Source organism: Micromonospora sp. NPDC048894 (genome assembly GCF_040649765.1).
GTDB classification, from domain to species: domain Bacteria; phylum Actinomycetota; class Actinomycetes; order Mycobacteriales; family Micromonosporaceae; genus Micromonospora; species Micromonospora antibiotica.
The window spans coordinates 685,727-778,736 of record NZ_JBEZFY010000002.1 but is presented as its reverse complement, the minus strand read 5'-3'; the positions used below and the strand labels follow the sequence as shown (position 1 = coordinate 778,736).

Annotated in this window: 93 protein-coding genes and 1 pseudogene (1 of these 94 only partly in view); 69 read left to right on the top strand and 25 right to left on the bottom strand. The window is 73.3% G+C overall.

Going from position 1 to position 93,010, the window contains the following annotated elements; genetic code table 11:
• Positions 1-91: 91 nt before the first annotated feature.
• Entirely contained in the window at positions 92-592 is a 501-nt protein-coding gene (locus AB0C22_RS07370; protein ID WP_357534012.1) for a PepSY domain-containing protein, read from the bottom strand.
• Positions 593-668: 76 nt separating this feature from the next.
• Positions 669-1,970 carry a HAMP domain-containing sensor histidine kinase gene (locus tag AB0C22_RS07365; RefSeq protein ID WP_357534010.1) on the bottom strand — a complete coding sequence of 434 codons (1,302 nt, stop codon included), beginning with the start codon at positions 1,968-1,970 and terminating at the stop codon, positions 669-671.
• A gap of 196 nt (positions 1,971-2,166) precedes the next feature.
• Between AB0C22_RS07365 and AB0C22_RS07360 the strand changes: the two genes are divergently transcribed.
• Together AB0C22_RS07360 and AB0C22_RS07355 are read left to right on the top strand one after the other, a co-directional pair.
• The gene (locus AB0C22_RS07360; RefSeq protein ID WP_219460588.1) at positions 2,167-2,637 is read left to right on the top strand and encodes a septum formation initiator; all 471 of its coding nucleotides are present in this window, start codon (positions 2,167-2,169) and stop codon (positions 2,635-2,637) included.
• Positions 2,638-3,114: 477 nt separating this feature from the next.
• A complete protein-coding gene (locus tag AB0C22_RS07355) occupies positions 3,115-4,656 on the top strand; it encodes an RICIN domain-containing protein (RefSeq protein ID WP_357534008.1) in 1,542 nt (513 codons plus the stop codon).
• A 36-nt stretch (positions 4,657-4,692) separates the two neighbouring features.
• Here AB0C22_RS07355 and AB0C22_RS07350 read toward each other — a convergent pair whose 3' ends face one another.
• Both AB0C22_RS07350 and AB0C22_RS07345 read right to left on the bottom strand, forming a co-directional pair.
• A complete protein-coding gene (locus AB0C22_RS07350; RefSeq protein ID WP_219460593.1) occupies positions 4,693-5,808 on the bottom strand; it encodes a HAMP domain-containing sensor histidine kinase in 1,116 nt (371 codons plus the stop codon).
• On the bottom strand, positions 5,805-6,464 hold the full coding sequence (locus tag AB0C22_RS07345) for a response regulator transcription factor (protein WP_219460596.1): 660 nt from the start codon (positions 6,462-6,464) through the stop codon (positions 5,805-5,807). Before AB0C22_RS07345 ends, AB0C22_RS07350 begins: the two co-directional genes overlap by 4 nt.
• 185 nt (positions 6,465-6,649) lie before the next feature.
• Between AB0C22_RS07345 and AB0C22_RS07340 the strand changes: the two genes are divergently transcribed.
• The 12 genes from AB0C22_RS07340 to AB0C22_RS07285 all read left to right on the top strand — a co-directional run bounded on the left by AB0C22_RS07340 (position 6,650) and on the right by AB0C22_RS07285 (position 19,006).
• On the top strand, positions 6,650-7,561 hold the full coding sequence (locus tag AB0C22_RS07340) for a trypsin-like serine protease (protein ID WP_219460600.1): 912 nt from the start codon (positions 6,650-6,652) through the stop codon (positions 7,559-7,561).
• A gap of 161 nt (positions 7,562-7,722) precedes the next feature.
• Complete coding sequence (locus AB0C22_RS07335) at positions 7,723-8,715, top strand: Gfo/Idh/MocA family oxidoreductase (RefSeq protein ID WP_219460603.1); 993 nt, start codon at positions 7,723-7,725, stop codon at positions 8,713-8,715.
• A 9-nt stretch (positions 8,716-8,724) separates the two neighbouring features.
• Positions 8,725-9,648: an ABC transporter permease gene (locus tag AB0C22_RS07330; RefSeq protein ID WP_219460605.1), complete on the top strand. Its 924-nt coding sequence runs from the start codon at positions 8,725-8,727 to the stop codon at positions 9,646-9,648.
• Positions 9,649-9,651: 3 nt separating this feature from the next.
• A complete protein-coding gene (locus tag AB0C22_RS07325) occupies positions 9,652-10,599 on the top strand; it encodes an ABC transporter permease (protein ID WP_219460608.1) in 948 nt (315 codons plus the stop codon).
• Between the two features lie 21 nt (positions 10,600-10,620).
• Positions 10,621-12,138 (top strand): ABC transporter substrate-binding protein, encoded by a 1,518-nt coding sequence (locus AB0C22_RS07320; protein ID WP_357534004.1) that lies wholly within the window; start codon positions 10,621-10,623, stop codon positions 12,136-12,138.
• A gap of 26 nt (positions 12,139-12,164) precedes the next feature.
• The gene (locus AB0C22_RS07315) at positions 12,165-13,187 is read left to right on the top strand and encodes an ABC transporter ATP-binding protein (RefSeq protein ID WP_208570568.1); all 1,023 of its coding nucleotides are present in this window, start codon (positions 12,165-12,167) and stop codon (positions 13,185-13,187) included.
• Positions 13,188-13,227: 40 nt separating this feature from the next.
• Positions 13,228-14,184, top strand: coding sequence for an oligopeptide/dipeptide ABC transporter ATP-binding protein (locus AB0C22_RS07310; RefSeq protein WP_255598013.1), 957 nt, complete (start codon positions 13,228-13,230; stop codon positions 14,182-14,184).
• Positions 14,181-15,158 carry a BadF/BadG/BcrA/BcrD ATPase family protein gene (locus tag AB0C22_RS07305; protein WP_357534001.1) on the top strand — a complete coding sequence of 326 codons (978 nt, stop codon included), beginning with the start codon at positions 14,181-14,183 and terminating at the stop codon, positions 15,156-15,158. Before AB0C22_RS07310 ends, AB0C22_RS07305 begins: the two co-directional genes overlap by 4 nt.
• Positions 15,155-15,838, top strand: coding sequence for a putative N-acetylmannosamine-6-phosphate 2-epimerase (locus AB0C22_RS07300; RefSeq protein ID WP_208570571.1), 684 nt, complete (start codon positions 15,155-15,157; stop codon positions 15,836-15,838). The genes AB0C22_RS07305 and AB0C22_RS07300 overlap by 4 nt, the downstream gene beginning before the upstream one ends.
• The gene (locus AB0C22_RS07295; protein ID WP_141723122.1) at positions 15,838-16,545 is read left to right on the top strand and encodes a GntR family transcriptional regulator; all 708 of its coding nucleotides are present in this window, start codon (positions 15,838-15,840) and stop codon (positions 16,543-16,545) included. The genes AB0C22_RS07300 and AB0C22_RS07295 overlap by 1 nt, the downstream gene beginning before the upstream one ends.
• Positions 16,545-18,179: an FAD-dependent oxidoreductase gene (locus AB0C22_RS07290; RefSeq protein ID WP_219460618.1), complete on the top strand. Its 1,635-nt coding sequence runs from the start codon at positions 16,545-16,547 to the stop codon at positions 18,177-18,179. Before AB0C22_RS07295 ends, AB0C22_RS07290 begins: the two co-directional genes overlap by 1 nt.
• Positions 18,180-18,367: 188 nt before the next feature.
• Entirely contained in the window at positions 18,368-19,006 is a 639-nt protein-coding gene (locus AB0C22_RS07285) for a helix-turn-helix domain-containing protein (protein WP_357533999.1), read from the top strand.
• A gap of 45 nt (positions 19,007-19,051) precedes the next feature.
• On the opposite strand, the gene AB0C22_RS07280 is transcribed toward AB0C22_RS07285, so the two are convergent.
• Positions 19,052-20,527 (bottom strand): endo-1,4-beta-xylanase, encoded by a 1,476-nt coding sequence (locus tag AB0C22_RS07280; protein ID WP_208570614.1) that lies wholly within the window; start codon positions 20,525-20,527, stop codon positions 19,052-19,054.
• A 559-nt stretch (positions 20,528-21,086) separates the two neighbouring features.
• Here AB0C22_RS07280 and AB0C22_RS07275 point away from each other — a divergent pair.
• The 7 genes and pseudogenes from AB0C22_RS07275 to AB0C22_RS07245 form a co-directional block, all read left to right on the top strand.
• Positions 21,087-21,365, top strand: a pseudogene (locus AB0C22_RS07275) (monooxygenase); the annotation flags it as partial.
• 165 nt (positions 21,366-21,530) lie between these two features.
• A complete protein-coding gene (locus tag AB0C22_RS07270) occupies positions 21,531-23,111 on the top strand; it encodes a phenylacetate--CoA ligase family protein (RefSeq protein WP_357533997.1) in 1,581 nt (526 codons plus the stop codon).
• A gap of 2 nt (positions 23,112-23,113) precedes the next feature.
• Positions 23,114-23,554 carry a DUF4188 domain-containing protein gene (locus AB0C22_RS07265; RefSeq protein ID WP_204926595.1) on the top strand — a complete coding sequence of 147 codons (441 nt, stop codon included), beginning with the start codon at positions 23,114-23,116 and terminating at the stop codon, positions 23,552-23,554.
• Positions 23,551-24,639, top strand: coding sequence for a GNAT family N-acetyltransferase (locus AB0C22_RS07260; protein ID WP_219460650.1), 1,089 nt, complete (start codon positions 23,551-23,553; stop codon positions 24,637-24,639). Before AB0C22_RS07265 ends, AB0C22_RS07260 begins: the two co-directional genes overlap by 4 nt.
• Positions 24,640-25,614 carry a nitroreductase gene (locus tag AB0C22_RS07255; RefSeq protein WP_219460653.1) on the top strand — a complete coding sequence of 325 codons (975 nt, stop codon included), beginning with the start codon at positions 24,640-24,642 and terminating at the stop codon, positions 25,612-25,614.
• Between the two features lie 115 nt (positions 25,615-25,729).
• Entirely contained in the window at positions 25,730-26,296 is a 567-nt protein-coding gene (locus AB0C22_RS07250) for a hypothetical protein (RefSeq protein WP_219460656.1), read from the top strand.
• The gene (locus AB0C22_RS07245; RefSeq protein ID WP_357533994.1) at positions 26,277-29,024 is read left to right on the top strand and encodes a M48 family metalloprotease; all 2,748 of its coding nucleotides are present in this window, start codon (positions 26,277-26,279) and stop codon (positions 29,022-29,024) included. Before AB0C22_RS07250 ends, AB0C22_RS07245 begins: the two co-directional genes overlap by 20 nt.
• A 72-nt stretch (positions 29,025-29,096) precedes the next feature.
• Here AB0C22_RS07245 and AB0C22_RS07240 read toward each other — a convergent pair whose 3' ends face one another.
• Positions 29,097-29,891 (bottom strand): class I SAM-dependent methyltransferase, encoded by a 795-nt coding sequence (locus AB0C22_RS07240; protein ID WP_219460664.1) that lies wholly within the window; start codon positions 29,889-29,891, stop codon positions 29,097-29,099.
• Positions 29,892-30,170: 279 nt separating this feature from the next.
• On the opposite strand from AB0C22_RS07240, the gene AB0C22_RS07235 reads away from it, so the two are divergent.
• Genes AB0C22_RS07235 through AB0C22_RS07220 form a run of 4 tightly spaced genes read left to right on the top strand, consistent with a single transcriptional unit; the run spans position 30,171 to position 33,210 of the window.
• Positions 30,171-31,214, top strand: coding sequence for an aromatic ring-hydroxylating dioxygenase subunit alpha (locus tag AB0C22_RS07235; protein ID WP_219460667.1), 1,044 nt, complete (start codon positions 30,171-30,173; stop codon positions 31,212-31,214).
• A complete protein-coding gene (locus tag AB0C22_RS07230; RefSeq protein WP_208570584.1) occupies positions 31,211-31,417 on the top strand; it encodes a hypothetical protein in 207 nt (68 codons plus the stop codon). Before AB0C22_RS07235 ends, AB0C22_RS07230 begins: the two co-directional genes overlap by 4 nt.
• Positions 31,414-32,427 carry a PDR/VanB family oxidoreductase gene (locus AB0C22_RS07225; protein ID WP_357533991.1) on the top strand — a complete coding sequence of 338 codons (1,014 nt, stop codon included), beginning with the start codon at positions 31,414-31,416 and terminating at the stop codon, positions 32,425-32,427. Before AB0C22_RS07230 ends, AB0C22_RS07225 begins: the two co-directional genes overlap by 4 nt.
• A 30-nt stretch (positions 32,428-32,457) precedes the next feature.
• Positions 32,458-33,210: an IclR family transcriptional regulator gene (locus AB0C22_RS07220; RefSeq protein WP_357533989.1), complete on the top strand. Its 753-nt coding sequence runs from the start codon at positions 32,458-32,460 to the stop codon at positions 33,208-33,210.
• Positions 33,211-33,228: 18 nt separating this feature from the next.
• On the opposite strand, the gene AB0C22_RS07215 is transcribed toward AB0C22_RS07220, so the two are convergent.
• On the bottom strand, positions 33,229-33,696 hold the full coding sequence (locus AB0C22_RS07215; protein WP_208570586.1) for a MarR family transcriptional regulator: 468 nt from the start codon (positions 33,694-33,696) through the stop codon (positions 33,229-33,231).
• An 82-nt stretch (positions 33,697-33,778) separates the two neighbouring features.
• Between AB0C22_RS07215 and AB0C22_RS07210 the strand changes: the two genes are divergently transcribed.
• The 4 genes from AB0C22_RS07210 (at position 33,779) to AB0C22_RS07195 (ending at position 37,720) form a co-directional block, all read left to right on the top strand.
• Positions 33,779-34,705, top strand: a complete 927-nt coding sequence (locus tag AB0C22_RS07210; RefSeq protein WP_219460679.1) for an SDR family NAD(P)-dependent oxidoreductase — start codon at positions 33,779-33,781, stop codon at positions 34,703-34,705.
• A 78-nt stretch (positions 34,706-34,783) separates the two neighbouring features.
• On the top strand, positions 34,784-35,686 hold the full coding sequence (locus AB0C22_RS07205) for an amidohydrolase family protein (protein WP_357533987.1): 903 nt from the start codon (positions 34,784-34,786) through the stop codon (positions 35,684-35,686).
• Positions 35,683-36,135, top strand: coding sequence for a MaoC family dehydratase (locus tag AB0C22_RS07200; protein ID WP_219460685.1), 453 nt, complete (start codon positions 35,683-35,685; stop codon positions 36,133-36,135). Before AB0C22_RS07205 ends, AB0C22_RS07200 begins: the two co-directional genes overlap by 4 nt.
• Positions 36,136-36,193: 58 nt before the next feature.
• Entirely contained in the window at positions 36,194-37,720 is a 1,527-nt protein-coding gene (locus AB0C22_RS07195) for a long-chain fatty acid--CoA ligase (protein WP_357533985.1), read from the top strand.
• On the opposite strand, the gene AB0C22_RS07190 is transcribed toward AB0C22_RS07195, so the two are convergent.
• The 6 genes from AB0C22_RS07190 to AB0C22_RS07165 all read right to left on the bottom strand — a co-directional run bounded on the left by AB0C22_RS07190 (position 37,644) and on the right by AB0C22_RS07165 (position 43,484).
• Positions 37,644-38,537 (bottom strand): PaaX family transcriptional regulator C-terminal domain-containing protein, encoded by an 894-nt coding sequence (locus AB0C22_RS07190; protein WP_244253535.1) that lies wholly within the window; start codon positions 38,535-38,537, stop codon positions 37,644-37,646. The genes AB0C22_RS07195 and AB0C22_RS07190 overlap by 77 nt on opposite strands.
• Positions 38,538-38,565: 28 nt before the next feature.
• Positions 38,566-39,378, bottom strand: coding sequence for an ABC transporter ATP-binding protein (locus tag AB0C22_RS07185; protein ID WP_219460691.1), 813 nt, complete (start codon positions 39,376-39,378; stop codon positions 38,566-38,568).
• Positions 39,371-40,195, bottom strand: a complete 825-nt coding sequence (locus AB0C22_RS07180) for an ABC transporter permease (protein ID WP_357533982.1) — start codon at positions 40,193-40,195, stop codon at positions 39,371-39,373. The genes AB0C22_RS07185 and AB0C22_RS07180 overlap by 8 nt, the downstream gene beginning before the upstream one ends.
• Positions 40,192-40,992, bottom strand: coding sequence for an ABC transporter permease (locus AB0C22_RS07175; RefSeq protein WP_357533980.1), 801 nt, complete (start codon positions 40,990-40,992; stop codon positions 40,192-40,194). The genes AB0C22_RS07180 and AB0C22_RS07175 overlap by 4 nt, the downstream gene beginning before the upstream one ends.
• Positions 40,993-41,067: 75 nt before the next feature.
• The gene (locus AB0C22_RS07170; RefSeq protein ID WP_219460699.1) at positions 41,068-42,042 is read right to left on the bottom strand and encodes an ABC transporter substrate-binding protein; all 975 of its coding nucleotides are present in this window, start codon (positions 42,040-42,042) and stop codon (positions 41,068-41,070) included.
• Positions 42,043-42,311: 269 nt separating this feature from the next.
• Complete coding sequence (locus AB0C22_RS07165) at positions 42,312-43,484, bottom strand: 4-hydroxybenzoate 3-monooxygenase (RefSeq protein WP_219460702.1); 1,173 nt, start codon at positions 43,482-43,484, stop codon at positions 42,312-42,314.
• Between the two features lie 258 nt (positions 43,485-43,742).
• Here AB0C22_RS07165 and AB0C22_RS07160 point away from each other — a divergent pair, with 258 nt between their 5' ends.
• The 8 genes from AB0C22_RS07160 to AB0C22_RS07125 all read left to right on the top strand — a co-directional run bounded on the left by AB0C22_RS07160 (position 43,743) and on the right by AB0C22_RS07125 (position 49,996).
• Positions 43,743-44,561, top strand: coding sequence for a CoA-transferase (locus tag AB0C22_RS07160; RefSeq protein ID WP_357533978.1), 819 nt, complete (start codon positions 43,743-43,745; stop codon positions 44,559-44,561).
• 88 nt (positions 44,562-44,649) lie between these two features.
• Positions 44,650-45,420, top strand: coding sequence for a CoA-transferase (locus AB0C22_RS07155; RefSeq protein ID WP_357534043.1), 771 nt, complete (start codon positions 44,650-44,652; stop codon positions 45,418-45,420).
• Positions 45,421-45,432: 12 nt separating this feature from the next.
• Entirely contained in the window at positions 45,433-46,185 is a 753-nt protein-coding gene (pcaH, locus tag AB0C22_RS07150) for a protocatechuate 3,4-dioxygenase subunit beta (protein WP_219460705.1), read from the top strand.
• On the top strand, positions 46,178-46,750 hold the full coding sequence (gene pcaG, locus AB0C22_RS07145; RefSeq protein WP_219460707.1) for a protocatechuate 3,4-dioxygenase subunit alpha: 573 nt from the start codon (positions 46,178-46,180) through the stop codon (positions 46,748-46,750). The genes pcaH and pcaG overlap by 8 nt, the downstream gene beginning before the upstream one ends.
• Complete coding sequence (gene pcaB, locus AB0C22_RS07140) at positions 46,725-48,065, top strand: 3-carboxy-cis,cis-muconate cycloisomerase (RefSeq protein WP_357533975.1); 1,341 nt, start codon at positions 46,725-46,727, stop codon at positions 48,063-48,065. The genes pcaG and pcaB overlap by 26 nt, the downstream gene beginning before the upstream one ends.
• Positions 48,062-48,835: a 3-oxoadipate enol-lactonase gene (gene pcaD / locus AB0C22_RS07135; protein WP_357533973.1), complete on the top strand. Its 774-nt coding sequence runs from the start codon at positions 48,062-48,064 to the stop codon at positions 48,833-48,835. Before pcaB ends, pcaD begins: the two co-directional genes overlap by 4 nt.
• The gene (gene pcaC, locus AB0C22_RS07130) at positions 48,835-49,215 is read left to right on the top strand and encodes a 4-carboxymuconolactone decarboxylase (protein WP_219469907.1); all 381 of its coding nucleotides are present in this window, start codon (positions 48,835-48,837) and stop codon (positions 49,213-49,215) included. Before pcaD ends, pcaC begins: the two co-directional genes overlap by 1 nt.
• 1 nt (position 49,216) lies before the next feature.
• Positions 49,217-49,996: an IclR family transcriptional regulator gene (locus tag AB0C22_RS07125; protein WP_357533971.1), complete on the top strand. Its 780-nt coding sequence runs from the start codon at positions 49,217-49,219 to the stop codon at positions 49,994-49,996.
• A 45-nt stretch (positions 49,997-50,041) separates the two neighbouring features.
• Here AB0C22_RS07125 and AB0C22_RS07120 read toward each other — a convergent pair whose 3' ends face one another.
• The 4 genes from AB0C22_RS07120 to AB0C22_RS07105 all read right to left on the bottom strand — a co-directional run bounded on the left by AB0C22_RS07120 (position 50,042) and on the right by AB0C22_RS07105 (position 53,419).
• The gene (locus AB0C22_RS07120) at positions 50,042-50,224 is read right to left on the bottom strand and encodes a hypothetical protein (RefSeq protein ID WP_357533969.1); all 183 of its coding nucleotides are present in this window, start codon (positions 50,222-50,224) and stop codon (positions 50,042-50,044) included.
• 166 nt (positions 50,225-50,390) lie between these two features.
• Positions 50,391-51,635 carry a cellulose binding domain-containing protein gene (locus AB0C22_RS07115; protein ID WP_357533967.1) on the bottom strand — a complete coding sequence of 415 codons (1,245 nt, stop codon included), beginning with the start codon at positions 51,633-51,635 and terminating at the stop codon, positions 50,391-50,393.
• 256 nt (positions 51,636-51,891) lie between these two features.
• Entirely contained in the window at positions 51,892-52,863 is a 972-nt protein-coding gene (locus tag AB0C22_RS07110) for a PaaX family transcriptional regulator C-terminal domain-containing protein (protein ID WP_219460721.1), read from the bottom strand.
• 118 nt (positions 52,864-52,981) lie between these two features.
• Positions 52,982-53,419, bottom strand: coding sequence for a DUF6223 family protein (locus AB0C22_RS07105; protein WP_357533964.1), 438 nt, complete (start codon positions 53,417-53,419; stop codon positions 52,982-52,984).
• Positions 53,420-53,639: 220 nt separating this feature from the next.
• On the opposite strand from AB0C22_RS07105, the gene AB0C22_RS07100 reads away from it, so the two are divergent.
• The 4 genes from AB0C22_RS07100 to AB0C22_RS07085 all read left to right on the top strand — a co-directional run bounded on the left by AB0C22_RS07100 (position 53,640) and on the right by AB0C22_RS07085 (position 57,323).
• A complete protein-coding gene (locus AB0C22_RS07100; protein WP_357533962.1) occupies positions 53,640-54,758 on the top strand; it encodes a histidine kinase in 1,119 nt (372 codons plus the stop codon).
• Positions 54,755-55,417 (top strand): response regulator transcription factor, encoded by a 663-nt coding sequence (locus tag AB0C22_RS07095; RefSeq protein WP_219460731.1) that lies wholly within the window; start codon positions 54,755-54,757, stop codon positions 55,415-55,417. The genes AB0C22_RS07100 and AB0C22_RS07095 overlap by 4 nt, the downstream gene beginning before the upstream one ends.
• 108 nt (positions 55,418-55,525) lie before the next feature.
• On the top strand, positions 55,526-56,440 hold the full coding sequence (locus AB0C22_RS07090) for a hypothetical protein (protein WP_357533960.1): 915 nt from the start codon (positions 55,526-55,528) through the stop codon (positions 56,438-56,440).
• Between the two features lie 235 nt (positions 56,441-56,675).
• On the top strand, positions 56,676-57,323 hold the full coding sequence (locus AB0C22_RS07085) for a TetR/AcrR family transcriptional regulator (protein WP_208570612.1): 648 nt from the start codon (positions 56,676-56,678) through the stop codon (positions 57,321-57,323).
• Positions 57,324-57,431: 108 nt separating this feature from the next.
• On the opposite strand, the gene AB0C22_RS07080 is transcribed toward AB0C22_RS07085, so the two are convergent.
• On the bottom strand, positions 57,432-58,580 hold the full coding sequence (locus AB0C22_RS07080) for an acyl-CoA dehydrogenase family protein (RefSeq protein ID WP_357534041.1): 1,149 nt from the start codon (positions 58,578-58,580) through the stop codon (positions 57,432-57,434).
• Positions 58,581-58,701: 121 nt separating this feature from the next.
• On the opposite strand from AB0C22_RS07080, the gene AB0C22_RS07075 reads away from it, so the two are divergent.
• The 6 genes from AB0C22_RS07075 to AB0C22_RS07050 all read left to right on the top strand — a co-directional run bounded on the left by AB0C22_RS07075 (position 58,702) and on the right by AB0C22_RS07050 (position 63,161).
• On the top strand, positions 58,702-59,673 hold the full coding sequence (locus AB0C22_RS07075; protein WP_219460736.1) for a nuclear transport factor 2 family protein: 972 nt from the start codon (positions 58,702-58,704) through the stop codon (positions 59,671-59,673).
• A 103-nt stretch (positions 59,674-59,776) separates the two neighbouring features.
• Positions 59,777-60,190 carry a nitroreductase family protein gene (locus tag AB0C22_RS07070; protein ID WP_357534039.1) on the top strand — a complete coding sequence of 138 codons (414 nt, stop codon included), beginning with the start codon at positions 59,777-59,779 and terminating at the stop codon, positions 60,188-60,190.
• Complete coding sequence (locus AB0C22_RS07065) at positions 60,187-60,897, top strand: nitroreductase family protein (RefSeq protein WP_357533957.1); 711 nt, start codon at positions 60,187-60,189, stop codon at positions 60,895-60,897. The genes AB0C22_RS07070 and AB0C22_RS07065 overlap by 4 nt, the downstream gene beginning before the upstream one ends.
• The gene (locus tag AB0C22_RS07060; RefSeq protein WP_357533955.1) at positions 60,894-61,850 is read left to right on the top strand and encodes a zinc-binding dehydrogenase; all 957 of its coding nucleotides are present in this window, start codon (positions 60,894-60,896) and stop codon (positions 61,848-61,850) included. Before AB0C22_RS07065 ends, AB0C22_RS07060 begins: the two co-directional genes overlap by 4 nt.
• A 5-nt stretch (positions 61,851-61,855) precedes the next feature.
• The gene (locus tag AB0C22_RS07055) at positions 61,856-62,599 is read left to right on the top strand and encodes an enoyl-CoA hydratase/isomerase family protein (RefSeq protein ID WP_357533953.1); all 744 of its coding nucleotides are present in this window, start codon (positions 61,856-61,858) and stop codon (positions 62,597-62,599) included.
• 73 nt (positions 62,600-62,672) lie between these two features.
• Entirely contained in the window at positions 62,673-63,161 is a 489-nt protein-coding gene (locus AB0C22_RS07050; protein WP_219460746.1) for a MaoC family dehydratase, read from the top strand.
• Positions 63,162-63,305: 144 nt separating this feature from the next.
• On the opposite strand, the gene AB0C22_RS07045 is transcribed toward AB0C22_RS07050, so the two are convergent.
• Genes AB0C22_RS07045 through AB0C22_RS07035 form a run of 3 tightly spaced genes read right to left on the bottom strand, consistent with a single transcriptional unit; the run spans position 63,306 to position 65,370 of the window.
• Positions 63,306-63,821, bottom strand: a complete 516-nt coding sequence (locus tag AB0C22_RS07045; RefSeq protein ID WP_219460750.1) for a flavin reductase family protein — start codon at positions 63,819-63,821, stop codon at positions 63,306-63,308.
• Complete coding sequence (locus tag AB0C22_RS07040; RefSeq protein ID WP_219460753.1) at positions 63,818-64,636, bottom strand: VOC family protein; 819 nt, start codon at positions 64,634-64,636, stop codon at positions 63,818-63,820. The genes AB0C22_RS07045 and AB0C22_RS07040 overlap by 4 nt, the downstream gene beginning before the upstream one ends.
• Entirely contained in the window at positions 64,633-65,370 is a 738-nt protein-coding gene (locus AB0C22_RS07035; protein ID WP_208566425.1) for an enoyl-CoA hydratase/isomerase family protein, read from the bottom strand. Before AB0C22_RS07035 ends, AB0C22_RS07040 begins: the two co-directional genes overlap by 4 nt.
• A gap of 191 nt (positions 65,371-65,561) precedes the next feature.
• Here AB0C22_RS07035 and AB0C22_RS07030 point away from each other — a divergent pair, with 191 nt between their 5' ends.
• Genes AB0C22_RS07030 through AB0C22_RS06980 form a run of 11 tightly spaced genes read left to right on the top strand, consistent with a single transcriptional unit; the run spans position 65,562 to position 77,652 of the window.
• Positions 65,562-67,085, top strand: a complete 1,524-nt coding sequence (locus AB0C22_RS07030; RefSeq protein WP_219460756.1) for an ABC transporter substrate-binding protein — start codon at positions 65,562-65,564, stop codon at positions 67,083-67,085.
• 2 nt (positions 67,086-67,087) lie between these two features.
• Positions 67,088-67,933: a dipeptide/oligopeptide/nickel ABC transporter ATP-binding protein gene (locus tag AB0C22_RS07025; protein WP_357533950.1), complete on the top strand. Its 846-nt coding sequence runs from the start codon at positions 67,088-67,090 to the stop codon at positions 67,931-67,933.
• Positions 67,930-68,853: an ABC transporter permease gene (locus AB0C22_RS07020; protein WP_219460760.1), complete on the top strand. Its 924-nt coding sequence runs from the start codon at positions 67,930-67,932 to the stop codon at positions 68,851-68,853. The genes AB0C22_RS07025 and AB0C22_RS07020 overlap by 4 nt, the downstream gene beginning before the upstream one ends.
• A 2-nt stretch (positions 68,854-68,855) precedes the next feature.
• A complete protein-coding gene (locus AB0C22_RS07015; RefSeq protein ID WP_219460764.1) occupies positions 68,856-69,746 on the top strand; it encodes an ABC transporter permease in 891 nt (296 codons plus the stop codon).
• On the top strand, positions 69,743-70,534 hold the full coding sequence (locus tag AB0C22_RS07010) for an ABC transporter ATP-binding protein (RefSeq protein WP_357533947.1): 792 nt from the start codon (positions 69,743-69,745) through the stop codon (positions 70,532-70,534). Before AB0C22_RS07015 ends, AB0C22_RS07010 begins: the two co-directional genes overlap by 4 nt.
• A gap of 17 nt (positions 70,535-70,551) precedes the next feature.
• Positions 70,552-71,964: a zinc ribbon domain-containing protein gene (locus AB0C22_RS07005; protein ID WP_357533945.1), complete on the top strand. Its 1,413-nt coding sequence runs from the start codon at positions 70,552-70,554 to the stop codon at positions 71,962-71,964.
• The gene (locus tag AB0C22_RS07000; protein ID WP_357533943.1) at positions 71,954-73,138 is read left to right on the top strand and encodes an acetyl-CoA acetyltransferase; all 1,185 of its coding nucleotides are present in this window, start codon (positions 71,954-71,956) and stop codon (positions 73,136-73,138) included. The genes AB0C22_RS07005 and AB0C22_RS07000 overlap by 11 nt, the downstream gene beginning before the upstream one ends.
• A complete protein-coding gene (locus AB0C22_RS06995; RefSeq protein WP_357533941.1) occupies positions 73,135-74,055 on the top strand; it encodes an SDR family NAD(P)-dependent oxidoreductase in 921 nt (306 codons plus the stop codon). Before AB0C22_RS07000 ends, AB0C22_RS06995 begins: the two co-directional genes overlap by 4 nt.
• Before the next feature lie 29 nt (positions 74,056-74,084).
• Positions 74,085-74,579: a VOC family protein gene (locus AB0C22_RS06990; RefSeq protein WP_219460777.1), complete on the top strand. Its 495-nt coding sequence runs from the start codon at positions 74,085-74,087 to the stop codon at positions 74,577-74,579.
• Positions 74,579-76,102: an AMP-binding protein gene (locus tag AB0C22_RS06985; protein WP_357533939.1), complete on the top strand. Its 1,524-nt coding sequence runs from the start codon at positions 74,579-74,581 to the stop codon at positions 76,100-76,102. The genes AB0C22_RS06990 and AB0C22_RS06985 overlap by 1 nt, the downstream gene beginning before the upstream one ends.
• The gene (locus AB0C22_RS06980; RefSeq protein WP_357533937.1) at positions 76,099-77,652 is read left to right on the top strand and encodes an AMP-binding protein; all 1,554 of its coding nucleotides are present in this window, start codon (positions 76,099-76,101) and stop codon (positions 77,650-77,652) included. Before AB0C22_RS06985 ends, AB0C22_RS06980 begins: the two co-directional genes overlap by 4 nt.
• Positions 77,653-77,685: 33 nt before the next feature.
• Here AB0C22_RS06980 and AB0C22_RS06975 read toward each other — a convergent pair whose 3' ends face one another.
• A complete protein-coding gene (locus AB0C22_RS06975; RefSeq protein ID WP_357533935.1) occupies positions 77,686-78,666 on the bottom strand; it encodes an MBL fold metallo-hydrolase in 981 nt (326 codons plus the stop codon).
• 68 nt (positions 78,667-78,734) lie between these two features.
• Between AB0C22_RS06975 and AB0C22_RS06970 the strand changes: the two genes are divergently transcribed.
• The 11 genes from AB0C22_RS06970 (at position 78,735) to npdG (ending at position 90,686) form a co-directional block, all read left to right on the top strand.
• Positions 78,735-80,282: an AMP-binding protein gene (locus AB0C22_RS06970; RefSeq protein ID WP_357533933.1), complete on the top strand. Its 1,548-nt coding sequence runs from the start codon at positions 78,735-78,737 to the stop codon at positions 80,280-80,282.
• Between the two features lie 33 nt (positions 80,283-80,315).
• Positions 80,316-81,467 (top strand): acyl-CoA dehydrogenase family protein, encoded by a 1,152-nt coding sequence (locus tag AB0C22_RS06965; protein ID WP_357533931.1) that lies wholly within the window; start codon positions 80,316-80,318, stop codon positions 81,465-81,467.
• A gap of 13 nt (positions 81,468-81,480) precedes the next feature.
• Positions 81,481-82,512: an acyl-CoA dehydrogenase gene (locus AB0C22_RS06960; RefSeq protein ID WP_357533929.1), complete on the top strand. Its 1,032-nt coding sequence runs from the start codon at positions 81,481-81,483 to the stop codon at positions 82,510-82,512.
• A gap of 73 nt (positions 82,513-82,585) precedes the next feature.
• Complete coding sequence (locus AB0C22_RS06955; protein ID WP_357017981.1) at positions 82,586-83,677, top strand: LLM class flavin-dependent oxidoreductase; 1,092 nt, start codon at positions 82,586-82,588, stop codon at positions 83,675-83,677.
• Positions 83,674-84,675, top strand: a complete 1,002-nt coding sequence (locus AB0C22_RS06950; RefSeq protein ID WP_357533927.1) for an LLM class flavin-dependent oxidoreductase — start codon at positions 83,674-83,676, stop codon at positions 84,673-84,675. The genes AB0C22_RS06955 and AB0C22_RS06950 overlap by 4 nt, the downstream gene beginning before the upstream one ends.
• 50 nt (positions 84,676-84,725) lie before the next feature.
• The gene (locus AB0C22_RS06945; RefSeq protein ID WP_357533925.1) at positions 84,726-86,492 is read left to right on the top strand and encodes an AMP-binding protein; all 1,767 of its coding nucleotides are present in this window, start codon (positions 84,726-84,728) and stop codon (positions 86,490-86,492) included.
• Positions 86,489-87,484, top strand: coding sequence for an LLM class flavin-dependent oxidoreductase (locus AB0C22_RS06940; RefSeq protein ID WP_357533923.1), 996 nt, complete (start codon positions 86,489-86,491; stop codon positions 87,482-87,484). The genes AB0C22_RS06945 and AB0C22_RS06940 overlap by 4 nt, the downstream gene beginning before the upstream one ends.
• A 15-nt stretch (positions 87,485-87,499) precedes the next feature.
• On the top strand, positions 87,500-88,471 hold the full coding sequence (locus AB0C22_RS06935) for an enoyl-CoA hydratase/isomerase family protein (protein ID WP_208566406.1): 972 nt from the start codon (positions 87,500-87,502) through the stop codon (positions 88,469-88,471).
• 8 nt (positions 88,472-88,479) lie between these two features.
• Positions 88,480-89,463: an LLM class flavin-dependent oxidoreductase gene (locus tag AB0C22_RS06930; protein WP_357533921.1), complete on the top strand. Its 984-nt coding sequence runs from the start codon at positions 88,480-88,482 to the stop codon at positions 89,461-89,463.
• Entirely contained in the window at positions 89,460-89,795 is a 336-nt protein-coding gene (locus AB0C22_RS06925; protein ID WP_219460814.1) for a VOC family protein, read from the top strand. Before AB0C22_RS06930 ends, AB0C22_RS06925 begins: the two co-directional genes overlap by 4 nt.
• A gap of 228 nt (positions 89,796-90,023) precedes the next feature.
• Entirely contained in the window at positions 90,024-90,686 is a 663-nt protein-coding gene (npdG, locus tag AB0C22_RS06920) for an NADPH-dependent F420 reductase (RefSeq protein ID WP_219460834.1), read from the top strand.
• A 268-nt stretch (positions 90,687-90,954) separates the two neighbouring features.
• On the opposite strand, the gene AB0C22_RS06915 is transcribed toward npdG, so the two are convergent.
• From AB0C22_RS06915 to AB0C22_RS06905, 3 genes are all read right to left on the bottom strand, one after another.
• The gene (locus tag AB0C22_RS06915; protein WP_208566402.1) at positions 90,955-91,614 is read right to left on the bottom strand and encodes an HNH endonuclease family protein; all 660 of its coding nucleotides are present in this window, start codon (positions 91,612-91,614) and stop codon (positions 90,955-90,957) included.
• A gap of 103 nt (positions 91,615-91,717) precedes the next feature.
• On the bottom strand, positions 91,718-92,617 hold the full coding sequence (locus AB0C22_RS06910) for an RNA polymerase sigma-70 factor (RefSeq protein ID WP_219460839.1): 900 nt from the start codon (positions 92,615-92,617) through the stop codon (positions 91,718-91,720).
• Between the two features lie 65 nt (positions 92,618-92,682).
• A protein-coding gene (locus AB0C22_RS06905) for an SDR family oxidoreductase (protein ID WP_219460842.1) crosses the window boundary here: on the bottom strand, positions 92,683-93,010 show its end. The gene runs 416 nt beyond the window's last position; only the last 328 of its 744 coding nucleotides appear in the window; the start codon falls outside the window, past its right edge — the gene reads right to left on this strand; it ends in the stop codon at positions 92,683-92,685.

Here is a 93,010-nt window from a genome sequence, read left to right as displayed (position 1 = left end):
CGAAGGCACGAAACCAGTCAGGCGAAGGGTCACACCTGCTACTGCCGACCATCAGCTCACCACTGATGAACCGACCCCGCCATGCTCACAGTCAGTCGTCGTCACCGTCGTCCGAGTCGTCATCGTCGTCGTCGTCCTTGCCGGACCTGTCGTCGTCGTCCGCCTTCTCCTGCTCGGACTTGACGACGGCGCCGTTCTCCCGGTCGACCTCGACTTCGTGCTCGGTGTCGCCGTTGATGATCTCCACGCTCCACACCGGGCGGCCCTCCTCCTGCTCCCGCTCGATCTCGGTGATCTGACCAGCGCCCACCTTGGCCAGGGCGATCTCGCCGGCACGCTGCTGGCTGACCGCGTCGTCGGTGGTCGGGGCGGTGCTGCCACCGGGAGCCGGCGAACCGGTCGTCGGCGTGCCACCGGGCGTGCCGGGCGTGGAGGCGGTGGCACTCGGGTCGACCGGGGCGGGAGCGGTCGTCTCGGCGGTGGGCGTGGCGACCGGTGCCCGTTCCGCGGCGGACACGCCGAGCGCCGTGCCGGTGACGGCGAGGACGACGGCGCCGCCCGCGGCCGCCAGGAGCAGGGATGTGCGCTTCATGGTGCGTACCTCCGGGGTTTCTCGGTTGTTGCAGTGAGCGTGCCCCGGCGGTGGATAGCGGCGCGCTGTGCCGACCCTAAGCTCCGGTTAAGGACGACCCGGGCGGTCCGAGCCGGAGTGTCACGACCGCGCCGCCCGCCGCGCCACCACCCAGGTCGAGCTGTCCGCCGCTGGCCTGCGCGGCGCGGCGGGCGATGTCCAGCCCGAGACCGGTCGACCCGGCCCGGCTGGCACCCCGCTCGATCAAGCCGGCCGGGATCCCCGGTCCCGCGTCGGCGACGGTCAGGGCGGCGCCGGCGGCCTCCCGGGTCAACCGGACGGTGAACCCGGTGCCGTCCGGGGTGTGCGCGAAGACGTTGCCCAGCAGGGCGTCCACGGCTGCGGCCAGCTCGTCGGCGGGCACCCCGACCGGCAACGGTCCGGCCGCCAGGTCGAGGGTGACCGTGCGGCCGGTGTCCTCGGCGAGCACCGACCAGAAGGCGACCCGTTCGCCCACGATCGCGGCGGCGTCGGCGGTGACCGTGCCGGGGCCGGTGTCGTCGGGGACGCTGCGCCAGCGGGCCTGCCGGATCAGGCCGGTGACCGCCCGCTCCAACCCGTCCACGGCCGCCGCCACCCGGGCCGCGTCGTCCGGGTCGCGCAGCGACTCCGCCTCCAGCCGGAGCGCGGTCAGCGGCGTACGCAACCGGTGCGACAGGTCGGCCACCTGCTCGCGTTCCTCGCGCAGCAGCACCTGGATCCGGGCGGCCAGGTGGTTGAGCGCACCGGCGACCTCGCGCAGTTCCGGTGGGCCGGCCGGTTCGGCGCGGGCGGTCAGCTCGGCGTTGGCCAGCCGGTGCGAGACCGAGGAGAGTTCGGTGATCGGCCGGACCAGGGTGCGGGCCAGCCGGTCGGCGACGGCGAGGCCGAGCAGCACGAGCACGATGCCGAGCGCGGCCAGCACCAGCCAGGCGCGGGCCACCCCGGCAGTGACGTCGGCCCGGGGCACCACGGTGCGGATCACCCCGGTGCCGTCGGGTCGGCCCTGCACCGCGATTACGATCTCCCGACCGCCGTCCAGCTCCGCGGTGAGGCTCTGGCCCCGGGCGGCGAGGGCCACCGCGGGGGTACGCGGTTCCTGCGCGCCGAGCACCGTGCCGTCGGGCAGGTAGACGCTGACCGGTCGACCCGACTCGGCGGTGAGCTGCTCGACGGTCAACCGGATCGTCGCGGTGTCGGCGGTGCCGACCACCGGCACCAGCCCCTGCACGTCGGCGGTGGCCCGGACGGTGGCCCGGTCCTCGGCGACCGTGCGCACCAGCAGGGCCAGCGGCACCAGGAAGGCGACCAGGGTCAGGCAGGTGGTCGCCGCGACCAGGAGCGCCAACCGCCGTCTCATCCGTCCTCCTGTCCGGCCGCACCCCGGCGGCCCCGCCGCAGGGGCGGGCGAGCCTGCTCACGGCCACCGCGCCGGGTGGGGCAGGTGCACCACAGCTTGGCAGGCTAGCCGGTCCGCCGGCGGCCGGGTCACTCGTTAACCCTCGTTTATCCTCGCGCCGTGCGGGGCTTGGCGGCCGATCCGGCATAGTCGGGGCATGGGTCGTCGCGCGTTCCTCGCCACCGCCGGCTGGCTGGCCGCCGCCGTGCTCGCCACCCTGATCGGGGTGGCCGCGATCCGGTTGGTCGGCGAGAGCATCACCGGCACGCCCGGTGGGGTGCGCAGCCAGGCCGAGGTCGAGCGGGCGTTGGCGGCGCCGGCCCCGGCGACGCCGGCCACCGCGTCGCCGGGCCCGGCGGGTCCCGGGCCGTCGTCGGCCGCGGCCTCCTCGACGCCCGGCCTGCGCCGCAGCTTCTCTACCCCGGGGGGTACGGCGGTCGCCGAGTGCGTGGGGGCCGACGTGCGGCTGGTCTCCTGGGCGCCGGCCCAGGACTACCGGGTCAAGGACGTGGACCGGGGGCCGGACGACGACGCGGAGGTGACCTTCGCCGGCCCGGCTGGGGAGTTCGAGGTGAAGGTCGGCTGCATCGGCGGCGAGCCGGTGGCCCGCCCGGGGGGCGGTGACTGACGGCCCTGCGGGCCGGGCAGGCGCACGGTCAGGTCGGTTCGACCCGTCGACACGGCGAGCATCGTCGATGCCTTGACACTCCTGATGCGATCGCTAACACTGGTCTGCAATGCGCACGTAACAACCAGGATACTTCGGCGGCACTCCCGCGAAGTGCTCTGGAACTGCTCGTTCGGCACGTCACCCAGACCGGGGTCGGGAGTTCCCGGGACGGACCCGCCCGCCGCTATGTTAACGCTAACATGCGGGCGACTCGTAACGGCGGTGTCCGGCCCCGGCGGCAACCGTGGGCCCGGTCGACCACCGCGGGCGGCCCCGGTGTGGGGCGGCCCGGGGAGCGGGGGTGGTCGGTCGCACCGGTGTCGTGCCACGGGTGGGGGCGACCGTCGGCCCGACCGGAGGTCTCCCGTCGTTGTCCGTTGCCGAGGCCACCCGGACGACCCCGTCCGTGGTCCGACCCCAGAGAGGCCAGGTCACGTGATCGACCAATTCCTGCCCCGGACCCCGGCGCGTGCCGGCGACGTCCCTGCACCGTCCCGCCGTGTCCGGTCGCCACGTCGGCTGCTGGTCGCGCTGCTGGCCGCGGCGACCGCGCTGGTCGGCGGGGTGGTGGTCGCGTCGTCGCCGGCCACCGCCGCCACCAGTGCGTTCCGGGGCATGAACTGGGCCGTGCTGGGGGACAACTTCAGCACCGGCCCGCTCGTCGTGCAGGGTCTCAGCGCATCCGACAGCAACGCGACGGTACGCGCCAAGGCCAACGCCCTCTACGACGACATGGCCGCCACCATGGGGATCAACACCGTGCGGCTGCCCGTCAACACCCACACGGTGGGAACGGCGTGGTGGGAGGCGTACCGGGGGGCCATCGACGCGGCCACCGCCCGGGGGTTCAAGGTCATCCTGGCCTACTGGGAGGACGGCGCGGCCTCTGGCGGCCGGATCACCAACCTCGCCGCGTGGAACGCGATGTGGACCACGGTGACCAACATCTACGGCACCAACCCCAACGTCTACTTCGAGCCGATGAACGAACCGCACGGTTACAGCTCGGCGGACTGGCGCAACGTCGCGGCGAACTGGCTCAGCTCCCACCCCTCGGCACCGCCCGGCCGGGTGCTGATCGGTGGCACCGGCTTCAGCCAGGACCTGCGGGACATCTGCAACGACAGCCGCTTCAACGCCACGCTGCTCTCCTTCCACTACTACGCCTTCTTCTACGGCGCGATGACCTACGACGCCTTCCTCGGTCACATTCAGGCCCGCCTGGGCAACTGCGCCTCCCGCGCGGTCGCGACCGAGTACGGCGCGCCGATGAACGACGGCCGCAACTACGCCGACGCGAACAGCACCGACAACTTCGTGCGCTACATCCGGGCGATGGCCCAGGTGATGCGGGACAACCAGATGGGCGGCACCTACTGGCCCGCCCTCGGTGGCAAGCCCGGCACCATCGGCTACGACTGGTACTCGATGTACGCGCTCACCGGCACCGGCACCGACCTCAACCTGACCGTCCGCAACCCCTCCGGCGCCGACCGGGTCCGCTACGGGTGGGGTGACGCCGTCGGCGGTGGCCCCACGACGCCGCCCCCGAGCACCGGGACGTACTACCGGGTCACCGTGCGGCACAGCGGCAAGGCCATGGACGTGCAGCAGCCCAACACCGACAACGGCGCGCGGGTCGGCCAGTACACCTACGCCGGCAACGCCTGGCAGCAGTGGCAGTTCGTCGACGCGGGCAGCGGCTGGTGGCGGCTGGTCAGCCGGCACAGCGGAAAGTGCCTCGACGTGACCAGCGCCTCCACGGCCGACGGTGCCGAACTCATCCAGTACACCTGCGGCAGTGGCACCAACCAGCAGTTCCAGATGGTCACCAACGGCAGCTACTTCCAGCTCCGGGCCCGGCACAGCAACAAGTGCGTGGACGTGCCGGCCTCGTCAACCGCCGACGGCCAGGTGCTCAAGCAGTACACCTGCAACACCGGCGCCAACCAGCAGTGGTCCCGCACCACCGTCTGACGACGTGACGCCGGGGGTCGGAACCGGGCGGGCGGCTCAGCCGTCGGCCGGTCCGGCCCCCGGGCCGTCGTCCACCGTGGGGAACGAGACCTGCACCCGCAGCCCGTCCCCGCCACGGGCGGACGCGGTGATGATGCCCTCGTGGGCCCGGGTGATCGAGCGGGCGATCGACAGGCCGAGGCCCGCGCCGCCGCTGTGGTCGATGCGGACACCGGACCTGCGCCGGAACGGCTCGAACAGGGCGGCGACCTCGTCCGGTGGCACGTCGTCGCCGGTGTTCTCGACGACCAGCGCGGGCTCCGTGCCCACCCGGACCTCCAGGGTCCCGCCGGGCCGGTTGTACTTCACGCCGTTCTGCACCAGGTTGGCGACCAGCCGCTCCAGCAGCACCTGCTCGCCCACGACCAGCCGTGGGCTCAGTTGGCTGGTGATCGTGACGTCGGCCCCGTCGGCCCGGGCCCGGTGGGCGTCGAGCACCGTGGTGACGATCCGGTCGAGCCGCAACGGGGTACGGGTCAGCAGGCCACGGTCGCTCTCGCTGAGCACCAGCAGCCCCTCGATCAGGCGTTCGTTGCGTTCGTTGGTCTCCAGCAGTTGCGCGGTGAGCAGCGCGAGCTGGTCGTCGTTGAGGCTGCGGGCCATGCCGACCTCGATCAGGGTGCGCTGGACGGCGAGCGGGGTCCGCAACTCGTGTGACGCGTCGGCGGCGAACCGGCGCTGGGCCTCGTAACCCACCGCGATCCGGTCCATCATCTCGTCGATGGTGCGGCCCAGGACGGCCAGTTCGTCGCGGCCCGGGCCGGGCTTCAGCCGGTGCCCCAGATTCTGCGGGCCGACGTTGGCGATCACCGGGACCAGGTCCCGCAGCGGACGCAGGCACCAGCGGGCGGCCGGGTAGCAGGCCGCCAGCATGCTCAGCAGCACGACCGTCAGGGCGATCGCCTGGGGAATGCGGGGCCGCCGGAACACCTGCACGCAGGCGAACGAGGCGTCACCGTCCGGCGCCTGCCACGCGGGCCTGGCGCACCAGGACGGGCCGAACTCCCGCCACAGTGACAGCAGCAGGTCGGCGGCCGGCGTGACCAACGGGGCGGCGAGCAGGAGCACCCCGAAGGCCAGGAGCATCCGCCGGGCCGGGGAGGGGAACCTCATGCGCCGAGCCGGTAGCCGACGCGGGGGATGGTGTGGATCACCGGCGGGTCGCCGAGCTTGCGGCGCAGCGTCATCACGGTGGTCCGTACCGTGTTGGTGAACGGGTCGGTGTGCTCGTCCCAGGCCTGCTCCAGCAGGTCCTCGGCGCTGACCACCCGGCCAGCGGCGCGCATCAGCACGTGCAGCACGGCGTACTCCTTGGGGGACAGCGAGAGCGGCAGCCCGTCGCGGGAGGCGGTGTGCCGGGTGACGTCCAGCACGATGCCGTCCTGCTCCAGCACCGGGGGCAGCGCCGGCGTCGAGCGTCGCGACAGCGCCTGCAACCGGGCGGCGAGTTCGGCGAAGGCGAACGGTTTGGTCAGGTAGTCGTCCGCGCCCAGGCCGAGACCCTCGACCCGCTGGCGGATGCCGGCCGCGGCGGTCAGCAGCAGCACCCGGGTCCCGGTGCCGGAGCCGGCGATCCACCGGCACACGTCGTCACCGGTATGGCCGGGCATGTCCCGGTCGAGCACGGCCACGTCGTAGCGGTTGACCGCGAGCCGTTCCAGGGCGCTGTCGCCGTCGTAGACCACGTCGACGGCCATGGACAACCGGCGTAGCCCTTCGGCCACCATGTCGGCCAGCACCCGCTCGTCGTCAGCCATCAGCACCCGCACTACGTCTCCCGCCGCTCGTTCCAGGGTGTCCGGGACCGTCGGCAAGGCTGACACCCGCCGGATAAAGAACCGATAAGGGTGCCGCTGACGCGGCACCCACGGCTGGCCCCTCAGCATCGGAGCAGTTCCTGCTCCCGATCGCACAGGTTGGTGACACCTTGCTCCGACTCGCCACGAATTGTGTCATGGTCGCGCTGGCCGCCACCGCGCTCACCCTCGCCCCCGTCGGTGTCCGGCCGGCGGCGGCGATCGCCCACGGTGAGGACGCGGCCGACGGCGCGTACCGGTTCTCGGTGCGGCTGACCATGGTCGACCTGCCGGTTGCCGGTGGCGGCACCCGGGACAGTTGGTGCTCCGGCGCGTTGGTCGCGCCCCGCTGGGTGATCACCGCCGGGCACTGCTTCCGCAGCCCCGGCGGGCAACGCGTCAGCCGGGTCGTGGCCCGCCGGACCCTGGTCACGGTCGGCCGGACGACCCTCGACAGTCGGGCCGGCCACCAGGCCGAGGCCATCGCGGTCCGCCAGTCGGACGCCGCCGACGTGGCCCTCGTCGAGTTGGGCACCCCGATCACCGGCGTCGCGCCGCTGCGGATCGGTGACACGCCGCCGGTGCCGGGTGAGGTCGTCCGGCTGACCGGCTACGGCCTGACCACGGCAGACGGGCCGGCCCCGGCGGACCGGCTCCAGACCGGGCAGTTCACCGTCGGCCGGGTGGGTGCCGACGTCATCGAGACCTCCGGCCGGCGGCCCCGGGCGGACACCAGCCCGTGCCCGCACGATTCCGGTGGACCCTACTTCCGGGAGCGGGCGGACGGCACTGCCGTCCTGGTGGCGGTGGTCAGCACCGGCCCGGGATGCCCGCATCCGGGACCCGACTTCAGCGCCCGTACCGACACTCTCCGGGACTGGATCACCGACACGACCGACCCGGCCAACCGGCCTTCCCGCTGGGTGCCGGTGGGTGTCGGCGCGGTCCTGGCGCTCCTGCTGCTCCCGGTGGCGCTGGTGACGCGCCGCCGTCGCCGGACGGCACCGGTGCCGGCGCGGGCCGGGCGCGGCGTCGACCGGGTAGGGCGGCGGCCCGGCCGGGTGCGGTAGTCGTCGACCTCGATGCGGTACGGGCGGATTCCGCAATCCCGCAGGTCGGAGCCGAGTGCAGGGGCGAATTCGAGCCTTGCGCGGCCTGCCCCGCAGGTGTACAACTATCGCAGCTAGGTACACACCTAGCTTTCGGTGGTATGTAACAGTGGGAGCCGGGTGTGGACCGCTTAAAGATCGGTGTCGTCGGGATCGGGGTCCAGGGGCAGTTGCACGCCCGCGCGTTGCGCGACGTGCCGCAGGCCGAACTGGTCGCGGTCGCCGACATCTCGCCGCGCAACCGGGACTGGGCCGAGACGCACCTCGGCGTCCGGGCCGTCCCCGACCTCGGCGACCTCCTCGACGCGGTCGACGCGGTCAGCATCTGCACGCCGGACCACCTGCACGAGGACGCGACCCTCGCCGCGCTCGCGGCGGGCAAGCGGGTGCTGCTGGAGAAGCCGATGGCGCTGTCCAGCGCCGGTTGTGACCGGATCATCGCCGGCCGGCCCGACCCCGACGCGCTGATGATCGGCCAGGTGCTGCGCTTCGACCCCCGGGTGCTGCGGCTGCGGGAGGTGGTGCGGTCCGGCGAACTCGGCGACATCTGGCACGTCAAGGTGTGGCGGTGCACCTCGCAGGCGGTCGGCGAGGGGATCTGGGACCGTACCTCGGTCGCCTGGTTCCTCGGCATCCACGACGCCGACCTGCTCCGCTTCGTGACCGGCCGGGAGGTCGAGGTCACCGGAGCCGTCGGCCGCAAGGTGCTGTCGCCCAGCCACGACGTCGTGCACGCCACGATCCGATTCGACGACGGCGCCATCGGCACGATGGAGAACAACTGGACGCTGCCGCACTCCCGGCCGTCGCGGGCCGACGCCGGCCTGCGGATCGTGGGCGAGCACGGCATCCTCGAGATGAACCTATCCCACAACGACCTGATGTACGCCCGCCGCGACGGTGTGGCCAGCTTCATGGACACGTACTTCTGGCCCAGTCGCGACGGCGGCGGCGCCTACAACCTGCGTACCGAGTTGGCGGCCTTCGTCGACGCCGCGCTGAGCGGCGGACCGACGCCGGTCAGCGGTGAGGAGGGCCGGGCCGCCGTCGCCGTCGTCGAGGACATCGAGGCGGCCCTGGCCGGCGGCCCGGTGTCGCCGCCGCCCGGCAGCTGAGAGGTCGGGATGCTGCATTACGCGCTACGTCGCCTCGCGATCTCGGTACTGGTGCTGTTCGGCGCGGCGACGGTGGTCTTCTTCGCGATGCGGGCGGTCTCCGGCGACCCGGCGACCGCGGTGCTCGGGCCGGACGCCGACCAGGCGGCCGTCGAGGCGCTGCGCCGGGAGTACGGACTGGACGCCCCACTACCCATCCAGTACGTCCAGTTCCTCCGCCGTGCCGTCACCCTCGACTTCGGTGAGTCGTTCCGGCTCCACGACGCCGCGACGAACCTGGTGCTCACCCACCTGTCGGCGACGGCCGCCCTGGCGCTGACCGCCTTCGCCATCGCCCTGGTCCTCGGGTTCGCGCTGGGCACCCTGGCGGCGACCCGGCCCAACGGTGTGCTGGACCGGGTGGTCTCGGTGCTGTCGATGCTCACCCAGTCCCTGCCGACGTTCTGGGTCGGCATCATGCTGATCCTGGTCTTCTCCCGGTTCCTGCACCTGCTGCCCAGCTCCGGTGCGGCCTCCCCGGCCGCGATGATCATGCCGGCGGTGACGCTGGCCCTGCCACTGCTCAGCGTGGTGCTCCGGTTGGTCCGGTCCGGACTGCTCGACGTGCTGCACGAGGACTACGTGGTCACCGCCCGGGCCAAGGGTCTGTCCGAGACCCGGGTCGTCGGCTGGCACGCGATGCGCAACATGCTGATCCCCGTCGTCACCGTGGCCGGCCTGGAGTTCGGCAGCCTGCTGGGTGGGGCGGTGATCGTCGAGACCGTCTTCGCCTGGCCCGGGGTGGGTCGGCTGATGACCGACGCCATCGCCGCCCGCGACTACTCGGTCGTGCAGGCGTGCGTGATCACGGTCGCGGTGATATTCATCGTCATCAATCTCATAGTCGACCTGCTGTACGTCCGGCTGGACCCCCGGGTCCGCGAGAGCGTCTGAGAGGTGACCAAGGTGTCTGACGGCGTACCCGGCTCGGCCGTGCTCGGCACACCGGTCGTGCCCACCGGCGGCGGCCGCCCCGACGGGTCTGACGCCCCACCGGTCGTCGTGCCCCGCCGCCGGCGTCGTCGGCTGCGACTGTGGATCCCCCTCGGGGTGATCGCCGGCTATCTGGTGGCCGGGGTGATCGGGCCGCTGATCGCCCGGTACGACCCGATCGCGACCTCCGTCGCCGACCGGCTGCTCCCGCCGGGCAGCCGGATGTCCGACGGCGGCCTGGCCCTGCTCGGCACCGACCAGGTCGGCCGCGACCTGCTGCCCCAGATCATGCAGGGCGCCCGGATCTCGTTGCTGGTCGGCGCGGCGACCCTGCTGCTGGCCGGCACGGTGGGCGCCGCCCTCGGCATCCTCTGCGGCTACCTCGGCGGGGTGGTGGACGCGACCGTCATGCGGCTGGCCGACATCCAACTGGCCTTCCCGTCGATCCTGCTCGCCGTCTTCGTCGCCGGCGTGCTCGGTTCCAGCGTCACCAACGTCGTGCTCACCCTGTCCATCACCACCTGGCCGATCTTCGCGCGGGTGGCCCGGGCGCAGACCCTGGCCACCAGGTCCCGGGACTTCGCCAACGCGGCGCGCACCCTCGGCGCGGGGCCGTGGCACGTCGTACGGCACTGCGTGCTGCCCGCGGTGGCCAGCCCGCTGCTGGTCATCGCCACCGTCCAGCTGGGCTTCGTCATCGTCGCCGAGGCGTCGCTGAGCTTCCTGTCCCTGGGCATCCCGGCCGGCACGCCGAGCTGGGGGACCACCATCGCCAACGGCCGCGACTACCTGGCCAGCGCCTGGTGGATCGCCACCCTGCCAGGCCTGGCCCTGGCCGTCTTCGTGGTCTGCGTCGGCGTGCTCGGCGACGAACTGCGGGACCGCTCCGATCCGAACCTCTCCACCCGTTAACCGTCAGCGAAATGGGAAGACATGAGATCTCCGACCACCCGAATCGGTGCGCTGGCCCTCGCCGGCGTACTCGGACTGACCGCCTGTTCCTTCGGCACCGACGACCGGGCCGGTAGCGGCGGCGACGGCGCCACCACCCTGCGGGTAGCCAACCCGACCCCGGTGGTCTCGCTGAACCCGTTCGCCGCGAACTCGGCCGACCAGCCCACCCTGACCGTCGTCCAGGAGGTCTTCGAGACCCTGGTGGTGCGCGCCGACGGGAAGATCGCCCCGAAGCTCGCCGAGAGCTGGACCAATCCCGACCCGCTGACCTGGCAGTTCGTGCTGCGAAGCGATGTGACGTTCGCCGACGGGACGCCGCTGACCAGCGCCGACGCCAAGGCGTCCCTCCAGGCGCTGATCGACGGCAAGGGGCCGCTGGCCGGGCTGTGGGCCACCGTCGACGACATCCGCACCCCCGACGAGCGCACCCTGACCATCCACACCAAGAGCCAGCTCGGCACCGTGCTGAGCAACCTCACCCTGCTCTGGATCGCCCCGGCCGCCAAGATCGCCGACAACGCGTTCTTCGACGCCCCCTACGGCACCGGCCCGTTCAAGGTCTCCTCGTTCACCGCCGGCCAGGCCGTCAGCCTGGTCCGCAACGAGAAGTACCGGGGGGAGCAGCCGAAGCTGGCCGGCATCTCGTACCGCTACATCCCGGAGGTGTCCGGCCGGGTGACGGCGTTGGCGAACAACGAGATCGACGCGACCTGGGGGTTGCTACCGGACCAGCTGACCGGGCTGCGGGGCAACGGCGACCTGACCGTCACGTCGTTCCCGACGTACGCCAACTACTACATCTGGTTCAACAGCTCCCGTAAGCCGTTCACCGACGCCCGGGTCCGGCAGGCCATGTGGCACGCGGTCGACTTTGCCAAGATCAATAAGTCGCTGTTCGACCAGGCCGGAGCCTCGGCCACCGGCCCGCTGCCGGCGGCCATCTTCGGCTCCGCCAGCCAGAACCCGTACGCCTACGACCCGGCCAAGGCCCGCCAACTGCTCACCGCGGCCGGCTACCCGAACGGGTTCAGCACCACCATGATGTGGAGCAGCGGCTGCTGCACCAACGGGAACTCCTTCGCCGACGCGATGATCAGCGACTGGGCCAAGGTCGGCATCGTGGTCAAGCCCCAGGAGCTGGAACGGGCCACCTGGCTGGACAAGCTGCTCAAGCTCGACTGGGACAGCACGATGACGACCGGCAGCACGGTCACCGGCGACGCCGACTTCACCCTGGCCCGGCTCTACCTGTCGACCGCCAAGCGCAACGGCTACGCCAACCCGGAACTGGACCGCATCCTGCTGGCCGCCCGGGCGGAACTCGACCAGGACAAGCGGGCCGCGCTGTACGCCCAGGCCGGAAAGATCGTCTGGGACGACGCGGTGGGCATCTTCCCGCTCGACCTCAACGGCAACGTCGTGCTGCGCAAGGGCGTCGAGGGATTCACCCCGACCCCGAACGACCTGCCGGACTTCGCCGGCATCTCGCTGCGCTGACCCGAGAACCGGACCCGGAGGACCCGATGGTGGCACCACCGCACGCCCCGCACCCACTGCTGACGGTCGACGATCTCGTCGTCTCGTTCGACGGCCCGCTCGGCACCTACCGTGCGCTCAACGGTGTCTCGTTCTCCGTCGGCGCGGGCGAGACACTGGCCATCCTGGGGGAGTCCGGGTCCGGCAAGTCGGTCACCGTCCGCGCGGTGATGGCGCTGCTGCCCCGGCACAGCGCGACGATCGAACGCGGCACCATCCGGTACGACGGCGAGGAACTCTCCGCGCTGCCGGTACGGCGTACCCGCGAGTTGTCCGCCACCGAGATGGCGATGGTCTTCCAGGACTCGTTGACCGCGCTCAACCCGGTCGTGCGGGTCGGTCAGCAGATCGCCGAACTGTTCCGGGTCCGGCAGCGCACCTCGCGACGGGAGGCCTGGCGGCGCGCGGTGGCCGGCCTGGAGCGGGTCGGCATCCCGAATGCGGCCCGCCGGGCGCACGACTATCCCCACCAGTTCTCCGGCGGGATGCGGCAGCGGGTGGTGATCGCGATGGCCCTCGCCCTGCGACCCCGGCTGCTCATCGCCGACGAGCCGACCACCGCCCTGGACGTGACCGTCCAGGCGCAGATCATGGACCTGCTGCGCGAACTGCGCGAGGCCGACGGGATGGCGATGATCCTCATCACCCACGACCTTGGGGTGGTCGCCGACGTGGCCGACCGGGTCGCGGTCATGTACGCCGGCACGGTCGTCGAGTCGGGTCCGCTGCGCACCGTGTACGACGCCCCGGCCCACCCGTACACCCGGGGGTTGATGGCCTCGGTGCCCGCACCGGACCGCCCCGGCGAGCGGCTGACCCCGATCGAGGGGATGCCGCCCTCGCCGCTGGCGACGCCCGCCGGTTGCCCGTTCCACCCCCGGTGCCCCGTCGCCCGGGCGGACTGCCGCACCGACCGGCCGGCGCTGCGGGTCGTCGCCGCTGGCCACGAGGCGGCCTGCCACTACGCCGAGGAGGTGATGGCCGGTGTCGACGTCCGAGGCGCGGCTTGAGGTCAGACAGCTACGGGTCAGCTATCCGGCCCGGGGCGGCCTGCTGCGCCGGGCATCGGAGGTGCACGCCGTGGAACGGCTCAGCCTGACCGTCACCACCGGCCGCACCCTGGGGCTGGTCGGCGAGTCCGGCTGCGGCAAGTCGACCCTGGCCCGGGCCATCGTCGGCCTCCGCCGACCCACCGGCGGCGAGATCTGGTACGCCGGCGAACGGGTCGACGACGCCGACGCGGCCCGCCGACGCCGGTTGACCACCCAGATCCAGATGGTCTACCAGGACCCGTACTCGTCGCTGAACCCGCGCAAGAAGGTGTCCTTCATCGTCACCGAGGGCTGGCGGGTGCACCGTGGTCAGGTGCCGCGCGACCAGTGGACGGACCGGACGGCCGAGCTGCTGGCCCGGGTCGGGCTCGCCGCCGAACTGGCCGACCGCTATCCGCACCAGTTGTCCGGTGGCCAACGCCAACGGGTCGGCATCGCCCGCGCCCTGGCCATGTCGCCGCGGATCCTGGTCTGCGACGAGCCGGTGAGCGCGCTGGACGTGTCGGTCCAGGCGCAGACCCTCAACCTCCTCGCCGACCTGCGCGCGGACCTGGGTCTGGGCTACCTGTTCATCGCGCACGACCTGTCGGTCGTCCGGCACATCAGCGACGACCTCGCGGTGATGTACCTGGGCCGGATCGTGGAGACCGGACCGGCCGCGACGGTGTACGGGACCCCGGCCCACCCGTACACCCGGGCGCTGATCTCGGCGGCCCCGGTACCCCGTCCATGGGCGGCACCACCGGCGGAGCGGATCCTGCTCACCGGCGAGGTGCCGTCGCCGGCCTCGCCGCCGTCCGGTTGCCGGTTCCGGACCCGGTGCGGGCTCGCCCAGCCGCGTTGTGCCGAGGTCGAACCGGAACTCCGCCCGGTCGCCGGGCGTGAGGTCGCCTGCCACTACGCCGAGTCCAGCCTGGCCGGCGGCGGGCCACCGGTCGCGGCGGTGCCCCGATGAGCGGCACCGGCCCCGTGCGGGTCGGCGTCGACCTCGGCCAGGGCGGCTGCCGCGCGGTGGCCCGGTACGGCCGGTCCACCGGACACGCCGCGACCCCGGGGTTCTGGACCGGGGACACCGACGCCCGGATCGCCGACGCGGTGGCCGGCGCGCTGGCCGACCTGGGCCCTGTGCCCGACGCCCCGGTGCTGGTCGGAGTCGGCATGACCGGTCTCAACGGCCAGCCGCCGGCGGTCGCCGCACTGGCCGCCCGGCTGCGTGCCCTGGACCGGTACGGCCACCTACGGGTCACCGACGACAGCGTGACCGCATACCTGGGGGCGCTCGGTCCGGTCCCTGGCGCGGTCGTAGCTGCCGGCACCGGGGCGGTGGTCCTCGCCGCCGACGCCACGGGCCGTACCGCCCGCGCCGACGGCTGGGGTGCCGACCTCGGCGACCGGGGGTCGGGCCACTGGATCGGCCGTACCGCGATCCGGCTCGCCCTACGGGACCGGGACCGGGACCGGGACCGGACCGCACCCGGCCCGCTGGCCGACGCGGTGAACACCGCCTGGGGGCCGGTGGAGACGCTGCCGGCCCGTTGGCGCGACGACCCACCCACCCCGGAACGGATAGCAGGCTTCGCCGGCACGGTCGCCGAACTGGCCCGCGCCGGTGACGACGGTGCCCGACGGATCTGGTGCCGGGCCGGTGAACTGCTCGCCGAGTCGGCGGTCGGGGCGCTGCATCGGATCGGGCTCGGCACGACCCCGGTGCCGGTCGCCGGGACCGGCGGAGTCTTCCGCGCCGAGGACCTGCTGTGGCCGTCGTTCACCGCGGCCCTACGCGCCGGGGCCCCCGCCGCCCGGCCGGTACCGGCCGCCGGGGACCCGCTCGCCGGCGCGCTGGCCCTGACCGACGGGCCGGGCGTCCCTTCCCCGTTTTCCGGACTCATCGTTCAGATCGACATCGAAGCAAAGGCAGAACACCGATGAACGTGGCCGACGCCATCCGTGGACGCCTGGTCGTCTCGTGCCAGGCCCAGGGCCCCAGCCCGTTCACGGACACCGGGCACATGATGGCGATGGCGGCTGCGGCCGTACTCGGCGGGGCCGCCGGTCTGCGTGGCCAGGGAGTGGCCCACGTGCGGGGCATGGTCGACCTCGGGGTGCCGGTGGTCGGACTGGTCAAGCGGAGCACCCCCGGCAGCCCGGTCTACATCACCCCGGGCGAGGCCGACGTGACCGCACTGACCCGGGCCGGGGCGCAGATCGTCGCGGCCGACGCCACCGGTCGACCCCGGCCCGGCGGGGAGAAACTGGCCGACCTCGTCGCGGCGGCCCACACCGGCGGAGCCCTGTTCATGGCCGACGTCGACAGCCTGGACGCCGCCCTGGCCGCCGTCGATGCCGGCGCCGACCTGGTCGGCACGACGCTGTCCGGCTACACCGCCGGCCCGGTGCCGGACGGGCCGGACATCGCCCTGGTGGGCGAGCTCAGTCGACATTGTCCCGTTCCGGTCATCGCGGAGGGGCGATACCGTACCCGTACCCAGGTCTCGGCGGCGTTCGACGAGGGTGCGTGGGCAGTCGTCGTCGGCACCGCCATCTCGGACCCGGTCAACACCACGCGCAGGTTCGCGCAGGCCTGCCCGCATCCCCGGTTGGATTCGTGATGACCACCAAACTGAGCCAGATCCGTACCGAACTCCGGCACCGCGTCGCCGGCCTGCCGGCGCACTCGGCGCTGCCCCGCGAGCGGGACCTCGCCGAGGAGTTGGGCGTGAGCCGGACGACACTGCGCCAGGCGCTGCGTGAACTGCTCGACGCCGGCCTGGTCTACACCATCCGTGGCCAGGGCACCTTCGTCTCCGACACCCGGATCGCCAAGGGCACCAGCCTCAGCGGGTTCACCGAGGACATGCTGGCCCGTGGCCTGCTCCCGAGCAGCAAGCTGATCGAGGCGGACGCGATGGTCGCCCGCGACGCGGCGGCCACCGACCTCGGCCTGCCCGAGGGGTCACTGCTCTACCGGGTGGAGCGGCTGCGGCTGGCCGACGGCTCGCCGATGTGCCTGGAAGAGGTGCACCTGCCGGCCGACCTGTTCCCCGGGCTGCTCGTGGAGAACCTCGACAACGGGCTCTACGAGACCATGAAGGACCGCTACCACATCCAGGTCACCGTGGCCCAGCAGATGATCGCCGCCGTCGTACCGTCCCGGCGGCAGTGCGAACTGCTGGAGATCCCGCCCTCGGCGGCCCTGCTGGAGGTGCGCCGGATCGGCTACGACGGACGGGGCCGGGCCGTCGAACGCGCGGTGTCGCTCTACCGGGGCGACCGCTACCACTTCTCCCTGACCGCACGACGAGGCGAGGCCGACTGATGTCCACCACCACGGCTGAGGAGCACACCGACATCCTGGTCGTCGGCGGGGGCGTGGGCGGGATCGCCGCCGCGCTGGCCGCCTGCGAGGGTGGCGCCCGGGTCACCGTCGTCGAGCCGTACGGGTGGATCGGCGGGCAGCTCACCTCGCAGGCGGTGCCGCCCGACGAGCACCCCTGGATCGAGACACACGGCTCGACGGCCAGCTACCGGCGGTTCCGGCAGGCGGTGCGCGAGCACTACCGGAGCTGGTATCCGCTGGCATCCGACGGGTCGGCCCGACCGGTCAACCCGGGTAACGGCTGGGTCAGCCCGCTGTGTCACGAACCCCGGGTGGCGCTGGCCGTGCTTCAGGCCATGATCGCCCCCTGGCGCGCGGCGGGGCGGCTCACCGTGCACACCCGGGCGCAGGTCGAGCGGGCCCACACGGACGGGGACACGGTGACCGCCCTGGCCGTCCGACTCGCCGACGGCACCGTCCGCCACATCGGTGCCAGCCTGGTCCTGGAGGCTAGCGAGACCGGTGAGCTGCTGGCCCTGGCCGGCATCGAGCACCGCACCGGCACCGAGTCGCAGGCGCAGACCGGCGAACCGAGCGCCCCGGACCGGCCCGCTCCGCTGAACATGCAGGCCGCCACGGTCTGCTTCGCCCTCGAACACGTCGACGGCGACCACACGGTGGACCGGCCGGCCGACTACGACCACTGGCGGACCCGCACGGCACCCGGCTGGCCGGGTCCGCTGTTCAGCTGGACCTACCCCGATCCGCGGACCGGCCGACCGGTCACTGGTCGCTTCACCCCGAACCCCCGGTCGACGGCGGCGTCGATGGAGGAGGGGCTGGTCGCGCCGGAGCTGTGGACGTACCGGCGGATCCTCGACCGGCAGGCGTTCCGGCCCGGCCTGTTCCGCAGCGACGTGACGCTGGTCAACTGGCCGATGAACGACTATCTCGACGGGCCGTTGTTCGACGTACCGGACGCCGCGCGGCACGTCCGGCGGGCCAGGGAAGCCAGCCGTGCCTTCCTGTACTGGTTGCAGACCGAGGCGCCCCGCCCGGACGGCGGCACCGGCTACCCCGGTCTGCGGCTACGCCCGGACGTGACGGGCACCGTCGACGGCTTCGCGCAGGCACCGTACATCCGGGAGGCCCGCCGCCTGGTGGCGCTGACCACGCCGACCGAGCAGGACCTGTCGGTCGCGGTACGCGGAGCCGCCGGTGCGGTCGGCTACCCCGACACGGTCGGCACCGGTCACTACCGCATCGACCTGCACCCGACGACCGGCGGCGACGGCTACCTCGACGTGGCGGCGCACCCGTTCGAGATTCCCCTCGGCGCGTTGCTGCCCACCCGCGTCACCAACGTGATCGCCGCCGGCAAGGCCGTCGGCACCACCCACATCACCAACGGCTGTTACCGGGTGCACCCGGCCGAGTGGTCGATCGGGGAGGCCGCCGGCGCGCTGGCCGCGTACTGCCTGGACCGGCAGACCTCGCCGCACGGGGTCCGCGACAGTGCCAAGTCGCTTGAGGATTTCCAGGCCGAGCTGGTGCGGCGGGGGGTCGACCTGCACTGGCCGACGGCCACGGCGGCAGCCCTGGGAACGGCGGGCGGCGGACCGCTGCCGAGCTGACCCGGACGCCCCGGCCGGGAACCGGGGAGCGGGACCAGCCCCGACCGCCGCCCTGCCGGGGAGTGGCCCCGACCGGCTCGTCGCAGACCCAGCATCGCCGGCCGTCACGCCGCCTGACGTTCCACGACCGCCGTCAGTCGGCGGCCACGACCATACTTCGCGTATGGCCACCTACTCTCCGTTGATATATGGCTCGGCCTGAGCGGCCACTTCCCGCCGACGGAGGCCCGATCGTTGGGTTCGCACAGGATTTGCGACTCCTACGGGAGAAGGCAGGATCACCGAAGTACCTGTTGATGGCACGGCGGACGGGCCGGTCGCGTACCGCGTTGGCTGAAGCGGCCGGCGGTGACCATCTCCCCAGCTGGGACACCGTCCGGGCGTTCGTGGAAGCGTGTGGCGGTGATCCGATGGAGTGGTTGCCGAGATGGGAACACGTGCGGGCGGTGGCGCGGGAAGATCGGGTGAATCCGACCTCTGCCACCACAGGAGCACCGCCACCGGGGGTGCCGTCGGTGTCTGCGGACGACGTCGCCATCCTGCTTCGCCTCTGGCAGGAGCAGCGTGATCAGGCCCGCCAGAGCGAGAACCACCGGGCGATCGTCAGTCCGTCAGGGCGCTGCACGGGCACGGCGTCGACGGCGGCAGCGGTGCCTTGGAGCCACTGTCGGCCGTTCACCCAGCACCGGGAGCGCACCGACCCGCGGCGTACCGCTGGTCGTCGGGGGAGACGCCTCGGCGCGAGGACGCGGCGGTCATCCGCCGGATCGTCCTCGCGCCGTCAGGACTGCTGCCACCGTCGCGTCAGGGCCGGTGGCGGTCCCTGACCTGTCCTGGACGGGCGGCCCGCGCCCGTCCAGGACAGGTGGTGTTCAGGAGGCGGTGCAGACCGGGGTCAGGCCGGTGGCGGACCCGGTGCCCTGGAAACCGAACTCCGTGTACTGGCCGGCGGCGACCGAGCCGTTGTAGTTGACGTTGCTGAACTGGACGCTGCCGCTGGTGCCGGTGCGCTCGGCGCTCCACACGTTGGTGATCGCGGCGCCCGACGGCAGGGTGAGCTGGACGTTCCAGCCCTGGATCGGCGCGCTGCCGGCGGTGACCCGGACGGTGGCGACGAAGCCGCCGGTCCAGGAGTTCAACGACACCGTGGCCGTGCAGCCGTTCGTCGGCGGCGGCGTGGTCGGCGGGGGAGTCGTCGGCGGCGGGGTGGTGGGCGGCGGGGTGGTGGGCGGCGGCGTCGTCGGCGGCGGCGTGGTGGGGGGCGGGGTGGTCGGCGGCGGCGTGGTGGTCGGCGGGGTGGTGGTCCGGCCCTTGTTCAGTTCGTCGAGGACGGCGTAGTACGCCGCCTTCTTCTGGTAGTTGCCGTTGCCGCCGGTGAACAGCAGGCCCCGCTCGGAGGAACGCCACGACTCGCTGTCGGAGATGCCCCAGACGGTGATGCCGGTGCACTTCGCGACGTTCAGGCAGGCCCGGACGACCTTGCGGTAGTTGTCCGCCTGGCCGGCGCCGATGTCGTTGTTGCTCAGGTCGTCGTCGATGTCGACCTCGGACAGGTGCACCTCGACGCCGAGGTCGGCGAAGCGCTGGATGTTGGCCTGCAGGTCGTTGCTGATGATGCTGTTCGGGTTGTCGTTGAAGTGCGACTGGAACCCGACGCAGTCGATGTACTGCCGGTAGGTGCGGACGATGTCGTACAGCGCGTTGGCCTTGCGGTTCGGGCCACCGCCCTTGACGGTCAGCCCCTCGACGTCGTAGTCGTTGATGCAGAGCTTGGTGGAGTAGCCACCGGCCTGCACGACCTGCTTGGCCCGGATGAACGAGTCCCGGATGACGTCGGTGTCGCCGGCGTCGAAGAAGTCGCCGTCACCGTTGGCGTCCCGGTTCATGGTGTGCGGCCACTGGTTGCGGCGGCGACCGGTGTTGTTGTCCTCCAGCGACTCGTTGACCACGTCCCAGTAGGCGATCTTGCTGCCCCAGCGGTTGATGGCGTTGCCGATGAAGGTGTTCAGCGTGCTCTGGCTGGCCCCCTGCAGCGCGCCGGCCTGCGAGTGCCACACCAGCGTGTGCCCCCGGACCACCATGCCGTTGCTCTGCGCATGGTTGACCAGCTGGTCCGCGCCGCTGGTGTTCTGCAGCCCACCGCTCGACGTGGCGATCCGGTCGGGCTTCATGTCGTTCTCGGGGGTCAGCTGGCCGAATTCCTGACTGAGGATCGGGTATAGCCGGTTCGGTGAGGACGCGGTGCCGAAGAACAGCCCGGCCTTGGCCGCCGCGGCCCGCAGCGTGGTCTCGGCGGCGACGGCCGGGGTGCCGGACTGGACCGCCACCGCGCCGCCGACCAGCAACATCACCGCCGCCGGCAAGGCCGTTCTGCTCACTATCCTGCGTCGCCTCAGGCTGCTGCCCACGGACCCTCCTCGTTACATGACGTCAATAATTGATGCATGTGTATGCCCATCGAAGGGTCAGTATCGATAGCGGTCTACCATACTGTCAACAACTTTCGGAAATGTTCCGGAAACCTTGCCGGGTGGGCTGACCTGGCGGAAGTCGGATTCGCGCAGGTGGACGCGCCGGGACGCGGAGTGGCCGGCCGGAAGACACCCGGTTACGTCCGCCGTCCGGCGGACGGACGCCGAAACATTCGAAATTCGGGGCCGGACGGCCGAAAAGGCGCTGGACAGGCCGCCGGCCGGTGGATAGGTTGCCGCTGCCCGTGACGCAGCCCGAGGAGGTGAGACCCATGAACGCCGTACCCACGTGGGTGCTCCCCCTGCCCGTCGCGGTCGGGCGACCGACGTAACCGTCGCCCGGGAGCGCCCCACCCACCAGGCTCTCCCGGAAGGCGCTTCCCGTGCACCAGTCGCCGCTCGCCACCACCCCGCCCACCGCAGCGGTCGGGCCCGCCTGCTCGGCCGGCGGCTGCGTGACCTCGACCTGCGTCAGGGTCGCCGCTACGACCGGCTGCGCCACGGCCGGGGCCTGCTGCTGGACCGCACCGGCCGGCTCGGCGTCGCCGGCTGGACCGACCGGGTCGACCGGGTCGACCACCTCAACGACCCCACGGTGGACCTGGACGTCCCGTGCGTCCTGCTGCGCCCGGACGGCCACGTCGCATGGGCCGGCGACGACCGACAGGACCTGGACGGTCACCTGACCCGTTGGTTCGGCCGACCCGCCACCTGAGCACGACCGCCGACCGGGACCGCATCGCCGGTCGGCGGGTGTCGTGCCGGGAACCCACCGGGGGCACGCCCGGACGGTCGGGGCGGTCGACCGAGTAGGAATACTCAGGTACCCACCGCATCCGGCCTCAAGACCCGACGCGGCGACCCGGACAGAGTGGTCGGCATGGCCGAGCTACCGCACCGACCCGTCGTCCTGCGTACCGTCGAATCGCCGTTGCCGGCCGTGGTGGCGCACGGCCGGCAGGTCGGCCTGGGGGCCCTCGGCCGCGCGGTGGCCGTGCTGGTCCGGCTCGCCGCCCGACACCCCGCCGGCTGGCGCTGGGTCGCGCGCCGGCACCACCCGGCGCTGGACGGGCTGGCCGCCGCGCACGCCCGGGCGGTGTGCGCGCGGGCCGCCCGGCAGGTCCCCGCCTACCGGGCCTTCCTGCAAGCCCGCCCGGCGGGCGTGCGCCGCCGGCTCGTCGACTTCCCGGAAACCGACAAGGCCAGCTACGTCGTCGCCCACCACGCCGCCGCGCGCTGCCGGCACGGGCGGCTGCCCACCCGGGGGGTGGTGGTCGACGAGTCGGCCGGCTCGGCCGGGCAGCCGTTCAACTGGCCCCGCAGCGACCGGGAACTGCGCGCCGTGCACCGCGACATCGCCGGCTACACCGGACTGGTCTTCCCGATGCGCCGACCGTTCGTCATCAACGCCTACTCGATGGGAGCCTGGGCGACCGGGACGACCACCGGCGCGGCGATGGCCCGGATCGCGGTGGTGAAGAACACCGGCCCCGACCTCGGCAAGATCATCGACACCCTGCGGGAGTTCGGCCCCGACTTCGACTACCTGGTGACCGCCTACCCGCCGTTCCTCAAGCACCTGCGGGACCGGCTCGACGCCGAGGACTTCCCCTGGTCGCGCTACCGGGTCGCGGCCAGCTGCGGCGGCGAGGGGATGACCGAGGCGCTGCGCGACTACCTGGAGCAACGCTTCACCCTCGTCCGGTCCGCGTACGGGGCGTCGGACCTGAGCATCGGCATCGGCGCGGAGACCCGGTTCACCGTGTGGCTGCGCAGGCGGTTGCAGACCGACCGGGGGCTGCGCGACGCCCTGCTCGGCACCGACGAGCAACGGCTGCCGATGGTGTTCCAGTACAACCCGTTCGCCACCTACCTGGAGACCAACGAGCGACGGGAACTGGTCTGCACCGTCACCGGCGGCGACGTGCTCCAACCCCGGCTGCGGTACAACGTCGGGGACGAGGCGCTGCTCGTGTCGTACCGGCGGGTCGTCGAGCTGGTCTGCGCCGACCCGGTACGCCGGGCCGAACTGCGCACCGCGGTCTCCGCCGAGCGGATGACGCTGCCGCTGCTGCTGCTCTTCGGGCGCAGCGACTCCACCATCTCCTACCTCGGCGCGAACCTCTACCCGCAGGACGTCGAGTACGGCCTCTACGTCGGCAACCCGTACGCCGCCGAGATCAGCCGGTTCTGCCTCGCCCTGGTCGAGGACGCGACGCTGGAGACCCGGCCGGTCATCCACCTCGAACTGCGCCGACCGCTGGCCGACCCGCAACGCGCCGCGCTCGTCGACGCGTGCCGCCTCGGCGTACGCCGGCACCTGACCTCGGTCTCCCGCGACTTCGCCCAGTCCCTGGTGGAGGACGCCACCGCCGGGGACCTGCGGGTCGAGCTGCACGAACCCGGCACCGGCCCGTTCGCCGGCCAACAGAAGATCAAGAACAGCTACCTGGTGAGGTGACCATGCGTACCCGTGACTTCTCCCGTGCCCCCGCGCAGGCCCGCGCCGGCGCCATGTTCATCGGCGGCACCCGCTACACCAACCCGCTGGTGCTGCTGCGGCTCGCCCCCTCCTGGTTCCGGATGCTGCGCGACATGCGCCGGATGAACGGCTACTGCTGGCACACCGTCTACTGGCAGTTCCCGCTGACCCTCGGCACCATCGCGTTCTTCACCGACCGCGACGCGATGCTGCGCTTCGCCCGCACCCGGCACCACCGCCGGCTGATGGTCTGGCTGACCGACGGCACCCGCAACGCCACCGCCGGCTTCATCCGGCTCTACACCGCCAGCCCCGACGGCTACTCCAACGGCACCTGGCGGGCCGAGGGCCCCCAGATGGGGCACATCGACACCTTCACCCCGCTGGGCGCGGAGACGACCGGGCCGGCGGTCCGCCGATGAGCCCCGCCCGGCACCGGTTCACCCGGGTCACCGACCGGCGCGGCCTGCGGCAGTTCCTCGCCTTCGGCGACCGGCTCTACGCCGGCGAACCCCGCCACGTGCCCACCCCCCGCCAGCAGATCCGCCGCTGGTGGCGCGACGGCGTGCCGCTGTACCTGCTGCGCGACGCCGCCGGCACGATCGTCGGCCGCACCACCCTGCACACCGACGCGGACTTCGACGCCAAACTCGGCCGACGGTGCCAGCTGTTCGGGCTCACCGAGTTCACCGAGCGGGCCGGGAGACCACTGTTCGACGCGATCACCGCCCACGCCGACACCGACCGGGACCTGCTGTTCGGCCCGGTGGCGCTGCTGCCTAACCAGGCCGGCGGGGTGATCACCTCCGGGCACGCCGAGCGCGGCTTCGTCGACAGCGCCTGGAACCCGCCGTGGTACCCGACCGCCTACGAGGCGTACGGGTTCCGCCGCCGGTTCGAGGCCGACACCTGGATCTGCCCCGTACCGGCCCCACCGGAGCCCCTCCCGCCGGTGCACGTCGACCCGGACGGCACCCGCATCGTGCTGCACCGGGGCGACGTACGCCACCTCGACGACCAGCTCGACCTGCTGCGCGGGATGCTCAACGCCTCCTTCGCCCAGCTCGGCTACTACACGCCGATCTCCGCCGCGCAGCTACGGCGGCAGACCGACGGGCTGGCGTACCTGCTGGACGAGTCGCTGCTGCTCTACCTGACCCGCGACGGCGAGCCGGTGGCGTTCGTGCTCTGCGTACCCGACATCTCAGAGTTCCTGATCGCCGTCCGGGGCGACCTGCACCTGGTCAACCAGGCCCGGTTGCTGGCCGCCCGCCGCCGCTACCGTCGGGAGGCGGTGCTGATCGTCAAGGGGGTCCTTCCGCAGCACCAGGGGCGCGGCTACCAGCGGCTGCTCTCCACCCACCTGCACCGCAACCTGTACACCGGCGGCTACACCACGCTGCGCAGCACCTACGTCGAGCGGGACAACACCGCCTCGGCCGCCCAGTACCGCCGCCTCGGCGGTCGCCCGCTGCACGGCTACACCTTCTACGCCAAGGAGCGGTAGGTGGACCACGACGCGTTCCGGCGGCTCGAACGGTGGTGCTGGCGGGCCCCGAGCGCGCACAACACCCAACCGTGGCGACTGCGCTACGAACCCGACGCGATCCGGATCGGCTGGGACCCCGCCCACACCCTGCCCGCCGGCGACCCCACCGGCCGGGACCTGCGGCTGTCCCTCGGCGCGTTCGTCGAGACGTGCCTGATCGTCGCGGCCGACGCCGGCCTGCGGCTGGACTATCTCGCCGACCACGACGAACACCACAGGTGGGTGGGACTGCTGCGCCCCGCCCCGGACCGCTACCCGACCCCGTTCCGCACCACCGACGTGTGGGAACGCCGGACCGACCGGGGTCACCTCGCCGCCGGGGTGGACGGGGACACCCTCACGGCGGTGGACGCGGTCGCCCGGCCGGCCGGCGGCAGCGTACGGACCGTGCCGCAGGCCGGGCGGCTCGGTGCCCTGCTGCGCGCCGCCGACCGTCGGCTCTACGCGGACCCGGCGGTCGTCGCCGAACTGCGCCGCTGGCTGCGGCTGGACCCCACCCACCCGGGCTACCACGCCGACGGGCTCACCGACCGCTGCCTCGCCCTGTCGCGGCCCGCCGCCACCGGGCTGCGCGCGGCACTGGCCGGGTACCCGGTGCTGCGCCCGCTGGGCCTGCCGAGGCTGCTCGCCGCCGCCGCGGGCGACCCGCTCGCCCAGGGCGGCACCGTGCTCGTCCTGGTCGCCCCGGCCCACCTCGACGAGCCCGGCCAGGTCGAGTTCGGCCGGGTGCTGCTGCGCACCTGGCTGACCCTGCACACGGCGGGGCTGGCGGCACACCCGCTGAGCCAGCTCATCGACGTCCCCACCACCCGGACGGCGCTCGGTGCGCTGCTCGACGTCGCGCCGCAGCGTCTGCTGCACGTCGCCCGGGTGGGCCGGCCCACCCGGCCCGCACCCCGCTCCGCCCGCCGGGTCGCCGCCGGTCGGGCCTGACCGTCGGCACCCCCCGACCGGCGTCCCGGGGACTGTCCGGTTGCCGACCGCGCGTGGGCGTCGACCGGCGTACGGTGGCCGCGCAGACCCGTCGACCCCGTCCGAGGCAGGCCCGATGACCCATGGCACGTCGATGTCGGCCGGCCGGGACGCGACCTTCGACGACCTGGTCCGGCTGGCCGTCCGGGCGGTCGCCCCCGACGAGGAACCGCTGCTGGGCCTGCTCGCCCCCGACTACCACCGCCGCCCCGGCCACTGGCGACGCGATCCGGGCGCGCTGACCCGGGTGGGTGGTGGCGAGGCGGGCGGCGGCGGTTTCGAGGCGGTGGTCGAACCGCTCCTGCCGTACCTGCTGGTGCTCACCGGGGTGGCGGTGGAGGCGCTGCGCGACGGCGTGCGCGACCAGGCCACCGAGGCGGTCCGCGGTGGCCTGCGCGGGCTCGGCCGGCGGTGGCGCACCCGGGGCCGGCGGGCCGTCGACCCACCGCCGCCCGAGGTGCGGCTGCGGCCGGGTCAGCTGCTGCGGATCGAGGAGGCGGTCACCGCCGCCGCCCGCGATCCCCGTTGGACGCTCACCGAGGACCAGGTCGCGGTGTTGCGTGACGCCGTACGCGACGCGTTCGCCCAGCGCTTCGGTGTCGCCGGGCCCGACACTGCCGAGGATGATGTCGACGGTCGCTGAGGGCGGGCGCGGCCCCGCCGGCCCGGCCGGCGCGACGACACCGCCGCCGCCCTCGGCGACTCCGCCACTGCCTTCGGCGACCCTCGGCCGGTTCGTCGCCGCGGTCACCGCCGTCGTGGGCACGAGCATGTTCGGATGGTCGACGGTCCTCGTCGACGGCGACGCGACCAGGGTGCGCGCCGAGTGCCTGGCGGACGTGCTGCGGACCCGACCGTTCCCGATCGACGCCCGGGCCGGCACGGTCGACGAGACGGGCCTGGCTGCCATCCGGCGCTGCACCGCCGGCCTCGGACCGGACGTGGCCGGGCAGCTGCTCGCCGGGCTCGCGGTGCTGCTGGCGGTGACCATGCTGGCCTACCTCGTCGCGCCCTGGTGCGAGTGCCGACTGCGGGGCCTGCGCCGCCTCGACCGGGTCCCCGGCACCCAGGCGCTGCGGGCCGACCTGGCCGAACTGGTCGGGGTGGCGGGGCTACGCCGGTCGCCGACGTTCGTGGTGTCCCGGTCCGCGCGGATCAGCGGCAACACCTTCGGCGCCGGGCCCCTGCGGTACGTCCGGTTGGACCTCGGCCTGGTGCACGCCCACCGGGTGGCCCCCCGGGTGTTCCGCGCGGTCGTGCTGCACGAGCTGGCCCACGTCCGCAACAGCGACATCCACCTCACCCGGCTGACCATCGCCCAGGCCTGGGCGTTCCCGCTCGGGGTGCTCGTGCCCGTCACCGTCACCTACCTGCGTGCCGACGCCGGCTGGCAGCTGCTCGCCGACTCCTGGCGGCTGGCCGCGTTCGCACTGGTCGTGCAGGTGTCGGCGTGGTCGGTGCTGCGGGCCCGGGAGTTCACCGCCGACGCCCGGCTCCCCGCCGCCGACGCCGACGCCGTCCGGGCGCTGCTCGCCGCCGACCACCGGCAGGTGGGGCGGTGGGCCCGCCTCGGTGCGTTGTTCCGGTTCCACCCCCTGGCCCGGGCCCGCGCCGACGCGCTGGACCGTCCCGGCCGCCGGTTCGCCGCCCGCCCGGTCGAGGCGCTCGGCGCGGGCCTGGCCGCCGGGATCGCCGCCCCGTCGGTGCGGGACCTGGCGACCAGCCTGCCCCGGGTGCTGCCGGGCGCGGACCCGGTCACCGACAGCGCCTTCGTCACCGGCATCCTGCTCGGCGTGCCGCTGGCCCTGGTGGCCACCGGGGCGCTGTGGCGGGCGGCCTGGTGGGCACGGCACACCGGCCGTCCGGTGGCCTCCGGCGCGGCGTTCGGCGCGGCACTGGCCTGCGGCCTGCTCGTCGGCCGCCGCCTGGCCTGGCGGGTGGCGTACGCGACCGACCTGCGGGCCTGGTGGATCGAGGTGCTGCTGGCCGGGCTGTGGATCGCCGGTGGCGCGCTGCTCGGCCGGTGGGTGGCCGACGGCGCCCGGGCCCACCTGCGGCACCTCGCGGCGGCGGCGGTCACCCGGATCCGGTGGGCGTGGGCCGGCGCGGCCGTGGCCACGTCGGTGCTCACCGCCGGGTACGTGGCGACGTTGCTGGTGCTCGACGCCTGGTCCACCGACGACGGGTGGAGCATGCTGCACCTGGTCGCCGCCCGTGAGGGCACCGGGGCGGCGACCCCGCTGACCCTGCTGGACATGATCGGCTTCTACGTGCGGATCACCGCCGCCTCGGCCCCGTACCTGATCGCGCTGCCGTTGCTCGCGGCGTTGTTCCCGGTCCTGGCCGGCCGGGGTGCGACGCGGCGGGCGCTGCGGACGGGGGTGGCCGTCGGGGTGGCCGGGGCGCTGGTGCTGCCGCTGGTGCCCCTCGGCGTCGGAGCCGCGGTGCGTGACCCCGGCCTGGCGACGGCGACCGCGGCGACCCTGGTGACCAGCCACACCCTGTTGCCGGTCACGTTCGTCGAGGTGGGCGTGGCCGTGGCGGCGGTCGCCACCCGACGCCTGTCGCTGTCGCACGCGCTGCTCGCCGCCCTCACCGCGGGGGCGCTGATGACGCCCGCGGTGGTGGTCGCCGACGTGCTGGTGTCCTGTGTGGCCGGTGCCCCCGGGTGTGCCCCTGCCGTCGATCCGACGGTGGTCGTCCGCGCCCTCACCCACGCCCTGCTCGTCGCGCCGGTGGCGGCGGTGCTCGCCGCCGCCGTGGGGACGGCCGTGCCGGCCGCGCTCGCGGTGCTCGGCCGGCGTCGGTGGTGGCCGGCGGTGGTGGTGCCCGTGCTGCTGGTGGCCGCCGGGGCGGTCGCGGTCACCCCGCACCGCCCGACGCCGGTCGGTGACCGTGGCCGGGACCCCTGCCTGGTCGGGGTCTGGCGGCTCGTGGCGGGTCGGTTCCACGAGCCGGTGGCCCCCGACTCGCCACTGGGCGTGCTGACCGGCCTGCACACCGACGGTGCCCTGGACCTGTCCAGCGGGCCGGCCGGCGGCCACGCCACCGCCTACCGGGCGGACGGCACCGCGACCGACCTGTACGACCTGTTCGTCGCCGAGGGCACGCTCAACGGGCACACCGTGCGCAGTGTGCAGCGGGGCACGGTCACCTACCGCTGGTCGGCCGGGAACGGCCGGTACGCCCAGCGTGACCAGGTCGCCGCCAGCGACCGGGTGCTCCGGGTCGACGACCGTGAGCTGCCCCTGACCGGCCCGGCGGAGGACTTCGGCGGCTCGTACCGCTGCACCGCCGACCAGTTGGTGATCACAACGGCCGACGACGCCGGCTCGCACACCGAACAGACCTTCGTCCGTAGCCCGACCTGAGCGGCGGATCAGCCGCCGGGGGTGGGTCGGCGCGCGGGACCACCCCGCCTACCTCGGGCTGGGACGCCGTCGTCAGGCCGGGCCGGGCAGCCGGGGAACACGACCGCTGATCTGGACGAAGTGGAAGCCCTCGACGACCACCCGGGGGTCGGCGAACGCCTCGATCGTCGCCGTGAGGTCGGCGTCGGTCAACCCGTGGGCCAGCAGGCTGCCGCGCAGTTGCGGGATGCCGGCCCGCAGCAGCCGGCAACCCGGACCGCCGCCGCGCCACCGGCCCGTCGTGGTCCGGGAGTCGACCTCGACCAGGCCGGCCGCTGCGAAGGCCGCCGGGGCCCGCTGTGCCCAGGCGAGGTCGAGACCGCTGCCGACGAGAGCCGCCGTGTGGGCCGCCAGGTAGCGGGTCAGCAGATCGGCGGTCGCGTCGTCCGGCGCGGACGAGACGAAGTCGCCGGGCGGGAGCGCGAACTCACCGATGAGCAGTACACCGCCGGGTGCCAGGGCGGCCACCATCCGCCGCAGGGCCTCCTCGCGCCGGGGCAGGTGACCGAGGAGCAGCCGGGCGTGCACCAGGTCGAAGGTGCCCGGCGGCTGGTCGGTGACGACGTCCTGGCGGTGGACGACGAGCCGGGGGTGCGGCGGGACGTGCTGCGGGGCGACGTCCGTGGCGACCACCTCGGCCGCCCGTTCGGCCAGCCACAGCGCGACGCTGCCGGCACCGGCGGCCACCTCCAGGCACCGCCGGCCGGTCAGGTCACCCCACTGCCCGAGCGCGGCCCGGGTCGGTCCGTCCAGCAGGTCCGCCAGCGCGTCGTGGTGGGCGCCGGCCTGGTCACTGGCATTGTCGAACGCATAGCCCTTCGTGCTCACCCCACCATCCTGCCGGACGGCGAGCCGTTACGCCCCCGACCCACCGCCCCTGGCCCACCGTCCCAGCCCACCGCCCCTCGCCCACTGCCCCTGGCTCACTGCCCCGGTCCATCGCCCGGTCCACCGCCGTGGGCCGGGGAGCCGACGTGCCCGGCCGGCACCGCCTCCGGCGGGTCCCCGACACTCCGCATTCCACTGAGTGCAAGCCCTGGTCCACGCCGGACCCCGGGACGGAATGATTCGACTCCATCGATGTTCGCCCGGCGGGAGGTCGTTCGGATGGAGTTCGCCCGGGACCAGTGGTACGTGGCGGCCCACGGCGGGGAGGTCGGCCGGGACCTGCTCGCCCGTACGGTGCTCGGTGAACCGTTGGTGCTGTACCGCACCGGTGCCGGGGAGGCCGTGGCGCTCGCCGACCGGTGTGTGCACCGGCGCTTCCCCTTGTCGCAGAGCCGCCTCGACGGCGACACGATCGTCTGCGGCTACCACGGCTTCACCTACGACCCCACCGGCAGTTGCGTCTTCGTACCCGGTCAGCAGCGGATTCCGCGTACCGCGCGGGTCGCGGCCTACCCGGTGGTGGAACAGGACTCCTTCGTCTGGGTGTGGATCGGGGACCGGGAGCGGGCCGACCCGGCCACCATCCCCCGCGCGCCCTGGCTGGCCGACCCCCGGTACGCGGTGGTCCGGGGCATGGCCCCGCTGGACGCGCGGTACGGCCTGCTGGTGGACAACCTGATGGACCTGTCCCACGAGACCTACCTGCACGGCGGTTACATCGGCACCCCCGAGGTGGCGGACACCCCGATCACCACCGAGGTCGACGAGGAACGGGGTGTCGTGCACGTCAGCCGGCACATGGACGACGCCGAGTGCCCGCCGTTCTACGCCCGCTCGACCGGCATCCAGGGCCGGATCACCCGCTGGCAGGACATCGAGTACCACCCGCCGTGCCTCTACCTGCTGCACAGCCGGATCGCCCCGCAGGGCGTCTACCCGCCCGCGCAGGGGGAGGACAGCGACGCCTTCCACGCCGAGATCGTCTACGCCATCACCCCGTCGACCGCGCACACCACGTACGACTTCTGGGCGGTGGCGCGCGACTTCGCGGTCGACGACGAGTCGGTCAGCGCGTACCTGCACCAGAGCAACCACACCGTGGTGATGCAGGACGTGGCGGCGCTGAACACCCTGGAGCGGGTGATCGCAGCCGAACCGGAGCGATACCAGGAGCTGAGCATCAACATCGACACCGGTGGGCTGGCCGCCCGACGGCTGCTGGCCCGGCTGGTCGGCTCCGGGACGGTGGGAGCGCCCCGGTGACCGCACCCGCCGGGCAGCGGGTCTACCGGGTCCACTGGGTGCCGGGCACCGACGTGCTGCGCGGGACCTGCCACTGTGGCGCCGAGCGCCTCGCCGACGAGCCGGTGGCCTTGTGGGAGTGGCTGCTCGGCCACCCGCGGGGCCACGCGACGGCGACCGTGCCGGCATCCGGCCCGCCCGCCCGGCTGGCGGTGCCGGCATGACCGGGGACAGGCCGACGAGGGACGGGCCGGTCGGGGACGGGCCGACGAGGGACGGACCGGGCGGGGACGGGCCGGTCGGGGTGGAACTGACGGTGGTGGCCCGGGAGCGGGTGGCGGCGGAGGTCGTCGAGATCGGGCTGGCCCGCCCGGACGGTGGTGACCTGCCCCGGTGGACCCCGGGCGCGCACGTCGACCTGGCGCTGGGCCCGGAACTGGTGCGGCAGTACTCCCTCTGCGGTGATCCGGCCGACCGGTCCGTCCTACGGATCGCCGTGCAGCGGGAGCCGGACGGTCGCGGTGGCTCCCGGCTGGCGCACGCCCGGCTCACTGTCGGCGGCACCGTCCGGGTGCACGGGCCCCGCAACACCTTCCCGCTGGTCGCGGCGCGGCGCTACCTCTTCGTGGCCGGTGGCATCGGGATCACCCCGATCCGCCCGATGGTCGACGCGGCCGACGCCTCCGGTGCCGACTGGCGGCTGGCGTACGGCGGACGCAGCCGCGCCACCATGGCCTTCGCCACGACCCTGCGGGAGCGGTACGGCGACCGGGTGTGCCTCTGTCCGCAGGACGAGACCGGGCTGCTCGACCTGACCGGGCTGCTGGGCCGAACGGGCGACGGCCTCGTCTACTGCTGCGGCCCGGAATCCCTGGTCCGGGCAGTGGAGGAACACTGCGCCGACTGGCCGCCCGGCCGACTGCACGTCGAGCGGTTCACCCCCCGGGGCGACGCCGACGGGCCGGAGACGGCGATCGAGGTCGAACTCGCCCTCTCCGGGCGCACGGTACGCGTGCCCCCGGGGGTGCCGATCCTGCGGGCGGTGGAGGAGGCCGGGGTGCCGGTCCTGTCGTCCTGTCGGGAGGGCACCTGCGGCACCTGTGAGACCCCGGTGCTCGCCGGGGTGCCGGAGCACCGCGACAGCCTGCTCACCGCGCAGGAGCGGGCCGCCGGGGACACCATGATGATCTGTGTCTCCCGGGCCCGTACGCCCCGGCTCGTCCTGGAGCTGTGACCGGCCGGCGCGGGCGGGGAGGATGGTGGGATGCGCGGCCAACCGGGACGGTCGGTGACCAGCAGGGTGCTGGCGCTGCTGGACGCGTTCACCCCGGCGAGCCCGGCCCTGACGCTGAGCGAGCTGGCCCGGCGCACCGGGTTGCCACTGTCCACCGTGCACCGCCGGGCGGCCGAGCTGCTCGCCTGGGGGGCGTTGGAACGCGGCGTCGACGGGCGGTACCGGATCGGCCTGCGGTTGTGGGAGGTGGGTTCGCTGGCGCCCCGGGGGCTGGGGTTGCGGGAGGTGGCCCTGCCGGTGATGGAGGACCTGTACGAGGTGACCCACGAGAACGTGCAGCTCGCCGTCCGGCAGGATCTCGAACTCGTCTTCATCGAGCGGATCGCCGGCCGGCACGCGGTGCCGGTGCTCACCCGGGTGGGTGGCCGCTTCGCCCTGCACGCCACCGGCGTCGGTCTGGTCCTGCTCGCCTACGCGCCGGTCGGGGTGCAGGAGCGGGTGCTGGCCGCGCCGTTGGAGCGGTACACCGAGCTGACCGTCACCGATCCGGGGCGGCTGCGCCGCTGTCTGGCCGAGGTGCGCCGGGTCGGGTACGCGGTCAGCGACCGGCAGGTGACCATGGACGCCCTGTCGGTGGCCGCGCCGATCCGCGCCCCGGAGGGGGTGGTGGCGGCGCTGTCGTTGGTGGTGGACCGGTCCCGGGCGGACCCGCTGGCGCTGGCCCCGCTGGTGCAGGCCGCGGGCCGGGTGCTGTCCCGGGCGCTGGGCGGCGCGCACCGGTGACCACCGGCCGGACCGGCGTCAGTCGGGGAAGGCGAGCAGTCGCAGCAGGTGGGCCAGCCGTTCGTGGTCGCGGGGCGTCATGCTGGCCAGCGAGTCGAGCCCCACGGCGCGGACGGCGTCCTGGGCGCGGGCGAACAGGGCCCGTCCGGCGTCGGTGGCGGTGAGGACGTTGGCCCGGCGGTCGGCGGGGTCGGCGTGCCGCTCGACCAGTTGGCGCTGCTCCAGCCCGTCGATCAGGGCGACCACCTGGCTGGGGTCGAGGTGCAGGAATTCGGCGAGTTCCCGCTGGGTCGGGCGGACGTCGTCGGCGGCCAGGGCGAGCACCGAGTAGGAGCGGGCCTTCAGTCCGTGTGCGGCGAGGGCGGTGTTGGCCGCCGCGAGCGCGCGCGCGTTGGCGCGGGCCAGCAGGAAGCTCAGGTCACCGGCGAGCGTGCTGTCCCGCAGCCGGTCGCGTCCGGTCGGCCGGGTCCGTTCGGCGGGGGACATGGCGACGATGGTAGCAAGGTTCCCGAATAATTGACATTCTCAACGGTTCGTGCTCAGATCGCATCGACGAAAGGGAGTGCCCATGTCACTGGACGGCAAAGTCGCCATCGTCACCGGGTCCGGGCGTGGCCTCGGTCTGGCCTACGCCCAGGAGCTGGCGCGGCGGGGGGCCTCCGTCGTGGTCAACGACGTCGACGCGCGCGCCACGGCCGACGCGGTGGCGGCGATCGAGGCGTCGGGCGGGCGGGCCGTCGCGGTGACCGCGCCCGTCGGCCCGACCGAGACCGCGCAGGAACTCGTCAGCACGGCGGTCGCGCACTTCGGCCGACTGGACATCCTCGTCACCAACGCCGGCGTGCTGCGCGACACCGTGCTGTGGAAGATGACCGACGACGACTTCGACACCGTCGTCACCGTGCACCTGCGCGGCACGTTCACCACGGTGCGCGAGGCGGTGCGGCACATGCGGCAGGCCGACGCGGGCGGACGGATCATCTGCATCGGGTCACCCACCGGTCAACGCGGCACCTTCGGTCAGACCAACTACGCGGCGGCCAAGGCGGGCATCGTCGGCATGGTCCGCACCTGGGCGCTGGAGCTGAAGCGGGCCGGCATCACCGCCAACACCGTCGTCCCGGTCGCCGCCACCGCGATGACCGCCACCGTCCCCTACTTCGCCGCTGCGGTGCGGGCCGAGGCGGCCGGTGAGCCGATGCCCGCGTTCTTCCGGCACGACCTCGGTTTCGGCACGGCCGCCGACGTGGCCGGTCTGGTCGCGTTCCTCGCGTCCGACGCGGCCGCCCAGGTGACCGGGCAGGTGATCGGGGTGGGTGGTGACCGCCTCCAGATCTGGACCCACCCGGAGGCGGCGGTGACCGCCTACCGCGAGGGCGGCTGGACCTACGACGCGCTGGTGGAGGCCTGGCCGACCACGTTCGACGGGGCCGCGCAGAGCGTCGGCGAACGCTTCCCCGAGCTGCCCGTCCAGTTCCAGCCGGCCAATCCCTGACCCGGCCCACCGTCACCTGACCGACGAGACCGTCCGCCCGCCCGCCGGACCGGACCCGCCCGACGGAGGTTGCCGCCCATGTACCAGCCCGCGATCGACCTCGACGCCGTCACCGCGATCGACATGCACGTGCACATCGAGGTCGACGACCACGGTCACGCCTCGCTGCCCGCACCGCTGGTGGCGGCCGTGTCGAAGTACTTCCGCACGGACGGGCCCCGGCCGGCGGTCGACGCGGTGGCGCGCTACTACCGCGAGCGCGGCATGGCCGCCGTCGTGTTCACCGTGGACGCGGGCACCCAACTGCGGCATCCGCCGCTGTCCAGCGTCGACATCGCCCGCGCCGCCGCCGAGCACGCCGACGTGCTGATCCCCTTCGGTTCGGTCGACCCGCGCACCGGCGGGCCGGCCCTCGACCTCGCCGCCCGGCTGATCGAGCAGGAGGGGGTACGCGGCTTCAAGTTCCACCCCACGGTGCAGGGCTTCGACCCCGGCGACGACGCGTACGCGCCGCTGTGGGCCCTGATCGAGCGGGCCGGGCTCCCGGCGATCTTCCACACCGGGCAGACCGGCATCGGCGCGGGCCTGCCGGGCGGCTACGGGCTGCGGCTCGGCCTGTCCAACCCGATGCTGCTCGACCCGGTCGCCGCCGACTTCCCCGACCTGCAGATCGTCATGGCCCACCCGTCGGTGCCCTGGCAGGACGAGGCGCTGTCGGTGGCCACCCACAAGCCCAACACCTGGATCGACCTGTCCGGCTGGAGCCCGAAGTACTTCCCGGCGGAGCTGGTACGCCACGCCAACTCGGTGCTCAGCCGCCGGGTGCTCTTCGGCACCGACTACCCGCTGCTCACCCTCGAGCGGTGGCTGCGTGACGTGGCGGCCACCGACCTCAAGCCGGACGTGCTCCCGGGCATCCTCAAGGACAACGCGGCCCGGCTGCTGGGCCTCGCCCGGGAACGACGAGAGGAAGCGCCATGACCACGACCATCACCTACGACCAGCTCGCCGACCTCGCCGGCACCGACCTGGGGCACACCGGCTACCGCACGGTCACCCAGGACCAGGTGAACCTGTTCGCCGACGCCACCGACGACCACCAGTGGATCCACGTCGACCCGGAACGGGCCAAGGCCGGCCCGTTCGGCGCACCGGTCGCGCACGGCTTCCTCACCCTGTCCCTGGCGGTGCCGTTCTGGACCGAGCTGCTGGAGGTCAAGGGGGTGACCACCAAGGTGAACTACGGCCTCGACCGGGTGCGCTTCCCCGCGCCGGTCGTGGTCGGGGCGCGGGTGCGGATGCGGGCCACCGTCGTCGAGGTGGTCGAGGTCCGGGGTGGCTACCAGCTCACCGTCGACCAGAGCATCGAGATCGAGGGCGGCGTCAAGCCGGCGGTGGTCGCCCGGGGGTTGTACCGCTTCCACGGCTGAGCCCGGCGGCGTCCGCGCCGGGTGACCCACCACCACCTCCACCACCAGGAGACTGCTGATGCACCAGCACGGAATCGGTGCCTGGGTGGCCAGGCGTCGGCTCAGGTCCCCGGACAAGGTCGCCCTCGTCCACGGCGCGGACGCGACCGTCACCTACGCCCAGTTCGCCGACGCGGTGGACCGGGTCTCGGCGGTGCTGCGGGGGCGTGGTGTCGGCGTCGGTGACGCCGTCGCCTACCTGGGGGAGAACAGTCCGGAGTTCCTCCAGGTGATGTTCGGGGTGGCGCAGGTCGGCGCCGTCTTCGTGCCGGTGAACACCCGGCTGGCACCTCCCGAGGTGGGTCACCTACTGACCGACAGCGCGGCCCGGGTGCTGATCCACGACCCGGAGTTCGCCGCACCGGTGGCCGCCGCCCTGCCTGCCGCGCGGCCTCCGCAGACCGTCGTCACCGGCGAGGGCACCCCGCAGCGGCCGGGCCTGACCCGGCTGACCCGGGCGGTCGACGCCGGGCACCCCGGTCCTGCCCCCACCGGCCCGGACGATCCGGCGGCGATCGTCTACACCTCGGGCACGACCGGGCGGGCCAAGGGTGCGGTGCTGACCCACGGCAACCTCACCTGGGTCGCCCTCAACTGTGTGGTCGACTACGACGTCGTCTCGACCGACGTGGCGCTGATGATCTCGCCGCTGTTCCACGTCGCCTCGCTGGGGATGGGCGCGTTGCCCGTCATCCTCAAGGGCGCCACGATGGTCGTCGAGCGGGGCTTCGAGCCGGGCCGGGCGCTCGCGCAGATCGCCAGGCACCGGGTCACCATGCTCAGCGGGGTGCCGACCACCTACCAGCTGCTGGCCGACCACCCGGACTGGGCCACGACCGACCTGTCGACGCTGGCGAAGCTCACCTGCGGTGGCTCCGCGGTGCCGACCCGCATCCTCGACGCCTACGAGGCGCGCGGCCTGTCGTTCTCCCAGGGGTACGGGATGACCGAGGCGTCGCCGGGCGTGACCGCGCTGCCACCGGCGATGACCCGGGCCAAGCAGGGCAGCGTCGGTCTGCCGCACTTCTTCACCGATTTGCGGATCACCGACCCGGGCGGGGCGGTGCTGCCCGCCGGTGAGGTGGGTCAGATCGAGGTGGCCGGGCCCAACGTCTTCCCCGGCTATCACGGGCTGCCGACGGCGACCGCCGAGGCGTTCACCGCCGACGGCTGGTTCCGCTCGGGTGACCTGGGCCGCCTCGACGACGACGGCTGCCTCCACGTCTCCGGCCGGCTCAAGGACATGATCATTTCGGGTGGTGAGAACATCTACCCGGCCGAGATCGAGCTGCTGCTCGGCGAGATCGACGGGGTGGTCTCAGCGGCGGTCATCGGGGTGCCCGACGACCGCTGGGGTGAGGTGCCGTGGGCGGTGGTGACCGTACGGGAGGGGGCGCGCGTGGACACCGCCGTCGTGCGGGCGCACCTGGACGGTCGGATCGCCCGCTACAAGCTGCCCAGGAACGTGGTCATCGTGGACGAGTTGCCGCGGACCGCGTCGGGGAAGGTGCGGAAGACGCAGCTGCGGGCGCGGTTCGCCGGCTGACCGTGGGCCGGTGGGTGACGAGGGCGGCGAACTCCGCCGTGGACGCCTCGGCCAGCGCCCGGTGCGCCCGACGGTAGGTCTGCACCGACCGGGCCGCCGGCCACTGCGCGTCCATGAACTCGGCCGGTAGCCTCGGGTCGGCCCGCAGCAGCGCCAGCCAGTCCGCCACCAGCATCGTGCGCAGGGTCAGCGCGCCCGCCGCCGCCGTGGTCGCGGCCGGGTCGGCCCACCGGTCGATGAACGCGAGGTGCTCGCGCCGGATCGCCTCGATGTCCCAGGCGGCGCGTACGCTCTCGCCGATCGGGAAGCCGGCGAGTTCGCGGGCGTGGAAGGCGACCACGGCGTGCGGGGCGAGGTCCTGGCGCAGCGGTTCCAGCGACCCGGCGAGGTCGACCTCGCCGGGGGCCAGCCACAGCCCGTCGCGGATCGGCGCGAAGCCCTCCCAGGTGAGGGTGGAGCGCAGCCGGTGCCGCAGCGTGCGCTGCCCCTCCGGAATGGAGAAGGTGACCAGGGTCCAGCCGCTGCCCTGCGGGTCGAACGGCCTCGGCCCGCGCACCCGGTACGTCGCCTCACGCAGCACCGCCGCGCCGTGCTCGGTCAGCGAGAACAACGTCTCCCGGCCGCTGCGGCCCCGGGCGAGGATGCCGCTGCGCACCAGCCGGTCGAGGGTGGCCCGGGTCGCCGGTGCGGCGACCCCGGCCCCCTCCAGCACGGTGATCAGGACACTCGCCCGGATCGGCCCGGTGTCGGCGTCGACGACGTGTTCGCCGAAGAAGGCGAGCACCAGTTGCTTCGGCTGACGCCTACCCACAGTCATCCCCTCCGACGGGTGTCGCCCGGCGCGCTCACGGCGCGGGTCGCGGGGCCACATTGTGCCCGCGTTTGGCCCGCTGGATCTCGCCGTAGACGTGTGTGCGCAGCTCGGTGAACCGGGGCAGGGCGCGGGTGGTGATCTGGTCGCGCTCGGCCGGCAGGTCGACCGCGACGTCCTCGCGGACCCGGGTCGGCGCGTGGGACAACACGAGCACCCGTTGCCCGAGGTAGACCGACTCGTCGATGTCGTGGGTGACGAACAGCACCGAGATCCCGCGCCGGGCGTGCAGCTCACGCACCAGGTCCTCCAGGTCGGCCCGGGTCTGCGCGTCCACCGCGGCGAACGGTTCGTCCATGATCAGGACCTCGGGCTGGTACGCCACCGCCCGCGCGATCGCCACCCGCTGCTGCATCCCGCCGGAGAGCTGCCACGGGTGGCTGCGGGCGGCGTGCGCCAGACCCACCGCGTCGAGCGCGTCGGCGACCAGGGTGTCCCGCTGCGCGCGGGAGAGCTTCTTGTGCCGCAGCGGCAGCTCGACGTTGCCGCGCACCGTCAGCCACGGGTAGAGGCTGCGGCCGTACTCCTGGAACACCACGGCCATGGCGGGGCTGGGGCCGGTCACCGGCGTCCCGTGCATCTCGACCACACCGCCGGTGGGGCGCAGCAGGCCGGCGAGGCACTTCAGCAGGGTGGTCTTGCCGCACCCGGACGGTCCGACGATGCAGACGAGTTCGCCGGCGTCCATCGTGAAGCTGAGGTCCCCGATCGCCTCGACGTCGCCGGTGGGGGACTCGTAGACCTTGCGTAGCTGCTCCACCCGCAGCAGGGTGCCCCGGTCAGGCACGGTTGACCTCCCTGATTCCGTGGTACCAGCGCAGCACGCGCCGTTCGACGAGCCCGAAGACGACGGCGAGGAGCACGCCGACCCCGCCGAGCAGCAGGATGCCGCTCCACATCTCGGCGATGAGGTAGTTGCGTTGGAAGTAGGCGATCCGGTAACCCAGCCCGGCCGACGAGGCGAACATCTCGGAGATGACCATCAGGATGAGCGCGACCGAGAGGGCCTGCCGCACACCGGCCATGATCCGGGGGCTGGCGGCGGGGAGGACCAGGAACCACAGCCGCTCCCACCAGGTGACCCGGAACGACCGCGCGGTCTGCGTCAGCACGCTGTCGATGCCCCGGACCCCCTCGATCGTGTTCAGCAGGATCGGCCAGACCGCGCCGGAGACGATCACCACGACCTTCATGGTGTCGGTGATCCCGAGCAGGATCATCATCACCGGGATCAGCACCGGCGGCGGGATCGCCCGGAGGAACTCCAGCAGCGGTTCGAGCAGTTCCCGCAGCCACGGGGTCAGGCCGATGACGGTGCCGGCGGCGATGCCGAGCACGGTCGACGCGGCGACGCCGAGGCCGAGGCGGGCGAGGCTGGGCAGCACGTCCTCGACGAACGCCGGCCCGATCCAGGTGTCGACGAAGGCGTCGGCGATCGTCACCGGGTCGGGGAAGAACCGGCTCGTCGTCCTGGTCGCCACCAGGCCCCACAGCACCAGCAGCAGCACCGGCAGCCCGAGCGTGTGCAGCACACCCACCGCGGTGCGGTGACCGACCGCGCGGCGGCGCGGTGGGGCCACCGTCCTCCCCGGGTACGCGGTCACAGCGCCCGCTCCCCACGGACGGACTCGTGCCAGGACAACGTCCGCCGCTCGACGAACCGGAACACGAGGTTCACCGCCAGCCCGAGCAGTCCGGTGACCACGACGAGGGCGTACAGGCCGACGGCGTCGCCGGCGGAGCGGGACAGCTCGATCATGCGGCCGAGGCCCGGGTTGCCGATCACCATCTCCGCGGTGACGGCCAGGATGAGCGCCACCGCCGCCGCCAGCCGCAGGCCGGTCAGCAGGTACGGCAGGGTGGTCGGCAGGACGAGGTGCGTCCACCGTTCCCAGCGGCGCAGGCCGAAGCTGAGCGCGGTGTCCCGGGCGACCGTGTCGACGTCGGCGACCCCGTAGATCACCTGCACGAACACCTGCCAGAACGACGCGTAGACGATGATGACCAGGGCGGCCTGCCGTTGGATGCCGAACATCAGCACGGCGAGCGGGATGAGGGCGACCGACGGGATGGGGCGCAGGAACTCGACCGTCGTGTGGGTGGCCCGCCGTAGGAACGGCACCAGGCCGACGACCGTACCGAGACCGACGGCGGCGATCGTCGCCACCGTCAGGCCGATCGCCCAGGAGGTCATGGTGCTGCCCAGCCGCCGCCAGAACGCGAGGTCGACGAGTTGTTCGGACAGCCGGGCGAGCACGTCCGTCACGTAGGGCAGGTACTGCGGGTCGATCAGGCCGAGTGCCGGGACGCTCTGCCAGACGGCGAGGAACCCGGCCAGGCCGGCGACGCCCAGCAGCGCCCTGCGTGGCGCGCGGGGGCGTCGGGTGGGGGGCAGGCGCATGTCACCTCCGTGGTCGCGGGGGGCGCGGCCGGCCCGTCCCGGTGCGTCGGCCGGGACGGGCGGTGCCGCACCGGGTCACTGCTGACGGATGAGCCGGTCGAGGTCGGGCTGCCGGTCGAGTACCCGGTACTTCTGCGCGAGTTCGGCGAGCTTCTGCAGGCTCGCCCGGTCGACGTCCCAGCCGAACGCCGGGAGCCGGACCGACTCCGCCACCGGCGGCGGCAGCTGGAGGTTGTCCTTGATGGCCTGTCGTACGGCCGGCTGGTTGGCGGGGTCCTGTGCCCACTCCAGGGTCTTCCTCATCGCCGCGGAGAAGTCCTCGACCAGCTTGGCGTCCTTGTCGGTGCGGGCGGTCGTGGTGATCGTGGTGAGGGTGGCCAGGCCGGGGACGACCGCCTGGTAGGGGGCGACGACCAGGGTGTCGCCCCGGCTCTTGAGCTGGGTGACGAAGGGTTCGGGCACCCAGGCGGCGTCGATGTTGCCCGCCGCCAGTTGGGCCGGGGCGTCGGGGAAGGCCACCTCGACGAACTTGATCTTTTTGGGGTCGCCGCCGTCCTGCTCCACCGCCGCCATGATGGTGACGTCGCCGGCCGCGCCCAGGCTGTTGACCGCGACCCGTTTGCCGGCGAGGTCGGCCGGTCGCCTGATGCCGGACTTCGCCGAGGCGACCACGGCGTTGATGTCGTCGCCGTCGGCGTACGAGGAGGCGTAGTTGCCGATGATGACGACGCCGAGGTTCTGCAGGTCGGCGCGGAACGGGCCGAAGGGCTGGCCGATCGCGAAGTCGATGTCGCCGTTCATCAACGCCGGGATGGCCTGCGCGCCGCCCTGGGCGGGGACCACCTCGACCTGGAGCCCCCGCTCGGCGAAGATGCCCGCCTTGATGCCGCCCCACAGCGCGGCGGTCTCGGTGATCGGCAGCGCCGCGACCCGGACCTTGCGCAGGTCGCCGGAGGTCGGCGCGGACGGGGTGGACGCGTCGGAGTCGGTACATCCGGTGAGGGCGATCGCGGTGACGGCGATCAACCCGAGAGCCATGACCTTCTTCATTGACGAGGCCCTTCCTGGGCGGGGGTGGTGGGGTGCGTCGGAAGCCGGCGGGATGCCTCGGATCTGCGGGGGACGACCGCTGCGTGAGGGGCGTACGCCGCTGTGTTGGCCATGGTCAGCCACCCCGGCATCGAAAGTCAAGAATTTCTGACGCCCGTCATGGATAAGTTGAACGACGGTGCGTCATGGTGGCGTCGCCCCCGTCGCACCTGACGGCAGGGGCGTCGCGGGGTGCCCACCACCCCGGGCTGAGCTGCGGTCCGGGCCGGTCAGACCTCGGGCAGGCCCACGTAGTTCTCGGCCAGGCTCGTCGCGTAGGCGCGGGAGGTGGCGGCGTACCGCAGCGTCGCGGTCTGCAACTTCGCCTCGTACGGGTCGTCGTGCGCCAACCGGTGCAGCATCGAGGTCATCCACCAGGAGAAGTGCTGCGCCCGCCACACCCGGCGCAGCGCGGTGGTCGAGTAGCCGGTCAGCAGGTCGGTGCGGCCCTGGTCGTACCACGCGGCGAACGCATCGCCGAGCAGCGCGACGTCGGCCAGCGCCAGGTTCATGCCCTTCGCCCCGGTCGGCGGGACGATGTGCACGGCGTCCCCGGCCAGATACAGCCGCTCCCACTGCATCGGCTCCACCACGAAGCTGCGCATCGGGGTGATGGACTTCTCCAGCACCGGTCCCTCGGTGAGCGACCAGCCCGGCACCGTCTCCAGCCGGACCCGCAGCTCCGCCCAGATCCGCTCGTCCGGCCACGCGGCGAGGTCCTCGTCGGGGGCGACCTGGAGGTAGAGCCGGGAGACCTGCGGTGAGCGCATGCTGTAAAGGGCGAAACCCCGCTCGTGGTGGGCGTAGACGAGTTCCTCCACGGCCGGCGCGGCGGCGGCGAGCACCCCCAGCCAGGCGAACGGGTACGCCCGTTCGTAGCTGGTCAGCACCCCGTCGGGCACCGCGCCCCGGCTCACCCCGTGGAACCCGTCGCAGCCGGCCACGAAGTCGCAGCGCAGCTCCTCCTCGCGGCCGTCGCGTCGGTAGTGGACCACCGGGTCGGGGGAGTCGAGCCCGTCGAGCCGGGTCACCTCGGCGTCGAACAGGATCGTGCCGCCGGCCGCGAGGCGGGCGGCGATCAGGTCCTTGACCACCTCCTGCTGCCCGTAGACGGTGATCGCCCGCCCGGTCAGTTCGGTCATCGGCACCCGGTGCGACTCCCCGGCGAAGCGCAGCTCGATGCCCTCGTGCCGCAGCCCCTCGCGGAGCAGCCGCTCGCCGAGGCCGGTGCGACAGAGCAGGTCGACCGAGCCCTGTTCGAGCACCCCGGCGCGCAGCCGCTGCTCGACGTGCTCGCGGCTGCGGCTCTCCAGCACCACCGAGGCGATGCCCTGCCGGTGCAGCAGGTGCGACAGCATGAGTCCCGCCGGCCCGGCGCCGACGATGCCGACCTGGGTACGCATCCCGGTCCGTCCTTCCTGGACGCCTGACCGCCACCTGGCTCCGGTCACGGGCCGCCGACGGTGTTCGCTGACCGAACGGGTGTTCTCTTCTAGAACGTTGGCACGTGCCCCGGCTCCCGTCAACGCCCTGCCCGGACGCCTGTCGACCGGCGCCGGGGGCGAGGCAGGACATTGACGGATGTCGCCGCCGGCCGTACGTTCGACATGAGCACGAAAGTCCGCATGGCGAACACCAGTCCGAGGCGAGGTGGCAGGCCCATGGCGAAGCTCGTCCCGCTGGCCGACGCCGTGGCGGAGTTGGTGCACGACGGCGACGTGGTGGCCCTGGAAGGGTTCACCCACCTCATCCCGTTCGCCGCCGGTCACGAGATCATCCGCCAGCGACGCCGGGAGCTGACCCTGGCGCGGATGACCCCCGACGTCATCTACGACCAGCTCATCGGGGCGGGATGTGCCCGCCGCCTGGTCTTCTCCTGGGGCGGCAACCCGGGAGTCGGTTCGCTGCACCGGTTCCGCGACGCCGTGCAGCACGCCTGGCCGGGTCCGCTGGAGCTGGAGGAGCACAGCCACGCCGGGATGGCCAACCGCTACGTGGCCGGCGCGTCCGGGCTGCCGTTCGCCGTGCTGCGCGGCTACACCGGCACCGACCTGCCCCGGCACACGGCCAACATCCGGCCGGTCGACTGCCCCTTCACCGGCGAGACCCTGACCGCCGTGGCGGCCCTGCGCCCCGACGTGACGGTGGTGCACGCCCAGCGCGCCGACCGGGCCGGCAACGTGCAGCTGTGGGGCATCACCGGCGTGCAGAAGGAGGCGGTGCTGGCCGCCCACCGTTCGCTGGTCACCGTCGAGGAGATCGTGGGCGAGCTGACGCCGGTGCCCGGCCAGGTGATGCTGCCCGGCTGGGCGGTCACCGCCGTCGCCGAGGTACCCGGCGGCGCGCACCCCTCCTACGCCCAGGGCTACTCGGTGCGGGACAACGACTTCTACCGGGCCTGGGACGCGGTCAGCCGGGACCGCGACACCTTCCGGGCCTGGCTCGACCGGCACGTGCACCGGGCCGGGGCGGCGGCGTGAACGCGCGGCCCGCCACCGGGCACCGACCGCGCCCCGGGGTGTCGAGGTGAGCGGCCCGCGTCCGGGCACCGACTGGACCGCCGACGAGATGATGACCGTCGCCGCCGCCCGGCAACTGCGCGACGGCACGGCCTGCTTCGTCGGGATCGGGTTGCCGAGCACCGCGGCGAACCTCGCCCGGGTCACCCACGCCCCCAACCTGGTGCTCATCTACGAGTCCGGCTGCCTCGGCGCGAAACCCGACCGGCTCCCGCTGTCCATCGGCGACGGCGTCCTCGCCGACACCGCCGACGCGGTGGTGTCGGTGCCCGAGGTGTTCAACTACTGGCTCCAACCCGGCCGGATCGACGTGGGTTTCCTCGGTGCGGCGCAACTCGACCGGTACGGCAACCTCAACACCACCGTCGTCGGCGACTACGCCACCCCGGCGGTCCGGCTGCCCGGTGCCGGTGGGGCGCCGGAGATCGCCGCCTCCTGCGGCGAGGTCGTGGTGATCGTGCGGCAGAACCGCCGTACGTTCACCGAACGGGTCGACTTCGTCACCTCCGTCGGGTACGGGACAGGGCCGGGGGACCGGGAACGGCTCGGCCTGCGCGGCGGCGGCCCCCGACTGGTGATCACCGACCTCGGGGTCCTCGAACCCGACCCGGTCAGCTGCGAGCTGACCCTGACCCGGCTGCACCCCGGCGTGACCCGGGAGCAGGCGCGGGCGGCGACCGGCTGGGACCTCGCCGTCGCCGACCCGCTGACCACCAACGACCCGCCGACGGCCCACGAGTTGGCGGTGCTGCGCGCGCTGGAGGCGACCAGGCACGGCACCCCTGCCGACCGGCCACCGGCCCCAGGCCCGACCGTCTGACGGGAGACGACGATGACCGAGGACACCGCCCATCGGGCCGGCAGGGCGCCCGTGCTGCCGGCGTACCGGCGTGACGACGTCGACGTCCACCCGCCCCTGCTCAGCCCCGACTACCGGTCGACGGTGGCGCGGGCACCACGGCGACCCCTGGCCCACCTGCCGCAGCGGCTGACCGAGGTCACCGGGCCGCTGCTGGGCCACGACCGGGTCGGTGACCTCGACCACGACCTGACCCGCCAGCACGACGGGCCACCGCAGGGGCAGCGGATCATCGTGCACGGCCGGGTCCGCGACGGCGACGGCCGCCCGGTGCCCCACACACTGGTGGAGATCTGGCAGGCCAACGCCGCCGGACGCTACCGCCACACCAGCGACACCTGGCCGGCCCCGCTCGACCCGCACTTCGACGGCGTGGGACGCACGCTCACCGACGACCAGGGACGGTACCGGTTCGTCACCGTGCAGCCCGGGGCCTACCCCTGGCGCAACCACGACAACGCCTGGCGGCCGGCGCACATCCACTTCTCCCTCTTCGGCCGGGCGTTCACCCAACGCCTGGTCACCCAGATGTACTTCCCCGGCGACCCGCTCTTCTTCCAGGACCCGGTGCTGCACTCCGTCCGTGACCCCGCCGCCCGGCAACGGCTGATCGCCCGGTACGACCACGCCGGCACCGAGCCGGAGTGGGCGCTGGCCTACGCGTTCGACATCGTGCTGCGGGGCCGGGAGGACACCCCCTTCGAGGACGGCGACGACGATGCGTGACCGGCTGGGCGTCACCCCCGCGCAGACCGTCGGGCCGTACCTGAGCATCGGGCTGCGCTGGCCCGACGGCCCGTACGTCGTCCCCGACGGCACCCCCGGCGCATTCTGGATCCGGGGCCGGATCGTCGACGGCACCGGAGCGCCGGTGGTCGACGCGCTGGTGGAGAGTTGGCAGGCCGACCCGGACGGCCGGTTCGACCATCCGGACGACCCGCGTGGGGCCCGGCCACCGGCGCTCGCCGGGTTCCGGGGATTCGGGCGCAGCGAGACCGACGACCAGGGGTGCTACCGGCTGCTCACCGTCCGACCGGGGGCGTTGCCCGACCCGGACGGCGGCGTCGAGGCACCGCACCTGACCCTGTCGGTCCTCGGCCGGGGGCTGCTGCACCGCCTGGTCACCCGGCTCTACTTCCCCGACGAGCCGGCGGCGAACGCCACCGACCCGGTGCTGACCGGCATCGACCCCGACCGCCGCGACACCCTGCTGGCCGCTGCCGCGCCGGACGGGTTCCGCTTCGACATCCACCTGCAGGGTGACCGTGAGACCGTCTTCTTCGCCCTCTGACGGCCTGCTCTCCGGCCTGTCCGGCAACCCGGACGTGGACGGCGAACTCGACGATCCGGCCCTGCTGCGGGCGCTGCTCGACGCGGAGGCCGCACTCGCCCGGGCCGGTGCGGACGCCGGGGTGCTGCCGGCACGGGCGGCCGACGCGATCGTCGCCCGCTGCCACGCCGAGCGGTACGACCCGGCGGCACTCGGCCGGGCCGCCGACGCCGCCGGAAACCCGGTCGTCCCGCTCGTGCGGGAGTTGACCGCCGCCGTGCCCGGGCCCGCCCGGGGGTGGGTGCACCACGGAGCGACCAGCCAGGACATCATGGACACCGCGCTGAGCCTGGTCGTCGTCCGGGCACTCGGACCGGTGCTGCGCCACCTCGACGAGGCCGTCGCCGCCGCCGCCCGGCTCGCCGACACCCACCGCGACACCGTGCTGGTCGGCCGGACCCTCGGACAGCAGGCGGCACCCACCACGTTCGGGCTCACCGCCGCCGGCTGGCTGACCGGCCTCACGCAGGCCCGTGACCGGCTCCGACAGGCCGGCGACGGGCAGCCCGCCCAACTCGGCGGTGCGGTCGGCACCCTGGCCGCACTCGGCCCGGCCGGCCCCGAGATCGCCGCCCGGTTCGCCGTCCGGCTGGGGCTGCCCGCGCCCGCGCTGCCCTGGCACACCCGCCGACAACCCCGCCTCGACCTGGCCGCCGCCCTCGGGGGCCTACTCACGGCCACCGGCAAGGTGGCGCTCGACGTCGGGCTGCTCGCCCGAACCGAGGTCGGTGAGGTCGCCGAGGGCGGCACCGGCCGGGGCGGCTCCTCGGCCATGCCGCACAAACGCAACCCGGTGGACTCGATCCTGATCGGTGCCGCCGCGCGCCGTGGTCCGGGCCTCGTCGCCACGTTGTACGCCGCAGCGGTGCAGGAGCACGAGCGGGCCGCCGGTGGCTGGCACGCCGAATGGGAGCCGCTGCGCGACCTGCTGCACCTGGCCGGCGGCGCCGGCGGCCGGTGCGCCCGGCTGCTGGCCGGGCTGCGGGTCGATCCCGGGCGGATGCGGGCGAACCTCGACGCGACCGGTGGGCGGGTGCTCGCCGAGGCCGTCGCCGCCCGGCTGGCCCCCGCCGTCGGCCGCGACGTCGCGCACGACCTGGTCGCCCGCGCCGCCGCCGCACCCGCGTTCCGCGCCGCGCTGCTCGCCGACCCCGAGATCCGCGCCCACCTGTCCGGGACGGAGATCGACGAGGCGCTCGACCCGTACCGCTGGCTCGGGTCGGCCGGCGTGTTCGTCGACCGGGCGTTGGCCGCCGCCCGGGCAGCGCAGGCATGACCGCCCGGCTGCACCTCACCGTCGACGGTCCGGCCACCGCGCCGGTGCTGCTGCTCGGCGGCTCGCTCGGCACCACCGCCGCGATGTGGGAACCCCAGGTCCCGGCGTTGGCCGAGCGGTTTCGGGTCATCCGGTACGACCACCTGGGCCACGGTCGGTCGGCGGTGCCGGCCGGGCCGTACACCTTGGATCTGCTGGGCCGGGAACTGCTGCGGACGCTGGACCGTCTCGACGTGCCGTGGGTCCACTACGCGGGGTTGTCCCTCGGCGGCATGGTCGGCATGTGGCTCGCCGCCCACGCGCCCGACCGGGTGCGGCGGCTGGCCCTGCTGTGCACCTCGGCGTGGCTCGGCCCGGCCGGGCCGTGGCGGGAACGGGCGGCGACGGTGCGCGCCGGTGGCCTGCCGGCGATCGCCGACGCGGTGGTGGCCCGCTGGTTCACCCCGGCGTTCGCCACCGCCCGGCCGGACGTGGTGGCCGCGCACCGCACCATGCTGACCGCGACCTCCCCGGCCGGATACGCGGCCTGCTGCGAGGCGATCGCCGCGATGGACCTGCGCCCCGAACTGGGCCGGATCGTCACACCGACCCTGGTCGTCGCGGGCGCGGACGACCCGGCCACCCCGGTGGCGTGCGCCCGGGAGATCGTCGGACGCGTCCCCGGTGCGCGGTTGGTCGTCCTCGACGCCGCGGCGCACCTGGCCAACGTCGAGCAACCCGCGCGGGTGGGCCGACTGCTGCGGGAACACTTCGAGGAACCGGGTGGATGATGGACGACCACGAGCGGCACGAGGCCGGCATGACGGTACGCCGGCAGGTGCTCGGCGACGCGCACGTCGACCGCGCGGTCGCCGGCACCGACGGGTTCACCGCCGACTTCCAGGACTTCATCACCCGCTACGCCTGGGGGGAGGTGTGGACCCGGCCCGGCCTCGACCGGCGTACCCGCAGCTGCATCACCCTCGCCGTGCTCGCCGCCCTGCGCCACGAGGAGGAGTTGGCGATGCACGTACGGGCCGCGCTGGGCAACGGGCTGACCGAACAGGAGGTGGCGGAGGTCCTGCTCCAGGTGGGCGTCTACGCTGGCGTACCGGCGGCGAACCGGGCGTTCACGGTGGCCCGGGAGGCCCTGCGGCGGGAGGCTGGGTGAGGTGGGCGGTCAGGCGGCACGGTCACCGGAGTTCGTGCAGTCGTTGGAGCGTGGGCTCGCGGTGATCCGGGCGTTCGACGCCGAGCATCCGCAGCTCACCCTGAGCGACGTGGCCCGCCGCACCGGGCTGACCCGGGCCGCGGCCCGCCGGTTCCTGCTCACCCTGGTCGAGCTGGGGTACGTGCACACCGACGGCCGGCTGTTCTCGCTGCGGGCGCGGATCCTCGCCCTCGGCTACGCCTACCTGTCCGGCCTGGGCCTGCCCGAGATCGCCCAACCGCACATGGAAGCGCTGGTCGCGCAGGTGCACGAGTCCTGCTCGGTGTCGGTGCTCGACGGCGAGGAGGTGGTCTACGTCGCCCGGGTGCCCACCAAACGGATCATGACGGTGGGGATCAGCGTCGGCACCCGGTTCCCCGCGTACGCCACATCGATGGGTCGGGTGCTGCTCGCCGCGCAACCTTCGGACCGGCTGGACGACTACCTCGCCACCGCGCAGCTGCAACAGTTGACCCGGCGCACCGTCACCGACCCGGTGCGGTTGCGGGCCGTCCTGACGAAGATCGCCGCCCAGGGGTACGCGATCGTGGACCAGGAGTTGGAGGAGGGGTTGCGGTCGCTGGCCGCGCCGATCCACGGTGCGCACGGCGCGGTGGTCGCGGCGGTGAACCTGTCCGCCCACGCCAGCCGTGGGTCGTTCGAGCTGATCCGGCGGGAACTGCTCCCACCGCTGCTGGCCACGGCCCGGCGGATCGAGGAGGACCTGCGCGGATCGTCCTGAACCGGCCGCCACCGCCCCGGGCCCGTCGGCACCGGTGCCCTGTCGTCACTGGACCCGGTAGAGCCGGCTCGCCGGGTCCACGACGGCGGTCAACTGCCGGCCGGGCACGAGTCCCGGATCGACGGGCCGGACCGTGTCCGCCTCTAAGGGGGCGAAGCCGGGCCCGCTGATCCGCAGGCGCAGGGCGAGCCCCGGGTCCTCTCCGCCCAGGTGGTGCGCGACGGTCATTCCGGCACCCTGGAACACCGCTCGTCGTCCGGGCACCCCGTAGCGCCGTCCGTCGTCCGGGCACCCCGTAGCGCCCCCCGTCGTCCGGGCACCCGGGGGTCGTGCGGGTGGGTCGGCACCAGGCCCCGGCCCACCCGCACGGACTGCTTCCCTGGCTGCGCGACGGTCAGCTGCCGGTGCAGGTGGCGGTGGCGCCGGCGCCGGTCCCGGTGCCCTGGAACCCGAAGCTGGTGCCCTGCCCGGCGCCCAGCCGTCCGTTGTAGCTCTGGTTGGTGACGGTGATGGTGCCGCTCGTGCCGGTGGCGACGCCGTTCCACACCGAGCTGACCGCAGCGCCACCGGGCAGGGTGAGGGTGACCCGCCAGCCGGTGAGCGCGGCGGACCCGGCGGTGACGCTGACGTTGGCGACGAACCCGCCGTTCCACTGGTCCTGTATGGCGTAGACGGCGGTGCAGCCGGCCCCACCGGGCGGGGGAGTGGTGGGCGGGGGAGTCGTCGGCGGCGGGGTGGTCGGCGGGGGAGTGGTGGGTGGTGGGGTCGTGGGCGGCGGGGTGGTCGGCGGCGGGCCGTCGAGCGTCAGGTTCTTCTGCTGGACGGTCCACTGGGTGCGGCACAGCCCGCAGTTCGCGCCGACGAAGTTGCTGCCGGCGGTGGTGTCGCCCTTGAGCCGCCACTTGAGGTAGAGCACCGCCACCCGGCCGAACTCGCCCCCGTTGGGCTGGTCGTAGGTGCCGCCGTGCCCGACGTTGAGGTTGCCCATGAAGGCGGGCAGTCCGGCGGGCAGCTTGCCCCAGTCGTCGATGGCGTTGGGGTAGGCGATGTCGCTGGGCCCGCCGACGAAGTAGGCGATCGGTTTGGTGAGCCGCCGGAGCTGGTAGTCGTCGGCGTCGTTGAGCAGGCCGCTGCTGAAGATGCCGGTGGTGGTCACCCGGGGGTCGTTGGAGACGGCGTACGCCTCCAGGCCACCGCAGGAGAAGCCGGCGACGGCGACCTTGCCGGTGTCGATCCGGTTGTAGTACTTGCTGCCCTGGCGGGAGTTCTCCGCCACCGCCCAGTCGATGGACTGGGTGAGCATCTGCGAGTTGGTGGAACCGGAGGCGTTCGGGCCGCCGTTGGCGATGGCCAGGAAGCCGTGCGAGGCGATCTCGCGCAGGAAGTTGCCCTGCGAGAGACCGTTGGCCGAGCAGCCGCCGTTGCCCCACACGAGGATCGGCAGGCGTTCGGTCGGCAGTGTCTGGGGTCGGAAGATGGTGTGGTTGGGCAGGCTGGTCGCGGTTTCGTAGTCGGCGGGATAGGGCCCCGATCCGCCGACTGCGGCGTCGGCCGGCGTCGCGCCGAGGGCCATCAGCACGGCTGCTGCCGGCACCAGCGCGGCGGTCAGGCCCGCGTACAGCTTCGATCTCCTTGGCATGCACCCTCCTGCGGGTGTCGGCGGTGGCACCCCCTGCGGTGGCGGGTCTGCCGCCGGGCCCGACCAGGGTGGTCAGCGCCGGCAACGGGCGGGCCGACGTGGACGCGTCGACCGGCCGGCCGCAGTCCCCACAGGCGGTCGCGGTATGCAGTTACTATCACTGCGGTAACGAAAAGTGTCAATGTCTTGCCCGTCTGGCGGACCGGTCCGACGCCGTCCGTGCGTTGCCGGCCGGGGCACAGCCGCACCCCCGGCGTCAGCCGGTGCGGCGGAGGGCTCCGCACGAGCCGCCGGTCGGCTCCGGGCGGGCGGCGTCGCGGGCGGCGTGGAAGTGGGTGATCCACCCGGCGGCGTCCGGCCAGTGCGGGGTGGTCACCTCGACCAGGCGGGCCTGGGCGAGTGCGCCGAGCCCCGCGTGGATGTCCAGGAAGGTCTCCCGGGCCTGCTGGCGGGGCCAGGGCGTCGGCAGCAGGTGCGTGGGCAGGTCCGGGTCGGTGTCGGCGAACCTGCGCCAGGAGTCCATCGCGGAGGTCCGCGCCACCAGCGCCGTGGCCGGGTCGACCGTGCCCCGGCGGGCGGCCACCCGCAACGGCGCGAACCGCGCGACGAAGGCCGCGTAGCCGGCGGCCAGCCCGGTCAGGTCGTACGCCGCAGCCGGGCCGTGCGGGCCGGCCTCCTCGTCGAAGCGGACGTGCAGCACCGACCAGCGGGCCCCCTCGACGGGGTGCAGCAGCGCCTCCAGCTCCGCCCTGACCGGTGCGGCGTGACTGCCCGGCGTGATCCACACGCTGTCGTAGAGCCGCACGAAACCGTGCGCGGTCAACGCCCGGCGCACCGTGTGCCGGGCCGCCTGGCCGCAGCTGGGGAGAGAGAAGGAGACCTGCACCCAGTCCCCGGTCCAGGGCGGCGGCTGCGCGCCGAAGTCCAGGAAGTGCCGCATCCGGGAGCGGTGTCGGGCGATCGCCGCAGGTGTGAGGTGGTAGACCGGCGGCCGGGTGTCGCCCCGGATCGCGATCAGGCCCCGCTTGACCAGCCGGGACAGGGCGGCCCGGGCGCTGGGCTCGGTGACCCCGAACTCCCGCAGCATCGCGATGACCGCCCCCGACGGCAGGTCGGCCACCGCGGAGTCGAGGTATTCGCCGAGCAGGGTGGCCAGCAGGTGCTGCGGGCTCGACCCGTGCTGGGCCCGGGGGGTGCGGACGTCGTCGACGGGCTGTTCGGCGTTCACCCCGTCAGATTGCCGCACCGCCGGACGTTCGACGCCGCTGGCCGGCCCGGCGGCTCACCCGGTCGCCGGGCCGCCCTGCCCCGCCGGGAGGCCCGGGGCCGCCGCGCCGGTGGCCGGCTCACCCGGTCCGGCGGCTGCGGGTCAGCGCCAGCCCGCCCAGCCCGACGGCGAGTAACCCCAGCACCAGGGCCAGGTAACCGCCGCCGCGCCCGTTGCCGGTGCCGATGCCGCTGTCCGAAGTGGCCACCACCAGAGCGCCCAGGGCCATGCCGACCACCCCTGCCGTCAGGGCCAGGACGGCGCCGCGCCGTCCGCCGCCGGGCCGGACGGTGGGCCGGCCCAGCGCCAGCCCGCCGATGACCAGCCCGGCCAGACCCAGTAGCGCGGCGAGCGTCGCCCCGAGTCGCCCGGCGCTCATGGTGGTGACGCCGACGGCGGCCTGCCGCGCCGAGGGGTGCGCCGATGCCGGGGCGGCGAACCAGGTCCCGCCGAGAACGGCGGCGGTGACGGTCGTCGACACCAGTCGGGACGCCCGGGAATTGCCTGCTGCACGCATGATGATGCTCCTCTGTCCACGACGCGTGGTCCCGCGCGCCGGTCTCCCCGATCATGTCGCCGGGCCCGGCCGTCGTCGTCCGGCGAACGTGGACGGTTCGCACTGCCGCCGGGGCGTACCCGGGCACCGCCGACGCGGTAGGGGTACCGCGTCCGTGGTAGCCCCCGGGTCGTCCGCCAGCAGGACCCGCCGGGCGGCGGCACCCGGTTAGGGTGCGCGGATGAGCACAGCACGCCGCGGTGTCCGGGACTGGGCGATCGCCGGCGCGGTGGCGGTCACGCTGGTGGTCGCCGGGCTGGCCGGTCATTCCGGCGACCCGGGTCGCTCCCCGGTCGGTTACGCGTTGCTGGCGGCCGGTGGCCTGACCCTCGCCGCCCGCCGCCGCGCCCCGGTCGCCGTGCTGGTCGGCACCGGGGTGTGCGCGGTGGGGTGCCAGGCGGCCGGCTTCGACGTGCCCGCCGTCGCCTTCCTGTTCGCCGTGTACGCCGCCGTCCGGGCGGGGCACCGCACGGCCACGGTGGTGGCGGCGGTGACGATGCTGGTGGCGCTGCCGCTGGTGGTTCTCGGCCCGCCGCAGCAACTGGCCCTGGGCGCGGCTCTCGCCCGGTCCCGGGGGGTGCTCGAACTGGCCTGGCTGGTCGCCGCCGGTGCGGCGGGGGAGGCGTTGCGGCAGGCCGAGCGGCGGGCGGACGAGGCCGAGCGTACCCGGGAGGAGACCGCACGGCGTCGGGCCGACGAGGAGCGACTGCACATCGCGCGGGAGCTGCACGACTCGCTCACCCACCAGATATCGGTCATCAAGGTGCAGTCCGAGGTGGCCGTGCACCTGGCCCGCAAGCGCGGCGAGGAGGTGCCGGAGGCCCTGCTGGCGATCCGGGCGGCCGGTCGGGAGGCGACCCGGGAGCTGCGGGCCACTCTGGAGGTGCTACGGGACGACGGTGGGTCCACGCCGCGCGGTCTCGACTACGTCCCGGAACTGGTGCGTCAGGCCCGGGCAGCCGGGCTGGACACCACACTGACCGTCGGGGGAGACCCGCACGACGTTCCGACGGCGGTCGGTCGGACGGCGTACCGGATCGTCCAGGAGTCCCTCACCAACGTCACCCGGCATGCCGCCGCCGCCACGGCGTCGGTCCGGATCGACTACCGTCCGGGTGCGCTGGCCATCCAGGTCGACGACGACGGCAGCGCCCTCCCGACCGGCGTGCCGACGCGCGGCGTCGGACTGCTCGGCATGCGTGAACGGGTGGCCGCGCTCGGCGGCCGGCTGCGCGCCGGACCGCGCGGGGACGGCGGGTTCACCGTCCGCGCCGAGCTTCCCACGGGTGGCACGCCGTGATCCGGGTCCTGCTGGTCGACGACCAACCGCTGCTGCGTAGCGGCTTCCGTGCGTTGCTCGACATGGAGGACGACATCGAGGTGGTGGGGGAGGCCGCCGACGGTGTGGCGGCGGTGACGCTCGCCCGCCGGCACCGGCCGGACATCGCGCTGCTCGACATCCAGATGCCGGTGATGGACGGCATCGAGGCGACCCGGCGCATCGTCGCGGACCCGACCCTGACCGGGGTGCACGTGGTCATCCTGACCAACTACGGCCTGGACGAGTACGTCTTCGACGCGTTACGCGCCGGTGCGGCCGGGTTCCTGGTCAAGGACGTCGTGCCGGAGGACTTCCTGCACGCCGTCCGGGTCGCCGCTCGGGGTGACGCCCTGCTCGCGCCGTCGATCACCCGCAGACTCATCGACCGGTACGTCGCCGCCCGCCCCCGGGTCCACGCCGGCGTCGGGTTGGCCGGGCTGACCGGCCGGGAGCGCGAGACCGTCGTCCTGGTCGCGCGGGGGCTGTCCACCGCGGAGATCGCCGCCCGGTTGGTGATCAGCCCGTTGACCGCGAAGACCCACATCAACCGGGCGATGACCAAGCTCCACGCCCGCGACCGGGCCCAACTGGTGATCATCGCCTACGAGTCCGGCCTGGTCGCCCCCGGCGGAGGATGAGCGCCACGGCGGCCCGGGTGTGACGTACGGGCGGGGCCGGGAGGGTGGCGGGTCGGGGCACCGGTCGGCCTCGCGGCGTGCCCGGTGGGCCGTGACATGATGACGCCCATGGGCAAGCAGCAGGACGTCGGCGGGACCGACCGTCGCAGTGGGTCGGGTGCCGCGGCGCAGGAGGCGACGGACGGTGGGGTCGAGGGCCGGCTCGCCCTCGCGCAGGACCCCGGCACGGCCCATCTGACCCTGATCGACCTGGCCGCCGACCCGTCGCCGGTGGTCCGCCGGGCGGTAGCCACCCGGGCCGACGCGCCCGCCCAGGCGCTGCGTCCGCTGACCCGCGACCCGGACCGTGAGGTGCGGGAGGCGGTGGCGAGGAACCCGGCGACCTCGATCGCCAACCTGCTGCGCCTGGTCAAGGACGCCGACCGGTGGGTCCGCTGGGCGGTCGCCGGCAATCCGGCCTGCGACGAATCGGTGCGTCGGGTGATGGCGCAGACCGCGGACAAGGAGCTGCGTGGTCTGCTCGCCGAGTCGCGGGAGCTGGAGCTGGAGCCGGAGCTGGCCGCGCGGCTGGTCGACGACGTCTCACCCGAGGTGCGGGAACGGCTCGCCACCCACACCCACGACCCCGAGGTGATCACCGCCCTGCTGGCCGATCGGACGGCCCGGGTACGCAAGGGGCTGGCCCGCAATCCGCGGACCACCGCCGTGCACCGCGGCGCGCTCGCCCGGGACCCGGTGCCGGACGTCCGCGCCGCGTTGGTGCTGACCGTCGAGTTGGACGAGGCGGATCTGCGCGACCTGGTCGACGACCGGTCGGTGCAGGTGCGGATGGCGGTGGCGACGTCGGAGTTCGTCCCGCCGCACCTGCGGCAGGTGCTCGCCGACGACCCCGACGAGATGGTGGCCGGTGCGGCCCGGGAGTTCCGCCCCGGGGCGGCGACCTCCCCGGTGGTACGCGTGCCGCGCGTCGGTCACCGGGCCGGGACGCCCGGTCGCGGCCGGTCGGGCGACGCCCGGCGCTGAGTCCGCCCGGCGCCGGGTCCGGCCCGTTCCGCCGTTCCCGCCTGCGGCGGCCCTGTGCTCCGACACCGCTGTGGTGGAGGTCGTCGGTGGTCGTGACCACGGGCGTCGCCGCCGGTATTCCCGGCGACGGCTGGTGGCCGCCGAATCTCGGGCGGATTGACCGGGGTGGCTCTCTTCGTTTCCTTCCGACCGGACGGTAGCATTGTGTGGCTGTACTCGGGATAGGAGGCCACCAATGGCGCGCGCGACGTCTCGCCCGGAGTCGACCCGACGCCGGCAACGCTGGCCCGACGGGTACGACCCGGAGAACACCCGTAACTCGTTGATCACCAGTGCGCTGGGGTTGATCGAGCAGCGTGGCTTCGACCGCACCTCGGTGCAGGAGATCGCCGACCAGGCGCAGCTCACCAAGGGCGCCTTCTATCACCATTTCGCCAGCAAGGACGACCTGCTGCGGCACATCCAGGAGGAGTACCTCGAGGCGCAGCTCGCCGCGATCCAGAAGATCGAAGCCGACAGTGACGACCCGACCGTGCGGGTACGGGAGCTGATCCGGTTCAGCCTCACCAGCGTGGCCGAGTACCGGGCCCACGTGACGATCTTCTACCAGGAGCGGCGGTATCTGACCGGGGACCTGTTCGCCGAGGTGACCCGCAAGCGTGGCCTGGTGGAGGCCGCCTTCGCCGGGATGGTCGCCGACGGTGTCGCCCGGGGGGTGTTCCGCGCGGACGTCGACCCGCGTATCGCCACCTTCGGGCTGGTCGGCATGTGCGCCTGGGCGTACCAGTGGCTCAACGTCGGTGGTCCGCTCAGCGTCGACGAGGTGGCCCGCCAGTTCGGCGCGATGGTGCTGGAGGGGCTGACCGCCCGGCCGGGCAGCTGATCCGGTGGATGGTCGGCCCGGGTCGTCGGCCCGCAAACGCCGCCGTCAGGTGGGACGGCTCGTCAGGCGGGACGGCTCGTCAGGCGGGTGCCCGCAGGTGGTTGATCGTCAGCCGGCGAGCAGCTGGCGGGCCATGACGATGCGTTGGACCTGGTTGGTGCCTTCGTAGATCTGGGTGATCTTGGCGTCGCGCATCATCCGCTCGACCGGGTAGTCCCGGGTGTAGCCGTACCCGCCCAGCAACTGCACCGCGTCGGTGGTGATCTCCATCGCCGCGTCCGAGGCGAAACACTTCGCCGCCGCCCCGAAATAGGTCAGGTCCGCGTCGCCACGCTCGGACTTCCCCGCCGCCGCGTAGGTCAACTGGCGGGCGGCCTCCAACTTCATGCCCATGTCGGCGAGCATGAACTGGATGCCCTGGAACTCGGCGACCGCCTTGCCGAACTGCTTGCGTTCCTGCACGTAGCCCTTGGCGTAGTCCAGGGCCCCCTGGGCGATCCCGACGGCCTGGGCGGCGATGGTGACCCGGGTGTGGTCCAGGGTCCGCATCGCGGTGCCGAACCCGGTCCCCGGCTCGCCGATGATCCGGTCCGCCGGGATCCGTACGTTGTCGAGGTAGACCTCCCGCGTCGGAGAGCCCTTGATGCCGAGCTTCTTCTCCGGAGCACCGAAGCTCACCCCCGGGTCGGACTTCTCCACCACGAACGCGGAGATCCCCCGCGAGCGGGCCGCCGGGTCGGTCACCGCGAACACCGTGTAGAACTCGGAGACGCCGGCGTTGGTGATCCACCGCTTCACCCCGTTGAGCACCCAGTGATCACCATCACGCACCGCCCGCGTCGTCATCGACGCCGCGTCACTGCCCGCCTCCGGCTCCGACAGGCAGTACGAGAACATCCCCTCACCGGCGGCCACCGGCGGCAGGTAGCGACGCCGGAGTTCCTCGGAGCCGGCCAGCAGCAGGGGCATCGTGCCGAGCTTGTTGCCGGCCGGGATGAGGGCCGACGAGGCGCAGGCCCGCGCGACCTCCTCGATGACGATGGCGGTGGCCAGGGCGTCCGCGCCGGCACCGCCGTACTCCACGGGGATGTGCGGGGCGTGGAAGTCGGCGGCCCGCAGCGCGTCGTAGGCGGCCTGCGGGAACTCGCTGTTCTCGTCGGCGGTGGCGGCGTGCGGCGCGACCCTGGCGTCGCACACCGCCCGGACGGCCTCCCGGACCGCGTCGTGCTCCTCGGGCACCTGGTACGCCTCGAACACCACAAACCCCCTCGTCAACAAGCTGTCGTCGATAATACCATCCGGTCGGTATGTAAAGCATCCCTTGAGTTGCCCGGTCCGACAGGGTTAGATACCCACCAGTCGGAATGTGGGAGGCCGGATGACCCGCGCGGTCCGGACAGGCATGGACTTCGTCTCCGCGCTCGACCGGGGCAGCCTCGGTGGCCTCGCCCGGTTGTGCGCCGTCGACGCGACCTGGTGGGTGGACACCGGCCCCGACCGACGCGGCGGCGACCCGGTCCTCGCCCCGCGCGGCAGCGGGCGCTTCCCGTTGCACGGCGTCATGCGGATGGACGACAAGCTCGCGTTGATGCGGTCCCTCGGCCCGAAGGCGTTTCCGACCGGCTGCCGGCAGATCCCGCGCCGGATCATCGCCGGGGACGACACCTGCGTCATCGAGGTCGAAGGGTACGGCGTGCACGCCAGCGGCCTGGAGTACGCCAACCGCTACGGCTTCGTCTTCGACGTGAACCCGGCCGGAGCCGTCGTCGCGGTCCGGGAGTACCTCGACACCAGCCACGCGCAGCACGTCGTGGGCGGCGGCGCGGCCGTCGCCCGCAGCAGCCTCGACGACCGTCCGGCCTGCCGCGCGCCCGACCTTGCCGACGCGCCCACGGCACTGGTGACGGCGCTGGCCCCGTGGCCGGCGCTGGCCCGGGGCGACCTCGACGCGTTCGGTGCCCACTTCACCGCCGATGCCACCTGGTGGACCGACTCCGGCCGCCGCCGTGACCTCGGCCGGCAGCACCGGTGGGGCGACCTCGACGCCAACGGGCCGTTGCACGGGCGGGTCACCATGACCGGCAAGCTCGCCGCGATGCGGGCGCGGCTGTCCGGCGGGGCGTACCGGTCGGCCGCCGTCGAGGTGACCGCCGAGCGGTGGGTCGTCGACGACACCCTGGTCGCCGTCGAGGCCCGGGGCGAAGCCACTCTCGGGGACGGCTCCCGCTACCAGAACCGCTACCTCTGGGTCGTCGACGTCCAGCCCGGGGGCATCGCCGAGGTCCGTGAGTACTGCGACACCCTGCACGTCGCCGACCTGATGGGCCACGACGCGGAGGTCGGCCGATGAGCCTGCCGTTCACCGACCTCAACCACGTGCTGACCACCACCTCGTCCGGGGCCGCCTCGGCGGTGTCGACGCCGACGGCACGGTCAGTGCCCGGACCGCACGCATCCTCGCCGGTGCCGAACACCTCGCGCGGAACATCGGCCGGGCCCCGTACCTCGTCATCCCCTGCGCGACGCGGCCCGACCCGGCCACCGGCGGCCCCGGCACCAACTCCGCCCTCCACGGGTCGCTCTATCCGGCGATCTGGCAGGTCAACCTGGCGCTACGGGCCCGCGGGCTCGGCACGGTGATCACCACCCTGCACCTGCACCACGCGGCGTCCGTCGCCGCGCTGCTCGGCATACCCGACGGCGCGGTGCAGATCACCATGCTGCCCGTCGCGTACACCGTCGGCACCGACTTCAAGGTCGCGGCCCGGCGGCCCGTCGACGCCGTCAGCTATCTCGACCGGTGGGGGACGCCGTTGCCCTACCGGGACAAGCCCGTCGACCGCCTCACCGGAGAGGACCACGGATGAGCAGCGCAGTGATCACCGACATCGACGAGGTGTTGACCACCACCCGGGCGGTGCGCCGCCGGATGGACTTCGACCGGCCCGTCGGCCGGGCCGTCATCGAGGAGTGTCTGCGCCTCGCGCAGCAGGCGCCGATGGGCTCCAACCTGGAGGACTGGCGGATCGTCGCGGTCGACGACCCGACGCTCAAACGGCAGCTCTCCGAGCTGTACACCGAGATCTGGGACGCCACCGTCGCGCAGCCGCTGGCCGACGGCGAGGCGGCCACCACCGCCCGGTTGTCGCCGGGCGTACGCGCCGACCCGCAGGCCCAGGCACGGCAGCACCGGGTCCTCACCGCCGTGAAGCACCTCGTCGACCACCTGGCGCGGGTACCCGTCCTCGTCGTGCTGTGCAGCACCAAGCCGATCCCGCAGCGGCCGGTCGGCGGCACCGCGTCCGGCTACTACGGGTCGATCTTCCCGTTCGCCTGGTCGTTCCAGCTCGCGCTGCGCTCCCGGGGCCTCGGCTCGGTGCTGGCCACCGCCATGGCGCACCGGGCCACCCGGGTACGCGAAGTGCTCGGCCTGCCCGACGACTGGCGACCGGTCACCCTCGTCCCGGTCGCCTACACCCGGGGACTCGACTTCCGTCCCGCCGCCCGGGCCGACCTCGCCGACGTGGCGTTCTGGAACGGCCCCACCGAACCGGCCGGATCGGCGACGCGATGAGAGCCGCCCACGTCCTGACACCCTGCGCCGACGACCCGGTCGGCGCGCTGCGCGTCGGCGACCTCGCCGCCCCGGCGGCGCCCCCGGGCTGGGTGGACGTCGACGTCCGGGCCGGCGCGCTCAACATGCACGACCTGTGGACGCTGCGCGGCGTCGGCACCGCACCGCACGACGGGCCCCGGGTCATCGGCAGCGACGCGGCCGGGGTCGCCGAGGGTCGCGACGTGATCGTCTACCCGGTGCTGCCCACCGCGCCGAACGGCCGGACCGTCCCGCACGCCACCCTGCTCCCCGACGCCGGCCACGGTGTCCTCGCCGAGCGGATCGTCGTGCCGGCGGCACACCTCGTCCCCAAGCCGGCCGGGCTGAGCTGGGCCGAGGCGGCCAGCCTCCCGACGGCCTGGCTCACCGCGTACCGGATGTTGTTCACCAGGGCGGCGGTCGCTCCCGGGCGGGTGGTCCTGGTGCAGGGCGCGGGCGGTGGGGTCGCCACCGCCGCGATCAGCCTCGCCGTGGCCGCCGGTGCCACCGTCATGGTCACCTCCCGTTCCCCGGCCAAACGGGAACGGGCACTGGCCCTCGGCGCGGCCGTCGCCCTGGACAGCGGCGCGCGGACGCCGGAACTCGCCGACATCGTCGTCGAGACCGTCGGCCCCGCCACCTTCGCCCACTCGACCCGCTCCACCCGGGCCGGCGGCACCATCGTGGTGTGCGGCGGCACGAGTGGCTTCACCGCCGAACTGGACCTGCCGCGGCTGTTCGCCCGGGAGATCAGCGTGCACGGCGCGACCATGGGCACGCTCGACGAGTTCGTGGCCCTGGTCGGTTTCGTCGACACCCACCGCCTCCGGCCCACCGTCGACAGCGTCGTCGACCTCGCCGACATCCGCGTCCAGGCCGGCCGGATGCTCGCCGGCACCGGGTTCGGCAAGCTCTGCGTGAGCCTGACGTGACCTCCGTGGCGCTGACCCGGCGGGGGCCCGCACTCTGGGCGCGGATCGACCGTCCCGGGGCCGGCAACGCCTGCGACAGCACGGTGCTGGCCGGGCTCGAACGGTGGCTCGCCGCCGCGACCGACCCGGGCGTACGGGTGCTCGTGCTCACCGGCACCGGCCGCAGCTTCTGCGCCGGGGCCGATCTCGCCGAGGCGACCGGCCTGCTCGGGGACCTGCCGGCGCTGCTGACCCACCTCGACCGGGGCCGCCGCCTGGTACGCGGCATCCGGGCGGCCCCGGTGCCCACCGTCGCCGCGGTGAACGGGGCGGCCTTCGGCGGCGGCCTCGAACTGCTGCTCGCCTGTGATCTCGCGGTCGCCGCCGACAGTGCCCGCATCGGCGACCGGCACCTCGCCGCCGGGCAGGTCCCCGGCTGGGGGTCAAGCGTCCTGCTGCCCCTCGCCGTCGGCCCGGCGCTCGCCCGCCGCCTGCTGATCACCGGGGAAACCTGGTCGGCCGACGAGTGCGTACGCCGGGGACTGGTCAGTGCGGCGGTGTCCGACGATCACCTCGTCGGGCACGTCGACGCGCTGGCCGACGCGGTGGCCGCCCTCGACGCGACGGCGATCCGGCGGATGCTGGGCCTCGCCCGCCCGGTGCCCGACGACGCGGCCTGGGACCGGGAGTGGGCGACCCTGACCGCACACGTCACCGCCCAGGCGGCCGTCCGCACCGGGTCGACGCCTCCGGCGGCGACCCCCGACTGACCCGTTCCGCACCGCGCCGGCCCGCCGGAGCAGGGCCGACTCCCGTACCCACCACCCGAATTGGAGCACCCGGATGCGCACCACGAGGCGAACCACCATCGACACCCCCGACGAGCTGCTGGCACTGGTCGGCGCGGAGCTGGGGGTCAGCGCGCCGCAGGTGGTGACCCAGCAGCAGGTCGACCAGTTCGCCGACGTGACCGGGGACCACCAGTGGATCCACGTCGACGTCGAGCGGGCCCGGTCCGGGCCGTTCGGCAGCACCGTCGTGCACGGGTTCCTGACCCTTGCCCTCGTCCCCCGGCTGCTCGCCGACATCCTGGAGGTGCGGACCTTCTCGATGGGGGTCAACTACGGCCTGGACCGGGTCCGGTTCGTCCGGCCGTTGCCACCGGGTGTCGAGATCCAGGGCACCGCGACGCTGGTCTCGGCGACGCCGATCGCCCCGGCGGGGGAGGGCTCGGCCGCCGGGGTCCAGGCCAAGGCGTCGATCGTGGTGGAGTTCGCCGAGACGTCGCAGCCCTGCTGCGTGGCGGAGATCCTGTTCCGCTACCACGCCTGAGGCCGCCGACCGACCCGCACCCGGGCTGACCGGGTGCGGGCGTTCACCCGGTCGCCGGCCGGCGCTCCTCCGGCTGGGCCGCCGGCCGGGGCAGACCCGGAAGGCCGGCGGCCGGGGCTGACTCGGAAGGCCGGTGGCCGGGGCTCACTCGGTCGCCGGCCGGGACGGCGTGACGAACCGGCCCCGGTAGAACGACAGCGCCGGCACGTCCGTCGGCTTCAGGTGCACCTGGTCCACGTCGAGCAGGATGATCACGTGGTCGCCGCTGGCGATCACCTCGTCGCGCCGGCCGGCGAGGATCGCCGGGGTGTCGGGCAGCAGCGGCACCCCGTCGGGGCCGGGCACCCAGGAGACCCCGTCGAGCCGCTGCGCCCCGGTCAGGCCGGAGGTGGCGAACCGGCGGGCCACGTCCTGCTGGTCCTGGCTGAGGATGTGGATGGCGATCCGGTCGGAGCCCATCAGTACCGGGAAGCTCGACGAGAAGGTGGTGACGCAGAACAGCACCTTCGCCGGCTCCAGGGAGACCGAGGTGAACGAGTTGACGGTCAGCGCGGCGACGGCGCCCTCGGCGGTCACCGCGGTCACCGCCGTCACGCCGGTGGGGAAGTGTCCGCACACCTGGCGGAACTCGGCGGAGTCGAACAGGGGCTCGGCCATCATCGGTTCACCGCCGGGTCGCTGGAGTCGTGGTCGGGGCGGAGCCCGTCTTCGAGCTGGATGAGGCACAGGGTGTGGCCGCCGGGGTCCTTCACCAGGTGCAGCCGCCCGTGTGGGGTGTCGACCGGCCCGACCGTCGGTGATCCACCGAGGGCGGTCACCCGGGCCAGCGCGTCGTCCAGGGACGCGACGGCGAAGTAGGTGATCCACCTCGACGGGATGAGGTTCGGCCAGGCGTTGTCGAGTTCGAGGACCCCGGCGACCGGCACGTCCCCGAGCGTCAGGAGCGTGTAGGGCCGGGCGGTCGGGGAGTCGTCGCGCTGCCGGGTGGTGTAGCCGAACAGGGCGCGGTAGTAGGCCACCGACGCGGCGGGTTCACCGGTGTCCAGTTCGTTCCAGCACAGCGCGCCGACCGAGTTGACCGCCTGGACGCCGACGCGTGACTCACCCTGGTAGAGGCCGAAGGCCGCGCCGAACGGGTCGACGACCGCCGCGCCGGTGCCCGCCGCCGGCAGGTAGCGGGGCGGCGAGACCAGTTCGCCGCCGAGCGTCACCGCCTGCCGCGCGGACGCGGCGACGTCGTCGACGGCGAAGTAGGTGAGCCAGCCCCGGGGCCGGTCGCCGTGCAGTGCGGCGGCGTCGGAGATCCCGGCGACGTCCCGCCCGTCGCGGCTGCACATCCGGTAGGTGGTGGCGCCGAGGCGTTCGGCCCGGACGGTCCAGCCGAGCAGCGCGCCGTAGAACACCTCGGCCTGCTCCGGGTCGGGGGTGCACAGCTCCACCCAGACCGCCTCGCCGGGTCGGAATCGTGGTCTCATCCGGCTGCTCCCTGGGTGGCCGGGCCCGCGACGATCGTGCGGGCCGAGATGTCGTACGCCTGGTCGGCGGTGCCGGTGGTCAGGCTCGACTCGATCACCTCGACCACCGCCCGCAGGGTGGACCCCGGCACGGCCAGCAGGGTGTCGACGAGGTCGTCGACCGCCCGGTCCAGCTCGTCGGTGGCGACCACCCGGGCCACCAGGCCCCAGTCGAGGAGTTGGTCGGCGGTCGCCGTCGCCGCGCCGGTCAGCAGGTGGTAGGCGTGTGGCCGGGGCACCGACCGGGCGATCGTGTGGCCGACGCCGGCCGGCGCGAAGCCGTACCGGGCCTCCGGCAGGGACAGCTGGGCGTCGGCGGCGGCGACCGGCAGGTGTACGGCGCCGAGCAGGCCGACGCCGAACCCGATGATCCGCCCCCGGACGGCGGCGACGACGGGCACCGGCAGTTGCCGGATGCGCTGTAGTGCGGCGTCGCTGGCGCGCAGGTCGGCGGCGACGGTCTCCCGGGTGGCACCGGCCAGCGCGGCGAAGGAGGAGGTGTCCCAGCCGGCGCAGAAGTGCCTGCCGGCCAGGTCGAGGCGGATGAGCACGCAGCGCGCGTCGGCGGCGGCGGTCTCCAGGGTGTCGACGAGGTCGTGCAGCGTCGCGGTGTCGAAGCAGTTGCCGCGTGCCGCGTTGTCGTAGCGGATCCGGGCGAGGCGGCCGTCGTGCCCGGAGGTGCGGGTGATGGTCACCGCGGTATCATACATACCGGTCGGTATGAATACAACGGTGCTGGCCGGCGGCCCTGTGTCACGTGAATGTCACGAGCGGGATACCCGGCCGACCCGTTGACTTGATACCGGCTGGTCGGTACTTTGTGGCGAACGTCACCGCCGCCTCACGCGGAGACATGACGGGTCCATCGCAGTGAAGGACACCCATGATGATCATGAAATCCCTGCGCTCCCGGCGCTTCCTGGCATTGGCCGCCGCGCTGACCGTCGTGGGCGCCGGCCTCACCGGGTGCGGCGGCTCCGACTCCGACGACTCCGGCGCGTCGGGCACCGCCCCGATCCGGGCGCTGCTCGCCGCCCAACCGGCGACCCTCGACCCGATCGTCGGCGCGCGCTCCGCCCAGATCGTCTGGGCGACGATGCTCGAACCCCTGATCAACACCGGTAGCGACCTCGCGCCGACCAACACCGGCCTGGTCACGAGCTGGACCCGCACCGACGCCACGACCTGGACGCTCAAGGTCCGACCCGACATCAGCTTCAGCAACGGCGAGAAGGCCGACGCGGCGGCGGTGGCCAACACCATCACGCTCACCCGCGACAGCGCGGCCTCGCAGCTCAAGTCGTACTTCGGCAACGTCACCGCGATCGAGGCACCCGACGCCACCACCGTCGTGGTCAAGACCAAGACCCCGCAGTACGACATCCCCGACCTGCTCACCACCGTCTACCTGGTGCCGCCGAAGTACTACCAGGAGAAGGGCTCGGAAGGCTTCGCCGCCGCACCCGTCGGCACCGGCCCGTACGTCTGGTCCGGCGCGAACGCCGGCCGGGACATCTCGGTCAAGCGCAACCCCGGCTACTGGGGCACCAAGGCGACCAACGAGGGTGTCACCTTCACCTGGGCCAACGAGGCCGCCCAGCGGCTCGCGCTGATCCAGAGCAAGAGCGTGGACGTCTCCTTCGACCTGCCGCCGGCCCAGGCCAGCGCCGCAAAGTCCGCCGGGGTCGAGGTGGTCAGCACCGAGACCGCCATGAAGATCATCGCCTTCCTCGACTCCACGAAGGCGCCGTTCGACGACCCCAAGCTGCGCGAGGCGGCGGCCCTGGCCATCGACCGCGACGCCATCGTCAAGGGCATCTTCGACGGCCAGGCGGTCGCCGACGCCGGCCTGCTCAACGTCAAGCCCGGCCAGCAGCCGACGCAGAGCGTGACCGCCGACGCCGCCAAGGCCAAGGAACTCCTCGGCGGGGCGACCCCGACCGTGCAGATCACCTACCCGGCGGCCCAGTACACCAACATCGAAGAGGTCTCCCAGGCCGTCGGTGGCAGCCTGGAGAAGGCCGGCTTCAAGGTCAGCTACGTGCCGTTGGACTACGGCACGCTGGTCAAGCGGATCATCGGCCGCCAGGTGCCCGGCCTGTCGATCTTCGCCGGGGTGCCGAACGTCGCCGTGCCCGACTACTTCGTCAGCGGCTTCATGAAGACCAAGTCGATCACCGGCAACTGCCCCGACCCGCAGATCGACACCCTGGCCCAGCAGGCGCTGGAACAGAACGACGCCCAGCAGGCCGCCCCGCTCTACGAGCAGCTCAACACGATCGGCGTGGTCCAGAAGCACTGCTACGTGCCGCTGTACCGGCAGGTGTTCAACTACGCGACCGGCCCCGGCGTCTCCGGCGTGGTGTTCGGCCCGCTGAACACCGTGGACTTCACGAAGGCGACCCGCTGACGATGTCCGAGGCAGCGGAGACGGGGGTGCCGGGCGAGGTCGCCCGGCACCCCCGCACCCCGGAGTCGGACACCCCCGTGCTGGAGGTCGACGACCTCGTCGTCGAGCACCGCGACGGCGGCACCGGCGCGCTCTTCCGCGCCGTCGACCAGGTGTCACTGCGGATCGGGGCCGGCGAGAGCGTCGCCGTCGTCGGCGAGTCCGGCTCCGGCAAGACCACCCTCGCGATGGCCGCCACCGGGCTCGGCCCGCGCGGCCGGGGCGACATCCGGCTGCTCGGCCACTCGCTCGCGGCGGTCAGCCGCACCCAGCTGCGTCGGCTGCGCCCCGAGGTGCAGGTGGTCTTCCAGGACCCGCACGGCTCGCTCGACCCCCGCCAATCGGTCCGCTCCGGGCTGCGGGAACTGCGGGCGCTGCAACCCGAACGGACCTCCTGGATCGACGACGCCGACCTGCTCGGCCGGGTCCGGCTCGCCCCGGACCTGCTCGACCGCTACCCCCACCAGCTCTCCGGGGGCCAGGCGCAGCGGGTCTGCATCGCCCGCGCGCTGCTCATGCGTCCCCGCCTCATCGTCGCCGACGAACCGACCTCCGGCCTCGACGTCTCCGTGCAGGCCGACGTGCTGGCCCTGCTACGGCAGATCCGGGCCACCACCGGCGCGGCGCTGCTGATGATCAGCCACGACCTAGCCGTGGTCCGTTCGCTCTGCGACGTCGTGCACGTGATGTACCGGGGCCGGGTCGTCGAGGCGGGACCCTGCGACCGGGTCTTCGGCACCCCCGAGAACGACTACACCCGCGAACTGCTCGCCGCGATGCCCGGCGCGCGCTGGAGGTCCCGCCGATGAAGGCCAGCACCGTACGCCGCGTCGGCGGCCGGCTCGCGTCGCTGTTCGCCTCGCTGCTCATCGCGCTCAGCCTGGCGTTCCTGCTCGGCCGGCTCTCCGGCGACCCGACCGCCACCATCCTCGGCCCGATGGCCCCGCCCGAGCAACGCGAGGCGCTGCGCCACGAGCTCGGCCTGGACCTGCCCGTCGTCGTGCAGTACCTCGACTACCTCAAGGGCGTGTTCACCGGCGACCTCGGCCAGTCGTTGCAGTTCTACCAGTCCAACACCTCGATGATCGCCGACCGGCTGCCGTTCACCCTGCAACTGGTCGGTGCCGGCATGGCCCTCGCCCTGCTGGTCGGCATCCCGCTCGGGGTGCTCGCGGCCACCCGGGAGGGCACCTGGTGGGACCGGGGGGCCTCCACCCTCGCCCTGCTCGGCCAGTCCGTGCCGGTCTTCTGGTTCGGCATGATGCTGGTGGTGCTGTTCGCCGTCAAACTCGGCTGGCTGCCCGCCGGCCAGTCCGGCAGCCCGAGACACCTGATCCTGCCCGCGCTGACCATGTCGGTCTACCCGATGGCGCACATCGCCCGGCTCACCCGCGCCTCGATGAGCGACGCGCTGGCCGAGCCCTACATCGACTCCGCCCGCGCCCGGGGCATCAGCACCCGCCGGGTGGTGTGGCGGCACGCCTTCACCAACGCGATGATGCCGATCCTGACGATCGTGGTGCTCCAGACCGGCATCCTGCTCTCCGGCGCGGTCGCCGTCGAGTACGTCTACTCCTGGCCCGGTCTCGGCCAGCTCGCGTTGCAGGCCATCCAGTTCCGCGACTTCCCGCTGGTGCAGGCGATCGTGGTGTTCGGCGCGCTGGTGTTCGTGCTGCTGAACCTGCTCGTCGACGTCCTGCACTCGATCGTCGACCCGAGGGTGCGGTGAGCATGAGCCAACTCGAACTCGACCCGGTCACCGCCCCGGTGTCGCCACCGCGCCGGGCCGGCCGCCGGGCGCGTACCTCGGTGTTCTGGCTGGCCCTGCCACTGGCGGTGACCGCCGTCGCGGTGTTCGTGCTGCCGCTGACCGGGCTGCTGCCCGACGGCGGCCAGGACCTCGACGCGACCCGCCAGCCGCCCGCGTTCCTTTCCGGCGGCAGCTGGGCGCACCCGCTCGGCACCGACAAGCTCGGCCAGGACCTGCTCACCCAGTTCGTCTCCGCCGGCCGGTTGACCATCGTGATCGGCCTGGTCGGCGCGCTCGTCGCGATCGGCCCCGGCACGCTGCTCGGCCTGCTGGCCGGCTATTTCCGGGGCTGGGTCGACCGGGTCATCTCGATCCTCATCGACGCCCAGCTCGCCCTGCCGTTCATCCTGGTCGCCCTCGCCATCATCGCCAACCGGGGCAGCTCCCTGCCGGTGCTGTTCCTGGTGCTGGCGCTCACCGGCTGGGCGGTGTGCGCCCGGGTCACCCGCGCGGCGACCCTGGCCATCCGGGAACGCCAGTTCGTCGTCGGCCTGCGCGCCGCCGGCGCGTCCGAACCCCGGATCGTCTTCCGGCACATCCTGCCCAACCTCGCCGGCACCATCGTCGCGCTCGGCACCCTCCAGGTCGGCACCGCGATCCTGGTCGAGAGCGCGCTGAGCTTCCTCGGCCTGGGCGTGGTGCCGCCGATGAACAGCTGGGGCTCGATGCTCGCCTCCGGCCAGGACGAACTGAGCCAGGCCTGGTGGATCGCCTTCTTCCCCGGGCTCGCCATCACCGTGCTGGTGCTGCTGGTCAACCTGCTCGGCGACGCGCTGCTCACCCACCACGACCCGCGGAAGAGGCGGCGATGAGCGCACTGCTGACACTCTCCGGACTGTCCATCACCGCCCGGCTCGCCGACGGCGAGCTGCGCCTGCTCGACGGCGTCGACCTGGAGATCCGCCGGGGCCAGATTGTCGGCGTCGTCGGCGAGTCCGGCAGCGGCAAGACCACCCTCGCCCGCGCCGTCGTCGGGCTGCTCGACCGCAACGTCCGGGTCGACCAGGGCACCATCGCGGTCGCCGGTGAGCAGGTGGTGGCCCCCGGCGTCGACCGCACCGGCCGGGTCCGGGGCAGTGCCGTCGGCATGGTCTTCCAGGACGCGTCCCGGTCGCTGAATCCGCTGCTGAAGGTCCGCACCCAGCTCGCCGAGGTGCTGCGCCGCCACGTCCGGGACATCACCCGCGCCGAGGTGGAACGCCGCTCGGTGGAGGTGCTGGCCCAGATGCGCATCGACGACCCCGGCCGGGTGCTGGCCAGCTACCCCCATCAGCTCTCCGGCGGCCTGCGCCAGCGGGTCGCCATCGGGCTCGCCGTCGTCACCCGCCCCGCGCTGGTGATCGCCGACGAGTGCACCACCGCCCTGGACGTCACCACCCAGACCAAGGTCGTCGACCTGTTCCGCACCCTGGTCGACGAACTCGGCATCGGCCTGCTCTTCGTCACCCACGACCTGATGCTCGCCAGCGACCTGTGCGACCGGATCGCGGTGATGAGCGGCGGGCGGGTCGTCGAACAGGGCGACGCCCTGACCGTGCTGGACCGACCGCAGCAGGAGTACACCCGACGCCTGCTCGCCGCCATCCCCTCGTGGAGCTGAAGGAGAACCCGCGACCCATGCCCGACCAACCCGGCATCGACGCCTACGCGGCCTACCTCCCGGCGTACGCGCTCGACGACAACAGGCTCGACCCGAGCGGCCCGGCCCGTGCCGGTGGCCGTGCCCGCAGCGTCGCCGGCTACGACGAGGACGCCGTCACCATGGCCGTCGAGGCGCTGCGGCACGTCGCCGCCGACACCCCGGCCGGGCGGCACCTGCTGCTGGCCACCACCAGCGCCCCGTACGAGACGAAGACGTCCGCCGGGGTGGTCCACGAGGCGCTGGGCCTCGACCCCGGCGTCACCGCCCTCGACCTGCGCGGCCACCGGGCCGGCGCGTCCGCCCTCGACCTGGTCCTGCGGGGTGTCGCCACCGCGGCCCTGGCCGACGTGCGCACCACCCGGCCCGGTGCCCCCGACGAACTGGCCCAGGGGGACGCCGCCACGGCGTTCGTCGGCGGCCGGCGGGCCGCCGTGCTCCTCGCCCGCGCCGGCCACACCACCGAACTGCTGGACCGCTGGCGGCTGCCCGGGGAACGGCACGACCGGGTCTGGGACGAACGGTTCACCGCCGAGATCCTCGTCGCCGCCGGCCTCGACACCGCCCGCCGGGCCCTGGCGCAGGCGTCCCTCGACACCGTCGACCAGGTGGTGGTGTCGTCGTCGAATCCCCGTGCGGCGGCGACGCTACGCAAGGCGCTCGGCGGCACCGGGCAGGACGCGACCGTCGAACGGGCCACCGGCTTCACCGGGGCCGCCCACCCCGGGCTGCTGCTCGCGGACGCCCTCGACGAGGCGGAACCGGGGCAGACCATCCTGCTGCTGTCGGCCACCGAGGGCGCCGACGCGTTCGTGCTGCGGGTCGGCGACGGGGTCCGCGCCGCCCGGGGCGGGCCGACCGTCCGCGCCCAGCTCGCCGCCCGGCAGCGCCTCGGCTACGGCCGCTACCTGCGCTGGCGGGGACTGCTCGACGTGCAGGGCCCGGCCCGGCCGGCCGCCCCGGCCCCGGCCGCCCCGCCCATGCACCGCCGGGCCGGCTGGAAGTACCGGCTGGAGGGCAGCCGCTGCGACGCCTGCGGCCGGGTCACCACACCCCCCGGCCGGGTCTGCGCCTCCTGCGGCACCGCCGGGTCCGGCACCGCCCCGGTGTCGCTGCGCGACCGCACCGCCAGGGTGGTCTCGGTGACCCGCGACCACCTGACGACCATGCCGGAACCGGAGGTCGCGATCGTCGTCGCCGACGTCGACGGCGGCGGCCGGCTCAGCGCATACGCCACCGACGTGGCACCCGGCGACGTGGCGGTGGGGATGGCGATGGCCCCCACCTTCCGCCGGCTCTGGACCACCGACTCGATCCACAACTACTTCTGGAAGCTCCGCCCGGCACCCGCGGACGCCGCGCCAGGGAAGGACACCGCCGATGGCCAGTAGGCGCACCACCCACGACGTCGCGATCGTCGCGATGGGCTGCACCCCGTTCCGGGACCACTGGAACTCCTCCGCCGACGACCTGCTCGTCGACGCCGTGCAGGAGTGCGTCGGGTCGCTGCCCGACGTCACCCTCGACGACGTCGACGCGTTCTGGGTCGGCACCCAGGGCTCGGGCATGTCCGGGCAGACCCTCGCCCGCCCGCTGCGGCTGACCGGCAAGCCGGTGACCCGGGTGGAGAACTACTGCGCCACCGGCTCGGAGGCCCTGCGCAACGCCGCCTTCGCCGTCGCCTCCGGCGCGTACGACATGGTGATGGCGACCGGGGTGGAGAAACTCAAGGACTCCTCGTACTCCGGGCTGTCGGCGGTCTTCCCACCCGCCGACGGCACCGACGTCGACTGGACCGCCCCGGCCGGATTCTCCCTGCTCGCCCCCGCCTACCAGGCGGCGTACGGGATCGACGAGCGACAGATGCGCGCCGCGATGACCCGGGTAGCGGTGAAGAACCACGCCAACGGGGCCCGCAACGACCGCGCCCAGTTCCGTCGGGCGGTGACCACCGAGACGGTCGAGCGGTCCCCCCGCATCGCCGGGCAGCTCGGCGTCATGGACTGCTCCGGCGTCTCCGACGGTGCGGCGGCGGCGATCCTGGTCCGGGCCGAGGACGCCCACCGGTACACCGACAAACCGGTCTACCTACGGGGGATGAGCTTCGTCGCCGGCTCCGGGTCGGGTCTGGCCGCCGACGGCTACGACTTCACCACCTTCCCCGAGGTGGTCACCGCCGCCCGCGAGGCGTACGCGCAGGCCGGGGTGACCGACCCGGCGACCCAGATCTCGCTGGCCGAGGTGCACGACTGTTTCACCCCGACGGAGGTGGTGCTGATGGAGGACCTGGGCTTCTCCGCCCGCGGCAAGGCGTGGCGGGACATCCTCGACGGCCGCTACGACGCCGACGGGGCGTTGCCGGTCAACACCGACGGCGGGCTCAAGTCGTTCGGCCACCCGATCGGCGCGACCGGGCTGCGGATGATGTTCGAGTGCTTCACCCAGCTGCGCGGGGAGGCCGGGCCCCGACAGGTGCCCGACGCCCGGCTGGCGGTGGCCCAGAACCTCGGCGGGCAACCGGGCTCCTGCGTCGCGTTCGTGGCGGTCCTGGGGAACGAGCGATGAGCGCCCGGGTCACCCTCGACGGCCGGGTCGTCGTCGTCACCGGCGCGGGCAACGGCATCGGCCGGGCGCACGCGCTGACCCTCGCCGCACGGGGCGCGTCGGTGGTCGTCAACGACCTCGGTGGGACGGTCGACGGCTCCGGTTCCTCCGGCGCGGCGCAACAGGTCGTCGCCGAGATCCGCGCGGCCGGCGGCACCGCCGTCGCCTCCACCGACTCGGTGGCCACCGCCGCCGGTGGTGCGGACCTGGTCGGCCGGGCGATCGACACGTACGGCCGGCTCGACGCGGTCATCCACAACGCCGGCATCCTGCGGGACCGGACGCTTGCCAAGATGTCCGACGAGGACGTCAGCGCGGTGCTCGACGTGCACCTGGCCGGGGCGTTCCACGTGCTGCGGCCCGCCTGGCCGCACCTGGTCGCCCAGGGCTACGGCCGGATCGTGCTGACCAGTTCGTCGTCCGGCCTGTTCGGCAACTTCGGTCAGGCCAACTACGGCGCCGCCAAGACCGGCCTGATCGGGCTGATGAACGTGCTCGCGCTGGAGGGCGCCCGCCGGGGCATCCTGGTCAACGCGATCGCGCCGACGGCGGCGACCCGGATGACCGAGAACCTGCTCGGCGAGTTGACCGACCGGTTCGACCCGCAGCACGTGGCCGCCGTGGCGACCTTCCTCGCCTCGGAGCAGTGCCAGCTCAACCGGCACATCCTCACCGTGGGCGGCGGCCGGGTCGGGCGGATCTTCCTGGGCGTCACCCCCGGCTGGTACGGCGGGACCGCGCCGGCCTCGCCCGACGACATCCTCGACGCGGTGGACGAGATCTGCCGACTCGACGACTTCATCGTGCCGGACAGTGGCGCCGACGAGGTCACCCTGATCCAACGGGTCCTCGGCGGGCCGTCCGGACCGTCCGCCTGAACCGCGAACCCCATCGGAAGGCAGGCATCATGCCGGTCAGCGAAGTGCACCACGTGGCCATGACCGTCTCGGACGTCGACCGCGCCGCGGACTTCTACGAACGCGCCCTGGGCTACCGCCGGACGCTGCGTACCGACGTCGGCGGGCCGGGGATCGAGGTGTCGCTGGGGTTGCCCGCCGGCACCACCGGCCGGGTCCAGTACCTCCAGGGCCCCAGCCGGGTCGGCCAGCTCGAACTCATCGAGTGGAACGGCGTGAAGACCCGCACCGCCACCGCCGGTCACCTGGAGCTGGGCACCTTCCTGCTCAGCTTCGAGGTGCCGCGCGACGAGCTGGACGACCTGCACCGGCGGCTGACCGAGCTGGGCGCGCAGTGCCTGTCCGCGCCCAACCGGGTGCTGCTGGACAACTACGGGTACATCACCGCCTTCGCCGCCCGCGATCTCGACGGCAACCTGCTGGAGTTCGTGTCGTTGCCGTCCCGGGAGGAGATCCTGGCCCGGCGGCGGGGGAGCGGCGACTGATGGGCGGCAGCAACTTCACCGAGACGCTGCGTCGCCAGGCGTTGCGCCGCGCCGACGCCGAGGCCCTGGTCGACGGGACCACCCGCTGGTCGTACGCCGAGTTGGACGCCGACGTGGACCGGCACGCCGCGGCCCTGCGCGACGCCGGCATCGCCGACGGCGACCTGGTCGGGGTGCTGGGGCGCAACACCGCCACCTACGTCATCGAGCTGTTGGCGCTGAGCCGGCTCGGCGCGGTCTCGGTGCCGCTGAACTGGCGGCTGCACGTCAACGAGCAGGCGTACGTCATCGACCAGGCCGGCGTCACCGGGCTGCTCTACGACGACGACTTCGCCGCCGACGCCGCCCGGCTGGCGGCCACGACCGGGCTGCGGACGCTGGTCGCCAACGGCGACACGGTCGTCGGTGACGCCCGACGGCTGGCCGACCTGCTCGCCGGTCAGCCACCCGGCGTCCGGGTCGCCGACGCCGACAAGGGCCCCGCCGACGTGCACCGGCTGCTCTACACCTCGGGCACCACCGCCCGCCCCAAGGGGGTGGTGCACACCTGCGGGAACCTCACCGCGAACCACTTCGCGCAGGTCCTCGAACTGGAGTTGACCGCCGCCGACCGGATCCTCGTCTCCGCGCCGCTGTTCCACGTCAGCGGGCTGGAGGCGCCGGGCCTGGCGACGTTCGTCGCCGGGGCGACGATGGTGCTCACCCCGACGTTCAAGCCGACCGACATCGCCCGGATCGCCGCCGAGGAACGGATCACCGGCCTGGTGCTGGCCGCCCAGATCCTGTTCGGCCTGCTCGACCTGGACGACCCGCCGGACCTCGGTGCGCTGCGCTACCTGCTGTTCGCCGGGGTCGCGCCGAGCGTGCGGCAGGAGGTGAAGCGTCGGCTGCCACACGTCCGCCTGATCGACACCTTCGGCATGACCGAGCTGTGCAACGGCGTCTGTTACCTCGACGCCGCCCACGAGCAGAGCAAGCTGGGCGCGCTCGGGGCACCGTTCCCCGGGGTGCAGATCCGCATCGTCGACGAGCACTTCCGGCCGGTCGGCCCGGACGTCGAGGGGGAGATCATCGTCCGGGGGGAGAAGGTGTCGCCCGGCTACTGGAACGACGACGAGGCCAACCGGCGCAGCCGGCGCGACGGCTGGTTCCGCACCGGCGACGTGGGCCGCATCGACGCCGACGGCTACCTGTGGTTCGTCGACCGCCGGGCCGACCTGATCAAGTCCGGTGGGGAGAACATCGCCAGCGCCGAGATCGAACGGGTCCTCGCCCAGCACCCCGACGTCGCCGAGGTCGCCGTGATCGGGGTGCCCGACCCGCAGTGGGACGAGGTGCCCAAGGCGTTCGTCATCCTCCGTGGCGGCGCGAGCGCCACCGCCGAGGAGCTGCGCGCGCACTGCCGGGCCGAACTGGCCCGTTACAAGGTCCCCCGGCACGTGCAGCTGGTGACGTCGTTGCCGCGCAACGACTCCGGCAAGGTGCTGAAGAAGGCGCTGCGCGAGGCGGCGGTGTCCGGGTGAGCACCGCGAACCTCGCCGCGATGCTGGCCGGTAACGCCCGCCGGTTCGCCGACGCCGACGCGCTCGTCTTCGCCGACCGCCGGTGGACCCACCGGCAGCTCGACGACGACGTCAACGCCCTGGCCGCCGGTCTGGCCACCGAGGGGGTACGCCGGGACGCCCGGATGGCGGTCGTCGCGGACAACGTCCCCGAGTTCCTCCTGCTCTGCCTGGCCCTGGCGAAACTCGGCGCGGTCGTGGTCCCGCTGAACTACCGGCTCACCGCGGGGGAGCTGGCCCGGTTGCTGGCGCACGCGCGGGTCGGGGCGGTCGCCACCGTGCCGGAGTTCGCCGCGCTCACCGCCGCCGCCCTCGCCGACCTGCCGGCCGTACGCCGGTTCGCGCTGGAGCCGATCGACGACGGCTGGACCGACGTGCGGGCGCTCGTCGCGGCGCACCGGGGCGCGCGGGTCGCCGACGCCGACCTCGACGACGCGGCCCTGCAACGGATCGTCTACACGTCCGGCACCACCAGCCTGCCCAAGGGGGTGCTGCTCACCCACGGCAACGTGAACCGGAACATGCACGCCCAGATCGTCGAGCTGGGGCTGCGGCCGACGGACCGGATCCTCAACGTCGCGCCGCTCTACCACGTCGGCGGCACCGACCTGCCCGGCTTCGGCATCTGGCACGTCGGGGGCGCCATGGTGCTGCACCGCCGGTTCGTGCCGGCGGCCGTGCTGCGGGCGATCGAGACGGAACGGATCACCGGCATGGTGGTCGCGGCGACCATGCTGGACCTGGTCCGCCGCGAGCCCACCGCCGCCGCCGCCGACCTGTCGTCGGTCCGCTGGCTGATCTTCTCGCAGGTCACCTCGGCGCTGTTCGGGGTGGCCCGGGGGCTGTTCCCGAACGCCCGGCTGATCGAGGGGTACGGCCTGACCGAGACGTGCAGCGGGCTGACCTACCTCGACGCCGCGCACCAGGAGTCCAAGCAGGGGTCGGTGGGGCTGCCGGTGCCGTGGGTCCAGGTCCGGGTGGTCGACCCGGACGGTGCGGACGTGCCGGTCGGCGCGCCCGGTGAGGTGGTCGCACGCGGGCCGAAGGTGAGCCCCGGCTACCTCGACGATCCGGCGGCGACCGCCGCCGCGTTCCGGGACGGCTGGTTCCACACCGGTGACATCGGCTGTTTCGACGCCGACGGTTACCTCTACATCCGTGACCGGCTCAAGGACATGATCCGCAGTGGTGGGGAGAACATGTCCAGCGCCGAGATCGAGAACGTGCTGGCCGACCATCCGCTGGTGCTGGCCGCCTCGGTGGTGGCCGCCCCGCACCCGGTGTGGCAGGAGGTGCCGGCCGCGTTCGTGGTGGCCCGGCCGGGGTTGACGCCCGAGGCGCTGATCGCGCACGCCGGGCAGCGGTTGGGTCGGTTCAAGGTGCCCAAGGAGGTCTACCTGGTGCCGGAGTTCCCCACCAACCCGTCCGGCAAGGTGCTCAAGCGGACCCTGCGGGAGCTGCGTTCGACCCTGCGCCCGGACTGGACGTACGACGACGCCCGGCGCGACTGAGCCGCTCGTCGGGTCGGGCGGGCCGCCCCGGCGTCACCTGTCGGTGGCGGCGTGGCGCAGCAGGGCGAGGGTGTGCACCAGGGCGAACCGTCGGGTGCCCCGGCCCAGCTCGTCCCACGGCTTCTTCCAGGTCATCCGCCGGGCGACGTCCCACGCGGTGTCGCCGTCGCGGGCCAGGCCCCGGACCGTCGCGACCTCGTCGCGGTGGAACGCGGTGAGGGCCTGCGCGCGGGCGGCGACGTCGCGGTAGGGGAACTGGTGGGCGGGGCAGGCGATGGCGGCCCCGAGGTCGCCGATGCGGGCCAGCGTGCCGAACAGGTCGGCGGCCGGGTCGTCGTCGGGGCGGCTGACGATGGCGAGTTGGGTCGGGCCCTCGGCCATCATCGTGTCACCGGTGAACACGAGGCCCCGGGAGTCGACGTAGACGGTGTGGCCGTAGGTGTGCCCGGGGGCGGGTAGGGCGCGGACGGTCACGTCGCCGAAGCGGAATTCGGTGTCGTCGGCCACGGCCACGTCGAGCCGCAGGTCCTCCCGGTGCACGGCGACGGCGACCGCGTCGGCGTACATGGCGGCGACGACGTCGGGCGGGGCGCCGGTCAGGTCGAGTGCGCTGCGTACCTGCTGGAGGAAGGTGCCGCGCCGCCGGTGCATGGTGGCGAAGTCGTCGGCCGCGCCCATCACCACCCGCGCGCCGGAGGCGGTGCGTACCCGGTCGGCGAACCCGACGTGGTCGGGGTGGTTGTGGGTGAGCAGGACCGCCGTGATGGTGTCGACCCGCTGGCCGATGGCGACCAGCGACCGTTGGAACGACGCCCAGCAGCTCGGGTGGTCGTAGCCGGCGTCGACGAGGACGGGGCCGTCGCCGGTGGTGATCAGGAAGACGGTGATGGACCGCAGGGCGCTGCCGTGCAGGGGGACCGGGATGGCCCAGACACCGTCGACGACCTGGGCGGGGACCGGCACCTGGCGGGCCCGCCAACTGGCGGCGTGGGCGTCGATCGCGGGTCTGGACATCGTCGGGAGGCTCCCTTACTGTGGGACACCAACATACCGGATGGTCGGAATCTAGCTCAAGGAGTCCGATGAGCGAGGAGCGGACCGGGTTCCGGCTCTGGGCAGCCGCGGAACCGGACCTGTGCGCGATCGTGACCGCCGATGACCGGCGGATCTCCTACGGTGACCTGTTCGCCGAGGTCAACCGGATCTCGCACGGGCTGCGTACCCACGCGGGCCTGCGGCCCGGCGACACCGTCGCGGCGGTGATGACCAACAGCCCCGGCCTGGTCGCGCTCTATCTCGCGGCGATGCAGTCCGGGCTCTACCTGGTCACCCTCAACTACCACCTCACCGCGCCCGAGGTCGGCTACATCCTCGCCGACAGCGCCGCCCGGGTGGTGGTGGGCTCCGAGCGGGTCGAGGACGTGGTGGTCGACGCCGCCGGTGCCGCGCCCGACATCCAGGTCTTCGTCGACGGCACGCCCCGCACCGACCGGGCCCGACCGCTCTCGGCGCTCACCGCCGACATGCCCGCCACCAGCCCGGCGCAGACCCCGGCCGGGTCGCTGATGATGTACACCTCCGGCACCACCGGCCGGCCCAAGGGGGTCAAGCGTCCGCTCAGCGGCGTCGACGCGGACACCGGCGCGCTGACCTACGTCTGGTTGTTCCGGGAGTTCGGCATGGAGCGCGACGCGTTCGCGTCCTGGCTGGTGTCGGCCCCGATGTACCACTCGGCCAACATCACCCCGGCGATGGGCGCGCTGCACGCCGGCGGCACGATGGTGCTGATGGACGGCTGGACGCCGGAGGGCTTCCTGCGCCGGGTCCAGGAGCGTCGGGTCACCGGCACCAGCATGGTGCCGACCCACTTCTACCGGTTGCTGCAGCTGCCCGAGGTGGTCCGCGACCGCTACGACGTCTCCTCGCTGCGCTACGTGCTGCACGGCGCGGCACCCTGCCCGCGCGAGGTCAAGCAGCGCATCCTCGACTGGCTCGGCCCGGTGGTCTACGAGTACTACGGCTCGACCGAGGTCGGCACCACCGTCGCGCGACCCCACGAGTGGCTGGCCCACCCGGGCACGGTCGGCCGGCCGGCTTCGATCTCCACCCTGCGCATCCTCGACGAGCTGGGTAACGAGGTGCCCGTCGGACAGACCGGCATCGTCTACATGCGCCAGGGCGACGACCGGGTCGAATACCACAACGATCCCGGCAAGACCGACGGCGCGCGCCGCGACGGCCTGCTGACCGTCTGGGACGTCGGCCACGTCGACGCCGACGGGTTCCTCTACATCACCGGCCGCGCGGCCGAGCTGATCCTGGTCGGCGGCGTCAACGTCTACCCGGCCGAGATCGAGGCGGCGTTGATCGGCCACGACTGGGTCGCCGACGTCGGGGTCGTCGGCACGCCCGATCCGGAATTCGGCGAGGTTCCCCAGGCCCATGTCGTGCTGGCCGACACCGCGCCCGACCCGGAGGAGGCACTGGCGGAGCTGCGCCGTTACCTCACCGAGCGGTTGGCCAAGCCGAAGCGTCCGCAGTCCTACGTCGTGCGCGACGCGCTGCCCCGCGACCCGAACGGCAAGCTCTACAAGGCCCGGCTCACCCGCGCCGGACAGGCCGGCGCGTGACCGGCGACATCGACGACCAGGTGGGAGGTGGGCATGGACTTCGCTGACAGTGACACCGACCTGGCGTTCCGGCGCGAGGCCGGCAGGTGGCTCGACGGGGCGCTGGCCGACGTGCCCGACCAGGAGGAGCTGACCCAGGACGAGCGGGAGCACTGGTCGCGGGTGTGGCAGGACCGGCTCTGCGCCGGCAACTGGGCCGGGTTGTCCTGGCCGGTCGCGCACGGCGGCCGGGGGATGGACGCGCTGGCGCAGGCCGTCTTCAACGAGGAGGCCGCGGTACGCGGTGCCCCGTACCCGCTCAACGGAGTGGGCATGATGCTGGCCGGGCCGACGATCATCGCGCACGGCACCGACGCCCAGCAGGCCCGGCACCTGCCCGGCATCCTGCGTGGCGACGAGTACTGGTGTCAGGGCTTCAGTGAGCCCGGCTCCGGGTCGGACCTGGCCAGCCTGACCACGGCGGCGACCCGGGTCGACGGGGGTTGGCGGATCAACGGGGCCAAGATCTGGACGTCCAACGCGCACAACGCGTCGAAGTGCCTGCTGCTGGCGCGCACCGACCCCGACGCGCCGAAGCACCGGGGCATCACCTACTTCCTCGCCCCGATGGACGGGTTCACCGTCCGGTCACTGGTGATGATCAACGGGGACACCGAGTTCAACGAGATGTTCCTCGACGACGTGTTCGTCGCCGACGACGACGTGCTCGGCGGGGTCGGCAACGGCTGGACCGTCGCGCTCACCACGCTCGCGTTCGAACGCGGCAGCATGGCGCTGAACCTCTGGGTGTGGGCCCGCCAGGCGGTGGACCGGCTGATCGACGTCGCGGTCGAGCGGGGCGTGGCCGACGACAGCGCGTTCGCCGACGCGGTGGGCGCGTTGCAGTGCGACGCCGAGGCGGTCCGGATCGGGTCGATGCGGATGCTGGGCGAGAGCCGGGCCGGCGGCGTACCCGGGCCGGAGACCTCGGCGCTCAAGAGCCTGTGGGCCCGGGTGGTGCAGCACGCCAACCGGCTCGCCGTGCAGCTCGACGAGGCCGGCGGGGTGCTGGTCGACGGCGACGGCGCCGCCGCCCGGATGCGCCGCTACCTGCGGGCCCGCGCCCACACGATCGAGGGCGGCACGGAGGAAGTCCAGAAGTCGATTCTCGCGGAGCGGGTGCTGCGCCTGCCCCGCTCACGCTGAGCGGAGTGGTCTGGTGCGTGCGACATTCACCGAGGAACAGCGGGAGATCGGTGCGACCGTGGGCGCGCTCGCGGACGCCGACCGGGGCACGGCCCGCGAGTTGCAGGTCGGCCCGTGGCGGGCCCCGGCGGCTGACGGTCCGCTGCTGCGGGACTTCGGGCTGCTCGGGGTGCCCGAGCCGGCCGGTGGCATCGGGTCGGGCCTGATCGACCTGCTGGTCGCCGTGGAGGCGCTCGGTGGGCGGCTGGTGCCGAGCCGGTTCCCGGCGCACGCGGCGGCGGTCCAGCTGCTCTGCGGCGAGGAGCGGCGCACCGGTCCGCTCCCCGACGAGGTGCTCGACGGTAGCCGGGTGCTCACCCTGGCCGTCGACGTGCCGGGCAGCTCCGGGTGGGCCGACGGGGTGGTGCCGGACCCGCTGGTGCGGACCCTGGTGCCGTACGCGGCGCAGGCCGACGGCGTCGTCGCCCTCGGCCCGGAGGGGGTCTGGTTCGCCGACCCGGTCCGGACCACCGCGCGGCAGTCGGTGGACCCGTCGGTGCCGCTGTCGGACCTGACGGTGGCCGCGCCCGAGCGGACACAGCCCGCCGGAACCGGCCCGCTGCGGGCCGCGCTGGTGGTGGCGGCCGAGCTGTGCGGGGTGGCGCAGGGGGCGATCGACCTGGCCGCCGAGCAGGCCCGGACGCGCCGGCAGTTCGGTCAGGTGATCGGCGCGTTCCAGGGGGTCGCGTTCCCGCTGGCCGAGGCGGCCACCGCCCGCAAGGCGGCATGGGACCTGACCCTGTACGCGGCGTGGGCGGTCGACACCGGTCGCCCGGACGCCGGGGTCCAGGTGCACGCCGCGAAGGCGGCGGCCGGGCAGGCGGCGGTCTTCGCCGCGGAGCGGTGCATCCAGGTGCACGGCGGGATGGGCATCACCATGGAGGCGGACCCGCACCTGTTCCTGCGCCGGGCGTTCGTGCTCGACGCCCGGTGCGGTCGGGGGTCGTGGCACCGGCGACGGACCGGGGAACTGCGTATCCGGGCACGTCGGGCCGGGCGGGGCTGACCTGCGGAAGTCTTGCCGGGCACCAACCCGGGCAGTAACATACCGGCTGGTCGGAATAAATGAGGAGAAGGCCGTGAAGTTCGGAATCATGAACCTGTTCCCGGTGGCCGACGGCGCATCGGACCACCAGGTGCTCCGAGAGACCCTCGACGAGATCCAGCTGGCCGACGAGCTGGGCTTCGACTCGATCTGGCTCGCCGAGCACCACTTCTCGAAGTACGGCATCCTCGGCAGCCCGGTGAACTTCGGCATGGCCGTCGCCGAGCGGACCCGGCAGATCACCATCGGCACCGCCGTCCTGGTCCTCCCGCTGCACCACCCGCTGCGGCTGGCCGAGGACATCGCCGCCCTCGACGTGCTCAGCGGCGGCCGGGTCTCCATCGGCGTCGGCCGCGGCTACCAGCCCGCCGAGTTCGCCGGCTTCGGGGTGCCCCTGGCGGAGTCCAAGCAGCGCTACCAGGAGACCCTGGATATCCTGCGGCTCGCGCTGTCGCAGGAGAACTTCTCCTACCACGGCGAGATCTTCCACTACGACAACGTCACCACCTACCCGAGGCCGTTCACCCCGGGCGGGCCGCCGATCCTGCAGGGCACGGTCTCCCCGGAGAGCTTCCGGGAGCGGGGCGCGGTCGGCGAGTCGATCATCACCTCACCGAACTTCACGCCGTTGGGCATCATGCAGAAGAACTTCGCCCTCTACCGGCAGAGCATGCGGGACAACGGCTTCGACATCTCCACCTACGACCTGCCGTTCATGCAACAGGTCTGGTGCGGCGACAGCGAGGAGGGCCTGCGCGCGGCGGCCCAGGCGGCGATGAACTACTACAAGTCCGTCGGGAAGGTCATCCCCGGCTCGGAGGACGCCATCGCCCAGGAGCGGTCCTACTATGCGGCCGTCGCCAAGAACATCGAACTGCTCACCCTGGAGCAGACGCTGACCCACGGCGGCAACTTCGGCTCCGCCCAGCGCGTCATCGACACCATCGAGATGCTGCGCGAACAGCTCGGCATCAACCACTACATCGGCTGGCTGCGGATCCCGTCCCTGGACCGCAAGGCCGCGCTGCGCTCGATGGAGGAGTTCGCCGACAAGGTCATCCCGCACTTCCGGGCCCAGGACCGCGCCGCCGAGCGGGTAGCCACTCCTGAGGCGGTCGCCGGGTGAAGATCAGCTGCTTCCTGAGCGCCCAGTTCGACCCGTCGGCGTCGGCCACCGAGGGCATCGACGGCGTACTGGCCCAGGCCGCCGCCGCCGAGGCGGCCGGCTTCCACGCCGTCTACCTCGGCCACCACTACCTGGCCCGGTCGGCGTTCGTCCAGCCCATCCCGCTCGCCGGCTACCTCGCCCACGCCACCTCCCGGGTGCGGATCGGGTTCGGGGTCCTGCTGGCCCCGCTGCTGAATCCGGTAGCCCTCGCCGAGGACCTCGCCTCCCTCGACGTGCTCTGCGGCGGCCGGTTGACCGTCGGCATCGGCGCCGGCTACCGCCGCCGCGAGACCACCGCGTTCGGCGTCGCCTGGGAGGACCGGCTGCGCCGACTGCGGGAGTACGTGCCGATGCTGCGCGCCCTGTGGAACGGCGAGACGATCGACGCCGCCGGCAGCTGGGGCGAGGTGCCCGGCGCGTCCCTGGCGCTGCGCCCGGTCCAGCCCGGCGGCCCACCGCTGTGGATCGGCGCGTTCGCCGAACCGGCGATCCGCCGCGCCGCCCGGCTGGACGCCCCATGGCTGATCGGCCCGAAGGGCGACGACGCCGAGCTGGCCCGGATGCTCGGCATCTACCGGGCAGACCTGGCCGAGCGCGGCTTCTCCCTGGACCGGGAGTACCCGATGAGCCGCGAGGCGTACCTCGGCGACAGCTACCCGGCGGCCGTCGCGGCCGTCCGTCCGCACCTGCAACGCCAGTACGCGGGCTACAAGTCGTGGGACGACGCCCAGTCCCTCGACCTCGACCGGTACCTCGCCGAGGACTGCCTGGTCGGCTCGGCCGACGAGATCGTCGCCAAGCTGCGCCGCTGGGAGAGCGAGCTGGGCATCACCGAGGTCTCGCTGCGTCACCAGTTCGTCGGCGCGGGCCAGGACGAGGCGATGGAGCAACTCGCCCGCTTCGGCGCGGAGGTCATCCCGAGGCTCGCCGCGACCGCCCCCGGGGTGACCCGGTGAGCGCCGGTGGTCCAGCGGGCGCCGGTGGCCCGGTGGATGAGGGTGACCCGGTGAGCGCCGGCAACCTGGCCGGCATCCTGGAGGGCCGGTGCGCCGACCGGGCCGACCTACCCGGCCTGTACGGCGAGGACGGCAGGTCGTGGACGTTCGACCAGATCGACCTGCTCGCCGGGGGTGTCGCCGCGGCACTGCGGGCCGAGGGCGTCGGCCCCGGCGACCGGGTCGCCTGCTACCTGACCAACGGGCCCGAGATCGTGTTCCTGCTCTTCGGGGCCTGGAAGATCGGCGCGGTGCCGGTCACCGTCAGCAGCCTCTACAACGCCGCCGAGCTGGCCGAGTCGGTGGCCAAGACCGCGCCCCGGCTGCTACTGGTCGACGACCGTCGCCCCGACGTGGTCGCCGCGTTCCTCGCCGCCCGGGCTGCCGCCGGGGACGCCGCCCGGGCCGCCCCCGGGAACGACGACGCCGACGGCACCGGGGCGGGTGACGTCGCCGCAGGGCCCCCGGTGCGCTCCGTCACGGCGTCGCTGGCCGGGGTGCCGGCGTTGCCGTGGCGGCGGGAGGTGCGGGTCACCGGCGTCGAGGTCGGGCCGGAGGCCGAGGCGTGCATCCTGTTCACCGGCGGCACGACCGGGCGACCGAAGGCGGTCAGTGTCACCCACGGCGGGACGCGGGAGTCGCTGATGCGGCTGGCCCGGGTCACCACCGGCACCGGGGCCGAGGGCACCGCCGCGCCGGACGCCAGGCCGAACCTCATCGCCCTGCCGCTGTTCCACAGTGGCGGCCAGCACGCGCTGCTGTTCGCGTACTTCGTCGGCCGGCCGGCGGTGGTCTGGGAACGCTTCGGCGTCGACCGGCTCGCCGACCTCATGGCGCGGTTCGGGTTCGACAACCTCTTCCTGCTGCCCACCATGGTCTTCGACATCGTGCACGCCGACCGGGACCTGCCGTTCGCCGGGGTCAAGTCGGTCCTGGTGGCCGGGCAGGCGATCTCCTGGCCGGTGCGGCGCGCGTTCGAGGAACGCTACCGGGTGCCCATCCTGGTCAACTACGGCTCGACCGAGGCCGGGCACATCGCCGGCTGGACCGGCCGGGACATGAAGGCCGGCCGGTGGAAGCCCGGCTCCGCCGGGCGGGTCTACCCGGGCGTCGAGCTGGAGATCCGCGACGACGCCGGCACCGCGCTGCCGTCCGGTGCCCAGGGTGAGGTGGTGGTCCGCTCCGCCCTGACCCGGGGGTACGTCGACGACGCCGCCGCCTCGGCCGAGCTGGTCCGCGACGGGTGGGTGCACACCGGCGACATGGGCTACGTCGACGCCGACGGGGTGCTCTTCCTGGTCGGCCGCAAACGGGACATGATCAAGTGCGGGGGTTTCCAGGTCTGGCCCGAGGAGATCGAGGACGAACTGCGGGCCCATCCGCTGGTGCGCGACGTCCGGGTGCTCGGCCGCCCGGACGACCGGCTGGGCGAGATCCCGGTGGCGCTGGTGGTCCGGGCCACCGACGGCACGGTCGACGACACCGACCTTTCCGCGCGGCTCGTCGCGTACGCCCGGGAGCGGCTGGCCCACTTCAAGACCCCCCGGCGCATCGAGTTCGTGCCGGCCCTGGAACGCAGCGCCACCGGCAAGATCAGCCGCGTGGCGGACCCGGCGGCGCAGCCGGCCGGGGCCGGCGCGGCAGCACCGTCGCCCGACCCGACCGACGCCGACCACGCGGCGGCCGCCGCACCGGCGGCGGACAGCGTCGCCTCCGTGGCGGTGTCCCGGCCGCACGACGGCCGGACCAGCCGACCGACAGCTAGGGGGAGCCGATGAGGTTCGGCATCATGGCGTCGCACCAGTATCCGCCCGGCGACGACCTCCGCAGGCACCTCGACGACCTGTTCGGCACGGTCGAGCTGGCCGCGGAGCTGGGCTACGACTCGGTGTGGACGATCAACCACTTCCAGTCCAACCTGGCCACCCCGCAGCCGATCTCGATGCTGGCGAGCCTGATCCCGCGCTCGGGGGAGATGCTGCTCGGCACCGGCATCCTGCTGCTGCCGATGTTCCACCCGGTGCACGTCGCCGAGGAGTTCGCCACCCTGGACCACCTCTCCGGCGGGCGGGTGGTCCTCGGCGTCGGTGCGGGCTACCGGGACAACGAGTTCGCCGCCTTCGGGGTCGACCCGGAGAGCCGGTTCCGCCGCTTCGACGAGAGCCTGCGGCTGATCCGGGCGCTGTGGACCGGAAAGCCGGTCACCCACGACGGGGAGTTCTATCCCCAGGTCGACGCCACCATCGGCATCCCGCCGCTGACCCCGGGCGGCCCACCGATCTGGATCGGCGCCGGGGGCAAGAAGGCGGTCCGTCGGGCCGCCCGGCTCGGTGACGCCTGGTACGCGCCGGGCAACTCCCCGAGCCGCCGGTTCCTGCCCGAGCACCTGGCCGTCTACAACGAGGCGCTGGCCGAGTACGGGCGGGACCCGGCGACGGTGCAGCGGCCCGTCGGCGTGGAGCTGTACTGCGCGCCGAGCACCGAACAGGCCGTCGCGGAGGCGCTACCACACGCCCGGGTCGAGTACTCGACGTACGCCGAGTATCCGGCGCTGCGCTGGCAGCGGGACCGGTTCGACGAACTGGTCCGCAACACGCTGCTGCTGGGCTCGCCCGAATTCCTCGTCGAGCGGATCAGCGCGCTGCGGGACCTGGGCTTCGACCACCTGATCTTCCGTCCCGGGTGGCTCGGGATGCCGACCGACAAGCTCCGCGCCTCGCTGCGGCTGTTCGCCGCCGAGGTGATCCCCGCCTTCCGTCCCACCACCTGACCTAAGGAACCCGCCGTGAAGAAGACCGAAGCCGAGCTGCTGGAAAGCCAGTGGGACGTCGAGAACATGGAGGTCGACCCCGAGGTCCTGGCGAAGTACGTCCGCTACGACGTCGACGAGGAACGGGCCGTCGCCACCATCACCTTCGACCGCCCGGAGCGACTCAACGCCATCCCGGTGGCCGCCTTCGAACGCGTCGGCGACCTGGTGAAGGAGGCCGAGACCGACGACCGGGTCAAGGTCATCGTGTTCACGGGGGAGGGGGAGCACTTCGGCACCGGCGCCGACGCCGCCGAACTCGGCCACTACATCGGCTACAAGACCGGCACCGACAAGGCGTCCCGGCGTCGCCCGGCGCAGCGGCAGCGCATCCTGCCCGACCGCAACGTGCTCAGCTCCGGCTTCACCCGACCGATCATCGAGTCGCTCAAGGCGACCATCTGCCAGGTGCAGGGCTACTGCTACGGCGGGCACTTCCAGATCGCGCTCTCCGCCGACATCGTCATCGCCTCCCCGGACGCCCGGTTCACCCACCCGGCGTTCCGCTACCTCGGTCCCGCCCCGCAGGACATGTACCACTGGATCGAGAAGGTCGGCCTGACCACGATGAAGGACGTCATGCTCACCATGCGGGCGATCGGTGCCGAGGAGGGTGAGCGCAAGGGCCTGGTCACCAAGGTCGTACCCCGTGAGGACCTGCAACGTTGGGTCGACGACTACGCCGACGCGATCGCGGTGATGCCGCTGGACTCGCTGATGATGGGTAAGTCGATGATGCAGGTGGTGATGGAGGCCCGGGGTAAGGGTCTCGGGGCGATGACGGGTTGGGTCGGGCACGGCTGGGCCACCAACGTCAGCTTCGCCGAGGGGGACTGGAACTTCCTCAAGGAGCGCCGGGAGAAGGGCATCGGGCAGGCGCTGGCCGACCGGGACCGGCTCGTCGCCCCGTACTTCCGGCTCAGCGACAGCCGGTCGCGGGAAGAGTAGGCGACGGCGTGAAGTTCGGCATCCTGCTCGACCACCAGTACGCCCCCGGCGACGACCTGGGCCGGCGCATCGGTGAGACCGTCGAGTACGTCCAGCACGTCCGCGACCTGGGCTACGACTCGGTCTTCGGCATCCACCACTACCTGTCGTCGCTGAGCACCCCGCAGCCGCTGCCGCTGCTGAGCCGGCTCATCGACCACTCCGGGACGATGCAACTCGGCACCGGCATCCTCATCCTGCCACTGGGCCACCCGGTGCACTGGGCCGAGGAGATCGCCACCATCGACCAGATGTCCGGTGGCCGGTTCGTCCTGGGCATCGGGTCGGGCTACCGGGACGCCGAGTTCACGTCGTTCGGTATCGAACGGCGCACCCGGGTGTCCCGGATGAACGAGGCCCTCGCCGTGATGCAGCAACTGTGGACCGGGGAGCCGGTGCACCACGAGGGCAAGCACTTCACCCTGGACGGGGTGCGGTGCAGCGTACTGCCGGTGCAGCGCCCGCACCCGCCGGTCTGGGTGGGCGCCAACGGCCCGACCGGCATCGCCCGGATCGCCCGGCAGGGGCTGCCCTGGCTGGCCCCGTCCAACGTGCGCCGCAACTGGGCCGTCGGCAACCTGGCCGACTACCGCGAACAGCGACGGGCCGCCGGCTTCGACGAACGGGACGCGGTCTTCCCGATCCACCGGGACCTGTGCGTGGCCGACTCCGCCGAGGCGGCGTTCGCCGTTGCCGGTGAACAGGTGAAACGCTCCTACGGCGAGTACGTCCAGTACGGCATGGACTTCTTCGAGTCGCAGTGGGACGCGATCAAGGAAAAGGCGCTCTTCTTCGGCTCGCCCGACGACATCGCCGCCAAGATCCAGGATTTCGCCGACGCCGGCTACAACCACTTCGTGTTCCGGGCCCAGTGGCTCGGCCTGCCGATCGAACGGTCGATGGAGATCGTCGAGCGGTTCGCCCGCGAGGTCATGCCGAGGTTCCGCCCATGAGGATCGGTCACGTGATCGTCCCCGCCGACGACCTGGACGCCCAACTAGCCTTCTACACCGCGCTCGGGTTGACCGTGAAGTTCCGCGACGGCGACCGGTACGCCGCGGTCACCGACGGCACGGTCACCATCGGCCTCGCCGACGCCACCCAGCAACCCGTCGCCGGCCGCACCGTGCTCAGCATCCAGGTCGACGACCTCGACGCCTGCCTGGCCCACCTGATCGCCGCCGGCGCCACCGCCACCGACCCGGTGACCGGCCCCCACGAACGCCGGGCCCTGGTCACCGACCCCACCGGCACCCCCCTGACCCTCTACCAACCCCACCCCTGACCACCCCAAACCCACCCCACCCCAAACCCACCCCCACCCCGCTCCTGCTCCGGTGATCAAGAGAAAAGCGTCAGGAATGATCTCCACGATGACGTAAACCTCTTGATCAACTGACGCAAATCTCTTGATCACCGCGACGGCGGGGCAGGGCGTGGGGCGGGAGGGAGGGCCGGCGGGACGGAGATCGGGACTGTGTGGGGCGGGCGGTGGGACGAGAAGGAGACGTACGTGAGTGTGAGTGACGAGCTGCGGGACCGTACCGTCGGCGTGCTCGGCGGGACCGGGCCGCAGGGGCGGGGGTTGGCCCGGCGCTTCGGGGCGGCCGGGTTGGACGTCGTGCTGGGGTCGCGGGACGCCGGGCGGGCCGCGCAGACGGCCGCCGGGTTGCCCGGCCGGGTCCGGGGCGGGTCGAACGCCGACGCCGCCGCGCAGGCCGACATCGTGGTGGTCGCGGTGCCGTGGGACGGGCATGCCGAACTGCTCACCACGCTCGCCCCGGCGCTGGCCGGGAAGATCGTCGTGGACTGCGTGAACCCGCTGGGCTTCGACAAGCAGGGTGCCTATGCCCTGCCCGTCCCGGAGGGCTCCGCCGCCCAGCAGGCCGCCGCGATCCTCACCGGGTCGCGGGTCGTCGCCGCGTTCCACCACGTCTCCGCCGTACTCCTGGAGGACCCGGATCTCGACACGGTCGACACCGACGTGCTGGTGCTCGGCGACGACCGGGAGGCCACCGACCTGGTCCGGGCGCTCGCCGACACCATTCCGGGGGTACGGGGCGTGTATGGCGGGCGGCTGCGCAACGCGCACCAGGTCGAGGCGTTCACCGCCAACCTCATCTCGGTCAACCGGCGCTACCGCGCCCACGCGGGCCTGCGGATCACCGACGTGTGATCCGGTCCGGGCAGAGGGAGCAGACGGCACCGATCTCCCCCGGACCACCGCAGGGGTCACGGTCACTCGGTTGACCCCTGCACCCGGTCCGTCGACCCCGTCGGTCCTTGACCCCGTCGGTCCGTCGACCCCTGCACCCGGTCCGTCGGTCCGTCGACCCCGTCGGTGAGGTACCCCCGTCGGTCAGGTGACCCCACCCGTCGACCCGCCGGTTCGCTGGCCCCGGCGTTGCGTGTCCGCATCGGGGCGGCGCGGGCGACGGGGTCGCTCAGTACGCGTAGGTGACCGAGACGGTGGCGTTGGGGCAGCCGCCGGCCAGGCTGGTCAGGGCGCTCCTCTCGACGCTGTCCACGGTGAGCCGCCAGCGGATCTTGGTGGCCACCCATTCGGTGACGTACCGGCACCGGGCGGCGGCGTACGGCGGCAGCCAGCTGGCCGGGTCCTGGTCGCCCTTGGACTGGTTGACGTTGTCGGTGACGGCGGCCAGCGGGCGGCTGTCGCCGAGATCGTTGGCGTACGCCTGGCGGCGGCTGGTGCTCCAGGTACGCGCGCCGGAGTCCCACGCCTCGGCCAACGGCACCATGTGGTCGATGTCGAGGTCACCGGTGGCGGTCCAGGAGGCGTCGTCGTAGTAGGAGTACCAGCGTCCCCCGGTCAACGTGCAGGTGCCGGTGACGGTGGGCGCGCTGACCGCCTCGGCGAGCAGCACCTCGTTGCGGGTGGTGCAGCCGTCGCCGTCGGCGTCGATCCAGTGCGGGAAGAGGTCGCGGCTGTAGCCGGTGCGGTTCTCGGCGGCGACGGGCAGGCCGGCGACGGCGGTGGTCAGCGGGGCGGAGTAGCCGGCGGCCTCGGCGGGGTGGGCGAGGCCGAGCGTGGCGGCGAGGACCGCGGTGGGGATGGTCGCGGCGGCACGCAGGCGTCGGTTCATGGGTGCTCCGTCCGGTCAGATGCGGCTCCGTTGCCACATGTATAGACGGAAGTCGAATGGTCGGTCTACCGGTCGTTGCGTGAACGGTGGCGGAAATCGCCGGTCAGCGTCGGGCCGGCAGCCGACCCAGCTTGTCCGGGTTGACCACCAGCAGGAGCCGTTCGATGCCCCGGGCCGAGGTGTCCACCGTGATCAGGGTGACCGGGCGGTCGGTGGCGACCAGTACCGCCGGGCCGCCGTTGACCTCGACCAGGTCGACCGTCGTCGCCCGCCAGTACTTGCGTCGCACGTTGTCCAGGAAGTTCGTCACCCGGGCCACCCCGCACACGTCCAAGCGGGCCGCGTGCACCCGGCCGCCGCCGTCGGCACGGGCCACCACGTCGGCGGTGAGCAACCGTTCCAACGTGGTCAGGTCGCCGTCGCGGGCCGCGCCGAGGAACGCCCGCGTCAGCTGCCGCCGTCGCTGCGGCGGGGCGGGCGCGGACCCCGCCACGGCAAGGTGCCGCCGGGCCCGACTGGCCAGCTGCCGGGCGTTCGGCTCCGACGTGCCGAGCACCTCGGCGATCTCCCGGTACGGGTAGTCGAACGCCTCGCGCAGCACGTACGCGGCCCGTTCGGCGGGAGCCAGCCGTTCCAACAGCAACAGCACCGCCACGTCCAACGCGGCCGCCCGTTCCGCACCGAGGGTCGGGTCGGCACTCGTGTCGACCGGCTCGGGCAACCACGGCCCCACGTACGTCTCCCGGGTGGCGCGGGCGGAGGTGGCCGCGTTCACCGCCAGCCGGGTGGTCGTCGTGGTGAGGAAGGCCGCCGGGTTGCGTACCCCGCTGCGGTCGGTGCCCTGCCAGCGCAGCCACGCCTCCTGCACCACGTCCTCGGCTTCGACGACGCTGCCCAGCATCCGGTAGGCCAGCCCGAACAGCCTCGGCCGCACGTCGAGGAACGCGGCCAGGTCGGCCGCCGCGACGGCCGGTGGCTCGTCGGCGGCGGCCCCGGTCGTCATGGACCCACCGTATGCGGTACGCCGCAGGGGCCCGACGTCACCCGACGCCGGGCCCCCGCAACGGGTCAGCGTGCGCGCCACTGCGCCAACCGGGTGCCACCGGTACGGGCGGCGTCGCCGAGCGGGACCAGCGACTGCTCCGCCAGCAACGCCCCGAAGTAGCGCCCCTGCGGGTCGGTGACCACCGGCCGGGGGTCACCGGCGGCGGTCAGCGTCTCCCGGCCCAGCTCGTCCAGGCGCAACCGCTGCGGCCCGGCCAGCTCCACGATCCCGTCGACCGGTGCGCCGGCCGCGATCTCGGCCAGCGCCGTCACCACGTCGTCGGCGGCGATCGGCTGGATCAGCGCGGGCGGCAGGCGTACCTCGTCGCCCGCCACGGCGGACTCGACGATG

Excerpts from the sequence above, each read along its gene's own strand:
- AB0C22_RS07370 (WP_357534012.1), bottom strand. The coding sequence starts at position 592 with ATGAAGCGCACATCCCTGCTCCTGGCGGCCGCGGGCGGCGCCGTCGTC.
- AB0C22_RS07365 (WP_357534010.1), bottom strand. The coding sequence starts at position 1,970 with ATGAGACGGCGGTTGGCGCTCCTGGTCGCGGCGACCACCTGCCTGACC.
- AB0C22_RS07360 (WP_219460588.1), top strand. The coding sequence starts at position 2,167 with ATGGGTCGTCGCGCGTTCCTCGCCACCGCCGGCTGGCTGGCCGCCGCC.
- AB0C22_RS07350 (WP_219460593.1), bottom strand. The coding sequence starts at position 5,808 with ATGAGGTTCCCCTCCCCGGCCCGGCGGATGCTCCTGGCCTTCGGGGTG.
- AB0C22_RS07340 (WP_219460600.1), top strand. The coding sequence starts at position 6,650 with ATGGTCGCGCTGGCCGCCACCGCGCTCACCCTCGCCCCCGTCGGTGTC.
- AB0C22_RS07330 (WP_219460605.1), top strand. The coding sequence starts at position 8,725 with ATGCTGCATTACGCGCTACGTCGCCTCGCGATCTCGGTACTGGTGCTG.
- AB0C22_RS07320 (WP_357534004.1), top strand. The coding sequence starts at position 10,621 with ATGAGATCTCCGACCACCCGAATCGGTGCGCTGGCCCTCGCCGGCGTA.
- AB0C22_RS07315 (WP_208570568.1), top strand. The coding sequence starts at position 12,165 with ATGGTGGCACCACCGCACGCCCCGCACCCACTGCTGACGGTCGACGAT.
- AB0C22_RS07305 (WP_357534001.1), top strand. The coding sequence starts at position 14,181 with ATGAGCGGCACCGGCCCCGTGCGGGTCGGCGTCGACCTCGGCCAGGGC.
- AB0C22_RS07300 (WP_208570571.1), top strand. The coding sequence starts at position 15,155 with ATGAACGTGGCCGACGCCATCCGTGGACGCCTGGTCGTCTCGTGCCAG.
- AB0C22_RS07295 (WP_141723122.1), top strand. The coding sequence starts at position 15,838 with ATGACCACCAAACTGAGCCAGATCCGTACCGAACTCCGGCACCGCGTC.
- AB0C22_RS07290 (WP_219460618.1), top strand. The coding sequence starts at position 16,545 with ATGTCCACCACCACGGCTGAGGAGCACACCGACATCCTGGTCGTCGGC.
- AB0C22_RS07285 (WP_357533999.1), top strand. The coding sequence starts at position 18,368 with ATGGCTCGGCCTGAGCGGCCACTTCCCGCCGACGGAGGCCCGATCGTT.
- AB0C22_RS07280 (WP_208570614.1), bottom strand. The coding sequence starts at position 20,527 with ATGTTGCTGGTCGGCGGCGCGGTGGCGGTCCAGTCCGGCACCCCGGCC.
- AB0C22_RS07270 (WP_357533997.1), top strand. The coding sequence starts at position 21,531 with ATGGCCGAGCTACCGCACCGACCCGTCGTCCTGCGTACCGTCGAATCG.
- AB0C22_RS07265 (WP_204926595.1), top strand. The coding sequence starts at position 23,114 with ATGCGTACCCGTGACTTCTCCCGTGCCCCCGCGCAGGCCCGCGCCGGC.
- AB0C22_RS07260 (WP_219460650.1), top strand. The coding sequence starts at position 23,551 with ATGAGCCCCGCCCGGCACCGGTTCACCCGGGTCACCGACCGGCGCGGC.
- AB0C22_RS07250 (WP_219460656.1), top strand. The coding sequence starts at position 25,730 with ATGACCCATGGCACGTCGATGTCGGCCGGCCGGGACGCGACCTTCGAC.
- AB0C22_RS07245 (WP_357533994.1), top strand. The coding sequence starts at position 26,277 with ATGATGTCGACGGTCGCTGAGGGCGGGCGCGGCCCCGCCGGCCCGGCC.
- AB0C22_RS07235 (WP_219460667.1), top strand. The coding sequence starts at position 30,171 with ATGGAGTTCGCCCGGGACCAGTGGTACGTGGCGGCCCACGGCGGGGAG.
- AB0C22_RS07225 (WP_357533991.1), top strand. The coding sequence starts at position 31,414 with ATGACCGGGGACAGGCCGACGAGGGACGGGCCGGTCGGGGACGGGCCG.
- AB0C22_RS07220 (WP_357533989.1), top strand. The coding sequence starts at position 32,458 with ATGCGCGGCCAACCGGGACGGTCGGTGACCAGCAGGGTGCTGGCGCTG.
- AB0C22_RS07215 (WP_208570586.1), bottom strand. The coding sequence starts at position 33,696 with ATGTCCCCCGCCGAACGGACCCGGCCGACCGGACGCGACCGGCTGCGG.
- AB0C22_RS07210 (WP_219460679.1), top strand. The coding sequence starts at position 33,779 with ATGTCACTGGACGGCAAAGTCGCCATCGTCACCGGGTCCGGGCGTGGC.
- AB0C22_RS07205 (WP_357533987.1), top strand. The coding sequence starts at position 34,784 with ATGTACCAGCCCGCGATCGACCTCGACGCCGTCACCGCGATCGACATG.
- AB0C22_RS07200 (WP_219460685.1), top strand. The coding sequence starts at position 35,683 with ATGACCACGACCATCACCTACGACCAGCTCGCCGACCTCGCCGGCACC.
- AB0C22_RS07195 (WP_357533985.1), top strand. The coding sequence starts at position 36,194 with ATGCACCAGCACGGAATCGGTGCCTGGGTGGCCAGGCGTCGGCTCAGG.
- AB0C22_RS07190 (WP_244253535.1), bottom strand. The coding sequence starts at position 38,537 with ATGACTGTGGGTAGGCGTCAGCCGAAGCAACTGGTGCTCGCCTTCTTC.
- AB0C22_RS07175 (WP_357533980.1), bottom strand. The coding sequence starts at position 40,992 with ATGCGCCTGCCCCCCACCCGACGCCCCCGCGCGCCACGCAGGGCGCTG.
- AB0C22_RS07170 (WP_219460699.1), bottom strand. The coding sequence starts at position 42,042 with ATGAAGAAGGTCATGGCTCTCGGGTTGATCGCCGTCACCGCGATCGCC.
- AB0C22_RS07165 (WP_219460702.1), bottom strand. The coding sequence starts at position 43,484 with ATGCGTACCCAGGTCGGCATCGTCGGCGCCGGGCCGGCGGGACTCATG.
- AB0C22_RS07160 (WP_357533978.1), top strand. The coding sequence starts at position 43,743 with ATGGCGAAGCTCGTCCCGCTGGCCGACGCCGTGGCGGAGTTGGTGCAC.
- AB0C22_RS07155 (WP_357534043.1), top strand. The coding sequence starts at position 44,650 with ATGATGACCGTCGCCGCCGCCCGGCAACTGCGCGACGGCACGGCCTGC.
- pcaH (WP_219460705.1), top strand. The coding sequence starts at position 45,433 with ATGACCGAGGACACCGCCCATCGGGCCGGCAGGGCGCCCGTGCTGCCG.
- pcaG (WP_219460707.1), top strand. The coding sequence starts at position 46,178 with ATGCGTGACCGGCTGGGCGTCACCCCCGCGCAGACCGTCGGGCCGTAC.
- pcaD (WP_357533973.1), top strand. The coding sequence starts at position 48,062 with ATGACCGCCCGGCTGCACCTCACCGTCGACGGTCCGGCCACCGCGCCG.
- pcaC (WP_219469907.1), top strand. The coding sequence starts at position 48,835 with ATGGACGACCACGAGCGGCACGAGGCCGGCATGACGGTACGCCGGCAG.
- AB0C22_RS07120 (WP_357533969.1), bottom strand. The coding sequence starts at position 50,224 with ATGACCGTCGCGCACCACCTGGGCGGAGAGGACCCGGGGCTCGCCCTG.
- AB0C22_RS07115 (WP_357533967.1), bottom strand. The coding sequence starts at position 51,635 with ATGCCAAGGAGATCGAAGCTGTACGCGGGCCTGACCGCCGCGCTGGTG.
- AB0C22_RS07105 (WP_357533964.1), bottom strand. The coding sequence starts at position 53,419 with ATGCGTGCAGCAGGCAATTCCCGGGCGTCCCGACTGGTGTCGACGACC.
- AB0C22_RS07100 (WP_357533962.1), top strand. The coding sequence starts at position 53,640 with ATGAGCACAGCACGCCGCGGTGTCCGGGACTGGGCGATCGCCGGCGCG.
- AB0C22_RS07090 (WP_357533960.1), top strand. The coding sequence starts at position 55,526 with ATGGGCAAGCAGCAGGACGTCGGCGGGACCGACCGTCGCAGTGGGTCG.
- AB0C22_RS07085 (WP_208570612.1), top strand. The coding sequence starts at position 56,676 with ATGGCGCGCGCGACGTCTCGCCCGGAGTCGACCCGACGCCGGCAACGC.
- AB0C22_RS07075 (WP_219460736.1), top strand. The coding sequence starts at position 58,702 with ATGACCCGCGCGGTCCGGACAGGCATGGACTTCGTCTCCGCGCTCGAC.
- AB0C22_RS07065 (WP_357533957.1), top strand. The coding sequence starts at position 60,187 with ATGAGCAGCGCAGTGATCACCGACATCGACGAGGTGTTGACCACCACC.
- AB0C22_RS07060 (WP_357533955.1), top strand. The coding sequence starts at position 60,894 with ATGAGAGCCGCCCACGTCCTGACACCCTGCGCCGACGACCCGGTCGGC.
- AB0C22_RS07050 (WP_219460746.1), top strand. The coding sequence starts at position 62,673 with ATGCGCACCACGAGGCGAACCACCATCGACACCCCCGACGAGCTGCTG.
- AB0C22_RS07045 (WP_219460750.1), bottom strand. The coding sequence starts at position 63,821 with ATGATGGCCGAGCCCCTGTTCGACTCCGCCGAGTTCCGCCAGGTGTGC.
- AB0C22_RS07040 (WP_219460753.1), bottom strand. The coding sequence starts at position 64,636 with ATGAGACCACGATTCCGACCCGGCGAGGCGGTCTGGGTGGAGCTGTGC.
- AB0C22_RS07030 (WP_219460756.1), top strand. The coding sequence starts at position 65,562 with ATGATCATGAAATCCCTGCGCTCCCGGCGCTTCCTGGCATTGGCCGCC.
- AB0C22_RS07025 (WP_357533950.1), top strand. The coding sequence starts at position 67,088 with ATGTCCGAGGCAGCGGAGACGGGGGTGCCGGGCGAGGTCGCCCGGCAC.
- AB0C22_RS07020 (WP_219460760.1), top strand. The coding sequence starts at position 67,930 with ATGAAGGCCAGCACCGTACGCCGCGTCGGCGGCCGGCTCGCGTCGCTG.
- AB0C22_RS07015 (WP_219460764.1), top strand. The coding sequence starts at position 68,856 with ATGAGCCAACTCGAACTCGACCCGGTCACCGCCCCGGTGTCGCCACCG.
- AB0C22_RS07010 (WP_357533947.1), top strand. The coding sequence starts at position 69,743 with ATGAGCGCACTGCTGACACTCTCCGGACTGTCCATCACCGCCCGGCTC.
- AB0C22_RS07005 (WP_357533945.1), top strand. The coding sequence starts at position 70,552 with ATGCCCGACCAACCCGGCATCGACGCCTACGCGGCCTACCTCCCGGCG.
- AB0C22_RS07000 (WP_357533943.1), top strand. The coding sequence starts at position 71,954 with ATGGCCAGTAGGCGCACCACCCACGACGTCGCGATCGTCGCGATGGGC.
- AB0C22_RS06995 (WP_357533941.1), top strand. The coding sequence starts at position 73,135 with ATGAGCGCCCGGGTCACCCTCGACGGCCGGGTCGTCGTCGTCACCGGC.
- AB0C22_RS06990 (WP_219460777.1), top strand. The coding sequence starts at position 74,085 with ATGCCGGTCAGCGAAGTGCACCACGTGGCCATGACCGTCTCGGACGTC.
- AB0C22_RS06985 (WP_357533939.1), top strand. The coding sequence starts at position 74,579 with ATGGGCGGCAGCAACTTCACCGAGACGCTGCGTCGCCAGGCGTTGCGC.
- AB0C22_RS06975 (WP_357533935.1), bottom strand. The coding sequence starts at position 78,666 with ATGTCCAGACCCGCGATCGACGCCCACGCCGCCAGTTGGCGGGCCCGC.
- AB0C22_RS06970 (WP_357533933.1), top strand. The coding sequence starts at position 78,735 with ATGAGCGAGGAGCGGACCGGGTTCCGGCTCTGGGCAGCCGCGGAACCG.
- AB0C22_RS06965 (WP_357533931.1), top strand. The coding sequence starts at position 80,316 with ATGGACTTCGCTGACAGTGACACCGACCTGGCGTTCCGGCGCGAGGCC.
- AB0C22_RS06940 (WP_357533923.1), top strand. The coding sequence starts at position 86,489 with ATGAGGTTCGGCATCATGGCGTCGCACCAGTATCCGCCCGGCGACGAC.
- AB0C22_RS06925 (WP_219460814.1), top strand. The coding sequence starts at position 89,460 with ATGAGGATCGGTCACGTGATCGTCCCCGCCGACGACCTGGACGCCCAA.
- AB0C22_RS06915 (WP_208566402.1), bottom strand. The coding sequence starts at position 91,614 with ATGAACCGACGCCTGCGTGCCGCCGCGACCATCCCCACCGCGGTCCTC.
- AB0C22_RS06910 (WP_219460839.1), bottom strand. The coding sequence starts at position 92,617 with ATGACGACCGGGGCCGCCGCCGACGAGCCACCGGCCGTCGCGGCGGCC.